The 115,343-nt window shown below is 59.3% G+C and carries 100 protein-coding genes and 3 pseudogenes (1 of these 103 running past the window's edge); 60 read left to right on the forward strand and 43 right to left on the reverse strand.

The window, feature by feature from the left end; all coding sequences use genetic code 11:
* The 3 genes and pseudogenes from KGA81_RS13300 to KGA81_RS13305 all read left to right on the forward strand — a co-directional run.
* Positions 1 to 121 (forward strand): transposase (locus KGA81_RS13300; RefSeq protein ID WP_141228961.1); only part of this gene is annotated, 121 nt, incomplete at its 5' end.
* Positions 122 to 157: 36 nt separating this feature from the next.
* Positions 158 to 250: pseudogene (locus tag KGA81_RS30220) on the forward strand (LysE family translocator); the annotation flags it as partial.
* Between the two features lie 15 nt (positions 251 to 265).
* Complete coding sequence (locus KGA81_RS13305) at positions 266 to 763, forward strand: GNAT family N-acetyltransferase (RefSeq protein ID WP_223546795.1); 498 nt, start codon at positions 266 to 268, stop codon at positions 761 to 763.
* A 118-nt stretch (positions 764 to 881) separates the two neighbouring features.
* On the opposite strand, the gene metR is transcribed toward KGA81_RS13305, so the two are convergent.
* On the reverse strand, positions 882 to 1,799 hold the full coding sequence (gene metR, locus KGA81_RS13310; RefSeq protein WP_223546495.1) for a transcriptional regulator MetR: 918 nt from the start codon (positions 1,797 to 1,799) through the stop codon (positions 882 to 884).
* Between the two features lie 128 nt (positions 1,800 to 1,927).
* On the opposite strand from metR, the pseudogene KGA81_RS13315 reads away from it, so the two are divergent.
* A pseudogene (locus tag KGA81_RS13315) lies at positions 1,928 to 2,149 on the forward strand (hypothetical protein); the annotation flags it as partial.
* Between the two features lie 98 nt (positions 2,150 to 2,247).
* Here the strand turns inward: KGA81_RS13315 and KGA81_RS13320 are convergent.
* A complete protein-coding gene (locus KGA81_RS13320; RefSeq protein WP_411736554.1) occupies positions 2,248 to 7,863 on the reverse strand; it encodes a dermonecrotic toxin domain-containing protein in 5,616 nt (1,871 codons plus the stop codon).
* Between the two features lie 153 nt (positions 7,864 to 8,016).
* On the opposite strand from KGA81_RS13320, the gene KGA81_RS13330 reads away from it, so the two are divergent.
* Positions 8,017 to 9,051: an alpha/beta fold hydrolase gene (locus tag KGA81_RS13330; RefSeq protein ID WP_223546508.1), complete on the forward strand. Its 1,035-nt coding sequence runs from the start codon at positions 8,017 to 8,019 to the stop codon at positions 9,049 to 9,051.
* Between the two features lie 123 nt (positions 9,052 to 9,174).
* On the opposite strand, the gene KGA81_RS13335 is transcribed toward KGA81_RS13330, so the two are convergent.
* From KGA81_RS13335 to KGA81_RS13365, 7 genes are all read right to left on the reverse strand, one after another.
* The gene (locus tag KGA81_RS13335) at positions 9,175 to 10,503 is read right to left on the reverse strand and encodes a sigma-54-dependent transcriptional regulator (RefSeq protein ID WP_223546510.1); all 1,329 of its coding nucleotides are present in this window, start codon (positions 10,501 to 10,503) and stop codon (positions 9,175 to 9,177) included.
* A complete protein-coding gene (locus tag KGA81_RS13340; protein ID WP_223546512.1) occupies positions 10,500 to 12,401 on the reverse strand; it encodes a sensor histidine kinase in 1,902 nt (633 codons plus the stop codon). Before KGA81_RS13340 ends, KGA81_RS13335 begins: the two co-directional genes overlap by 4 nt.
* A 156-nt stretch (positions 12,402 to 12,557) precedes the next feature.
* Positions 12,558 to 13,292 (reverse strand): amino acid ABC transporter ATP-binding protein, encoded by a 735-nt coding sequence (locus KGA81_RS13345; protein WP_007985725.1) that lies wholly within the window; start codon positions 13,290 to 13,292, stop codon positions 12,558 to 12,560.
* The gene (locus KGA81_RS13350) at positions 13,289 to 13,960 is read right to left on the reverse strand and encodes an amino acid ABC transporter permease (RefSeq protein WP_223546514.1); all 672 of its coding nucleotides are present in this window, start codon (positions 13,958 to 13,960) and stop codon (positions 13,289 to 13,291) included. Before KGA81_RS13350 ends, KGA81_RS13345 begins: the two co-directional genes overlap by 4 nt.
* On the reverse strand, positions 13,960 to 14,706 hold the full coding sequence (locus tag KGA81_RS13355) for an amino acid ABC transporter permease (RefSeq protein ID WP_223546516.1): 747 nt from the start codon (positions 14,704 to 14,706) through the stop codon (positions 13,960 to 13,962). The genes KGA81_RS13350 and KGA81_RS13355 overlap by 1 nt, the downstream gene beginning before the upstream one ends.
* 194 nt (positions 14,707 to 14,900) lie before the next feature.
* A complete protein-coding gene (locus KGA81_RS13360; protein WP_223546518.1) occupies positions 14,901 to 15,815 on the reverse strand; it encodes a glutamate/aspartate ABC transporter substrate-binding protein in 915 nt (304 codons plus the stop codon).
* A gap of 277 nt (positions 15,816 to 16,092) precedes the next feature.
* The gene (locus tag KGA81_RS13365) at positions 16,093 to 17,721 is read right to left on the reverse strand and encodes a glucan biosynthesis protein D (RefSeq protein ID WP_223546528.1); all 1,629 of its coding nucleotides are present in this window, start codon (positions 17,719 to 17,721) and stop codon (positions 16,093 to 16,095) included.
* A 419-nt stretch (positions 17,722 to 18,140) separates the two neighbouring features.
* Here KGA81_RS13365 and KGA81_RS13370 point away from each other — a divergent pair, with 419 nt between their 5' ends.
* Positions 18,141 to 18,326, forward strand: a complete 186-nt coding sequence (locus KGA81_RS13370; RefSeq protein WP_223458275.1) for a hypothetical protein — start codon at positions 18,141 to 18,143, stop codon at positions 18,324 to 18,326.
* 300 nt (positions 18,327 to 18,626) lie between these two features.
* Here the strand turns inward: KGA81_RS13370 and KGA81_RS13375 are convergent, their stop codons facing one another.
* A complete protein-coding gene (locus KGA81_RS13375; RefSeq protein ID WP_223546530.1) occupies positions 18,627 to 19,139 on the reverse strand; it encodes a Bro-N domain-containing protein in 513 nt (170 codons plus the stop codon).
* 438 nt (positions 19,140 to 19,577) lie between these two features.
* Here KGA81_RS13375 and KGA81_RS13380 point away from each other — a divergent pair, with 438 nt between their 5' ends.
* Both KGA81_RS13380 and KGA81_RS13385 read left to right on the forward strand, forming a co-directional pair.
* Positions 19,578 to 20,159: a ComF family protein gene (locus KGA81_RS13380; RefSeq protein WP_223546532.1), complete on the forward strand. Its 582-nt coding sequence runs from the start codon at positions 19,578 to 19,580 to the stop codon at positions 20,157 to 20,159.
* 5 nt (positions 20,160 to 20,164) lie between these two features.
* On the forward strand, positions 20,165 to 20,722 hold the full coding sequence (locus KGA81_RS13385) for a hypothetical protein (RefSeq protein ID WP_223546535.1): 558 nt from the start codon (positions 20,165 to 20,167) through the stop codon (positions 20,720 to 20,722).
* Positions 20,723 to 20,787: 65 nt separating this feature from the next.
* Here the strand turns inward: KGA81_RS13385 and KGA81_RS13390 are convergent, their stop codons facing one another.
* From KGA81_RS13390 to KGA81_RS13430, 8 genes are all read right to left on the reverse strand, one after another.
* Positions 20,788 to 22,269 (reverse strand): APC family permease, encoded by a 1,482-nt coding sequence (locus tag KGA81_RS13390; protein ID WP_223546536.1) that lies wholly within the window; start codon positions 22,267 to 22,269, stop codon positions 20,788 to 20,790.
* Between the two features lie 288 nt (positions 22,270 to 22,557).
* Positions 22,558 to 23,982: a gamma-aminobutyraldehyde dehydrogenase gene (locus KGA81_RS13400; RefSeq protein WP_223546538.1), complete on the reverse strand. Its 1,425-nt coding sequence runs from the start codon at positions 23,980 to 23,982 to the stop codon at positions 22,558 to 22,560.
* A gap of 173 nt (positions 23,983 to 24,155) precedes the next feature.
* Positions 24,156 to 24,983, reverse strand: a complete 828-nt coding sequence (locus KGA81_RS13405) for an ABC transporter permease (protein WP_223546540.1) — start codon at positions 24,981 to 24,983, stop codon at positions 24,156 to 24,158.
* Complete coding sequence (locus KGA81_RS13410; RefSeq protein ID WP_223546541.1) at positions 24,973 to 25,920, reverse strand: ABC transporter permease; 948 nt, start codon at positions 25,918 to 25,920, stop codon at positions 24,973 to 24,975. Before KGA81_RS13410 ends, KGA81_RS13405 begins: the two co-directional genes overlap by 11 nt.
* 1 nt (position 25,921) lies before the next feature.
* Positions 25,922 to 26,959, reverse strand: a complete 1,038-nt coding sequence (locus KGA81_RS13415; protein WP_223546543.1) for an ABC transporter ATP-binding protein — start codon at positions 26,957 to 26,959, stop codon at positions 25,922 to 25,924.
* A 123-nt stretch (positions 26,960 to 27,082) separates the two neighbouring features.
* Positions 27,083 to 28,234: a putative ABC transporter substrate-binding protein YdcS gene (ydcS, locus tag KGA81_RS13420; protein WP_223546551.1), complete on the reverse strand. Its 1,152-nt coding sequence runs from the start codon at positions 28,232 to 28,234 to the stop codon at positions 27,083 to 27,085.
* Between the two features lie 84 nt (positions 28,235 to 28,318).
* Positions 28,319 to 29,776 (reverse strand): gamma-aminobutyraldehyde dehydrogenase, encoded by a 1,458-nt coding sequence (locus KGA81_RS13425; RefSeq protein WP_223546559.1) that lies wholly within the window; start codon positions 29,774 to 29,776, stop codon positions 28,319 to 28,321.
* A gap of 147 nt (positions 29,777 to 29,923) precedes the next feature.
* Entirely contained in the window at positions 29,924 to 30,838 is a 915-nt protein-coding gene (locus tag KGA81_RS13430) for a LysR family transcriptional regulator (RefSeq protein ID WP_223546562.1), read from the reverse strand.
* A gap of 189 nt (positions 30,839 to 31,027) precedes the next feature.
* Between KGA81_RS13430 and KGA81_RS13435 the strand changes: the two genes are divergently transcribed.
* From KGA81_RS13435 to KGA81_RS13470, 8 genes are all read left to right on the forward strand, one after another.
* Positions 31,028 to 31,720 (forward strand): tellurite resistance TerB family protein, encoded by a 693-nt coding sequence (locus KGA81_RS13435; protein WP_223546564.1) that lies wholly within the window; start codon positions 31,028 to 31,030, stop codon positions 31,718 to 31,720.
* 349 nt (positions 31,721 to 32,069) lie between these two features.
* Complete coding sequence (locus tag KGA81_RS13440; protein WP_223546566.1) at positions 32,070 to 33,692, forward strand: methyl-accepting chemotaxis protein; 1,623 nt, start codon at positions 32,070 to 32,072, stop codon at positions 33,690 to 33,692.
* Positions 33,692 to 34,228, forward strand: a complete 537-nt coding sequence (locus KGA81_RS13445) for a chemotaxis protein CheW (RefSeq protein WP_223546568.1) — start codon at positions 33,692 to 33,694, stop codon at positions 34,226 to 34,228. The genes KGA81_RS13440 and KGA81_RS13445 overlap by 1 nt, the downstream gene beginning before the upstream one ends.
* Positions 34,225 to 35,496 (forward strand): CheR family methyltransferase, encoded by a 1,272-nt coding sequence (locus tag KGA81_RS13450; RefSeq protein WP_223546570.1) that lies wholly within the window; start codon positions 34,225 to 34,227, stop codon positions 35,494 to 35,496. The genes KGA81_RS13445 and KGA81_RS13450 overlap by 4 nt, the downstream gene beginning before the upstream one ends.
* Positions 35,493 to 36,173 carry a chemotaxis protein CheW gene (locus tag KGA81_RS13455; RefSeq protein ID WP_223546572.1) on the forward strand — a complete coding sequence of 227 codons (681 nt, stop codon included), beginning with the start codon at positions 35,493 to 35,495 and terminating at the stop codon, positions 36,171 to 36,173. Before KGA81_RS13450 ends, KGA81_RS13455 begins: the two co-directional genes overlap by 4 nt.
* Positions 36,170 to 38,449, forward strand: a complete 2,280-nt coding sequence (locus KGA81_RS13460) for a hybrid sensor histidine kinase/response regulator (RefSeq protein WP_223546574.1) — start codon at positions 36,170 to 36,172, stop codon at positions 38,447 to 38,449. Before KGA81_RS13455 ends, KGA81_RS13460 begins: the two co-directional genes overlap by 4 nt.
* A complete protein-coding gene (locus KGA81_RS13465) occupies positions 38,446 to 39,456 on the forward strand; it encodes a chemotaxis response regulator protein-glutamate methylesterase (protein ID WP_223546576.1) in 1,011 nt (336 codons plus the stop codon). The genes KGA81_RS13460 and KGA81_RS13465 overlap by 4 nt, the downstream gene beginning before the upstream one ends.
* A 48-nt stretch (positions 39,457 to 39,504) precedes the next feature.
* Positions 39,505 to 40,506 (forward strand): PleD family two-component system response regulator, encoded by a 1,002-nt coding sequence (locus KGA81_RS13470; RefSeq protein ID WP_223546578.1) that lies wholly within the window; start codon positions 39,505 to 39,507, stop codon positions 40,504 to 40,506.
* A gap of 284 nt (positions 40,507 to 40,790) precedes the next feature.
* On the opposite strand, the gene KGA81_RS13475 is transcribed toward KGA81_RS13470, so the two are convergent.
* From KGA81_RS13475 to KGA81_RS13495, 5 genes are read right to left on the reverse strand one after another with little or no spacing between them, the layout of a single operon-like run.
* Entirely contained in the window at positions 40,791 to 40,955 is a 165-nt protein-coding gene (locus KGA81_RS13475) for a rubredoxin (protein WP_223546580.1), read from the reverse strand.
* A 19-nt stretch (positions 40,956 to 40,974) separates the two neighbouring features.
* Positions 40,975 to 41,313, reverse strand: coding sequence for a hypothetical protein (locus KGA81_RS13480; protein ID WP_223546798.1), 339 nt, complete (start codon positions 41,311 to 41,313; stop codon positions 40,975 to 40,977).
* Positions 41,314 to 41,333: 20 nt separating this feature from the next.
* A complete protein-coding gene (locus KGA81_RS13485; protein WP_223546582.1) occupies positions 41,334 to 42,041 on the reverse strand; it encodes a hypothetical protein in 708 nt (235 codons plus the stop codon).
* Between the two features lie 21 nt (positions 42,042 to 42,062).
* A complete protein-coding gene (locus KGA81_RS13490) occupies positions 42,063 to 42,797 on the reverse strand; it encodes a ferritin-like domain-containing protein (protein ID WP_223546584.1) in 735 nt (244 codons plus the stop codon).
* Between the two features lie 19 nt (positions 42,798 to 42,816).
* Positions 42,817 to 44,160 (reverse strand): saccharopine dehydrogenase C-terminal domain-containing protein, encoded by a 1,344-nt coding sequence (locus KGA81_RS13495; RefSeq protein ID WP_223546586.1) that lies wholly within the window; start codon positions 44,158 to 44,160, stop codon positions 42,817 to 42,819.
* A gap of 234 nt (positions 44,161 to 44,394) precedes the next feature.
* Here KGA81_RS13495 and KGA81_RS13500 point away from each other — a divergent pair, with 234 nt between their 5' ends.
* From KGA81_RS13500 to KGA81_RS13535, 8 genes are all read left to right on the forward strand, one after another.
* Positions 44,395 to 44,754 carry a hypothetical protein gene (locus KGA81_RS13500; RefSeq protein ID WP_223546588.1) on the forward strand — a complete coding sequence of 120 codons (360 nt, stop codon included), beginning with the start codon at positions 44,395 to 44,397 and terminating at the stop codon, positions 44,752 to 44,754.
* A gap of 236 nt (positions 44,755 to 44,990) precedes the next feature.
* Positions 44,991 to 46,086 (forward strand): peptide chain release factor 2 gene (prfB, locus tag KGA81_RS13505; RefSeq protein WP_115947770.1). Its coding sequence is split into 2 segments (ribosomal slippage): positions 44,991 to 45,062 and positions 45,064 to 46,086, totalling 1,095 coding nucleotides; the frame shifts between segments, so codons are not numbered across the junction.
* Positions 46,087 to 46,180: 94 nt separating this feature from the next.
* A complete protein-coding gene (gene lysS / locus KGA81_RS13510) occupies positions 46,181 to 47,683 on the forward strand; it encodes a lysine--tRNA ligase (RefSeq protein WP_223546590.1) in 1,503 nt (500 codons plus the stop codon).
* Between the two features lie 99 nt (positions 47,684 to 47,782).
* Positions 47,783 to 48,499 carry a TetR/AcrR family transcriptional regulator gene (locus tag KGA81_RS13515; protein WP_223458310.1) on the forward strand — a complete coding sequence of 239 codons (717 nt, stop codon included), beginning with the start codon at positions 47,783 to 47,785 and terminating at the stop codon, positions 48,497 to 48,499.
* Positions 48,500 to 48,664: 165 nt separating this feature from the next.
* Positions 48,665 to 49,219 carry a hypothetical protein gene (locus KGA81_RS13520; protein WP_223546592.1) on the forward strand — a complete coding sequence of 185 codons (555 nt, stop codon included), beginning with the start codon at positions 48,665 to 48,667 and terminating at the stop codon, positions 49,217 to 49,219.
* A gap of 32 nt (positions 49,220 to 49,251) precedes the next feature.
* Positions 49,252 to 50,529 (forward strand): flavohemoglobin expression-modulating QEGLA motif protein, encoded by a 1,278-nt coding sequence (locus KGA81_RS13525; protein ID WP_223546602.1) that lies wholly within the window; start codon positions 49,252 to 49,254, stop codon positions 50,527 to 50,529.
* A gap of 148 nt (positions 50,530 to 50,677) precedes the next feature.
* On the forward strand, positions 50,678 to 51,592 hold the full coding sequence (locus tag KGA81_RS13530) for an alpha/beta hydrolase (RefSeq protein WP_223546604.1): 915 nt from the start codon (positions 50,678 to 50,680) through the stop codon (positions 51,590 to 51,592).
* The gene (locus KGA81_RS13535) at positions 51,589 to 51,918 is read left to right on the forward strand and encodes a hypothetical protein (protein ID WP_223546606.1); all 330 of its coding nucleotides are present in this window, start codon (positions 51,589 to 51,591) and stop codon (positions 51,916 to 51,918) included. The genes KGA81_RS13530 and KGA81_RS13535 overlap by 4 nt, the downstream gene beginning before the upstream one ends.
* Positions 51,919 to 51,990: 72 nt before the next feature.
* Here KGA81_RS13535 and KGA81_RS13540 read toward each other — a convergent pair whose 3' ends face one another.
* From KGA81_RS13540 to KGA81_RS13550, 3 genes are all read right to left on the reverse strand, one after another.
* Positions 51,991 to 52,788, reverse strand: a complete 798-nt coding sequence (locus tag KGA81_RS13540) for an OmpA family protein (RefSeq protein ID WP_223546608.1) — start codon at positions 52,786 to 52,788, stop codon at positions 51,991 to 51,993.
* A 45-nt stretch (positions 52,789 to 52,833) separates the two neighbouring features.
* A complete protein-coding gene (locus KGA81_RS13545; protein ID WP_223546610.1) occupies positions 52,834 to 53,247 on the reverse strand; it encodes a DUF4398 domain-containing protein in 414 nt (137 codons plus the stop codon).
* A gap of 372 nt (positions 53,248 to 53,619) precedes the next feature.
* Complete coding sequence (locus KGA81_RS13550; protein WP_223546612.1) at positions 53,620 to 53,964, reverse strand: pilin assembly protein; 345 nt, start codon at positions 53,962 to 53,964, stop codon at positions 53,620 to 53,622.
* Between the two features lie 200 nt (positions 53,965 to 54,164).
* Between KGA81_RS13550 and ppc the strand changes: the two genes are divergently transcribed.
* The 6 genes from ppc to KGA81_RS13580 all read left to right on the forward strand — a co-directional run bounded on the left by ppc (position 54,165) and on the right by KGA81_RS13580 (position 60,814).
* Positions 54,165 to 56,795 carry a phosphoenolpyruvate carboxylase gene (gene ppc / locus KGA81_RS13555; protein WP_223546614.1) on the forward strand — a complete coding sequence of 877 codons (2,631 nt, stop codon included), beginning with the start codon at positions 54,165 to 54,167 and terminating at the stop codon, positions 56,793 to 56,795.
* Positions 56,796 to 57,083: 288 nt separating this feature from the next.
* Complete coding sequence (adk, locus tag KGA81_RS13560; RefSeq protein WP_223546616.1) at positions 57,084 to 57,731, forward strand: adenylate kinase; 648 nt, start codon at positions 57,084 to 57,086, stop codon at positions 57,729 to 57,731.
* Positions 57,732 to 57,824: 93 nt separating this feature from the next.
* Positions 57,825 to 58,499 (forward strand): tRNA (adenosine(37)-N6)-threonylcarbamoyltransferase complex dimerization subunit type 1 TsaB, encoded by a 675-nt coding sequence (tsaB, locus tag KGA81_RS13565; RefSeq protein WP_223546618.1) that lies wholly within the window; start codon positions 57,825 to 57,827, stop codon positions 58,497 to 58,499.
* A 294-nt stretch (positions 58,500 to 58,793) separates the two neighbouring features.
* The gene (locus tag KGA81_RS13570) at positions 58,794 to 59,099 is read left to right on the forward strand and encodes a hypothetical protein (protein ID WP_223546620.1); all 306 of its coding nucleotides are present in this window, start codon (positions 58,794 to 58,796) and stop codon (positions 59,097 to 59,099) included.
* A complete protein-coding gene (locus tag KGA81_RS13575) occupies positions 59,099 to 59,959 on the forward strand; it encodes a DUF72 domain-containing protein (RefSeq protein ID WP_223546622.1) in 861 nt (286 codons plus the stop codon). Before KGA81_RS13570 ends, KGA81_RS13575 begins: the two co-directional genes overlap by 1 nt.
* 33 nt (positions 59,960 to 59,992) lie before the next feature.
* Positions 59,993 to 60,814 (forward strand): isocitrate lyase/phosphoenolpyruvate mutase family protein, encoded by an 822-nt coding sequence (locus KGA81_RS13580; RefSeq protein WP_223546624.1) that lies wholly within the window; start codon positions 59,993 to 59,995, stop codon positions 60,812 to 60,814.
* A 3-nt stretch (positions 60,815 to 60,817) separates the two neighbouring features.
* Here the strand turns inward: KGA81_RS13580 and KGA81_RS13585 are convergent, their stop codons facing one another.
* Positions 60,818 to 61,438, reverse strand: coding sequence for an energy transducer TonB (locus KGA81_RS13585; protein WP_223546633.1), 621 nt, complete (start codon positions 61,436 to 61,438; stop codon positions 60,818 to 60,820).
* A gap of 93 nt (positions 61,439 to 61,531) precedes the next feature.
* Here KGA81_RS13585 and KGA81_RS13590 point away from each other — a divergent pair, with 93 nt between their 5' ends.
* Positions 61,532 to 62,314, forward strand: a complete 783-nt coding sequence (locus KGA81_RS13590; protein WP_263293334.1) for a class I SAM-dependent methyltransferase — start codon at positions 61,532 to 61,534, stop codon at positions 62,312 to 62,314.
* A 136-nt stretch (positions 62,315 to 62,450) separates the two neighbouring features.
* On the opposite strand, the gene KGA81_RS13595 is transcribed toward KGA81_RS13590, so the two are convergent.
* Positions 62,451 to 63,089, reverse strand: coding sequence for a TetR/AcrR family transcriptional regulator (locus tag KGA81_RS13595; RefSeq protein ID WP_223546635.1), 639 nt, complete (start codon positions 63,087 to 63,089; stop codon positions 62,451 to 62,453).
* Positions 63,090 to 63,182: 93 nt separating this feature from the next.
* Here KGA81_RS13595 and KGA81_RS13600 point away from each other — a divergent pair, with 93 nt between their 5' ends.
* The 3 genes and pseudogenes from KGA81_RS13600 to KGA81_RS13610 all read left to right on the forward strand — a co-directional run bounded on the left by KGA81_RS13600 (position 63,183) and on the right by KGA81_RS13610 (position 68,378).
* Positions 63,183 to 64,283 (forward strand): efflux RND transporter periplasmic adaptor subunit, encoded by a 1,101-nt coding sequence (locus KGA81_RS13600; protein WP_223546636.1) that lies wholly within the window; start codon positions 63,183 to 63,185, stop codon positions 64,281 to 64,283.
* A 6-nt stretch (positions 64,284 to 64,289) separates the two neighbouring features.
* Positions 64,290 to 67,355, forward strand: a complete 3,066-nt coding sequence (locus KGA81_RS13605; protein ID WP_223546638.1) for an efflux RND transporter permease subunit — start codon at positions 64,290 to 64,292, stop codon at positions 67,353 to 67,355.
* A 740-nt stretch (positions 67,356 to 68,095) separates the two neighbouring features.
* A pseudogene (locus KGA81_RS13610) lies at positions 68,096 to 68,378 on the forward strand (DUF6124 family protein).
* A gap of 67 nt (positions 68,379 to 68,445) precedes the next feature.
* Here the strand turns inward: KGA81_RS13610 and KGA81_RS13615 are convergent.
* From KGA81_RS13615 to plsB, 3 genes are read right to left on the reverse strand one after another with little or no spacing between them, the layout of a single operon-like run.
* Positions 68,446 to 69,135 (reverse strand): DUF4197 domain-containing protein, encoded by a 690-nt coding sequence (locus KGA81_RS13615; RefSeq protein WP_223546640.1) that lies wholly within the window; start codon positions 69,133 to 69,135, stop codon positions 68,446 to 68,448.
* A 26-nt stretch (positions 69,136 to 69,161) separates the two neighbouring features.
* The gene (locus tag KGA81_RS13620; protein ID WP_223546642.1) at positions 69,162 to 69,560 is read right to left on the reverse strand and encodes a YbaY family lipoprotein; all 399 of its coding nucleotides are present in this window, start codon (positions 69,558 to 69,560) and stop codon (positions 69,162 to 69,164) included.
* Between the two features lie 51 nt (positions 69,561 to 69,611).
* Complete coding sequence (gene plsB / locus KGA81_RS13625) at positions 69,612 to 72,116, reverse strand: glycerol-3-phosphate 1-O-acyltransferase PlsB (RefSeq protein WP_223546644.1); 2,505 nt, start codon at positions 72,114 to 72,116, stop codon at positions 69,612 to 69,614.
* Positions 72,117 to 72,408: 292 nt separating this feature from the next.
* Between plsB and KGA81_RS13630 the strand changes: the two genes are divergently transcribed.
* A complete protein-coding gene (locus tag KGA81_RS13630) occupies positions 72,409 to 72,618 on the forward strand; it encodes a cold shock domain-containing protein (protein WP_007954750.1) in 210 nt (69 codons plus the stop codon).
* 135 nt (positions 72,619 to 72,753) lie between these two features.
* On the opposite strand, the gene KGA81_RS13635 is transcribed toward KGA81_RS13630, so the two are convergent.
* The 4 genes from KGA81_RS13635 to KGA81_RS13650 all read right to left on the reverse strand — a co-directional run bounded on the left by KGA81_RS13635 (position 72,754) and on the right by KGA81_RS13650 (position 77,960).
* Positions 72,754 to 73,131, reverse strand: coding sequence for a hypothetical protein (locus KGA81_RS13635; protein ID WP_223546646.1), 378 nt, complete (start codon positions 73,129 to 73,131; stop codon positions 72,754 to 72,756).
* Between the two features lie 84 nt (positions 73,132 to 73,215).
* The gene (locus KGA81_RS13640; RefSeq protein ID WP_223546648.1) at positions 73,216 to 74,025 is read right to left on the reverse strand and encodes a putative RNA methyltransferase; all 810 of its coding nucleotides are present in this window, start codon (positions 74,023 to 74,025) and stop codon (positions 73,216 to 73,218) included.
* Positions 74,025 to 75,176, reverse strand: coding sequence for a succinyl-diaminopimelate desuccinylase (dapE, locus tag KGA81_RS13645; protein ID WP_223546649.1), 1,152 nt, complete (start codon positions 75,174 to 75,176; stop codon positions 74,025 to 74,027). The genes KGA81_RS13640 and dapE overlap by 1 nt, the downstream gene beginning before the upstream one ends.
* A gap of 195 nt (positions 75,177 to 75,371) precedes the next feature.
* On the reverse strand, positions 75,372 to 77,960 hold the full coding sequence (locus KGA81_RS13650) for a glycosyltransferase (RefSeq protein ID WP_223546651.1): 2,589 nt from the start codon (positions 77,958 to 77,960) through the stop codon (positions 75,372 to 75,374).
* Positions 77,961 to 78,169: 209 nt separating this feature from the next.
* Between KGA81_RS13650 and tcdA the strand changes: the two genes are divergently transcribed.
* Positions 78,170 to 78,988: a tRNA cyclic N6-threonylcarbamoyladenosine(37) synthase TcdA gene (gene tcdA, locus KGA81_RS13655; protein WP_103394415.1), complete on the forward strand. Its 819-nt coding sequence runs from the start codon at positions 78,170 to 78,172 to the stop codon at positions 78,986 to 78,988.
* A 144-nt stretch (positions 78,989 to 79,132) separates the two neighbouring features.
* Here the strand turns inward: tcdA and KGA81_RS13660 are convergent, their stop codons facing one another.
* From KGA81_RS13660 to map, 7 genes are all read right to left on the reverse strand, one after another.
* A complete protein-coding gene (locus KGA81_RS13660; RefSeq protein ID WP_223546653.1) occupies positions 79,133 to 79,537 on the reverse strand; it encodes a SufE family protein in 405 nt (134 codons plus the stop codon).
* Positions 79,534 to 80,739, reverse strand: coding sequence for an aminotransferase class V-fold PLP-dependent enzyme (locus KGA81_RS13665; protein ID WP_223546663.1), 1,206 nt, complete (start codon positions 80,737 to 80,739; stop codon positions 79,534 to 79,536). Before KGA81_RS13665 ends, KGA81_RS13660 begins: the two co-directional genes overlap by 4 nt.
* A 143-nt stretch (positions 80,740 to 80,882) precedes the next feature.
* A complete protein-coding gene (gene dapD / locus KGA81_RS13670; protein WP_223546671.1) occupies positions 80,883 to 81,917 on the reverse strand; it encodes a 2,3,4,5-tetrahydropyridine-2,6-dicarboxylate N-succinyltransferase in 1,035 nt (344 codons plus the stop codon).
* A gap of 32 nt (positions 81,918 to 81,949) precedes the next feature.
* Positions 81,950 to 82,312, reverse strand: a complete 363-nt coding sequence (locus tag KGA81_RS13675) for an ArsC family reductase (protein ID WP_008052792.1) — start codon at positions 82,310 to 82,312, stop codon at positions 81,950 to 81,952.
* 207 nt (positions 82,313 to 82,519) lie between these two features.
* Positions 82,520 to 83,719 (reverse strand): succinyldiaminopimelate transaminase, encoded by a 1,200-nt coding sequence (dapC, locus tag KGA81_RS13680; protein WP_223546673.1) that lies wholly within the window; start codon positions 83,717 to 83,719, stop codon positions 82,520 to 82,522.
* A gap of 166 nt (positions 83,720 to 83,885) precedes the next feature.
* Positions 83,886 to 86,588 carry a [protein-PII] uridylyltransferase gene (locus KGA81_RS13685; RefSeq protein WP_223546675.1) on the reverse strand — a complete coding sequence of 901 codons (2,703 nt, stop codon included), beginning with the start codon at positions 86,586 to 86,588 and terminating at the stop codon, positions 83,886 to 83,888.
* Between the two features lie 41 nt (positions 86,589 to 86,629).
* Entirely contained in the window at positions 86,630 to 87,412 is a 783-nt protein-coding gene (map, locus tag KGA81_RS13690) for a type I methionyl aminopeptidase (RefSeq protein ID WP_223546677.1), read from the reverse strand.
* A 371-nt stretch (positions 87,413 to 87,783) separates the two neighbouring features.
* Here map and rpsB point away from each other — a divergent pair, with 371 nt between their 5' ends.
* The 23 genes from rpsB (at position 87,784) to ispD (ending at position 113,965) form a co-directional block, all read left to right on the forward strand.
* Positions 87,784 to 88,521: a 30S ribosomal protein S2 gene (gene rpsB / locus KGA81_RS13695; RefSeq protein WP_003222119.1), complete on the forward strand. Its 738-nt coding sequence runs from the start codon at positions 87,784 to 87,786 to the stop codon at positions 88,519 to 88,521.
* 189 nt (positions 88,522 to 88,710) lie between these two features.
* Positions 88,711 to 89,574, forward strand: a complete 864-nt coding sequence (tsf, locus tag KGA81_RS13700; RefSeq protein WP_223546679.1) for a translation elongation factor Ts — start codon at positions 88,711 to 88,713, stop codon at positions 89,572 to 89,574.
* A gap of 209 nt (positions 89,575 to 89,783) precedes the next feature.
* Positions 89,784 to 90,527: a UMP kinase gene (gene pyrH / locus KGA81_RS13705; RefSeq protein ID WP_108216656.1), complete on the forward strand. Its 744-nt coding sequence runs from the start codon at positions 89,784 to 89,786 to the stop codon at positions 90,525 to 90,527.
* Positions 90,524 to 91,081: a ribosome recycling factor gene (gene frr / locus KGA81_RS13710; RefSeq protein ID WP_108216657.1), complete on the forward strand. Its 558-nt coding sequence runs from the start codon at positions 90,524 to 90,526 to the stop codon at positions 91,079 to 91,081. The genes pyrH and frr overlap by 4 nt, the downstream gene beginning before the upstream one ends.
* 13 nt (positions 91,082 to 91,094) lie before the next feature.
* A complete protein-coding gene (gene uppS, locus KGA81_RS13715; protein ID WP_223546681.1) occupies positions 91,095 to 91,850 on the forward strand; it encodes a polyprenyl diphosphate synthase in 756 nt (251 codons plus the stop codon).
* Positions 91,850 to 92,656, forward strand: coding sequence for a phosphatidate cytidylyltransferase (locus KGA81_RS13720; RefSeq protein WP_223546683.1), 807 nt, complete (start codon positions 91,850 to 91,852; stop codon positions 92,654 to 92,656). Before uppS ends, KGA81_RS13720 begins: the two co-directional genes overlap by 1 nt.
* On the forward strand, positions 92,653 to 93,843 hold the full coding sequence (gene ispC / locus KGA81_RS13725) for a 1-deoxy-D-xylulose-5-phosphate reductoisomerase (protein WP_223546685.1): 1,191 nt from the start codon (positions 92,653 to 92,655) through the stop codon (positions 93,841 to 93,843). Before KGA81_RS13720 ends, ispC begins: the two co-directional genes overlap by 4 nt.
* 53 nt (positions 93,844 to 93,896) lie before the next feature.
* Positions 93,897 to 95,249: a sigma E protease regulator RseP gene (rseP, locus tag KGA81_RS13730; RefSeq protein WP_223546687.1), complete on the forward strand. Its 1,353-nt coding sequence runs from the start codon at positions 93,897 to 93,899 to the stop codon at positions 95,247 to 95,249.
* A gap of 74 nt (positions 95,250 to 95,323) precedes the next feature.
* The gene (bamA, locus tag KGA81_RS13735; protein ID WP_223546689.1) at positions 95,324 to 97,714 is read left to right on the forward strand and encodes an outer membrane protein assembly factor BamA; all 2,391 of its coding nucleotides are present in this window, start codon (positions 95,324 to 95,326) and stop codon (positions 97,712 to 97,714) included.
* Positions 97,715 to 97,759: 45 nt separating this feature from the next.
* On the forward strand, positions 97,760 to 98,263 hold the full coding sequence (locus tag KGA81_RS13740) for an OmpH family outer membrane protein (RefSeq protein ID WP_007990260.1): 504 nt from the start codon (positions 97,760 to 97,762) through the stop codon (positions 98,261 to 98,263).
* 3 nt (positions 98,264 to 98,266) lie between these two features.
* Entirely contained in the window at positions 98,267 to 99,322 is a 1,056-nt protein-coding gene (gene lpxD / locus KGA81_RS13745; RefSeq protein ID WP_223546691.1) for a UDP-3-O-(3-hydroxymyristoyl)glucosamine N-acyltransferase, read from the forward strand.
* 108 nt (positions 99,323 to 99,430) lie between these two features.
* On the forward strand, positions 99,431 to 99,871 hold the full coding sequence (gene fabZ, locus KGA81_RS13750; protein ID WP_007978374.1) for a 3-hydroxyacyl-ACP dehydratase FabZ: 441 nt from the start codon (positions 99,431 to 99,433) through the stop codon (positions 99,869 to 99,871).
* Complete coding sequence (lpxA, locus tag KGA81_RS13755) at positions 99,868 to 100,644, forward strand: acyl-ACP--UDP-N-acetylglucosamine O-acyltransferase (protein WP_223546693.1); 777 nt, start codon at positions 99,868 to 99,870, stop codon at positions 100,642 to 100,644. Before fabZ ends, lpxA begins: the two co-directional genes overlap by 4 nt.
* Positions 100,645 to 100,646: 2 nt before the next feature.
* The gene (gene lpxB / locus KGA81_RS13760) at positions 100,647 to 101,777 is read left to right on the forward strand and encodes a lipid-A-disaccharide synthase (protein ID WP_223546696.1); all 1,131 of its coding nucleotides are present in this window, start codon (positions 100,647 to 100,649) and stop codon (positions 101,775 to 101,777) included.
* Positions 101,778 to 101,788: 11 nt separating this feature from the next.
* Positions 101,789 to 102,415, forward strand: coding sequence for a ribonuclease HII (rnhB, locus tag KGA81_RS13765; RefSeq protein ID WP_223546803.1), 627 nt, complete (start codon positions 101,789 to 101,791; stop codon positions 102,413 to 102,415).
* 77 nt (positions 102,416 to 102,492) lie between these two features.
* A complete protein-coding gene (gene dnaE, locus KGA81_RS13770) occupies positions 102,493 to 106,014 on the forward strand; it encodes a DNA polymerase III subunit alpha (RefSeq protein WP_223546697.1) in 3,522 nt (1,173 codons plus the stop codon).
* 139 nt (positions 106,015 to 106,153) lie between these two features.
* Positions 106,154 to 107,101 (forward strand): acetyl-CoA carboxylase carboxyltransferase subunit alpha, encoded by a 948-nt coding sequence (locus tag KGA81_RS13775; RefSeq protein ID WP_223442774.1) that lies wholly within the window; start codon positions 106,154 to 106,156, stop codon positions 107,099 to 107,101.
* A 131-nt stretch (positions 107,102 to 107,232) separates the two neighbouring features.
* Entirely contained in the window at positions 107,233 to 108,561 is a 1,329-nt protein-coding gene (gene tilS, locus KGA81_RS13780; protein ID WP_223546699.1) for a tRNA lysidine(34) synthetase TilS, read from the forward strand.
* Between the two features lie 274 nt (positions 108,562 to 108,835).
* A complete protein-coding gene (locus KGA81_RS13785; protein ID WP_223546701.1) occupies positions 108,836 to 110,467 on the forward strand; it encodes a CTP synthase in 1,632 nt (543 codons plus the stop codon).
* Between the two features lie 5 nt (positions 110,468 to 110,472).
* On the forward strand, positions 110,473 to 111,318 hold the full coding sequence (kdsA, locus tag KGA81_RS13790) for a 3-deoxy-8-phosphooctulonate synthase (RefSeq protein WP_084322286.1): 846 nt from the start codon (positions 110,473 to 110,475) through the stop codon (positions 111,316 to 111,318).
* Between the two features lie 205 nt (positions 111,319 to 111,523).
* Positions 111,524 to 112,813: a phosphopyruvate hydratase gene (eno, locus tag KGA81_RS13795; protein WP_223546703.1), complete on the forward strand. Its 1,290-nt coding sequence runs from the start codon at positions 111,524 to 111,526 to the stop codon at positions 112,811 to 112,813.
* Between the two features lie 169 nt (positions 112,814 to 112,982).
* Entirely contained in the window at positions 112,983 to 113,261 is a 279-nt protein-coding gene (ftsB, locus tag KGA81_RS13800) for a cell division protein FtsB (RefSeq protein WP_007996937.1), read from the forward strand.
* A complete protein-coding gene (gene ispD / locus KGA81_RS13805) occupies positions 113,258 to 113,965 on the forward strand; it encodes a 2-C-methyl-D-erythritol 4-phosphate cytidylyltransferase (RefSeq protein WP_223546705.1) in 708 nt (235 codons plus the stop codon). The genes ftsB and ispD overlap by 4 nt, the downstream gene beginning before the upstream one ends.
* Positions 113,966 to 114,068: 103 nt before the next feature.
* Here ispD and KGA81_RS13810 read toward each other — a convergent pair whose 3' ends face one another.
* Positions 114,069 to 114,965 (reverse strand): LysR substrate-binding domain-containing protein, encoded by an 897-nt coding sequence (locus KGA81_RS13810; RefSeq protein ID WP_223546707.1) that lies wholly within the window; start codon positions 114,963 to 114,965, stop codon positions 114,069 to 114,071.
* A 106-nt stretch (positions 114,966 to 115,071) separates the two neighbouring features.
* Between KGA81_RS13810 and KGA81_RS13815 the strand changes: the two genes are divergently transcribed.
* Positions 115,072 to 115,343, forward strand: partial view of an S-(hydroxymethyl)glutathione dehydrogenase/class III alcohol dehydrogenase gene (locus KGA81_RS13815; protein ID WP_223546708.1) — the 5' portion only. The gene runs 841 nt beyond the window's last position; only the first 272 of its 1,113 coding nucleotides appear in the window; its start codon is at positions 115,072 to 115,074; the stop codon falls past the right edge of the window.

A 115,343-nucleotide genomic window follows, 5' to 3' on the forward strand; every position in this document is an offset into this window, starting at 1 on the left:
TACGGGCCAGCTGGAAGGCATCAACAATCGAATCAAGGTCATTAAGCGGATGGCGTACGGTTACCGGGACAGCGAATTCTTTTTCATGAAGATCAAGAGCGTCTTTCCCGGTAATCCGTGAAGAACCTGATTTTTGCCGCTGCCGCGTTGCATCCTGTTCCTCAACAACCCGACCTGGCTGGCGATGCAGCGCTATTTCATGGGCTTGGTGTTGTCCGGGCTGGCACTGCGGCTGATGCTTGAGCAAAAAACGGATGGTCTGAGCATGTGGATCGAACGACTGGATGCCAGCCACGCCCTGGACTATCGGGCATTGATGCTCGAAGCCTACGATCTGCACCCGCAGGCCTTCACTTCGAGCGTGCGCGAGCGGGCGGCGATGCCGCTGGACTGGTGGGAGTCGCGCCTGACCGGCAAGCTGGACGCAGTGCTCGGCGCTTTCGAGAAAGGCCGGTTGGCCGGCATCGTCGGCCTCGCGTTCGAGTCTCGGGAAAAGGCCCGGCACAAGGTGACGCTATTTGGCATGTACGTCTCGCCGACGGTCCGCCAGCGCGGGCTCGGTTATCAACTGGTTCAGGCTGCATTGGCCGAGGCGCAGAGCCATGCGGGTTTGCGCCTGATCCAGTTGACCGTCACCGCCGGCAACGATGCCGCATTCAACCTCTACCAGCGCTGCGGTTTCGTCCAGTTCGGCCTGGAATCGATGGCCGTGCGGGTGGGGGAGGACTATTTCGACAAGATCCACATGTGGCGCGAGCTATGAAGTCACCGTAGACCCCTGTAGGAGCCGGCTTGCCGGCGAAAGCGGCGGATCAGTCTACGCAATATCGCCTGAAACACCGCCTTCGCCGGCAAGCCGGCTCCTACAGATGGGTGTTGCTCTATCGAACGGCACTCACCCCATCGAGCGTCGAAAACGACGTGTCCTTGGCCGTCAGCAGGAAGTCACGCATGTAGGGCGCATCGAGCATGTCGGTGCGGATCGCCGCATACAACGTTGCGAACAAACCCTTCTCCCCCAGCCGCTTGGCCTTCACATAGCCCCGTGAGCTGTATTCATGCAGAGCCCAATGGGGCACGCCGCACACGCCACGACCGCTGGCCACCAGTTGCATCATCATCACCGTCAGTTCCGAGGTGCGGACCTGGGCCGGTTCGATGTCGGCGGGTTCGAGGAAGCGGGTGAAGATGTCCAGCCGATCCCGTTCCACCGGATAGGTGATCAAGGTTTCCGGGAGCAAGTCTTCCGGGACGATGTAGGCCTTGCTGGCCAGGCGGTGCTGGTTGGCCACCGCGAGCATCGCTTCATAAGTGAACAGCGGTACATAGGTGATCCCGGCCAGATCCACCGGGTCGGAGGTCACCACCAGGTCCAGATCGCCACGGGCCAAGGCCGGGAGCGGGGCGAATGAGAAGCCCGAGGCCAGGTCCAGTTCGACCTCCGGCCAGGCATCGCGGAACTGGTCGATGGTTGGCATCAGCCACTGGAAGCAACTGTGGCATTCGATGGCCATGTGCAGGCGACCCGCGGTGCCCCCGGCCAGGCGACCGATATCGCGCTCGGCAGCGCGCAACAGCGGCAAGGTGGCGTCGGCCAATTGCAGCAGGCGCAGACCGGCGCTGGTGAAACGCACCGGTTTGGTCTTGCGCACGAACAGCGGCATGCCCATGCGCTCTTCCAGTTCTTTGAACTGGTGAGACAGGGCCGACTGGGTCAGGTGCAAGCGATCGGCCGCATCCACCAGGCTGTCGGCTTCGCGCAAGGCGTGCAGGGTCTTGAGATGACGGATTTCAAGCACCGGGGGAGGTCTCCATGAGGAAAACTTGTCGATAAAGCGAAAAGGTTGAGTTTGTCTCATGTTGGCTTGAGTGTCGACAATGTCGCCATGTTTTACAGCAGCTTTTATGGAGCAAACATTCATCATAGCCTTGGCACACCGGCCCTGGCGTCTACGACATCCACTCGCCGCGGGTGCCGGACTCCTCGGAAATGGCCAACCTGCTGCGCAAGGCCGCCAAGCGTATTCCCGCCGAGCGGCTGTGGGTCAACCCCGATTGCGGGTTAAAGACCCGGGCATGGTCGGAGACTGAGGCGGCGCTGGTGAACATGGTGGCGACGGCTCGGCAACTGAGAAGTCAACTGGCGTAAGCGCTTGATTTGCCCTGGATAAACAAAAAACCGTTGAGCTTTCCTGCTCAACGGTTTTTTTATATCAGCGAACACTCCAGGCTTACTGGACGCAGGACTCAAAGCCCTTCGAAGTGAGCAACGACACCTGACCGTTTACCGATATCCGCGTAAGGCAGGTCGGCGTTGTCAGCATGAGTCAGAAACCGGTGCGCAGGCAGCTTCAAGTGAGCTTTCTCGAATTGTCGCATTACCGGTTTTGCAATGGAGTAATGAAAGTGGGCATACCAGAGCAAGTCGGCCGGATCGAGTGTCAGGTCCCAGACTTCGTATTCCTGCATATAGTCCGTGCGACCGTCCTTGCGTTTCCCGAGTTTTTTGAGCGGGCTGGTTTTACGGATTTCTACGACCTTCTGGTCAAGTAGATACTCGAGCATCCCATCCGTGGGCTTTTTGGTGGTCAGCGACTGTCGGGTGCGCATTTCCCGTCCAGTGGTTTTAAGTGCGCCGGCCTTGTCACGCAGTTGTTGAATGAGGGTGTTTTGAGCATCCAGAGCCTGGATGCGATCAGCGCGGCGGATAAGTTCGGCTGCCTCGATGACCATCATATGTTCCAGGTCAACCGGGAGCATGTCCAGATCGGCGTAGGCCTCGACTCTGGACTGATATGTTGGCTGGAAATCCAGACGTTTTTGCGCTTCGTCCACCAGCATGCCGATATTTACCCCGGTGGGTTCCGGTGTTTCGGTTGGCGGATTCGAGCGGCGGAATTTGCCATCACTGGTGGGCTCCCAGACTTCGCCATTATTGCCTTCGAAATGCCGCCTGGTCTTTTTCTTGTCCCACTTTTCAATCCCGATCAGCCATTGGTTGTCGTCGGAGGGAAACACTTTCTTACCCGATTGTCCCGGCCGTGCTGCAGGGGCAGGTTGATCAAGGCCCTTACGGGCCCATTCAGTCATTGTCTTGATGCCGTTGAGCAAGGGTTCCACCGTCTCCAGGTGGAAGTGTTGCGGGTAGCTGGCCGTCCAGGCTCTCATCTCGCGACGGAATTGCGTGTAGATCGAAATGCAGTCCAGAAGGATTTGATTGCGTTGATCTCGGGTGACGTTCACTTCCGGGAGGCTGTCTTGTATATAGATGGCACGATCGACCTTGACACGAAGTTCCCCTGCCTGTCCTTGCAGGTAGAGCCAGGACGCATCGCTGGTGGTGTCGTAGCGTTTGACAATTTCCAGGCGGAAGCCGGTTCTCAGAACAGTCAGATTGGATTCACTGAGCTTTTCGTTCAAAGTTTCGACGTCGAGCCTTATTTGATCCTTGTCCTTTTTTAGGCGGACGCGATCGAACCAGTAATTGACATCGCGCTTGAATACCTCCATCTGATCCAGTTTGCGGAGGTATTCCACACGCAATTGACGGATATCCTCCAGCAGGCTCAAACGTTGACTGATTGCGTTGCCTGGCAAGTCGTCCAGTTTTTCTTTCAGAGCAGTAATTCGTTGCAACACGGGGACGTTGCTATGCGAGACATAGATCGCGCGCTGCCTGTACCGATCAGCCAGCAACCAGGCGCAGCTGCTTTGTTGCTCGATCACGGCGCGTTGTTTGCCTGCTTGAGTCAGAGGTTCCAACTCAGTCAGCGCCTCGTATCGTCGGGTGGCTGTTTCAATGTCACTGATACACACGGCTTCGGCCGCAGGCCTCAGTGCCGCGCGATTTTCCGCGATGGCTTCGTGATATCGGTTGATCGTTTCATTGTTGTTCATAATCCGGTCATTCAGCCGGTGAGCAAGGTCATCGGCTGTCTCGGTCAGCTGAAGATGACGACGAAATCTTTGATCGGCCCACCAGCGCGGTAATCGTTCACGGATAACTTGCGGCCAGAGAGGATCGAATGCATCGGCCAGATGCCCGAACACTTGTCCGCCGCCTAGGCCGCCACCCTCGAAGGTTGTCCCGTAGACCCCGAACCAGGTATCCCAATGACCTGTTTCGTCCAGGGCAATCGGCTGTTTGTAGGTTTTTTGGGCGTTACCGAACAAGCGCCAATTGCGTGAGTCCTTGCTGAGTTCAACCTGAAAGAGGCGCCCTTGGCGCACGATGAAGTCGCCGTCGACATGCCGGTAAACGCCAAGGTAGAGGCCGTGAGCGGCTGGCTGCAAACCGCTGAGCGAGATCGGTTTTTCATAGTCGTAACCGGCGAAGCGTGCCACGACATGTCGGGCCTGGCGCTGCGAGGTGCCATGCTTCGCGGCTCCATGCCTGGCTAAGTTATTGACCTGGCGAGCGCGCGTCAGTGAGCGAGCCGCCTTGGTAATGCCAGAAAATGCGGCTTCGCCAGGCAGCAGATCCATGGCGGCGTCGATCAGCGACAACAGTATCGATTCGACCTCCGCCAGACCATCGCCGACCTCTCCGCGCAAAAAGGCGGCCACCGTTTGATTCGCGCTGGTCCATGCATCGTAGAGGGCGAAAGCGCTGCCAATGAAGGGCAGCATTCCCATCGCCATTTTTATGTAGTTGAAGGCGCGCGGGCCTTTCAAGGCGTAACGCTCCATGTACAGCGCGTCGTTGGAGCGGGATGTGCCGCGATGGGCCTCGATCAGGCGCCCCATATGCGCATCGAGCAGGTGGGCGGCCAGTGAGGTGGTCGTCGGCCAGCTCATGCCGACACCGATCATTGCGTCGAAGTGGTTCAGCATGGCCTGATTGATGCGGCTTTCATGGGCCCGCACGCTGCCCTGCAAGGCCCGGCCCGCGAGGTAGGTGACCCATTTGTCATGCAGGCACAGATTGAACAGGGCCTTGCGGGCGGCTTCCAGGCTGTCGAAACGGCGCAGAAATTGGCCATCGGGGCTGTCGGGCAGATAAAGCAGGGTTACCCCGCTGACCTGTTCCTCAATGAAAGTCACGCCCGACAGGGTGACGGGGCCTTCATTGGGTGTGTCCTTGCCGCCCGGGCTTAAATAGGCCGGCAGCAATACAATGCGCTTGCCATCGGCATTCCAGGCTTGGGAGGTGTTGGCATCGATGGCGATCTTCAGGATTTTCAGGTCGTTTTGGTTAATGCGTTGTTGCAGGCGCGCGAATTCGCCCTGCAATTTCAGCATCAGGCCCCAAGGCTCGATCAGGCTTTCCCGGCGATGTTCCCTGACGAAGACTGACTCGCTGGTCGCCCCCATGAAAGCGTCGCGGATCCGCTGCTCGTAGGCTTTGGGCAGGTCCAGTTCCGGCAGGATGCGTTTCAGATAATCATGGGTGATGCCGCTCGCCAGGGTCTGGCGTTCAGTTGCATCCGCGGTCGTGACCTCCGCCCGCATAAAGCTCAATCGTAGTGAAAGCGGCTCCAGGTTCATCGACGGCGTGTTGTCGATGTTGAGTTGGGCCAGCTCCTCCAGGGGCATTGTGCCGCGCGTGGCACTGGGTATCAGCTTGAGTTTGTAACCAGATTGTCCGGGCGCGGGGAAGTACTGCTTCTCCCATTTTGTCGAATCGGGCAAATCAAGCTTGACCTCGAAACTGCCCTTGATCGAGAAGTCCTTGCGCAGGCGGGCGTGCAAGTGTTTGCGAGTGAAATCGTCACGGGGTTCCAGGGCGATGGTCATGAGTTCGTGACTGCGTTTCATCGCCTGGATATACGCCTCGATCTGGTTCTTGAGTCCGTTACGTTCGTTCTCGGTCAGTTTGCCGAGCCATTCCGGCAGGTTGGAGGCAAGGGTAGCGCTGCGCTCCTGCTCCAGCAGATGGGCGGCGGCCAGACTTCTGGCGGCATGTACCGGAACCTGTAAGGTGGCGAGGGTTTTTTTACGCAATATTTCCAGCTGTTCGTCACGTCGCACGGCTTCGGCTGATTCGGAGTGACGCTGGCGTATTGCACCGGCCTGCTCTTCGAAGTCGCTGGTCAGTTGGTTCAGGCCATACAGGAGCGCGTCGCCGAAGATTTTTTTGGGCTGCACTGTCAGCCCGGTGTTCTGATCGTGGGTCTTGAACACTTGGCGTTCCAGTTCGCGACGGTTGGCGAACCGTTGCAGGCCACCACCCGTGCCGATCCAGTAGAGCAGCACACTGTGCGGTGAGTCGGCGTCGGTCAGCGCCTGCGCTTGGGTCAAGATAAACACGCCTTTGAGTTCCTCGGTGGTGACCGAGGTTTTGTCGCCGTCCAGTTGGCTCATCGATAGGGTCAGGCTGGCCGCCACCGGGCCGGGGCCAGGATTGTCGGGCGTATCCAGCAGGGCCTTGAGCAGACTGCACTCATCGTCGTCCAGTTGCTTGAGCGCCAGTTGCAGTGCGGCCTCGGCATGCAGTCCGGCCTTGTGCGCGCTGTGCAGGGCGGTGAACTCGCGCTGGAACGTGACCAGATCCGATGCTCGCGACCGGTTCAGCAAGCCAGAGGCAGCGTTGTCGGCGGCTTGTTCGGCGGTTTCCAGGGCTTTGAGCGAGTCCTTGAACGCCTGCAGGCCCTCACCCTCACCGACCTCTTCGACCAGTGTGTCGAGCGCATCGCGCTGTTTTTTCAGCGCCGCCTGGCGCAAGGACCAAGGGATATCGGCAAAGAGGCTGCCGAACGGTAATGTGTCATCGGTCTCGGTATTGTCATCGGCAATTTCCAGCCTGGGGGGAGAAGCGAAGACGGTGATGTCGCTGCGCTGTTGATCAATCCGGTCGGCCTGGACCAGCGATTGCGCGCCATGCTCCGCCAACCCGGACTTGCCGGTGGTGCCATGACGCAGGCTGGTGACCTGAGACTGCGACCGATCCGCAAACAGATCGCTGGAACCCACGAGTATAGGGTCTGTTCTGGCGGTGTATTCATAGCGAATGTTGCCGGTGGGCAAACCGATAGGGACGAGTCTCTGCTGTGACAGCCAGGTCTCCATGTCGCTGCGTGTGTTGAATCGCTGGATGCCGACGGGCCGGCTGGGCAGATACAGCAATTGACTGACGGTTGCCGGATCCCCCACGCTGATGACCCACGCGCCTTTAGGTTTGACTCTGATGCCATTGCTCAAAACCAGAGCCAATTGCTCGGTGTGAACGGGCAGGTTGTCCAGCGTCAACGCTCCGACGGGCGGGTCGATGAGCAACTGCAGGGGTTTGAACTGTTCTGCCGTCAGCATTTTTTGGGCGAGGGCCAGATGGGCGGCAGCCTCGAAATGATGACGGTAAAGCTGCGTGGCTCGTTCTTTTCGCGACACTGCAGTGCCGGGGGCACGCTTGTCCCAGAAGGTTGCCCAGCGTTCGTTGTGCGCCTGTACCGGGTCAAGCGTCTTGAGTCGTTCGAGCATTTGCAGCGGGGTCAGGGACGACAAGGCGTGGGCTTGAGCCAGGCCGGTCACTGTGCAGCCCTGATCCAGCGTTGTCTCCAGTGTCGGGTGTTGCAGGACGAAGGCGCAGGCATGGGTAAAGCTGACAAAACGTTCCGGCTGCTGATCCGTGGCGGCAAAGAGCAGGCCGGCGTGTTGTCCGTCCAGATCCAGTTCCTGTTTGAGCAGTTGATCGAGCGTGTCGCGGATTCCCGGACTGTCGACCATCAACTCGCGCAAGCTCTGGCTGCTGTCCCGCCAGCGTGCCGAGGCCTTCTGAAACAGGCTTTCGTCGGGGAGGGGCGGCAACGGGGATAAGGGGGGTATGACAGCCGGCGCCGGGAAGGGCAGGTCGAAGAGCAGTCTATCGGTCATGGCAGTATGGCTCGTTGTACGGGGAGCAGTGGATCTACTCCTTGGTTGAGCCATTTAAGGAAACTCCAGCGGGCCATTGGCACTACATAGTTACCGCACCGACCATTCAGCGATATTCATCAAACTGTCACGCAACTGTGGCAGCGCGCTTGAACAAACTTCATCAGACTCGCGCTCTACTGGGGTTCTGCGTTTTGGTGTTTTTTCATGGGTGCTTCATTCTTTTCACGAATCGTATTGTTGGCCGCGCTGCTGTTCGGCCTGCCGTCCCTGGCGGCTTCGCGTTGTGACATCGATGTTCCGACCGAACGGGTGGATCTGGCCCAGGTAAGCCTGGCGTACCAGAGCATCGGCCGTGCGTCGGACCCGGCCTTGCTGCTGGTGATGGGCCTGGGCGGGCAGTTGATTCACTGGCCGGACGAGGTGGTGGTCGCCCTGTGCCAACAGGGGTTTCGGGTGATTCGCTATGACAATCGCGATGTCGGTCTGTCGACCTGGCGACAAGCACCGGCCGAAGCCAACCTGACCTTCGAAGTGCTGCGCTACAAACTCGGCTTGCCGGTGTCGTCGCCGTATTCGCTGAGCGACATGGCCGATGATGGCCTGGGGCTGATGGATGCCTTGCACATCGATCAGTTCCACGTGTTGGGCGCCAGCATGGGCGGGATGATCGCCCAGCACATGGCGGCCATGGCGCCGCAACGGGTCGAGAGCCTGACCCTGATCATGACCACCTCCGGTGCCGAAGGCTTGCCGGCGCCAAGTGCGGCGCTGGTGCAGTTGTTGTCCCGGCGCGGTGCACCGAGCCGCGAAGTGGCCCTGGAGCAACAGGCCGACTTGTTGGCGGCGCTGGGTAGCCCGATGGTCACCGATGATCGTCAGGCGCTGCTGCATCAGGCGGCGCTGTCCTATGATCGGGCGTTCAATCCCGAGGGTGTGAAACGCCAGATCATGGCCATTCTCGCCGAACCGAGCCGGGTGGCGTTGCTCAATCAGTTGCGGGTTCCAGCACTGGTAGTGCACGGTACGGCCGACCCGCTGCTGCCGGTGATGCACGGGGTGCATCTGGCGGCGCATCTGCGAGGCAGCCAGTTGATCCTGATTCCGGGCCTGGCCCATCGCTTCCAGGAGGCGTTCAAGGCGCCGTTACTGGCGGCGGTGTTGCCGTATTTGCGCGAGCACCGTGAAGACACTTCGCATTGGGCGCAGATCGATCCGGCGCTGGCGCCGAACCTTTTGTAACACCCGGGCCCCTGTAGGCGCTGGCTTGCCAGCGAAGGCGTCCTTAAGGGCGATACATAATTCAAGAGCCCCTTCGCTGGCAAGCCAGCTCCTACATGAATGCTACCGCCGCCTTCAGGACCCTCAATGGCTTAGCCCGTACTTTTTCACTTTGTCGAACAGCGTGGTCTTGGCCATGCCCAGCTCCTGGCTGGCCTGGGTCAGGTTGCCGCCACTGCGTTGCAAGGCATCGCCGAGCAGGTTGCGCTCGAATGCTTCCACCGCTTCGGCAAAGGCCAGGCCCTGATTGCCACTGCTGGCACCGGTTTTCTTGAACGCCGGCAGGCCCAGGGCAAAGCGCTCGGCTACGTTGCGCAGTTCACGCACGTTGCCCGGCCAGTCGTGGCTCATCAGGTTTGAAACGGTCTGGTTGTCCAGCTCCGGCACTGCGCGGTCGAAGCGCAGGGACGACTGCTGCAAAAAGTGTTCGAACAGTTGCAGGATGTCCTCGCGGCGCTCGCGCAATGGCGGCAGTTCCAGGGTCACCACGTTGAGGCGGTAGTACAGGTCGCTGCGGAATTCGCCGGCCTTGCTCGATTCGACGAGGTCGGACTTGGTCGCCGCGATCACCCGGCAATCCACCGCCACGCTCTGGTTCGAACCGAGGCGTTCGAGGGTGCGTTCCTGCAACACCCGCAGCAGTTTGATCTGCAAGGGCAGGGGCATGCTTTCCACTTCGTCGAGGAACAGCGTACCGCCGTCAGCGTGTTCGATCTTGCCGATCCGCCGTTTGCCCGCGCCGGTAAAGGCGTTGGCCTCGTGGCCGAAGATTTCGCTTTCGAAGAGGTTCTCCGGCAGGCCGCCGCAGTTCAGGGCGACGAACTGCCTGGTGTGCCGCCGGCTGAAATCATGCAGGCAGCGCGCGACCAATTCCTTGCCGGTGCCGGTCTCGCCTTCGATCAGCACGTTGGCCGAGGTATCGGCGACGTTGGCAATCAGTTCCCGCAGGTTCTGCATGGCCGGCGAGCGTCCGATGATCCGCCCTTCGAGGGAGTCGCGTTCGGCCAGTTGCCGGCGCAGCGACGACACTTCCCGCGCCAGGCTGCGTTGCTCCAGGGCGCGGCGGGCCACGTCCACCAGACGCTCCGGGGAGAACGGTTTTTCCATGAAGTCGTAGGCGCCTTTCTGCATCGCGCCCACGGCCATGGAGATGTCGCCGTGCCCGGTGATCAGCACCACCGGCAGGCTGCGGTCGCGGGCCTTGAGCCGGGTCAGCAGTTCCAGGCCATCGATGCCCGGCAGGCGAATGTCGCTGACGACGATGCCGGCGAAATCGTCGCCGACCCGCTCCAGGGCTTCTTCGGCGCTGCCTACGCCAATGCAGGGAATGTCTTCCAGGGTCAGCGCCTGTTGGCAGCCTAGCAGCACATGGGGGTCGTCTTCGACGATCAATACACTAAGGTCGTTGTTCATATTGGCTCGGCGGGAGTGGGGCTTACCAACGGTAAACTGAGGACGAATGCGGTACCACCGCTGGACGGGTGCTCGACACCCAGGTGACCGCCGGTGGCGGCGGCCAGGCTGGCGGAAAGGGTCAGGCCAAGGCCCAGGCCCTGTTCGCCGGGTTTGGTGGTGAAGAAGGGTTCGAACAGGTGCTTGCGTGCTTCGGCGTCGATGCCATGGCCGTTGTCACGCACGCGCAGGCGGTATTTGCCATCGAACGCTTCGCCTTCGAGCCACAGCTCGGGATGTGGCTGCGCTTGCATGGCGTCGAGGGCGTTGCCGATGAGGTTGACCAGAATCTGCTCCAGGCGGGTCTGGTCGATCTGCACCTGTACAGCTTCGAAATGGCGGTGCAATTGCAGAGGGGTGTTTTCCACCCGTGCACCGTGCAATTGCAGGGCCGCGTCCACCGCTTTGCCGAGGCAGGCCTGGCCCTTGTCGTCACCGCGCCGGGCGAACGAGCGCAGGCTGGCGGTGATCCGGCCCATGCGGTCGATCAGTTCGTTGATGGTCTTGAGGTTGGTGCTGGCCACATCGAGCTGGCCGCGTTCGAGGAAGCGCACGGTATTGCCGGACAGGGTACGCAGCGCCGCCAGTGGCTGGTTCAGTTCGTGGGCGATGCTGGTTGACATCTGGCCGATGGCCGCGAGTTTTCCTGCCTGCACCAGTTCATCCTGGGCACGGCGCAAAGTCTCTTCGGCGAGCCGGCGCTCGCGGATCTGACCCTTGAGCCGTTCGTTGCTGGCGCGCAGGTCGGTGGTGCGTTCGGTAATCCGACGCTCCAGCTGGTTGTTGGCTTCCTGCAAGGCTTCCCGGGCCGCAAGACGGGTAGCGATCACCTTGCGCCGCTCGTTCCAGGCAATCAACAGGAAGGCACAGAGGGCAAATGCCACGGCCACCAGAATCCCCTGGTTGATCGCTTCGCGGCGCAAGTCCTGAAGCGGCGTGAGCAGGGTGAAATTCCATGGCGTATCGCCGAGCGGCCGGGTCTGCGCCAGGTAACTGATGTTTTCATCGTCGGACATCAGTTCGCTGTTGGCCGGGAACGTGAGTTTTTCCACGCCTTCGGACAGGGTTTCCCGGGCCAGCGGCTGCAGTTCGTTGAGCGGGAACCAGTAGTACTGCAGGCTGCGGGCGAGTTTTTCCTTGGTTTCTTCACTCAGCGGCACCACCGATTTCAAACGCCGAGCCGGATCGCTGGACAGGATGATGATGCCGTTCTCGTCGCTGACGAAGGCTTCCAGGCGTGCCCGCTGCCAGCGTTCTTCCATGGCTTCCAGGCGTACCTTGACCACCGCAACGCCGATGATCTTGCCGTGTTCTTCAAGGCCATGGGCCAGGTAGTAGCCGGGTTCGCCGTTGGTGCTGCCGATACCGTAGAAGCGCCCTGGCTGGCCGCGCACGGCGTTCTGGAAATAGGCACGGAAGGACAGGTCTTCACCCAGGTAACTGTCGACATCGCGCCAATTGCTGGTGGCCATGACGCGGCCGGTGGTGTCCATCACGTAGATGGCCCGACTGCGGCTGCGCCGGTTCAGGCCTTCGAGGTAATCGTTGACCGTTTGCCGGTGTTCCGGGGTTGGGTCGGCCAGCAACTGCGAAACGCTGGTTTCGAGCTCCAGCAGGCTGGGCAGGTAGGTGTATTTGCTGATTTCGCTTTCGACGGCACGGGCGTGCAATTCCAGCTGACGCTGGCCGTTCTCGCCAAGGCTGCGAATGCCATAGTGCTCACTGATCCAGAAGCCGAAATAGCCCAGGCCGATCATCATGGCGATGATCAGTGGTGGCAGGAACAAATGACGAACCAGACGGGGTTTCACGGCGAGTGATGGCATTGCTGCGCGATAAAGATTGGGATCGCATTTCATCACAGATGCCTTGGGTCAACCACAACACAAATCTGAACCTTGCACTGATCCCCTGTAGGAGCCGGCTTGCCGGCGAAGACGATGGCCCGGACATTGAGGTCGTCTGGACCACCGCCTTCGCTGGCAAGCCAGCTCCTACACAGGAGCGGTGTTTGCTTAATGCTGCAGGATCTTGTTGAGGAAGTGCTGCGTGCGATCGGCGCGGGCGTTGATGTCGCCGAAGAACTCCTCTTTCTTGCAGTCTTCGATGATCTTGCCGGCGTCCATGAAGATCACCCGGTCGGCCACTTTACGGGCGAAGCCCATTTCGTGGGTCACGCACATCATGGTCATGCCTTCGTGGGCCAGTTGCACCATCACGTCGAGCACTTCGTTGACCATTTCCGGGTCCAGCGCCGAGGTCGGTTCGTCGAACAGCATGACGATCGGGTCCATCGCCAGCGCACGGGCAATCGCCACACGCTGCTGCTGACCGCCGGAGAGCTGGCCCGGGTGCTTGTGGGCGTGAGCCGACAGGCCGACGCGCTCAAGCAGTTGCAGGCCTTTCTTGGTGGCTTCTTCCTTGCTGCGGCCCAGCACCTTGATCTGCGCGATGGTCAGGTTTTCGGTGATGGTCAGGTGTGGGAACAGCTCGAAGTGCTGGAACACCATGCCCACGCGCGAACGCAGTTTCGGCAGGTTGGTCTTCGGGTCGGCGATGGAGGTGCCGTCGACCACGATGTCGCCTTTCTGGAACGGTTCCAGGGCGTTGACGCACTTGATCAGGGTCGATTTGCCGGAACCGGATGGCCCGCACACCACGATCACTTCGCCTTTTTTGACCTCGGTGCTGCAATCAGTCAGTACCTGGAAGTCCCCATACCACTTGTTGATGCTTTTGATAGAGATCATACGGCGAACCTTTTTTGCAGACGCTTGACCAGCCGCGAGGCGGCAAAGCTGATGATGAAGTACACGAGACCGGCGAAAACCAGGAACTCATTGGAGCGACCAATGATGTCGCCACTGGCGCGCGAAGCATTGAGGAAGTCCACCAGGCCGACGGCGTAGACCAGCGAGGTGTCCTGAAACAGGATGATGCTCTGTTGCAGCAACAGTGGGGTCATCTTGCGGAATGCCTGCGGCAGGATGATCAGACGCATCATCTGGCCATAAGTCATGCCCAGCGCCTGGGCCGCGCCCATCTGGCCCTTGGGAATCGACTGCACACCGGCACGGACGATTTCGCAGAAGTACGCCGCTTCGAACATCATGAAGGCCACGATGCAGGAGGCGAACGCGCCGATCGGTGTGTCTTCGCCGGTGATCCAGCGCAGCACGAACGGCACCGCCAGGTAGAACCAGGTGATGACCAGCAGCAACGGGATCGAACGGAAATAGTTGACGTAGGCGCCCGCGATGTTCGACAGCACTTTGCTGTGGGACAGACGCATCAATGCCAGGATGGTGCCGAGGATGATCCCGCCGGTCACGCCCATGGCCATCAGTTTGAGGGTCATGATCATGCCGTTCCACAGGCCCGGCAGGGACGGGATGATGCCCGAGAAGTCGAATTCCATCATTTACCCCCTACGGAAATCAGGCCCGGCACGGCGACTTTCTTCTCGACCATGCGCATCAGCAGCATCAGGCTCATGTTCAGGGTGAAATAGATCAGTGTGGCCAGGGTGAAGGCTTCGAACAGGTTGGCGGAGAACTCGGCAGTCTGTTTGGTCTGCGCCAGCAGTTCCATCAGGCCGATCAGCGAGGCCACGGACGTGTTCTTGAAGACGTTGAGAAATTCCGAGGTAAGCGGCGGAATGATGATCCGGTAGGCCTGGGGCAGCAGCACGTTCCAGTAGATCTGCGGCAGCTTGAAACCCATGGCGCGGGCCGCGGATTCCTGGCCCTTGGGCAGTGCCTGGATACCGGTGCGCACCTGTTCGCAGACCCGGGCGGTGGTGAACAGGCCCAGGCATACCACGACGCTGAGGAAGGCCGAGGTGGTCGGGTTCAGATCCTGCTTGTACCACTCTTGCAGGTCCGGCGGCAGCAGGTCAGGTACCAGGAAGTACCAGATGAATAGCTGAACCAGCAGCGGCACGTTACGGAAGAGTTCGACATAGCAGGTGGCGATGCCCGATACGATGCGGTTCGGCACGGTACGCATGACGCCCAGGATCGAGCCCAGTGTCAGGGCAATGATCCAGGCCGCGATGGCGATGGCGATGGTCCACCCCAGACCGGTCACGTACCAGTCGAAATAGGTCTCGCTGCCCACGCCGGTGGACTTGAAGAACACGCCCCAGTCCCAGTTGTAATTCATTAGGGTCTCCCCTCGGATTCGATCGATTACAAATACCCGCTTGGGGGAAGCTCCGTTCCCGCCTGTCCTTGAGAGACAGGCACACGCGCCCGGCTCGACAGCCACCGGTTCGAGTGTTTCCAAAAAATGCCAGCAGGGAGTGACAACCTCCTGAAAGGGCATGCGCCCTGTCAGGAGATAAGGTTAGTCAGAAATCAGGATTTCTTGTCGTCAGCCGCTTTATCGGTCGGATTGGCGATCAGGGCCTTGAGCTCGTCGCTCATCGGGAAATTCAGGTTCAGGCCTTTTGGCGGGATTGGCTGCATGAACCATTTGTCGTAGATCTTGTTGATCTCGCCCGATGCGTAGGTGGCCTTGATGGCGTCATCCACAGCCTTTTTGAACGGCTCGTCGCCTTTGCGCACCATGCAGCCGTAGATTTCGAAGGACTGTGGCGTGCCGGTTACGGCCCAGTCACTCGCATTCTTGGCCTTGGCCGCTTCACCGGCCAGCAGCGCGTCGTCCATCATGAAGGCCACGGCACGGCCGGTTTCCAGCATCTGGAAGGATTCGCCATGGTCTTTGGCGGAGATGACGTTCATGCCCATCTGCTTGTCGGCGTTCATCGCCTTGAGGATGCGCTCGGACGTGGTACCGGCGGTGGTCACGACGTTCTTGCCTTTGAGGTCGTCGAAATCCTTGTACTTGGAGTCTTTCTTGGAGAGCAGACGGGTACCGATTTCGAAGATGCCGACGGAGAAGTCAACTTGCTGCTGACGCTCGACGTTGTTGGTGGTGGAACCGCACTCCAGGTCCACGGTGCCGTTCTGCACCAGCGGGATACGGGTCTGCGAAGTCACCAGGTTGTACTTGACCTGAAGGTTGGGCATGTCCAGGTCTTTTTTCAGCGCTTCGACGACTTTCAGCTGGATGTCGTGGGAGTAGCCGACCGGTTTGCCGGAAGCATCCGCGATGTAGGAGAACGGAATGGAAGCGTCACGATGCCCGAGGGTGATGACACCGGACTCTTTGATCTTCTTCAGGGTGCCGGTGAGTTCGGCGGCGAAAACTGGCGTGCTGATCAGAGCGGCAGCAATGGCTGCGGCCAGGATGTGGGGAACGATGCGCATCAAATTTTCCTCGACATTGTTTTTTTTATGGAGCCAGTTCATCGGCCCTTTTGTGCTGCAAATCACCTGAGCGCTACTGAGAGCGGGCGCAAAGGATATTCGTCGAAGAAGTGTAGAGCATGACTCGTGCCAGACCAGTACGAATAGATCATGTTGTTGATTTATAAGGAAATTAAATATTTATGGCGCGAATGTTGAGGCTGGATGATCCGGTTAACCGAACTGACCGGCAGGTCGCGTTCGGAAAACCGAATGGTGGTTGGGTGCTAATTGGTCGTCACGGATATTTGCGCTTGTCCGGAGCTGGCGGGAAGTACTGATACAACCAGGTTTCGCTCAGCGTGCGGTCGTTGGTGCGGATGAACAGGCGCAACTCGACAGGCTCCACGCTGTCATTGGTCGGGTACCAGTCAAACAGGATGCGGTAGCCCTTGATGTCATCGAGCTTGAGCACGCTGAAATCCTTGACCTCGCCGTTCGAGCAAGTGACCACCGGCTCGATGCCCGCGCCTTCAGGCAAGCGGTCCAGGCCGCCGCCGGTGAAGTCCACGGCAAAACGACGGGCCCAGACTGGCGGGTAATGTTCGCCCGGCGCCCAGCCTTCGGTGAATCCGCCCATGCCTGAACGGGTCGCATTGACTCGGGCCAGCGGAGTGCCGACCGGTGGCAGTGCACTCCAGTAGAGCTTGTAGCCGTAGTTCAGCGAATCGCCGGCCGCCACCGGCTTCTTCGGGGTCCAGAAGGCGACGATGTTGTCCATGGTTTCGCCGGTGGTCGGGATTTCCAGCAGATCGATCGAGCCTTCGCCCCATGGGGTGGTCGGTTCGACCCACAGGCTCGGGCGGCGGCTGTACCAGTCGACGGTGTCCTGATAGCTGGCGAACTCGTGGTCGGTCTGTACCAGGCCGAAACCTTTCGGGTCCTTGTCGGCGAAGGCATTGAATTGCAGGGTCGCCGGGTTATTCAGCGGGCGGCAGATCCACTCGCCGTTGCCGCGCCACATGGCCAGGCGATCGGAGTCGTGGATTTGCGGGTGAATGGTGTCGCACATCCGGCGTTCGTGGGTACCGCAACTGAACATGCTGGTCATCGGCGCGATGCCCAGTTGGTCGATGGCGGTGCGTGCGTTGATGTGGGCATCGATCTCCATCACCACGCGCTCGGCCTGGCAGTCGATATCGAAGCGGTAGGCACCGGTGGCGCTCGGCGAGTCGAGCAGGGCGTAGACCACGAAGCGGGTGCTGTCCTTGTCTGGTGTCTCGAACCAGAACCTGGTGAAGTCGGGGAACTCTTCGCGCTTTTTGGCGTAGGTGTCGATGGCCAGCCCACGGGCCGACAAGCCGTACTGGCCGGTGGCGTCCACCGCACGCAAGTAACTGGCGCCCAGGAAGGACACGACGTCGTGTTTGTCCAGTTCCGGGGCCTTGAACAGCTTGAAGCCGGAGAAACCCAAATCGCCCTTGAGCTGTGCGGTGTCGACCGTGGTGTTTTCATAGTTGAACAGCGACGGGCGGAAATGCACCTCACGCGCCTGACGGGTCTTGGGGTCGACGCTGTACATGCGCACCGGCTGCTTGAACCCCATGCCGACGTGGAAAAACTGTACATCCAGCTGACCGTTCAGGTCATTCCACAACGAATGCCTGGCGTCGTAGCGGATGGCGTTGAAGTTCTGCGGCGTCATGCTCGCCAGGGTCGGCGGCAACTGTTGCTTGGTGTCCTGGTAGTGACGGCTGGCGAGCTGTTTGGCCTGGAGCTTCAGCGCCTCGAAATCGAACGCGGTGGCCTCGCCATCAGCGGTGCCGCCGCTGGCGGCCCAGGCCTGGGCCGTTATCAGGCCCGTGGCGGACAAGCCGGTGTAGGCCGCGATGGCCATGGAGGCTTTGAGCAAGTTCCTGCGGTGCATAAATACAACCTGTCGTGAACAATCCCGCGCCGTTCCTGGCACGTGCTGGATCAGAAATATCGGTTCGGACATGCCTTCGGCCAAACGCAACGGACTTTTATACAGAGGCCGGCTAGCTTAAACCGTTCGGTAACTGAGCAAAATTGATTGATGGCACTGCGCTGGCCCGGCAATGAAACAAGACATGTCGGGAAACAATTCCGACAGTGATTTCTGATTTAAAGGGCATTTCTGCTTTTTTCGACTAATTACTCTAAAAATCGCTTTTCAGCGCCCGGAATATTTCTATTCTGTGCACATGACCGGTTTATGCCCTTCGGACCGGTACGGTTCAGTGGGCACCCAGCGGCTGCTGAAAAAGGGATAGGGCGATGCGGTTTTTTTGCAGTTTCTTTGACGTCTAGAGAAGGACATCGTCCATGTCGAAAGTACAGAACATCACTGAATTGTTGGGAATCTTTCCGTGCCTGGCCAGCGGGCGGCGAAGACGCCGGCTCAATAGCGAGGAAATGAAACTGGTGGAACGCTATCGGGAGCTGTCGGAGAGCGACAGGATCGCGATGAGGTATCTGGTGGATGCGATGAGGAGTGTTTCGAGGTTTTGAGCAGGGCGGGTTACCGTGAGAGCCATTTGGCCTTCACGGTGGCCAGGCTGGTTAACCTGCCTGCATCAGCGTCGGCTATGCCAGCGTCTATTGCTTGCTGTCGGACAGATTGCTGGTCGCGCTTATGGAGATACGCCTCTGCAAACGAGCTATCACATGGAATCATTTCGATGATGGTTCGTTTGACGCTGCGTCTCTCGTTCATGTGGAAATAACTCATTCAGCAGGACAATTAATTGAGACTCAAACCAAAGGGACGGACCGTGAAGTCTGTCCCTTTTTTCAGCTCGATTTATCCCTTCAACGGCAAGTGCCAGCGATTGGGAAGGGTCGCTGCACCTGCATCAACTCAGGCATGTCTCGCCACTTGATCCACGCGTGATGTTGGTAATGCAGCAAGGGCACCGAGACTCCGGCCCAATTCAAGGAGCTCAGGCTTGGCAGGTTTTCCACAGGCTCTGATCTCGCATCACGCAGCGAGGGTATGACTTCGTTGCTCAGCCATTGGCGCAGGTTGCGGTTTTCCGGGACGAAGTGGTGAACCAGCAAGGCGTACATGCCTGATTCGCTGACCATCAGGGTTTCGACCGTTTTACCGTCCTTGAGCAGCCAGACAGTGCGACGTTGGTCGGGGTCGAGTTTCAGGGTCAGGCGTTCATTCAAGGGTTTGCCCATCAGGCGCACAAGGTCCTGAACACAGAACCAGGCTTGGTTGTCTTGCATGAAAGCGTGGAGGAAGCGGTTATTGCGGGTGAAGACGGTGGGAATGAAGCAGGTATGAGTTTCAGACGGATTTGCTGTGAGCTTGTGCATTTTCGACTCCATGTTGAAAAAGGAGCCGCCACTAACCCTTCGACAGATTTGGGTGGCGGACCGTGAGGCGTTCGAAGTCGGAACATTCTCGATCAACATGGAAGCCGAGAGGCCCGCGCCACACGGCCCGCCATAACGCGAAACTGAAAGGCAAAAAAATGCCCCAGCTCATATGGGGGCGCGGATGCGCCATGTTGATATGTTCCGGCTTCGACTCCGGGTCGCTGATTTGGCAGCGACGGAACAAAGCCTATCGGTCAGGCACTCGCGGCGCCAAGTCTACTCTGGGGACGCTTGTTGTAGGAATCGAGGGTTTTTCAGGAAGGCTGCATCTGTAGGAATTTCCTGTTTTTTGCGTGAGGTACAGGGGCAGGGACTTCAAGTGCGTTTTTTCCATTATTTTTTGCGCTCATCAGACGGTGCAAAATGGAGAGTGCCTTGAAAGTATCCCTCAAACAGATAAGCGGTCCCTGGGATCAGGGATGGGTGCTGGACAAGCACATGATAAGTAGTACCTTTCTCGGAAACGATGAGCGCGGAAATCCATGCTTCGATAATCATCGTACTGAGGTAGGAGAGGCGACCTACCAGCTCAAATACCAGAAGGATTGGAATCAAGTGGGGCCACTTGCTCAAGCCGTGGCAACGAATGTTTTTCCGAAGCTGGATCAAGTGGGATTCGTCGTTCCTATGCCAGCCTCGAATGTTCGCCCACGACAACCGGTTACTGAGGTTGCAGTTGAGTTGGGGCGTATTGTAGGGAAACCGGTATTTTCGGATTTACTCCGAAAGGCCATTACCGGACAATCGCTCAAGGATTTGCACTCCAAAGCTGAAAAGGTTGCTGCTATTGGAAATAGTTTTAGTGTGAATGATGTGATTATCAACGCTGGCTGCTGGAACGCTTTGGTTGTTGATGATTTGTTTGATAGTGGTGCATCAATGGAGGCAGCCTGTACAGCTTTACGTAAGTATCAAAAGGTGCGGAGCGTTTACGTGGTGGCACTAACTTGGAAGTGATCTAAATGACAACTGTATTTATTGCAGGCTCTATCAATATCAAATGCCTTGATCCGAAGGTTAAAGAGCGTATCGATAATATTGTTGCGTCTGAGTTTGAGGTCGTGGTTGGCGACGCCGGTGGTGCTGATACCTCTATTCAAGAGTATCTCCTGAGCTTGTCTCGCTCAAAAACTACCATTTATTGTAGCGGTATGGCCCCACGAAATAATCTGGGGAAATGGCCGGCCAGAACAGTGGAAAGCAAGCACTCCAAAGGATCGCGAGCCTTTTTTACCGCAAAAGATGTTGTGATGGCCGAGGCGGCTGACTACGGATTGATGATATGGGATGCAAAGAGCACTGGAACACTTAGTAATGTGATTGAGTTGTTGACGCGAAATAAAAAATCTCTTGTTTTTGTTGATGGTGAAAAGGTGTTTAAAGTGGTTGGTAGTGTGAGCCAACTTGAAGAGTTAATCGCGTCCATGTCTGATCACGCCAAGCAAAAGGCAAATGAAAAAATTAAGCTGTTCGAACGCATATCTTTGCTGAAGCATGATCAGGCAGAACTGTCGCTTTAATATTATTTTCTTAAAATATTGTTGGCGACCCGGCGCCACCTTTGGCGCCGGGTAAATTCCCGTTATCAACTAACCTTCCACGCATCCCCCGCAGGCGCCTTCCCGTGGTCATACGGCTTGGCGATCCACATGTAGAGCAGGCCCAGACCAATCACGATGGCGGTGCTCAGCACCATGGCGTAGTTGATGTACCACGCGGCATCCGGCGTACGTGGCCAGGCCATGTTGACGATGGCGCCGACGCCATAGACCAGCGCGCCGATGTTCACCGCCCAGCCCCAGGCGCCGAGGGTGAATTTGCCGCTGGGTTTCCAGCCCTTCATGCGGGCGTACAGGGCTGCGAGCACGATCATCTGAAACGCCAGGTAGATGCCGATCGCCGCGAAGCTGACGATGGTGGCCACCGCATCCTGCAGGAAGAAGCCAAGGATGATGATCAGTGCCGGCAGGACACCGGACACGAACAGTGCGGCAACCGGAACCTGAGTCGTAGGGGAAATCTTTTTCAGCAGTCGGCTGCCGATGACCATTTCATCACGGGCGTAGGAATACAGCAGACGACTGGCCGCCGCTTGCAGGCTGATCACGCAGGAGATGAAGGAAATCATCACCACGCCCATCACCACTTTCGAGCCCACCGGGCCGAACGCGTTGTTGAGGATGGTGGTGACCGGGTCCTTGTCGGTACCGTTGATCACCGCCTGCATGTCTGGCACGGCCAGGATCAGCGCCAGGCAGGCGAACATCGCCGCGATGCCGCCGATGTAGATGGTCATGCGCATGGCCACCGGGATCTGCTTGCTCGGGTTCGGGGTCTCTTCGGCCACGTCACCGCAGGCCTCGAAGCCGTAGTACAGGAACATCCCCGCCAGCGACGCGGTGAGGAAGGCCGGCAGGTACGAGCCGTCGACGCTGATATCGAAGGTGTTGAACAACACGCTGATGGGTTGATGGCGCTCGAAAATCAGCAGGTAAACGCCAACGATCACCGCGCCGACCAGCTCGCAGAGGAAGCCGAACATGGCGATCCGCGCCAGCACTTTGGTGCCGCTGAGGTTGACCAGGGTGGCGAACAGCGTCAGGAACAGGGCGATGATGATGTTGGTGTTGTTGCTCGGTTCAAAGCCCATCATGGCGGCGAGGTACGGACCGGCACCCACCGCCACGGCAGCGATAGTCACGCACAGGGCGATGGAGTAGATCCAGCCGACCATCCACGCCCAGCGCTTGCCCACCAGACGACGGGCCCATGGGTACACGCCGCCGGAAATCGGGAATTGCGAAACCACTTCACCGAAGATCAGGCACACCAGCAACTGGCCGCAACCGACCAGCAAATAAGCCCAGAACATCGGTGGCCCGCCCGCGGCCAGGCACAAGCCGAACAGGGTATAGACCCCGACGACCGGGGACAGGTAGGTGAAGCCCAGGGCGAAGTTTTCCCACAGGCTCATGCTGCGTTTGAAATTGGAGGTGTAACCCAGTTTGCGTAGTTGCTCGGCATCGCTGTCGGCAAGGGCTGCAGAGAGTTCGGGTGATGCACTCATGTGTGTTTGCTCCGGAAAATCGGCAGATTTCGGATGTCCGTAACCGTGACGGGGCCTTGGGGCGCCGCCCGGATCGGTGGTTATTGTTTTGTCTTCTTTGGGGGGGAGCCTGGTGGTGCGTACTGCCGGTTTCTGCCTTGAAACCGAGGTGACACGTTCACTGTAGGAGCGAGCTTGCTCGCGAAAAACCTGAGGACACCGCGGGGCGTCAGGATCCCCGCGTCATCGTTGACGTCCATCGTCGGAGCGCCGCCCGGAGCAAGCTCGCTCCTACAGGCGATGCGTTTCTTAGTGCTTGAACATCACATGCCGCACAACGGTGTAGTCCTCCAGCCCGTACATGGACATGTCCTTGCCATAGCCGGACAGTTTCTGACCGCCGTGGGGCATTTCGCTGACCAGCATGAAGTGCGTGTTGACCCAGGTGCAGCCGTACTGCAATCGGGCCGACAGGCGATGGGCGCGGCCGACGTCGGCGGTCCACACGGAAGAGGCGAGGCCGTAGTCCGAATCGTTGGCCCAGCCCAGTACCTGTGCTTCATCGCTGAATCGGGTCACCGACACCACTGGCCCGAACACTTCGCGGCGCACGATCTCGTCGTCCTGTTGTGCATCGGCCAGCACGGTCGGTTCGAAGAAGTAACCATCGCCTTCGACAGCTTTACCGCCGGTGATCAGGCGAATGTGCGGCTGGGCGATGGCGCGTTCGACGAAACCGGTCACGCGGTCGCGGTGTTGCGCGGTGATCAGCGGGCCGAGTTCGGTCGACGGATCATCCTGCAAGCCGTACTTGATGCTGCTGACCGCCGCGCCGAGTTTCTCCACGAACTTGTCGTAGATGCCTGCCTGGGCATATATGCGGCAGGCGGCGGTGCAGTCCTGGCCTGCGTTGTAGAAACCGAAGGTGCGGATGCCTTCGACGGCGGCATCGATGTCCGCATCGTCGAAGATGATTACCGGGGCCTTGCCGCCCAGTTCCATGTGCATGCGTTTGACGCTGTCGGCGGTGCTGGAAATGATGTTCGAACCGGTGGCGATCGAACCGGTCAGCGACACCATGCGCACTTTCGGGTGAGTGACCAGCGGACTGCCGACGGTAGGACCACGACCAAACACCAGATTGAGCACGCCGGCCGGGAAAATGTCCGACGCCAGTTCGGCCAGGCGCAGGGCCGTCAGCGGAGTCTGTTCCGACGGCTTGAGCACCACGGTGTTACCGGCGGCCAGGGCCGGGGCGATTTTCCAGGCGACCATCATCAGCGGGTAGTTCCACGGCGCGATGGAGGCGATCACGCCCACCGGGTCGCGGCGGATCATCGAGGTGTGACCGGGCAGGTACTCGCCACCAGCCGAACCGCTCATGCAGCGGCTGGCACCGGCGAAGAAGCGGAACACGTCGGCAATTGCCGGAATCTCGTCGTTCAGCGCGGCGCTGTAGGGCTTGCCGCAGTTGTCCGATTCCAGTTTGGCCAGCTCTTCGCCGTGGGCTTCGATGGCATCGGCGAGTTTGAGCAGCAGCAGCGAACGCGCTTTCGGCGGAGTCTGCGACCAGCTGTCGAATGCGGCGTCGGCAGCGCGCACGGCGGCATCGACCTGGGCTTCGCTGGCTTCGTTGATTTCCACCAGCACACGCCCCAGCGCCGGGTTGAACACCGGTTGGGCGGGGCCTTCGCCGTTTTGCAGTTGGCCGTTGATCAGCAATTTGGTTTGCATGGTTCTGTCCTCACTAACACTTTTATTTTTCTGCCTGAACCGGAACCTTGTAGGAGCTGGCTTGCCAGCGAAGACGTCATCACATGCAATATTGATGTTGGCTGACACGCCGCCTTCGCCGGCAAGCCGGCTCCTACAGGATTGCGTTTGCACATTGGCAGTTGAGTTGTCCGTTATTTCCCGCCACTCCCCGCCACGCTTTCACCACCCCGGGTCAGGTAATAGGCACCAAGAATCGGCAGCATGGTCACGATCATCACCAGCATCGCCACGACGTTGGTTACCGGCACGTCCCGTGGGCGGCTGAGCTGGTTGAGCAGCCACAACGGCAGGGTGCGCTCATGGCCGGCTGTGAAGGTGGTGACGATGATTTCGTCGAACGACAGGGCAAACGCCAGCATGCCGCCGGCCAGTAACGCCGAGCCGAGGTTCGGCAGGATGATGTAGCGGAAGGTCTGCCAGCCGTCGGCGCCAAGGTCCATCGAGGCTTCGATCAAACTGTGGGAGGTTCGACGCAAGCGGGCGATGACGTTGTTGTAGACGATCACCACACAGAAGGTCGCGTGGCCAACGATGATGGTGAACATCCCAGGTTCAATGCCCAGCGTCTTGAAGGTCGCCAGCAGTGCGATCCCGGTGATGATCCCCGGCAGGGCAATCGGCAGGATCAGCATCAGCGAGATGCCTTGCTTGCCAAAGAAGTCCCGGCGGTACAACGCGGCGGATGCCAGCGTGCCGAGGACCATGGCGATCAGGGTGGCAATCGAGGCGATTTGCAATGACAGCTTGATCGCTTCCAGCACGTCCGGTCGTGAGAACGCCACGCTGAGCCACTTCCAGGTGAAGCCCTTGGGCGGAAAGCTGAACGCCGCGTCTTCGGTGTTGAAGGCGTACAGGAAGATGATCAGGATCGGGAAGTGCAGGAACAGCAACCCGCCCCATGCGGCAATGCGCAGGCCGAGGGAGGCTTTTTCCCCCTGCTTTTCTGAACTAGAGTGCATCGAAGGCCCCCAGTCGTTTGACGATGGACAGGTAGATGGCAATCAGCACGATCGGCACCAGGGTGAAGGCGGCGGCCATCGGCATGTTGCCGATCGCGCCTTGCTGGGCGTAGACCATGCTGCCGACGAAGTAGCCGGGCGGGCCCACCAGTTGCGGCACGATGAAGTCGCCCAGGGTCAGCGAGAAGGTAAAGATGGAACCTGCGGCGATACCCGGCACCGAAAGCGGCAGGATCACTTGCATGAAGGTCTGGCGCGGCTTGGCGCCCAGGTCGGCGGAGGCTTGCAGCAGCGACGGCGGCAGACGCTCCAGCGAGGCCTGGATCGGCAGGATCATGAACGGCAGCCAGATGTAGACGAACACCATGAAGCGCCCCAGGTGCGAGGTCGACAAGGTGCTGCCGCCAACCCCCGGAATGCCCAGTACGAACTGCAGGACCGGTTCCAGCCCCAGGTGCTGCACGAACCACTGCGCCACACCGCCCTTGGCCAGCAGCAGCGTCCAGGCGTAGGCCTTGACAATGTAACTGGCCCACATCGGCATCATCACCGCGATGTAGAAAAACGCTTTGGTCTTGCCCGTGGTGTAGCGCGCCATGTAATAGGCAATCGGGAACGCAACGATGGCGCTGGCCATCGACACGACGACCGCCATGCCCAGGGTGCGCAGGATGATGTCGAAGTTCGATGGCTGGAACAGCGCGGTGAAGTTGGCCAGGGTCAGGTCGGGGGTGACCGCCATGGTGAAGTCATCGAAGGTGTAGAAACCTTGCCACAGCAGCACCAGCAATGAGCCCAGGTAGATCGCGCCGAACCACAGCAGCGGTGGTACCAGCAGCATCGACAGGTACAGGTTTGGCCGGCGATACAGCACGTTGGAGAACCGGCGCAACGGCGAGGTGCCTGACTGGGTTTGGGAGATAGCCAAGGTGTTCATCTCACACCCCGCCCGCAACGGTGTCGTGCAATGCGATCATGGCTTCACGCGCCCAACGAGCGCTGATGCGCTGGCCGGTCTGGTGCTGTGCACTGGTGTCCTGCCATTGGTTGTTGGCCTTGCTGATGTTCAGCGTCTGGCCGTTATCCAGTTTCAGCTCGTAGCGGGTGGCGCTGCCCTGGTACTGGATATCGTGGAGTAAGCCAGTGACTTCGATTTCGTGGCTGGCCAGCGGGCCTTCGGCGAAACGCACATGCTCCGGGCGAATCGAAAACGGCTGCGGGTTGCCACTGAGCTGCCTGGCCAGATCGCCGCGAATCACGTTGGAGGTGCCGACGAATTCCGCCACGAAGGTGGTGGCCGGTTTCATGTACAGGTTGCGTGGTCTGTCGACCTGCTCGATGCGACCCTTGTTGAACACCGCCACGCGGTCGGACATCGACAGCGCTTCGGTCTGGTCGTGGGTGACGAAGATGAACGTGATGCCGAGCTGGCGTTGCAGCTTCTTCAGCTCGCCCTGCATTTGCTCGCGCAGTTTCAGGTCGAGTGCACCCAGGGGTTCGTCGAGCAGCAGCACCCGTGGGCGGTTGACCAACGCGCGGGCCAGGGCCACTCGCTGGCGCTGACCGCCGGAAAGCTGCACTGGCTTGCGCTCGCCATAGCCGCCGAGGGCGACCATCTCCAGGGATTCTTCGGCGCGCTTGAGGCGTTCAGCCTTGCCGACGCCTTTGACCTTCAAACCGTAGGCGACGTTGTCGCGAACGTTCATGTGCGGGAACAGCGCGTAATCCTGGAACACGGTGTTCACGTCACGCTGGTACGGCGGCAGGCCGGCGGCCTCTTCGCCATGAATCCGGATCGAACCTGCGCTCGGTTGTTCAAAACCGGCGATCAGGCGCAAACAGGTGGTTTTGCCCGAGCCGGATGGCCCCAGCATGGAGAAGAACTCGCCGTCCTGGATGTCGATGGAAACCCGGTCTACGGCTTTCACTTCGCCGAATTGACGGGAAACGTTGGTGAACTGGACTGCAAGCGTCATGGTGCGGTGCTCCAGAAATCAGAATCTAAAAAGCTTCGCTGGCAAGCCAGCTCCTACAGGAGTCACGTGCTCAATGTAGGAGCTGGCTTGCCAGCGAAAAAGGTCCGAAGGACCTTGGAGGAATTAACGACCGCCCATGATCGCGATGTAGTCCTGGGTCCAGCGGCTGTACGGCACGAACTTGCCGCCTTCAGCCTGCGGGGTTTTCCAGAAGGCGATCTTGTCGAACTGGTCGAAACCGTTGGTCTTGCAGCCTTCGGCGCCGAGCAATTCACTGCCCTGGCACGCCGCCGGAACCGCTGGCAGCGAGCCGAACCACGCCGCTACGTCGCCCTGGACTTTCGGTTGCAGCGACCAGTCCATCCACTTGTAAGCGCAGTTCGGGTGCTTGGCCTCGGCGTGCATCATGGTGGTGTCGGCCCAACCGGTAGCGCCTTCTTTCGGGATGGTCGAGGCGATCGGCTGTTTCTCGTTCATCAGGCCGTTGACCTGATACGGCCACGCGCCGGAGGCGACCACGCCTTCGTTCTTGAAGTCGCTCATCTGTACCGTGGTGTCGTGCCAGTAGCGGTGGATCAACGGCTGCTGGGCGCGCAGCAGGTCGAGCACGGCCTTGTACTGGGCTTCGGTCAGTTCGTAGGGGTTCTGGATGCCCAGTTCAGGTTTGGCGGTCTTCAGGTACAGCGCCGCGTCGGCGATGTAGATCGGGCCGTCATAGGCCTGCACGCGGCCCTTGTTCGGCTTGCCGTCCGGCAGGTCTTGCGCATTGAACAGCACGCCCCAGCTGGTGGGTGCTGTCTTGAATACGTTGGTGTTGTACATCAACACGTTCGGGCCCCACTGATACGGGGCGCCGTAGGTCTGCTTGTTGACCACGTACCAGGGTCCATCCTTGAGGCGCGGGTCGAGGTTTTTCCAGTTCGGGATCAACGCGGTGTTGATCGGTTGCACACGCTTGCCGACGATCAGGCGCAGGGAGGCATCGCCCGACGCCGTCACCAGGTCGTAACCGCCCTTGGCCATCAGGCTGACCATTTCATCGGAGGTGGCGGCGGTCTTGACGTTGACCTTGCAGCCGGTTTCCTTCTCGAAACCGGTCACCCAGTCGTAGGCCTTGTCGCTCTCGCCACGTTCGATGTAGCCAGGCCAGGCCACAATATCCAGTTGTCCCTCTCCCGCCCCGACAGCTTTGAGCGGCTCGGCGGCCTGGACGCTGGCGCTGGCGAGCAGCGCGGTGGTGACTGCACTGAGCAGTGTGGACTTGTGCACGAACATGGGAATTCCCTCTTCTTTAATTATGGTCGGGGCAGTGTCTTGAACGTGGTGAAACGTGCCGTTGGTGGCTTGTTATTAGCGTAGTCAGAGATGCTCGCCATGGCGGGCCATGATGTGCCGTACCACGCTGTAGTCCTGAAGCGAATCGCTGGACAGGTCCTTGCCATAGCCCGAACGCTTCAGGCCGCCATGGGGCATTTCGCTGACCAGCATGAAATGGCTGTTGATCCAGGTGCAGCCGTACTGCAAGCGCGCCGCGACCTGCATCGCCTTGTCGAGGTTCTGGGTCCAGACCGACGAGGCCAGGCCGTATTCCGAATCGTTGGCCCAGTCCACTGCTTGTTCCAGCTCATCGAAGCGAGTCACGGTAACCACCGGCCCGAACACTTCACGCTGGACGATTTCATCGCCTTGCTTGCAGCCGGCCAACAGGGTCGGCTGGTAATAGAAGCCGGCACCGGAATGCACGGCTGCGCCGGTCACCCGCTCGATGTGCGGCTGGCCGAGGGCGCGTTCGACAAAACTGGCCACGCGGTCGCGCTGGCGGGTGCTGATCAGCGGGCCGATTTCGTTGTCGGCGTCACGTTTGCCGGCAAAGCGCAGGCTGCTGACGGCCGCGCCGAGTTCGGCGACCAGACGGTCATGAATCCCGGCCTGAGCGTAAATCCGGCAAGCGGCGGTGCAATCCTGGCCAGCGTTGTAATAGCCGTAGGTGCGCACGCCTTCGACCACGGCCTGAATGTCGGCATCGTTGCAGACGATCACCGGGGCTTTGCCGCCGAGTTCGAGGTGGGTGCGTTTGAGGGTTTTGGCGGCGGCTTGAAGGATTTTCTGGCCTGTGACGATATCGCCGGTCAGCGACACCATGCGCACTTTAGGGTGGCTCACCAGGTGGCTGCCGACGCTTTCACCACCACCGCAAACGATGTTGATCACCCCCCGTGGCAGGATCTCGGCCAGCGCTGGCGCCAGGGCCAGGATCGACAGCGGCGTGTGTTCCGACGGCTTGAACACCAGGGTGTTGCCGGCGGCGAGGGCCGGGGCGATTTTCCACGCGGCCATCATGATCGGGTAGTTCCACGGCGCAATCGACGCCACGACCCCGATTGGATCGCGACGGACCATGCTGGTGTAGCCCGGCAGGTATTCGCCACTGAGCTGGCCGGTCTGGCAACGCACGGCACCGGCGAAGAAGCGGAACACGTCGACCGTGGCGTTCAGGTCATCCTGACGGGCCAGGTGCAATGGTTTGCCGCAGTTCATGGATTCGAGGCGGGCCAGCAGGTCGGCATTTTTTTCGATGGCGTTGGCAATCTCCAGCAGCAGGTTCGAGCGTTGCTGTGGCGTGGTGCGCGACCACCCGGCAAAGGCTCGGTGGGCGGCGAGGATCGCGGCTTCGACTTGCTCGGTGCTGGCTTCGGCGATCCGGGTCAGGACTTCGCCGGTGGCGGGGTTGAGAATCGGTTCGGCGCAGCCTTGACCGGCGACTAATTCACCATCGATCAACAATGCAGTGAATAACGGGGTCTGCGCGCCAGCCATTTTTCGGGTTCTCTTTTTTTGTGTGGCTTCTTGTGTAGACATGGCAGCGTTCCCTGTGACTGGGGGCCGGCCGTCTTTATTGGATGCAGCAAGACTAGAGCGCGGACCCGGGGTCGACAAATACTAAATACTGAAGGTGGCGTTCGATTAAATAGATGGCTTGCGCCCGCCGTGGGGTTGTTCGCGGGCAACCGTCAGGAACGGGTCGACCAGCGCCGGCCGCGCCGTGCCGCGACGCCAGGCCAGGCCGACATCCAGGGTCTGGCTGAGGTCGGCAATCGGCCGCGCTTCGATGATGTCGCCCTCCAGTGACCACGGGCGATACGTCATGTCGGGCTGGATCGACACGCCCATCCCGGCGGCCACCAGGCTGCGCACCGCTTCGGTCGAGGCCGTGCGCAGGGTGATACGCGGTTGCAGCGAGGCGGCGGACCACATGCGCTGGGCGTTGCGGTCCATTTCATCGACGTTCAGTTGAATCAATGGCTCGCGGGCCACGTCGGCGAGGTTGATGCTGTCGTGTTCCAGCAGCGGGTGCTGGGCCGGCAGCCATAGCCGGTGCGGTGAATGGGTCAGCACTTCGGTCTGCAAGGCGTGGCGGTCTTCGAGGTTGGACAGGATCAGCACGCCGACATCGATCTCGCCGCTGACCAGCAAATGCTCGATGTACGGGCGTTCGTCCTCCATCACGCGGATTTCCACGTTGGGGTAGGCACGCTGGAAGCGGGTGAGCAAATCCGCCAGGTAATAACCGGCGACCAGACTGGTCACGCCGATGATCAATTGTCCGGCGACCTGGTCGGTGCTCTGTTGCAGGCTGCGCTTGGCGTTGTCCACAGTGGCCAGGATCAAGTGCGCCTGACGCAGGAATTGATGCCCCTGGTGGGTCAGGGTCATGCCCTTGGCGTGGCGATTGAACAGGCTGACGCCGATTTCCTCTTCCAGTTGCTGGATCGCCAGGGTCAGGGTCGACTGGGAAATGAACGCGGTTTGCGCAGCGGCCGAGATCGAGCCGGTCTCGGCCACGGCGATGAAATGACGGATCTGACGCAGGGTCATCATGGGAAAGCACCCGGTGGGCTGTTTTTATCGATTGGCCAGAGTGTATATCTTTTTTTCTGAGGGGCCGGGCGGCAATGCGTGCGTCGAGGTAATGCAACATCTGGAAGCACTCTCGCCCCCGGGGCGTGGGCACTTTCGTTTTAGGCTGGTGGTCCTGGTTTCAGGTCAAACGTCTTGTGGAGGCGGTAAATGAATACCCGTGGATTGCTCGATCAACTACTCAAGTCCGGCCAGGATCTGTTGCAGAACAAGGCCGGTAGCTCACAGCAAAAGGGCGCGAGCGGTGGCACCGGTGCCCTCGGCGGTTTGCTCAGCGGCGCGAGCGGCGGAGCATTGGCCGCAGGCGCCATGGGTTTGCTGCTCGGCAGCAAAAAGGCCCGTAAAGTCGGGGGCAAGGTCGCGGTCTACGGCGGTCTCGCCGCGTTGGGCGTGCTGGCCTATAAAGCCTACGGCAACTGGCAGGCGCAGCAGGGCGTTGCGGCCGGTACGGAGCCGCAAACCCTGAACCGCGTGCCGGCCGCGCAAGTGGAGTCGCACAGTCAGGCGATTCTCAAGGCGCTGGTGGCTGCGGCCAAGGCTGACGGTCATGTCGATGAGCGTGAGCGAGCCTTGATCGAAGGCGAATTCAGCCGGCTCGACAGCGACCAGGAACTGCAACGCTGGCTGCACGCCGAGCTCAACAAGCCGCTGGACCCGAGCGATGTCGCCCGCGCTGCCCACTCCCCGGAAATCGCCGCCGAAATGTACATCGCCAGCGTGATGATGGTGGACGAGGAAAACTTCATGGAGAAGGCCTACCTCGATGAGCTGGCGCGGCAGCTGGAGCTGGAGCCGGGGTTGAAGGCTGAGCTGGAGAAGCAGGTTCGCCAGGCTTCCGTGTAAGCACATAAACATTGTAGGAGCTGGCTTGTCGGGTCGCCGCATCGCAGCGAAGGCGGTCATTCAGTCAGTTATCGGTTGCCTGACACGACGCTTTCGCTGGCAAGCCAGCTCCTACAGGTTTACTCGCCAATCTCGGGATTTGTGTACGATGCTGGTCATTGCAGCCACCCGACACCTCGCACGGCCAATCCACGGTCGGCTTCTGCACTTACGTCACTGGCTACTTCTACCGGATCTGATAGAGAGTCCCTGACCCGATCCGGGCAGGGGGCGCGCATCCGTCTTATAAATGAAACACCGCCCTCAGCTATACTCCCCCGCATTTCGTATCAGCCCCCGAGGAATGACTGTGAAGAACTGGACGTTGCGCCAACGCATTTTGGCGAGCTTTGCGGTAATTATCACCATCATGTTGCTGATGGTGGTCGTCTCGTATTCCCGGCTGTTGACGATCGAAAACAGCGAGGCCAGCGTGCGTGAGGACGCTCTGCCAGGGGTGTATTACAGTTCGATGATTCGTGGCGCGTGGTCCGACAGTTATGTACGCATTCAGGCCATGCTCGGCCTGGAGGAAGAGCAGGGCTTCACTGCCGAGGATGCCGCGAACTTCAAGGTCTTCGCTGAGCGGTTGAAGGAGCAGATGGACCTCTACCGTGCAACGATGGCCGACGAAGAAGACAGGGTCGATTACGCAGCGTTCGAAAAACTTCATGAGGACTACCACCGGATTCTGGCCGCGGTGATCGAGTTGCATAAACGCAACCAGAACGCCGAGGCCGTCAACATGTTCAACGGTGAGCTGACCCCGACCTGGATAGCGGGTCGAATGAAGATCAATGACATCCTGCAGCATAACAAGACCGTTGCGGACACAGAGATCGCGGCCATTGATGATGCGGTGGTCACCGCCAAAGCCATCATGGGCATTTCCCTGGTGATCGCGGTGCTGGCCGCCGCCTTCTGCGGTCTGTTGTTGATGCGCGCCATCATGGCGCCGATGAACCGCATCGTGAAAATCCTCGAAATCATGCGCACGGGCGACCTCAGCAGCCGCCTGAATCTGGAGCGCAAGGACGAATTCGGCGCGGTGGAGACCGGTTTCAACGACATGATGACCGAGCTCACATCCCTGGTGTCCCAGGCCCAGCGTTCGTCGGTGCAGGTGACCACGTCGGTCACTGAAATTGCTGCCACCTCCAAGCAGCAGCAAGCCACCGCCACTGAAACCGCCGCCACCACCACGGAAATCGGCGCGACCTCCCGTGAAATCGCCGCCACTTCCCGGGATCTGGTGCGTACCATGACCGAGGTCTCCACCGCCGCCGATCAGGCTTCGGTGGCCGCAGGCTCCGGGCAACAGGGCCTGGCGCGCATGGAGGAAACCATGCACTCGGTGATGGGCGCGGCCGATCTGGTCAATGCCAAACTGGCGATCCTCAACGAGAAGGCCGGCAACATCAATCAGGTGGTGGTGACCATCGTCAAGGTCGCCGACCAGACCAACCTGCTGTCGCTCAACGCCGCCATCGAGGCCGAGAAGGCCGGGGAATACGGGCGCGGGTTTGCTGTGGTCGCCACCGAAGTGCGGCGCCTGGCGGACCAGACGGCGGTGGCCACTTACGACATCGAACAGATGGTGCGTGAGATTCAGTCGGCGGTATCGGCCGGGGTCATGGGCATGGACAAGTTCTCCGAGGAAGTGCGTCGCGGTATGTCCGAGGTGCAGCAGGTCGGCGAGCAGTTGTCGCAGATCATCCATCAGGTTCAGGCGCTGGCGCCACGGGTGCTGATGGTCAACGAAGGCATGCAGGCCCAGGCCACCGGCGCCGAGCAGATCAACCACGCGCTGGTGCAGTTGGGCGATGCCAGCAGCCAGACCGTCGAGTCTCTGCGTCAGGCCAGTTTCGCCATCGATGAGCTGAGCCAAGTGGCCGTCGGGCTGCGCAGCGGCGTTTCGCGATTCAAAGTCTGATGAGCGAAATCACGGCCAAACGCTCTGTAGTGAAGCAGGCGCTGCATGCATTGTTCCTGGTGTTCCGCATCGGCAGCGAACGCTATGCCCTGCAAGCCATCGAGGTTACGGAAGTGCTACCGCGCCTGCCCTTGAAGCCCATTGCCCATGCACCCGTCTGGGTCGCCGGAGTGTTTGCCTATCGGGGCGCCGTGGTGCCGGTGATCGACTTGAGCGCACTGACGTTCGGTACGCCTGCACAGGCCCGTACCAGCACGCGACTGGTGCTGGTCAACTATCGCCCGGATGAAACTGCCGAAACACAGTTGCTCGGATTGATTCTGGAACAGGCGACCGACACCTTGCGCTGCGATCCGGCGGATTTTCAGCCCTATGGTCTGGACAATCGCCAGGCGCCTTATCTCGGGCCGGTGCGTGAGGACGAGCAGGGCTTGCTGCAATGGGTACGGGTCAGCGATCTGCTGGACGAACAGGTTCGGGCCTTGTTGTTCCCCTCGCCGCCACTGGATCCGGCGCTGCTGGAGGAGCGGCCATGAACAGCGATCAGCGTTTTTTCGACTTCCTCAAGGAGCGCATCGGACTCGACGTGGCCTCGGTGGGGCCGGCAATCATCGAGCGAGCGGTGCGCCAGCGTAGCATTGCGGCGCAAGCACCCTCGGCCGATGAGTATTGGCGTACCTTGCAGGGCTCGCAGGACGAACAGCAGGCGTTGATCGAAGCGGTGATCGTTCCGGAAACCTGGTTCTTCCGATATCCGGAATCCTTTGCCACCCTGGTGAAGCTGGCGGGCAAGCGTCTGGCCGAGATCAATAACTTGCGCGCACTGCGGATTCTCAGTCTGCCGTGCTCTACCGGTGAAGAACCCTATTCCATCGCCATGGCGTTGCTCGATGCCGGGCTCAAGCCGCACCAGTTCAAGGTCGACGGCATGGATGTCAGCCCGCTGTCGGTGGAAAGAGCCCGGCGGGCGTTGTACGGCAAGAATTCCTTTCGGGGCGACGACATTGCGTATCGCGACCGTCATTTCATCGCCGAAGGCGAGAGCTATCGCCTCGATCGGCGGGTGCTTGAGCAAGTGCGTCTGCAGGTCGGCAACCTGCTGGATCCGGCCTTGCTAGCCGGTGAACCGCCATTCGACTTCGTGTTTTGTCGCAACCTGCTGATCTACTTCGACCAGCCGACCCAGAAGCAAGTCTTCGAAGTGCTCAAGGGGCTGACCCATGTTGACGGCGTGCTGTTTATCGGTCCGGCCGAAGGCGGTCTGCTGGGGCGTTTGGGGATGCGCTCGATCGGTATCGCGCAGTCCTTCGCGTTCAGTCGACAGGGGACGCCGGACCCTGATCCCTTGCCGGCATTCGTGCCTGCACCGTTGCCTGTGCCGCAACCCTTGCGCAATCCACCGCCTGCGCCAGTGCGCAGTCGCCCGTTTGCCAGTGTTGTGCCGCTGGTTTCTGCGCCGAAAACGTCTGGCACCGATACGGCCGTGCTGCTGGCGAACATCGCCGCGCTGGCCAACGAAGGCAAAAGCGCCGAGGCGAGGGCCGCTTGTGAAAGTTATTTGCGCAGTCATGAGCCGGTAGCCCAGGTGTTCTATTGGCTGGGACTGCTTAGCGATGTAGCCGCAAACGTCCTCGAAGCCCAGGGCTTTTATCGCAAGGCGTTGTACCTCGAACCGCAACATCCCGAAGCGTTGATGCACCTGGCCGCATTGCTGCAGGCTCAGGGTGACGCGGCTGGGGCCAGACGATTGCAGGTACGTGCCGCCCGCAGCACGCGCGCCGCCGACAGTGAGCTTAAACGATGATCGCCTCCGACACCTTTAGCGTCACCCGGGATGCCCAGGTCATCGACGACTGCTGGAACCGCATCGGTATCCACGGTGACAAGTCTTGCCCGTTGCTGGCCGAGCATATTCATTGCCGCAATTGTGCGGTGTATTCGGCGGCCGCCACACGCTTGCTCGATCGCTATGCGTTGCAGCAGGAGGAGCGCGGGCCAGTGTCCGTCACGGTCGAGAGCGAGGTGAAAACCCGCTCGTTGTTGATGTTCCGCCTGGGTGAAGAGTGGCTGGGCCTGGTCACGCGCAGTCTGGTCGAGGTGGCGCCGCTGCAGGCGATTCACTCCTTGCCGCACCAGCGCTCCCGAGCCTTGCTCGGCGTGGCGAATGTGCGCGGCGCGTTGGTTGCCTGTCTGTCACTGGTGGAGTTGCTCGGCCTCGACGTCGCCGGCAACGTCGCACCCGGCACGCGGGTCATGCCGCGCATGCTGATCATCGCGGCCCACGGCGGACCGGTGGTGGTGCCGGTGGACGAAGTCGACGGGATTCACGCCATCGATGAGCGCATCCTCGATACCGCATCGCGCTCGGGTGCGCAGGCCAGCGCCAAATACACCCGTGGCGTGTTGCAATTCAAAGGTCGCAGCCTGCGTTGGCTGGATGAAGAGCAGTTGCTGTCCGCCGTGACCCGGAGCCTCACATGACCCCCGAGCAAATGCGCGACGCCTCTTTGCTGGAGCTGTTCAGCCTGGAGGCCGAAGCCCAGACCCTGGTCTTGAGTGCCGGCCTGCTGGCGCTTGAGCGCGACCCGACCCTGGCCGATCAACTTGAATCGTGCATGCGTGCGGCGCACTCGCTCAAGGGGGCGGCGCGGATCGTTGGCGTCGATGCCGGGGTCAGCGTTGCCCATGTGATGGAAGATTGCCTGGTCAGTGCCCAGGAAGGGCGTTTGTTGCTGCGTCCCGGGCACATCGATGCGCTGTTGCAAGGTACCGATTTGCTGATGCGCATTGCCACGCCAGGCAGCACGCCGGGGGATGCGGAGATCGACGCCTATGTGGCATTGATGGCGCGGTTACTGGACCCGACCGCGCCGTTGATTGCGCCGGCAGAACCGCTGATGGCCGAACTTCGACTCGAAGCACCCGCGCCCAAGGTCGAGCCGCCGGTGTCTGCCGCCGAACCGCCATCGGCGCCAGCCCCGCGCAAGACCACACGCACCACCGAAAACGGCGAACGTGTGCTGCGTGTCACCGCCGAGCGCTTGAACAGCTTGCTCGATCTGTCGAGCAAATCACTGGTGGAAACCCAGCGGCTCAAACCGCATCTTGCGACCATGCAGCGCCTCAAGCGCATGCAGAGCAACAGCCTGCGTGCCCTGGAGAGTTTCAACGTGCATCTCAAGGATCACGCCATGAGCCTGGAGGCTCGGGAAGCCCTTGAGGATGCCCGCCGCTTGCTCGCGCAATCCCAGCAACTGCTCATGGAAAAGAACGCCGAACTCGATGAGTTCGCATGGCATGCCAGCCAGCGGGCACAGGTGTTGTACGACACCGCGCTGGCCTGTCGCATGCGGCCGTTTGCCGATGTGCTGACCGGTCAGGTACGCATGGTCCGTGATCTGGGGCGCGATCTGGGCAAACAGGTGCGACTGGAGATTGAAGGCGAGAAGACTCAGGTTGATCGCGACGTGCTGGAAAAGCTCGAAGCGCCGCTGACTCACCTGTTGCGCAATGCGGTCGACCACGGCATTGAGACCCCGGAACAACGCCTGCTGGCGGGCAAGCCGGCTGAAGGTTTGATTCGCCTGCGCGCGTCCCATCAGGCCGGTTTGCTGGTGCTTGAATTGAGCGATGACGGCAATGGCGTGGACCTGGAAAAGGTCCGTCGCAGCATCGTTGAACGAAGTTTGTCGCCCGCGCAAACCGCTGCTCAGTTGAGCGAAGAGGAGTTGCTGACATTCCTGTTCCTGCCAGGTTTCAGTTTGCGCGACACGGTCACCGAGGTGTCTGGCCGCGGCGTTGGTCTGGATGCGGTGCAGCATATGGTCCGGCAGTTGCGCGGCGCGGTGGTGCTGGAGCAGAGGGCGGGCGAGGGCAGTCGTTTCCACCTCGAGGTGCCGCTGACCCTGTCGGTGGTGCGCAGCCTCGTGGTGGAAGTCGGCGACGAGGCCTATGCCTTCCCGCTGGCGCATATCGAGCGCATGTGCGACCTCTTGCCGGAGCAGATCGTGCAGCTCGAAGGTCGCCAGCATTTCTGGCACGAAGGCCGGCATGTCGGCCTGGTGGCGGCCAGTCAGTTGCTGCAACGTCCGGCCAGCCAGAGCAACGGGCAAACTCTGAGCGTCGTGGTGATTCGCGAACGCGATGCGATCTACGGCGTGGCAGTGGAGCGGTTTATCGGTGAGCGGACATTGGTGGTGTTGCCGCTGGATGAGCGTCTGGGCAAGGTGCAGGACATTTCCGCCGGGGCCTTGCTCGACGACGGTTCGGTGGTGCTGATCGTCGATGTCGAAGACATGCTGCGTTCGGTGGATAAATTGCTCAACACCGGGCGTCTGGAGCGCATTGCCCGGCGCAGCGATCAGGTGGTCGAGGCGGCCCGCAAACGAATTCTGGTGGTGGATGACTCCCTGACCGTGCGGGAGTTGCAGCGCAAGCTGTTGCTCAATCGCGGCTACGATGTGGCGGTTGCGGTGGACGGTATGGACGGCTGGAACGCGTTGCGTTCGGAGGATTTCGATCTGCTGATCACCGACATCGATATGCCGCGCATGGATGGCATCGAACTGGTCACGTTGCTGCGTCGGGACAATCGCCTGCAATCGCTGCCTGTGATGGTGGTGTCCTACAAGGATCGTGAAGAGGACCGGCGTCGTGGACTGGATGCCGGGGCCGACTATTATCTAGCCAAGGCCAGTTTTCATGACGACGCCTTGCTCGATGCAGTGGTCGAGCTCATCGGAGGAGCGCGGGCATGAGAATCGCAATCGTCAACGACATGCCCATGGCGGTGGAGGCCCTGCGCCGCGCCCTGGCATTCGAGCCGGCCCACGAGGTGGTCTGGGTTGCCGGCAATGGCGCCGAGGCAGTGCGCCAGTGCGCACTGGACACGCCAGACCTGATTCTGATGGACCTGATCATGCCGGTGATGGATGGCGTCGAGGCCACGCGGCGGATCATGGCCGAGACGCCGTGTGCCATTGTCATCGTCACCGTGGATCGTCAGCAGAACGTGCACCGTGTGTTCGAGGCCATGGGTCACGGTGCGCTGGACGTGGTCGACACCCCGGCCATTGGCACCGGCAATGCCCAGGATGCGGCCGCGCCGTTGTTGCGCAAGATCCTCAACATCGGTTGGCTGATCGGTGACAAGGGCAACCGCCCGCGTCCGGCGCCGACACCGTTGCGCAATACGGGCTCACGCCAGAGCCTGATCGCCATTGGCTCATCCGCCGGAGGGCCGGCAGCGCTGGAAGTCTTGCTCAAGGGGCTGCCGCACAATTTTTCTCCGGCCATCGTGCTGGTGCAGCACGTTGACCAGGTGTTTGCCGCCGGCATGGCTGAATGGCTCGGCAGCGCCAGCGGCCTCAACGTGCGCCTGGCCGAGGAAGGCGAGCCGCCGCAAAGCGGCACGGTGTTGCTGGCCGGCACCAATCACCATATTCGCTTGCTGAAAAACGGCACGCTGGCCTATACCGCCGAACCGGTCAACGAAATCTACCGGCCCTCCATCGATGTGTTCTTCGAGAGCGTGGCCAGTTACTGGAATGGCGACGCCGTGGGGGTTTTGCTCACCGGCATGGGGCGTGATGGCGCCCAGGGGCTTAAACTCATGCGCCAACAGGGCTACCTGACCATCGCACAAGACCAACGCAGCAGTGCGGTGTACGGCATGCCGAAGGCGGCCGCGGCCATCGACGCTGCCGTGGAGATTCGCCCGCTGGACAAGATCGCGCCACGATTGCTGGAGATTTTCGCCAAATGAGCACTTTTGCCCTCATTCCTGGCTCAGGTAGTACTCAGGTGACCGCACATGACTGAATTACAGCTCGACGAATTCAAGACCGACGAAAACGCCGCCATGGTGTTGCTGGTGGACGATCAGGCCATGATCGGCGAAGCCGTGCGCCGCGGTTTGGCGAACGAAGAGAATATCGATTTCCACTTCTGCGCCGACCCGCACCAGGCCATCGCCCACGCAGTGCGCATCAAGCCGACGGTGATTCTTCAAGACCTGGTGATGCCGGGGCTGGACGGTCTGAGCCTGGTACGTGAATACCGCAATCACCCGGCAACCAAGGACATTCCGATCATCGTCCTGTCGACCAAGGAAGACCCGTTGATCAAGAGCGCGGCCTTTGCGGCCGGAGCCAACGATTATCTGGTCAAGTTGCCGGACAACATCGAACTGGTCGCACGCATCCGCTATCACTCGCGCTCCTACATGACGTTGTTGCAGCGTGACGCGGCGTACCGCGCGTTGCGGGTCAGCCAGCAGCAGTTGCTCGACACCAATCTGGTGCTGCAACGCCTGATGAACTCCGATGGCCTGACCGGGTTGTCGAACCGTCGACACTTCGATGAATACATGGAACTGGAGTGGCGCCGTTCGTTGCGTGAGCAGAGCCAGTTGTCGTTGCTGATGATCGATGTGGACTACTTCAAGGCCTACAACGACAGCTTCGGTCACCTGGAAGGCGATGAAGCCCTGCGCAAGGTCGCCGCGGCGATCAAGGACGCCAGTGCCCGACCTTCCGACCTGCCGGCCCGCTACGGCGGCGAAGAGTTCGCCCTGGTGCTGCCCAGCACCTCCCAGGGCGGTGCACGGCTGGTGGCCGAAAAACTGCGCCAGACCGTGGCAGCCCTGAAGATCCCGCATAACTCGCCCACCGAAGGTTCGAGCCTGACCATCAGCATCGGCCTGTCGACCATCACCCCAAAAACAGGCAGCAACTGCCGCGACCTGATCCTGGCGGCGGACAAGGGGCTGTATTCGGCGAAGAACAATGGGCGTAATCAGGTGGGGGTTGGGTGACGGTACAACGCTCCGTAGCGCTATAGCAACTGCGGAGCCCGCGAGGCTGCGTCCGAAACGAAATCCTCGCAAACCTTGTGCATGAGGTTTGACTAAAGAAGCTTGTTGCATGATTTACGAGTGTTTTTGTACGGATAGACGCTCCATACAATTGTTGGTTGTTATTTAAGAATGCTGGCAGGTTTGCTTTCGAATGTCTGAAAATAAACATGTCAGCTATTCATAAAGGTTTGAGGGTAGTGCCGTATTTAATAGGAATAAAAGCGGATGTCACGATAAGTATTTTATTCAAAATCTTCTTTTGGCATCTGACAATCTGGGCATAACCAATCTTCGGGCAGATCGTCCCAAGGCGTGCCTGGTGTTATTCCATTCTCAGGATCGCTCAAGGCGGGATCATATTCATAACCGCAAACAGTACAGCTCATTATTTTTTCTTTGCTTGACATGATTTTTCCTGAGGGCTGATTAAAGTGTGACAGTGGCGATCAAGCCAGTTGCGCCTAAGATGAAGCCAATTAGAGCGCCTCTTTCAGGTAGTTCCTTTAGCATTGCGTATATCACAATTGGTTCAAGAATCAGAAGGAGTGTCAAGGAGGCGACAGTTACTACCCAGATATTTCCAGTTGCTTGATATCCTAACCAGTACGCAAAAATTAGACTTAAGCCAGCAATGCTGATAAGTATTATAGGTTTTACAAATATTAAAGGGGTTTCCAATGAACGGTCGGGAAGCTTTGAGGCGTATACTTCGCTGTAGATCGTTAGTATCTCACCGAAAACCATAAGTATTAAGGACGCTGCCATGTAGTAGTGGCTTTTCATTTTTAACCTTTGGCTAGTATGGATAAAATGTCTGTTACTACAGGGTCTCCGAGCTCGCTTGATTTGAGCAAAAAGTGAGGGCCGTCGTGATCAAAAAGAAATGTGTTCTGATAGGGCATATTTTCGAGCTTGGCAATGTTGTGAAGTATGCCTTCGGCTTTGTGTAAATTTGAAGAGTGTTTGTGTTTTAGTATTTTTATTGCATTTCCGAAGTGTATGGCTTCGTCCGCAATCAGGTTTTTAATCCATGTGTTAAAGTTTTCGTGCCCGAACTCATTATAAAATGTGTCTTTTTTATATGTTTTAACTGATGTGTATTCATCGTAAGCGAATAGAAGTAGTAGGCTAAATTCGCTTGTAAATATTTCTTGTAGTTGATCAAAGCTCCCGGTTCTCGTTTTTAGTTGATCTATCAGTTCTTCCTCGGTTGAGCCAAATAAAAGGCGAATAAGCTCAAAAAAACCGTCGGAATGATTTTTTTCATCTGCAAACCATAAATCGAGATACTGGACGAAGTACGGCGAGAATTGTGCTCTCTGTAGGTGTAAATGATGATAAAGATTGATGGCGTCGTACTCTGAAAATAAGTCTGCCATAAAGAATTCTTTGTACTTTAAGTCAATTCCAGGGTTTGTCCATTCGCTACCAGATATTTCATTGAAAAGTGCTTTTGAACTCCAGTGTTTTTTTGTTAGAAAAGATGGGTTCATTTTGTTCTCCTGTAGTCCAGTTTACGCATTTATTTTTTTTATGATGGTAGGGATTATGAAGTCTCTAATTTCTTGTTTTTGAATAGGGAAGTCTGGCGTGTTATGGTCCAGAACAAATGTTCCAGAGTAGTTTGGTTTTTCGAAATCTATAGCGAAGATCTCTTCTAGAATTGAAGCGGTTTCATCTACCCGGTCGGGGAATAGTTTCTTGGCTTTTTCGATAAAGGAGAAGAAGTGATTGATTTCATCTTTTTTTGTTTTTCTGATCCAGTTCGAAAGTTGTGGAGATTCAAATTTATCGTACTTTACTATGCTGCGGTGATAAACGTGTGTAGTAATGATTTCGTCGTAGGCCAACATTATGAGAAGTTTGAATGTGTCATCAGTTATTGGGTTGATTGCACTGAAGTCTGGGTTTCTAACTTCAGCCTCCAGAGTAACTTGATCAAGGGGGGTGCCAGTGAATGATGAATAGATCAAGGCAAAACCATAAGCATGGTCAATTTCGTCCCTGAGCCAGGGGTTAAGCACTTCCACCAGTGATGGAAAGTAATTCGGGTATTTGGTCTTTAAGTGCCAATAAAGTCGCCGTGCATCGTACTCAGTAATTATTGAGTCGAATAATATCTCCTTCCATTCAGTACGCTCGATATTGCTTAGTTTTGTATCAGGGAATCGGAAGTTTGCCAGCACCACGGCAGCATCCGGGGTCGAGCGGGGGGGGATTCTGGATTCTGTTGTTTTTGTCATGTTCATGGGGTTTGACTTCCACTTTTTATCGGTTTTGGGGGAATACCCTAAAGTTATGAAATTGTAGAGTGCCGTTGCGGCTTGGACGCCAGTCAGTTTCTTGGATAACTATTGGCTGCCAGTACGGCTCTACGAAGTCGTAGATGTATTCCCAGTCTAGATTTTCGGATTCTAGAACCCCGGATTCTGAATTTTGCTCAGCCCACTTCATGCCGGCAACGATGCTTGATGTGACTTGTAGGCTCGTTGCACTGTTATGTTTTGCCATTTTTCTTGCCTTGCCTATTGAAAGATTAGAGCCGAGCCAAAGTGATTTGTATTTTTTGCTGATCAGGAAAATACCGAGCTCGTCGATGCCGGAAACTATATCGTCTTTCATTACTTCCTTTGATTCGATTTGATCTTCACTCCCGCTGCAAAGTAAATGCATTGAATCTACTGCTTGGTCGCAAGGATGATATGCGTAGTATACGGTTGGTCGATATTTTGGTGCTGATGAGGTATCTGAAGTTAAGTATTCGGCGATTGATAGCGATTCGTTGTGTGTTAATAGATATGCGTCAAATTCTAAGTAATTTGGAGACCAGCTTTTTACGATGACGTTTTGGCCTGGTTCAACAAGTTCGAGTGAATATCCGTTGTTCTTGGCGTTCAGTGGAACGTCTACTTCGTGAGATCCCCAACCCAGTTCCGCCGGTTGCAAGCACTCTGTAATCAGTCCGTCCACAGACCACGTGCAGATAAAGCTTTTTGGTGCGCGCTTTTTGGACGAGATTTGTGTGTCGCGCTCTGATATTTGTATAACCTGTAATTCTAGGCGTTCTGATAGTTTGGCCCACTCGGGTTGTGTTGTTGGTTGATCATGTATTCCATTCTTGAGTGCCATTTCAAGCATTGCTTTTTTTAGTAATATGGATATAAAGCCAGGATTTGCTCCGTGCCCAATGATTGCTGTTGTTGTGCTGGTCTGGGTTTGCGCATATTGCTTCAGGCTTTCTCTTAGAGAGTGGTTGCTTTTTAAGTTGTTGTTTTTGTTTGCGTACTCCCAAGGCTCTATGCATGTGTCTAAATACAGTGTGTCGAACCGTTGGGCTAGATTTATCAGGGCTAAGCTGGAAACAGATACCGCCAGATTTAGGAGGAAGCTGCTGTCACTTAATAATGGTGACAAAACACTGTGGAAGTTATTTTGGGTTATCAGCTTTTTGTTTAATATTGCGGAATATTCAGTCGCGATATTTTGTCGCGTTGCGTCGATTTCTTTGTCGAAAATGACGATCTCTGAATTGTAGTTTTCTGAAAGTAACGGTAGCAAAGCTTGGGCGATACTTCCAAAACCTACAATTATTATTCTGTCGATTTTTTTCATGGTAGTCCTTTGAATGGTAAGTTGAGGTGGCATATCCATGTTTTGTGGTGTTGCTGTAGCTTGCTTAGGTTCCTGAGACTTAAGGTTTTCGATGGCGGTGTTAGTATGTTGTTGGCGGCTTTTTTGTGTTGCATAGTTATAGGGAAAGCAGGTGCGTTGCGCAATTGCTAATCAAGTAGGAATTGTCCGTTATTTTTGAGGTTGTTTTCCTACAGATCGGTCGAGGTCTTAAACTTGTTGTTGATTAGTACTCCGAGAGATGTTTACAGCATCATCCTCAAGGGCAAGTTATTTATGGCCATGCAGCTGCGCGAGCCATGCCGCCGCGCGGCAGCGGTGCTACCGTGCAAACCGGCGGTTGTGGGCCCAGCTGGTCATCAGAGCCACACCGTCGGCGGCCTACTCGGTCGCGAATACCGGTATGTATGTACTGCCCCGCAACCAGACCTTGAACTGGCTTCACTAACAATCCGCATCAGCACCATGGCCCCGGCCATTCCGTTTCTTGGGTCGAATCAGGCTTCGGGGATCACCGGCACTGTGCTGCCACTCGAGAGCGACATCACTGAAAGGCGCGAACAGGATGACGGCTGAGCCGTTTTCCCTTATAGGAGCGAGCTCGCTCGCGATGGTCGTGAACGATAACGCGTAGAGCCAGATGCCCAGCGGTGCTTTTGGCTTTTTCGCGAGCAAGCTCGCTCCTACAGGGTTTTGTGTGATTGCAAAGATCGCCGGTAAACCTGCCTTTTCAGCCAAGCGGACTGCCGTTTCAAGCCGTTTCCCGGTATACTCGCCGGCTTTCAAAAGTTCGCCAATGAGTGCTGCCCGTCATGGAAATCAACCCGATCCTGAACACCATCAAGGACCTGTCCGAGCGCTCCGAAACTATTCGGGGGTATCTTTGACTACGATCAAAAGCATGAGCGTCTGACCGAAGTCAATCGCGAGCTTGAAGATCCGAGTGTCTGGAACAAACCTGAATACGCCCAGGAACTGGGCCGCGAGCGCGCTGCGCTGGCGCAGATCGTCGATACCCTGGACGAATTGAACACCGGTCTGGCCGATTGCCGCGACCTGCTGGACATGGCCGTTGAAGAGAACGACGAAGGCGCAGTGGGCGATGTCGTCGCCGAGCTGGCCCGTCTCGAGGAAAACCTCGCCAAGCTTGAATTCCGCCGCATGTTCAGTCACGAAATGGATCCGAACAACGCCTACCTGGACATCCAGGCCGGTTCCGGCGGCACCGAAGCCCAGGACTGGGCCAACATCCTGCTGCGCATGTACCTGCGCTGGGCCGACAAACGCGGCTTCGACGCGACCATCATGGAGCTGTCGGCCGGTGAAGTCGCCGGGATCAAGGGCGCCACCGTGCACATCAAGGGCGAATACGCCTTTGGCTGGTTGCGGACCGAGATCGGCGTGCACCGCCTGGTGCGCAAGAGCCCGTTCGACTCCGGCAACCGTCGCCACACATCTTTCTCTGCGGTGTTCGTTTCCCCCGAGATCGATGACAAGGTGGAAATCGAAATCAACCCGGCAGACCTGCGGATCGACACCTATCGCTCCTCCGGTGCCGGTGGTCAGCACGTAAACACCACCGATTCGGCCGTACGTATCACCCACGTACCGACCAATACCGTGGTCAGCTGCCAGAACGAACGTTCCCAGCACGCCAACAAAGATACCGCGATGAAAATGTTGCGGGCGCGCTTGTACGAGCAGGAAATACAGAAACGCAACGCGGCGTCCCAGGCGCTGGAAGACACCAAGTCCGATATCGGCTGGGGTCATCAGATCCGTTCGTACGTGCTCGATGCCTCGCGGATCAAGGATCTGCGCACCAACATCGAACGCAGCGACTGTGACAAGGTGCTCGATGGCGACATCGACGAATACCTGGAAGCGAGCCTGAAGTCGGGGCTGTAATACGCTGACACACCGCGATCCCTGTAGGAGCCGGCTTGCCGGCGATCCCCGGCCGCAGGCCGGGGGCAACGAACCAGATGGAATATCTAAAGACATGAGCGACCTAGAACTCGACCCGCAAGCCCTGCAACAGGAAGAAAACTCCCTGATCGCCCTGCGCAAGGAAAAGCTTGCTGCCGAGCGCGCCAAGGGCAATGCCTTCCCGAACGACTTCCGCCGCGAAAACTACTGCGAACAACTGCAGAAACAGTACGCGGACAAGACCAAGGAAGAGCTGGCAGAGGCTGCGATCCCGGTCAAGGTTGCCGGTCGCATCATGCTCAACCGTGGCTCGTTCATGGTGATCCAGGACATGACCGGGCGCATCCAGGTCTACGTCAACCGCAAGACCCTGTCCGAAGAAACCCTGGCCGCGGTGAAAACCTGGGACATGGGCGACATCATTGCAGCCGAAGGCACCCTGGCCCGTTCCGGCAAGGGCGACCTGTACGTTGAAATGACCAGCGTGCGCCTGCTGACCAAATCCCTGCGTCCGCTGCCGGACAAGCACCACGGCCTGACCGACACCGAGCAGCGTTACCGCCAACGCTACGTTGACCTGATCGTCAACGAAGACGTGCGCCAGACGTTCCGCGTGCGTTCTCAAGTCATCGCCCACATCCGCAGCTTCCTGATGAAGCGTGACTTCCTGGAAGTGGAAACGCCGATGCTGCAAACCATTCCGGGCGGCGCGGCAGCCAAGCCGTTCGAGACTCACCACAACGCGCTGGACATGGAAATGTTCCTGCGTATCGCACCGGAGCTGTACCTCAAGCGCCTTGTCGTTGGCGGCTTCGAGAAAGTGTTCGAGATCAACCGCAACTTCCGTAACGAAGGCGTTTCGACTCGTCACAACCCTGAATTCACCATGTTGGAGTTCTACCAGGCCTACGCCGACTACGAAGACAACATGGACCTGACCGAAGAACTGTTCCGCGAACTGGCTCAGCTGGTTCTGGGCAGCACCGACGTGCCGTACGGCGACAAGGTGTTCCACTTCGGCGAGCCGTTCGTGCGTCTGTCGGTGTTCGACTCGATCCTCAAGTACAACCCTGAGCTGACCGCCGATGATCTGAACGACATCGACAAGGCTCGCGCCATCGCCAAGAAAGCCGGCGCCAAGGTGCTGGGTTTCGAAGGCCTGGGCAAGCTGCAGGTGATGATTTTCGAAGAGCTGGTCGAGCACAAGCTGGAGCAGCCGCACTTCATCACCCAGTACCCGTTCGAAGTGTCGCCGCTGGCCCGTCGTAACGACGAGAACCCGAACGTCACCGACCGTTTCGAGCTGTTCATCGGTGGTCGTGAAATCGCCAACGCCTACTCCGAGTTGAACGACGCGGAAGATCAGGCCGAGCGCTTCATGGCCCAGGTGGCCGACAAGGACGCCGGCGACGACGAAGCCATGCACTACGACGCCGACTTCGTTCGTGCGCTGGAGTACGGCATGCCGCCAACGGCCGGTGAAGGCATCGGTATCGACCGTCTGGTGATGCTGCTGACCAACTCCCCGTCGATCCGCGACGTGATCCTGTTCCCGCACATGCGGCCGCAAGCGTAAGTGTTTCAATTAAAAAACCGCCTTTTCAGGCGGTTTTTTATTGCCTGTCTGGTACAAACGTATCAACTTGTTACTTTCATCTGAGAGGAAATACCTGTCGTGATTCGTGCAATAGCTCAAGAAGGTGCAGCGGGTGTCGCCACTGCGGTCGCTGAAAGTGTTCAGTACCAGGGCCGCAAGGCCAGCCGACAGGGCAGCGAGCAGCGACGACAGGAAATCCTGGATGCTGCCATGCGCATTGTCGTGCGCGATGGCGTACGCGCCGTACGACACCGCGCGGTGGCCGCCGAGGCGCAAGTACCGTTGTCGGCGACCACTTACTATTTCAAGGATATCGATGACTTGCTCACCGATACCTTCGCCCAATATGTGGAACGCAGTGCGGCGTACATGGGCAAGTTGTGGGTGAACAATGAAGGCCTGCTGCGCGACATGATCGCCAGTGGCGATGGCAGCCCGCAGGCGCGCTCGAAACTGGCGGACGATATTGCGCGACTGATGACTGATTACGTTCATCGGCAACTGGTCAATCGCCGTGAACATTTGATGGCCGAGCAGGCGTTCCGTCAGGAAGCATTGCTCAACCCGCGCCTGGCCGAACTGGTGCGCTCGCATCAGCAAATCCTCTTGCAGGGCTCCTGCCAGCTGTTCCAGGTGCTGGGCTCGCGCGAGCCGCATCAGGATGCCAAGGTGTTGACGGCGATTATCGGCCGGATGGAATATCAAGGGCTGCTCAATGTAGACGAGCCTGCCGCCGAAGAGGAAATGCTCGGCATACTGACGCGCTACATGCATTTGGTATTGGCGTCGGTATAAGTCTATGGGTTGATACAACCCCTGTAGGAGCGAGCTTGCTCGCGAAGGCGCAATGTCAGGCAACATCGATGTCGATTGTCAGGGCGCTTTCGCTGGCAAGCCAGCTCCTACAAGGGGGAGGCGGTGGCCATTTTGAAGTCGCTGTGTGTTCAAAGGGAGTATTGAATGAAAGCCTGGCGTGTCGTTGTGATCGCCTTGTCGTTCCTGCTGCTCGGTGGCTGTCTGGTGACCTTCAGGGAGCCGCTGCCCACAAGCGAACCCGCGCCCAAGGGATTGCTCGGCAAATGGACCAGCACCAATGCCTGGGGCGAGCCGCTCAACCTCGAACTGACCCGCATCGGCGACAACCGCTATCAGGCCGTCAGCTACTACCGGGCCAGGCCCAAGGAGCGGGAGGCCTATCCGTTCACCCTGTCGCACCATGGCAACCGCTGGTATCTGTCGGCGAAGGTGTCGGCGCAATTCGGCGGGCATTTCACCATTGGCGGGTTTGAGCTGACGGACAAGCATGAGCTGGTGGTCTACAACCTCGACCTCGACCAGATCAACCAGGCCGTGAAGCAAAAAGCCCTGAGCGGTGAACGCTTGCAGACCAACGACGGCGATGGCGTATTGGTCGACAGCAACATGGATCAAGTCGCCGCCTACCTCGACGACCCGGCCAATTCCGATGTGTTCGTCGAAGCGGTGCGCTATCAGCGTCAGGCCAAAGCCAAATAAGCGGCACAAACAGGTTTCTACAGGAGTTTCGCGTGGACGATTACCAACAGTCGATACGCATTTTGTCCGATCGTATTGTGGTGGCGCAGACGCCGATCCGCGTCCTCGATGCGGTCAAATGGGACGACAACATTCGCAAGGGCTTCCTCAAGGCCAAGGGCAAGGAAATGCCGGCGGTAGACCGCGACTACTACCTCAACCGGCCGCTGGCGTTCGATTCGAGCAACGTGAAGCTGGAGTTCCAGAACATCGAGCGCGACATTACCCGCCAGCTCGGTCAGTTCAACCCGGTCGGCCAGATCATGCGGCGCATGTGCAAGGAATACCGCATGGTGGTGCGCATGCTCGAAGCGCGTGGCACCGAGGATTTCGGCCTGATTTCCCAGGAGTTGTACGGCGCTGCGTCCGACGCATTCCACGCCGGCGACCCGACGCTGTCCGACCTGGGCATGATGCTGTCCGAATACCTGAACAACATCGACGGTCGTGGTGACCTCAAGGATGAACCGAAGACATTGACCGCCAAAGAGGCCGTCAGCCTGCTGCAACACCGCTTGAACAAAGTGTTCGGCGAAGCCGAGGATACCATTCGGGTGTTCGAGTCGGACGGCATCGTCGCCGATGCCGCGGCGGGCGCCGACTACATCAAGATCCGCGCCGACGCGATGTTCAACGACCGCGATGTGCGCGCCCTGGAAGTCCACGAAGGGCTGGTGCACGTCGGCACTACGCTCAACGGCCTGAACCAGCCGATCTGCACCTTCCTGGCCAAAGGCCCGCCCTCGTCGACGGTGACCCAGGAAGGCCTGGCGATCCTGATGGAAATCATCACCTTCGCCTCTTACCCGAGTCGCCTGCGCAAACTCACCAACCGCACCCGCGCGATTCACATGGTGGAGGAGGGCGCGGACTTCCTGCAGGTGTTCGAGTTCTTCCGCGAGCAAGGTTTCGAGATGCCCGAGAGTTACAGCAACGCCAGTCGCGTGTTCCGTGGCTCGGTGCCGACAGGTCTGCCATTTACCAAAGACTTGTCCTACCTCAAGGGCTTCATCATGATTTACAACTACATTCAACTGGCCGTGCGCAAAGGCAAACTGGAGCAGATACCGCTGTTGTTCTGCGGCAAGACCACGCTGGAAGACATGCGTACTTTGCGCCAGTTGGTTGACGAAGGCATGGTAGTGCCGCCCAAGTACCTGCCGGAGCAGTTCCGCGACATGAACGCGCTTTCGGCGTGGATGTGCTTCTCCAACTTCCTCAACCACCTGAGCCTGGACCGGATCGAGGCGGATTACTCCAACATCCTCTGAGGCTGGTGATATTCGCTGTAGGAGCTGGCTTGCCAGCGAAGGCGTTGTGTCAGACAACAGCCATGTTGAATGTTAAAGCGCATTCGCTGGCAAGCCAGCTCCTACAGGGAGACGCATCCCAATGCCATTTTTCGCGAGGTTTCACCGGATGAGAACCCTCGGCATTCTCTGCCTTCTCCTGGCCTTGAACGGCTGCAGCTCGCTGTTGTTCTACCCCGAACCCGGCCAGTTGTTCACTCCGGAAAAGGCCGGGCTCGAGTACCGCACCGTCACCCTGATCACCGCCGATGGCCTCAAGCTGAATGCGTGGTGGCTGCCGGCGAAGAAGGGTGTCGAGGTCAAAGGCACGGTGTTGCATCTGCACGGCAACGGCGGAAATCTGCCCATGCACCTCGGCGGGAGCTTTTGGTTGCCGAAAAATGGTTACCAGGTGTTGCTTGTGGACTATCGCGGTTATGGCTTGTCCGAAGGAGAACCCAGCCTGCCGGCGATCTATCAGGACATCGACGCCGCATTCGCCTGGCTGGACAAGGCGCCGCAGGTCAAGGGCAAGCCATTGATCCTGCTCGGCCAGAGCCTGGGTGGCTCGATGGCCGTGCATTACCTGGTGCAGCACCCGCAACGGCAGAAACAACTCAAGGCCATCGTCCTCGATGGTGCCCCCGCCAGTTACCGCAGCGTGGGCCGGTTTGCCCTGAGCAACTCGTGGTTGACCTGGCCGTTCCAGGTGCCGTTGTCCTGGCTGGTGCCGGACGGCGACAGCGCGATCAACTCCATGGCGCAACTCAAGGATGTACCGAAACTGCTCTATCACAGCATCGACGATCCGATCGTGCCTCTTTCCAACGGCATCCGGTTGTATCAAGCTGCGCCGCCGCCGCGAGTGCTGCAGTTGACCCGAGGTGGTCATGTGCAGACGTTCGCCAATCCGGTCTGGCGCAAGGTCATGCTGCGTTTTCTTGATGACCCGCAGCATTTCAACGGTCTGCGCCGGTTGGGTGAAATCCCCAATTACCCGGCACCCCCGAATTCTGAAGATGAACCACCAGAGAGTCCGCAATGAGTGAAGAACGCAACGCCATCCCGCTGATCATCACCGGTATCTGCAGCATCCTCGGCACCGTCGGTGCCCTGTGGTGGTACGGCTACCTGCACTTCGCCAAGCCTGAAGATGCGTTGCTGCTCAACGAATTCACCATGCTCAAGACCGTTCCGGGCGAAGACTACAAAGTCTCCCTGGAACCGGCTGCCCAAGTCGCGCAGTGCATCGATGGCGTACTGGTGTTGTTCGACATGGAGCAGAAAGGCCTGACCGGCGTGCTGGTCGACAGCAAGAAAAAAGCGGTGCGCTGCATGGGGCAGGAGACGCCGCAGAAGCTGGAGCCGTAAACCGGGTCTGTAGCTATCAAAGTACCCCTGTGGGAGCAAGCTCGCTCCCACAGGTTTTTGTGTTGTGGTTGATTATTGGGTGTATGAACTCACCGCCGAACGCGGTATTACCGGCCGACTGTCATTGGAAATGGTTACCTCCACCCGACGGTTCATCGCCCGGCCCGAGGTGCTGCTGTTATCCGCCACCGGATACTCTTTGCCGTAACCCTGGGCGACGATACGCGCCGGATCAACGCCCATCTTCACCAGCGCAGCACGCACGGAACCTGCACGACGTTCCGACAGAGACTGGTTGTACGACGCCGTACCGGTGCTGTCGGTATAGCCCTCGACAATCACTTTACGCTCGGGGTTTTCCTGTAGGTACTGCGCCAGTTTGTTGATGTTCGCCAGGCCGTTGGGTTTCAGTTCGGCCTTGTCGGTGGCGAACAGCACATCACCGAAGGTCACCAGCGTCCCGCGATCGGTCTGCCTGGCGTTGAGGCTGTCCTTCAACTGTTTGATCTGCTGGTCCCGGGCATCGAGGCGGGCCTGAGCCCGTTGCGCCGAGGCATCTTTCAGACTGGCCTCGGCGGTGCGCAGGGCGATGGTCTGCTTCGCCACTTCGACGCGCTGGTTGGTCAAATAGGCAAGCTGGTCGACCTTGGCCGTGTCCTCCTTGTCCCTGTAGGCCTTATCGGCCTTGTCCAGATAGTCGCTGGCCTCCTTGGTTTCCAGCGCCGCGACTTTGCTGGCCTGCGGATCGGCTTGCAGGCCGGTGTAGTTGCTGCGGGCCTGTTCGAGGTTGGCGTTCGGTGGTGTGGAGCAGGCCGCCAGGGCTACGGTGACAGCCAGCAGGGCAGGGATCATCACTTGTTTGCGTTTCATGATTTCGTCCTTTTAGTCGAGTGGGAATGCGTGGCGCCGCGCCGCTTACTGAACGGTGCGCTGGCTTTCCTGACGCAATTCCTGGACGCCTTTCTGCGCGTCCTTCACTGATTGTTCGGCCTTCATCGCCTGGGCCTTGCGCTCGGCCACGCGAGCGTCCCACTCGGCCTGTTCGGCGAGCATTCGGGCCTGATCGTATTTCTTGTCGTGCATGGCGATTTCGGCTTGCTTGAGCTTGTCCTGGGCCGACTTCATTTCAACGGCGGAAAACTCGGTGCCGCCGGCGCTCACGGCGTCGTTGACGGCCGATAGGGAGACTGCGTACTGCTCGGTCGGCGGGTTACCGGCGCAGCCGGCCAGGACCAGGCAACTGCCCAGGGCCAACGCCGCCAGTTTCAGGCTTTGCGAACAGGCAAATGAGGGGGTTCCGGTTCGGGTTTTCATGGTCTTCAACTCCATTGGGCCAATTCCTGAAAAACGTCGAAGCCCACCCTGGGCAAGGCGCTGAAACCATCAATTGCGGGGTGTTTTGAAACGCTTGTCCCAGGCGTGGTTACTTGGGTTGACCCGAGGCTTTTTTTGAAAGTTCAGAGAAATTAGCCGGCTATTGAAAAACCGCGATCGAATGGACAGGGCTCTAAGACGGGGATTTACATGACGCGAAGCGCTATGCCGGACCTTTTACAGGTCCGCAGAAGCGCAATTTTCGAAGTGAAATACAGGCCAATGTGGGAGCGAGCTTGCTCGCGATGACGGCCTGACATTCAACACATGTGTTGCCTGACACTCCGCCATCGCGAGCAAGCTCGCTCCCACAGGTTCTGTGGAAAATCAGTGCTTCTGTTTGTCGTCAGGCATCGACAAATCGTGCAGATGCCGACGGGACAGCGCCAGAAAGCGCGGGGTCGGCCCGATGTCTTCGTACAGCGGATCGCCTTCTTCATCGGTGGCGACCACGGTCGAACCTTTGACATACGGGAAGCTTCTTTCCAGCTCTTCCAGCGCGGCACCGATCAGGTCGCCGAGCAGTTCTTCGGGATGCCGCCTGGGGTACATCTCGACGAGTGCGGCCAGCCGTGCGGCAGACTCCACGTCCAGATGAATCGAGTAACCGGTGTCGGTCAGGCGACCCTTGGCGTTTTCTTCCCAGTGGTGGGCAAGCTCGCGGATTTTCATATTGACCTCATTGCGCTCCCGCTCGTGGCAGGCAGGGTGAGTGTCCGGCATTGGCCGGCGACAGCCATTGTGCGGCTTATCTTCAGACTAGCTTCAACAGGCAAGGTTTAAAGGCCCTTCGTCGTCTTGCTTGTAAGAACCCGTCTGGGGCGGCACTCTCTAGGTTCTTAGCCGCCCGGATTTTTGCTGGAGACCTGCTGATGACCGATATTGATGCACGCTTGCGCGAGGATGTTCACCTGTTGGGTGAGCTGTTGGGCAACACCATTCGTGAGCAATATGGCGACGGTTTTCTCGACAAGATCGAGCAGATCCGCAAGGGTGCCAAGGCTGACCGGCGCGGCTCGATGGACGCCGAACTGAGCGCCAGCCTCAACCAGTTGACCGAAGACGAGTTGTTGCCGGTGGCGCGGGCGTTCAACCAGTTTCTCAACCTGGCCAACATCGCCGAGCAGTACCAGTTGATTCACCGCCGCGAGGAATCCCAGGAGGCACCGTTCGAGGCCCGGGTGCTGCCGGAGTTGCTCGCGCGTCTGCGCGCCGCGGGGCATGGCGCCGACGCGCTGGCCCGGCAACTGGGCCGGCTGGAGATCGAGCTGGTATTGACCGCGCACCCGACCGAAGTCGCACGCCGCACGCTGATCCAGAAGTACGACGCGATCGCCGCGCAACTGGCGGCGCAGGATCACCGCGACCTGACCAGTGCCGAGCGCGAGCAGATCAAGACCACCTTGCAACGGCTGATCGCCGAAGCCTGGCACACCGAAGAAATTCGCCGCACGCGTCCGACACCGGTGGACGAAGCCAAGTGGGGTTTCGCGGTGATCGAGCATTCGCTGTGGCAGGCCATTCCCAATTATCTGCGCAAGGCCGATCAGGCCCTGCACACCGCCACCGGCCTGCGCTTGCCGCTGGAGGCAGCACCGATTCGTTTCGCCTCGTGGATGGGCGGCGACCGTGACGGCAACCCCAACGTGACCGCTGCGGTCACCCGTGAAGTTTTACTCCTGGCGCGTTGGATGGCGGCCGATTTGTACCTTCGGGATGTCGATCGCCTGGCGGCTGAACTGTCGATGCAGCAGGCCAACGATGAATTGAAGGCCAAGGCGGGTGACAGCGCCGAACCTTACCGGGCCGTGCTCAAACAGCTACGCGAACGCCTGCGGGCGACGCGCAACTGGGCACACGCCGCCTTGTCGACGCCAACGCCGGCGCCGGCCGATGTGCTGCAAAACAACCGCGAACTGCTCGATCCGCTGGAGCTTTGCTACCACTCTTTGCACGAGTGCGGGATGGGCGTGATCGCCGACGGGCCGTTGCTCGATTGCCTGCGCCGGGCAGTGACGTTCGGACTGTTCCTGGTTCGTCTGGATGTGCGCCAGGACTCGTCGCGGCACACCGCGGCAATGACCGAAATCACCGACTACCTTGGCTTGGGAAGCTACGAGGACTGGAGCGAGGAAGAACGCATCGCCTTTCTGTTGCGTGAATTGAGCAATCGTCGTCCCTTGTTGCCGGCGTACTTCAAACCCGGAGCCGACACCGCCGAGGTCTTGGCGACCTGCCGGGAAATCGCCGCTGCGCCTGAGGCATCCCTCGGTTCCTATGTGATTTCCATGGCCGGTGCGGCTTCCGATGTACTCGCCGTGCAGTTGTTGCTCAAAGAGTCCGGCGTGTTGCGGCCGATGCGCGTGGTTCCGCTGTTTGAAACCCTGGCCGACCTCGACAATGCCGGCCCGGTGATCGAAAAGCTGCTGCTGTTGCCGGGCTATCGCGCGCGCCTGCAAGGGCCGCAGGAAGTGATGATCGGCTACTCCGACTCGGCCAAGGACGCCGGCACCACGGCGGCGGCCTGGGCGCAGTACCGGGCTCAGGAGCGTTTGGTGGACATCTGTCGTGCGCAGCAAGTGGAACTGCTGTTGTTCCACGGTCGCGGCGGCACCGTGGGGCGAGGCGGCGGCCCGGCCCACGCGGCGATCCTGTCGCAGCCACCGGGTTCGGTGGCGGGGCGTTTCCGTACTACCGAACAGGGCGAAATGATTCGATTCAAATTCGGCCTGCCGGACATCGCCGAACAGAACCTCAACCTGTACCTGGCCGCCGTGCTCGAGGCGACCTTGCTGCCACCGCCACCACCGACACCTGAGTGGCGCCATTTGATGGACGAGCTGGCGGCAGACGGTGTCAGTGCCTACCGCGCCGTGGTACGGGAGAACCCGCAATTCGTGGAGTATTTCCGTCAGTCGACGCCGGAGCAGGAACTGGGGCGTTTGCCATTGGGCAGTCGTCCGGCCAAGCGCCGGGCCGGGGGGATCGAAAGCCTGCGGGCGATTCCGTGGATTTTCGGCTGGACCCAGACGCGCCTGATGCTGCCGGCCTGGCTGGGGTGGGAAGCGGCCCTGAGCAAGGCCCTGGAGCGCGGCGAAGGCGAACTGCTGGGGCAGATGCGTGAGCAGTGGCCGTTCTTCCGCACCCGCATCGACATGCTGGAAATGGTCCTGGCCAAGGCCGATGCCGACATTGCACGGTCCTACGATGAGCGTCTGGTGGAGCCGAATCTGTTGCCATTGGGTGCGCATTTACGCGACCTATTGTCGCAGGCATGCACCATCGTTCTCGGCCTGACCGGGCAGTCGCAGCTACTGGCACATAGCCCGGCGACCCTTGAGTTCATCCGCTTGCGCAACACCTACCTTGACCCGCTTCATCTATTGCAGGCCGAGTTGCTGGCCCGTTCGCGACAACAGGACGTAGCGCAGGGCAGCCCGGTAGAACAGGCTTTGCTGGTGTCTGTGGCAGGGATTGCCGCCGGTTTGCGTAACACCGGCTAAGGTTTTTACCGTGGGGTCAGGCATCCGGCAGATGAGCCGGATGCCGCCGTATGGCGGGTTGAAAAGTGCTGTCAGGCGACAGTTAATGATGGGGTTGCGACTTGGGAAACCGCGCGCAATGCTCGCAAGAGGCAGCGGTTTCTCCGACTTTTGGCGTCTTGTGTGGGCGCACCCTGCTGTGTATCTTGAGCAGCCTTTGGCCGTTTGGGCGGTCACGACCCTATTTTTGAGATTGGCCCAATGAGGCGAATCTGACGTTATCCATATAAAAAATTGAGGAGCACATCGATGCGCGTCATTCTGCTGGGAGCTCCCGGGGCCGGTAAAGGTACTCAGGCTAAGTTCATCACCGAAAAATTCGGCATTCCGCAAATCTCCACCGGCGACATGCTGCGTGCCGCGGTCAAGGCCGGCACCGAGCTGGGCATCAAGGCCAAGAGCATCATGGATGCCGGTGGCCTGGTGTCCGATGACCTGATCATCGCACTGGTCAAGGACCGCATCGCCCAGTCCGACTGCGCCAACGGTTTCCTGTTCGACGGCTTCCCGCGCACCATTCCCCAGGCGGAAGCCCTGGTGACGGCCGGCGTCGAGCTGGATGCAGTGGTTGAAATCGCCGTCGAAGACGAAGAAATCGTCCAGCGTATCGCCGGTCGCCGTGTTCACGAGGCCAGCGGCCGTGTGTACCACATCGTCTACAACCCGCCGAAAGTAGCTGGCAAAGACGACGTCACCGGTGAAGAACTGGTACAGCGCAAGGACGACACCGAAGAAACCGTGCGTCATCGCCTGTCGGTCTACCACTCCCAGACCAAGCCGCTGGTGGAGTTTTACCAGACGCTGTCGGCTGCCAATGGCAAGCCGAAGTACAGCCATATCGAAGGCGTCGGTTCGGTTGAAGCAATCACCACCAAGGTGCTTGCGGCCCTGAGCTGAAAAACCTGATCCGCTGCATCATCCACGGCCCGCTTGCGGGCCGTAGTTGTTTATACTGACGCACTTTTTCTGACCTCTCTTGTGGAAACATCGATGAGCACCTTGCTGGCCCTGGACACCGCGACTGAAGCTTGCTCCGTTGCCTTGCTGCATGACGGCAAGGTCACGAGCCATTACGAGGTGATCCCGCGCCTGCACGCGCAGAAGCTGTTGCCGATGATCAAGCAGTTACTGGCCGATGCCGGGACCACCCTGCAAGCGGTCGATGCCATCGCGTTCGGCCGTGGCCCGGGCGCCTTCACCGGTGTGCGCATCGCCATCGGCGTGGTGCAAGGCCTGGCGTTTGCTCTGGATCGCCCGGTGTTGCCGGTGTCGAACCTGGCCGTGCTGGCGCAACGTGCGCTGCGCGAACACGGCGCCACTCAGGTCGCCGCCGCCATCGATGCGCGCATGGATGAGGTGTATTGGGGTTGCTACCGCGAAACGGCCGGGGAGATGCGCCTGGTGGGTGCGGAAGCGGTACTGCCTCCGGAGTCCGCTGCATTGCCGGCCGATGCCAGCGGCGAATGGTTCGGTGCGGGCACCGGTTGGGGTTATGGCGAGCGTATTGGCGTCAACCTGATCGGGCAGGATGCGGGCATGTTGCCCCACGCGCAAGACTTGCTGACTTTGGCGCGGTTTGCCTGGGAACGCGGTGAGGGGATCGTGGCCGATGAGGCGCAGCCGGTTTATCTGCGTGACAAGGTGGCAACGCCGAAGGCGCGGTAATCTGTACGACCTCTGAGGTGAGGGAGTTTCTGTGGCGAGGGAGCTTGCTCCCGCTGGGCTGCGAAGCGGCCCCCATTTCATCAGGTGCAACTCGCCGTCAGGTTTTGCGACGGCTTCGCCGCCGAACGGGAGCAAGCTCCCTCGCCACAAAATAATCCACCCATCAGCCAATCCTCATTTTCTAACCTCAGCTTTTAAACCTTTTGTCTTTTATGTGTTCTAGTTATCACTCGGCGGTTTGCGATGTGGGAAATGCGCCACTAAACTGCCATCACTGATTCCGAGTATGCACGCATGCGTATAGACGGCGCCTTCTCTCAGCCCTACCCCATCAAGCGCAAACCTCGCCAGGGCCGCGTGCTGGAAGACGACGCCATTGATATCGAAGGCGAGCTGGAACTCCCGACTGAAGAGCAATTGGCTGCCCGCGCTGCCAAAGCCTCTGCGCAAAAACTGAGCAATCTTCCCGCCCGTCAGCAAGACCTGATTTACCACCGTGCCATGAGCAAAAGCGTGGCAATGGCCCTGGCCAGCTACCTGAGCACCGCCGGTTTCGTCGATTGGGAAGCGGATGTGCTGGGTCTCGACCTGTACATCTGATGTTGCTGCCGTACTACCTTGGTTGCCCGTCCTGGAGCGAGAACGCCTGGCGCGATTACCTGTATCCGCCGGACGCCAGACCCGCCAATTTTCTTGATCTCTATTCCCAGGTATTCAATGCCGTGGAAGGCAACACGACCTTCTACGCGAGCCCGGCTGCCAGCACCGTGCAGCGTTGGGCCGACACCATGCCCGAGCACTTTCGTTTCACCGCCAAGTTTCCCGGCGAGATCAGCCACGGTGGAGACTTGCGCGAGCAACTGACCGCCGCCGAAACCTTCGTGCAATTACTCAGCCCTCTCGGTGAGCGGGTGTCGCCGTTGTGGTTGCAGCTGTCGAAAAGCTTCACGCCCCAACGTTTGCCAGAACTGGCCGGATTTATCGATGCCCTGCGGCGGCCGCTGGCCGTAGAAGTGCGGCATGATGAGTTTTTCGCCAAGGGTGACAGCGAGCGAATGCTCAATCGTCTGCTGCTGGATCGTGGCGTCGAACGCATCTGTCTCGATCCACGTGCGCTGTTCAGTTGCACCTCGACCGAACCTTCGGTGCTCCACGCCCAATCGAAGAAACCCCGTGTGCCACCGCGCCCTGCGGCATTCACGCAATTCCCCCAGGTGCGTTTTATCGGCCATCCGACGCTTGAGGCCAACGATGCGTTCCTGGAACCGTGGGTCGAAAAAATCGCGCTGTGGATCGAAGAAGGCCGCACGCCGTACATCTTCCTGCACACCGCCGACAATGTACTGGCGGCGAAGCTGGCGCAGCGCTTTCACGCCAGGCTGATGCTGCGTTTGCCTGGCTTGCCGGCGCTGCCTGAGCTATACAGAGAACCCGCCATCGAGCAACTTGGCCTGCTCTGAGGCGGATTCTTTCCCCCTTCAGGAGCCTGACCAATGGACGCGCAAACCCTTCGAGCCCAAGCGTTCAAAACCCTTCATGAACGCCCCGGGGCTTTTGTGATTCCCAATCCGTGGGATGCCGGCTCGGCGAAAATGCTCGCCAGCCTCGGCTTCGAGGCGCTGGCGACCACCAGTGCCGGTTATGCCTTTTCCCAGGGCCGTGCCGATGGCGGATTGACCCTCGACGATACCCTGCTGAACGTTCAGGCGATTGTCGCCGCCACCGACCTGCCGGTTGCGGTGGACCTGGAAAACGGTTTCGCCGACAACCCGGCTGACTGCGCGAAAAGCATCTTGCGCGCGGCAGAGGCCGGCGCCGTCGGTGGTTCGATTGAAGATGCCACCGGCCGCGAGGAGGGCCCGATCTACTGTTTCGAACACGCCGTGGCGCGCATCGAGGCCGCTGTGGCTGCCGCTCGCAGTTTGCCGTTCTCCTTCACATTGACCGCTCGGGCGGAAAACTTCCTGCACGGCAATCCCGATCTGGCCGACACCATCCGCCGCTTGCAGGCATTCTCCGAGGCCGGTGCCGATGTGCTCTACGCGCCGGGCCTGCGCAGCGCCGAGGAGGTGTTGGCGGTGGTGCGCGCCGTGGCGCCGAAACCGGTGAATGTGTTGATGTCGGGGGGCTTGAAGCTGACGGTCGCGCAGTTGGGCGAGATGGGCGTCAAACGCATCAGCGTCGGTTCGGCGCTGGCATTGGCGGCCTATGGCGAATTCTTTCGCGCCGCCGAAGAGATCCAGACGTCAGGCACGTTCGGTTTCACCTCCCGGTCGATGCCGTATCAGAAGGCCAATCAGTTTTTCAAAGGCTGAGGATCAGGCGGCGAAGCGCAGGTTCTGCAGGATGATCGGGCGTGCCCAGCCGTTATCGAAATCGAGTTGTTTCTGCTGTTCTACCCGTTCTTCTGGCGAGAACGGCGGAAACGGCTTGTCGAGAAGATCGAGTTCGAATTCGGCAATAGGCAAGTGCAACGGACGTGGTTGCGGGGCAGGGCCTGCTTCGTATACCGGTTGACCGGCTTTCAGCACGATCGGACGCACCCAGCCGCTTTCGAAGTCCTGCTGTTTTTGCTGGGCGAGGATTTCATCCTTCGGGAACGGTGGGCGTGGTTTGTCTGCCAGGTCCATTTCGAGTTCGGCAATCGGCAGGAACAGTGGCTCGGGCGGGCGGATTACATTGTCTTTCACCTCGCATTCACGCTGGGACACGATGTGCGCCAGCAGCTCGCTGCCGACGGTCGGCTCGACAGGGCTTTGGAGATCGACCGGTGGAAAGTTCAGCGATGGCGGGAGCACTTCACCCGACTGTTCGGCCAGTGCCCGGGCAAAGAAATCCTGCCAGATGTGGCTGACGCCGCTCAGTGCCTGGGTGTTTCGCAGGTTGTAGTCGCCGTAGGGCGAGATAAAACCTGTGATTGTGGGTTGAATGTCTGACATTTCTCTCGGTCGACGCTCAGCTCTGGCAAAATGCTCGATAGTTTTGTTATCGGCCGTTTTTGCCGATCATTAATTTTTTGAGCGTGTTTTCCGATGATTGATCAACCTGCGGCCTGCCGCATCCATGTCCAGGCCCTCGACGCGGCTTTCGAGCCTCAAGCCGAGCAATGGGCCGAGCGCCTGGGCTTGCCGATGCAAGTGGCGGACGGCGAATTTGCTTTGCAGGTGGGCGACCAGGGTTTGCAATTGCAGCAGCTGGGGCCGGATGCGCCGGGGCCGGTGCGGGTGGATTTCGTCGAGGGCGGGGCGGCCCATCGCCGGTTGTACGGCGGCGGCAGCGGGCAGATGATCGCCAAGGCTGTTGGCATCGCCCAAGGCGTGCGTCCGCGGGTACTGGATGCTACGGCAGGGTTGGGCAAGGACGCGTTCGTGCTGGCCAGCCTCGGTTGCGAGATGAGCCTGATCGAGCGTCAGCCGCTGATCGGCGCCTTGCTGGAAGACGGCCTGGCCCGTGGCGCGGAAGATTTCGAGGTGGCGCCGATCGTGGCGCGCATGCGCCTGCTCAAGGGCAACTCGATCGAGGTGATGCGCAACTGGGAGGGCGAGCCGCCGCAGGTGATCTATCTCGACCCGATGTTCCCGCATCGTGAGAAAACTGCGCTGGTGAAGAAGGAAATGCGCCTGTTCCGGCCGCTGGTAGGTGATGACCCGGATGCGCCGGCATTGCTTGAAGCGGCGTTGGCCCTGGCCAGCCACCGGGTGGTGGTCAAGCGCCCGCGCAAGGCGCCGTGCATCGATGGGCCGAAGCCGAGCCATGCGCTGGATGGCAAGTCCAGCCGGTATGACATTTATCCGAAGAAGGCTTTGAAGCCTTAAGACCGGGTCGCCTTCATCGCGGCAAGCCAGCTCCTACAGGTTGTGTGTCGGCCTCGGGATTTTCGAACACCTCGGCCCCTGTAGGAGCTGGCTTGCCAGCGAAGGCGTCAGCCCGGACACCCTCAAACCATCAGACTCACTCCGGCCGATAAGCCCGCATAAACAACCCAACCACCTCCCGCACATGGCTCTCCGCCGCTTCGCCAACCGGCGGCTCGCCGCAGCCATACAGCAAACGGAAATTCCCCGCGCCCTTGAGCAGGCAGAAGAAGTGCTCGGCCGCGTTGTGCGGCTTGTCGATGCGCAGCACACCGCTTTCATCGATCTTGCTCAGCAGGCGTTCCATGCCGTGCAGCATGCGCTGCGGCCCGGCTTCGAAGAATATCTGCGACAGCTTTGGGTCCTGGCTGCCCAGGGTCATCATCAAGCGGTGCAGGTTCACTGATTCATCACTGTTGATCAGTTGATGAAAACCGCGCGCGATGTTCAGCAACACGGTTTCCACCGCCGCGCCTTCCGGCAATTCGAAAAACAGCGGTGGCAACTGCTCCTCGCACTTGGCCATCACCGCAGCGGAGAACAGCGTCTCCTTGTCGTTGAAGTGGCTGTAGACCGTCAGCTTCGACACGCCGGCCTCGGCTGCGACGGCATCCATGCTGGTATTGGCATAACCCTTACTCAGAAACAGCGCTTTGGCCGCATCGAGAATCGCCTGGCGCTTGACCATGTCCTTGGGTCTGCCTGGGCCATTGGGTGCTGAAAGATCGTTTGGCATATTCGTTTTTATTACTGGACTGGTGAGTTTGCTATTAATAACATACTGCTCAGTATAATTATTCAAAGCACCATTAGCGAAAGGTCCTTCACCATGTTCCGCTATGCCTTGCCCCTCGCGTTGCCAGTCACCCTGGCTTTTTTATTGTCTGCGTGTGGTCACGAAGAGGCACCGACAGTCAGCGTGCGCCCGGCCATGGTGGTCCAGCCAGAGCCTTCGGCGCAGTCCATGGAAAGCTATCCCGGTGAAGTTCGCGCGCGTTATGAGCCGGACCTGGCGTTCCGTATTGGCGGTAAAGTCAGCCGACGACTGGTCGAAGAGGGGCAGCGGGTCAAGGCCGATCAGCCCTTGGCGGAGCTCGACCCTCAGGATGTGCGCCTGCAACTGGAGGCCACTCGCGCCCAGGTCGCCGCCGCCGAGGCCAACCTGAACCTGGTGCGTTCCGAGCGTGACCGCTACAAGACCTTGATGGAACGCCAACTGGTCAGTCGCTCGCAGTACGACAACGCCGAAAACCTCTACCGCTCCGGCGAAGCGCGCCTCAAGCAAATCAAAGCCGAATTCAATGTCTCCAATAACCAGGCCAGTTATGCCGTGTTGCGTGCGCCGCAGGACGGTGTCGTGGCCAAGCGTCTGGTGGAAGTCGGGCAAGTCGTGGCCGCCGGGCAAACGGTGTTCACACTGGCCACCGATGGTGAGCGTGAAGTCTTGATCAGCCTGCCGGAGCAGAATTTCGGTCGCTTCAAGGTCGGTGAGCCGGTGGCAGTGGAGCTCTGGACCCAGCCCGATCAGCGATTCGAAGGGCGTATCCGTGAACTGTCGCCGTCGGCTGATCCAAAATCGCGCACCTTCGCAGCCCGCATTGCCTTCAGTTCCGGCAAGGTTCCTGTCGAACTGGGCCAGAGCGCCCGAGTGTTTGTGCAGGCCGCCGACGTCGTTCCTCTGTCCGTTCCGCTGTCTGCGCTGACGGCGGAAAACGGCGTGACCTATGTCTGGGTCGTCAGCGCCAACAACACCTTGAAAAAAGCCCCGGTGCGGGTCGGTGCCTTCGGTGAGAAAACCGTACCGGTGCTTGAGGGACTCAACGCCAGCGACTGGGTCGTGGCCGCCGGTGTTCATGTGCTTCTGGAAGGGCAGCAGGTACGCCCGGTGGATCGCTCCAATCGTGTGGTCAATCTGGCGGACAAGGAGTAAGCCCCGATGCGCTTCAACGTTTCCGAATGGGCGCTGCGTAATCGCCAGATCGTCCTGTTCCTGATGCTGTTGCTGGCCATCGTCGGCGCACTGTCCTACACCAAACTCGGCCAGAGCGAGGACCCGCCGTTCACCTTCAAGGCCATGGTGATTCGCACCAACTGGCCGGGAGCGACCGCCGAGGAAGTCTCGCGCCAGGTCACCGAGCGCATCGAAAAAAAGCTGATGGAAACCGGCGAGTACGAGCGCATCGTGTCGTTCTCGCGGCCCGGCGAATCCCAGGTCACCTTCATCGCTCGCGACTCCATGCATTCGGTGGAGATCCCGGAGCTCTGGTATCAGGTGCGCAAGAAGATCAGCGACATCCGTCATACCCTGCCGCCGGGGATTCAAGGGCCGTTTTTCAACGATGAATTCGGCACCACTTTCGGCAATATCTACGCCCTGACCGGTGAAGGTTTCGACTACGCCGTGCTCAAGGATTACGCCGACCGCATCCAGATCCAGCTACAACGGGTCAAGGATGTGGGCAAGGTCGAACTGCTGGGCTTGCAGGACGAGAAAATCTGGATCGAACTCTCCAACGTCAAGCTCGCCACCCTCGGGTTGCCGCTGGCAGCTGTCCAGCAAGCCCTTGAAGAACAGAACGCGGTGTCCACGGCAGGTTTCTTCGAGACCAGCAGCGAGCGATTGCAACTACGGGTAACGGGGAATTTTCAGACGGTCGACGAGATCAGGAACTTCCCGATCCGTGTCGGTGATCGCACCTTCCACATCTCTGATGTGGCCAATGTGCGGCGTGGTTTCAATGATCCACCGGCACCGCGCATGCGCTTCATGGCGCAAGACGCCATCGGCCTGGCGGTGGCGATGAAGGATGGCGGTGACATTCTGGTGCTGGGCAAGGCGCTGGAAATCGAGTTCGCCCGCATCCAGAAAAACCTCCCGGCCGGTATGGAGCTGCGCAAAGTCTCCGACCAACCGGCCGCGGTGAAAACCGGTGTCGGCGAGTTCGTGCAAGTGTTGGTCGAGGCGCTGGCCATTGTGTTGCTGGTGAGCTTCTTCTCTCTGGGTGTGCGCACCGGCATGGTGGTGGCCCTGGCGATTCCACTGGTGCTGGCGATGACGTTCGCGTGCATGTATTACCTGGGCATCGGCCTGCACAAGATTTCCCTCGGCGCGCTGGTGCTGGCCCTGGGTTTGCTGGTGGACGACGCGATCATCGCCGTGGAAATGATGGCGATCAAAATGGAGCAGGGTTTCGACCGGGTCAAAGCGGCGAGTTATGCCTGGACCAGCACCGCGTTCCCGATGCTCACCGGTACGCTGATCACTGCGGCCGGTTTCCTGCCGATCGCCACGGCGCAATCGGGCACGGGCGAATACACTCGCTCGATCTTCGAGGTGGTCACCATCGCGCTGCTGGCGTCCTGGGTGGCCGCAGTGGTTTTCGTGCCGTACCTGGGGGAAAAACTCCTGCCGGACCTGGCGAAGATTCACGCCGCCAAACACGGTACCGGTCAGCCCGATCCGTATGGCACACCGTTTTATCAGCGCGTCCGGCGTCTGGTGGAGTGGTGCGTGCGCTGGCGCAAAACCGTGATCGCAGCGACCGTGATGCTGTTCATCGCTTCCATCGTGCTGTTCAAGTTTGTGCCGCAGCAGTTCTTCCCGGCATCGGGTCGTCTGGAGTTGATGGTCGATCTGAAACTGGCCGAAGGCGCCTCGCTGAGCAACACCGCCGACGAGGTCAAGCGCCTCGAAGCACTGCTCAAGGACAAGGCCGGGATCGACAATTATGTCGCCTACGTCGGCACCGGCTCGCCACGTTTCTACCTGCCGCTGGATCAGCAATTGCCGGCGGCGAGCTTTGCGCAGTTTGTCGTCCTGGCGAAAACCATCGAAGAACGGGAAACCCTGCGTACCTGGTTGATCTCCATCCTCAATGAGCAATTCCCGGCCTTGCGCTCGCGGGTCACACGCCTGGAAAACGGTCCGCCGGTTGGTTACCCGGTGCAGTTCCGTGTGACCGGGGAGCACATCGAGGAAGTGCGGGCGCTGGCGCGCAAAGTCGCGGCCAAGGTTCGCGAGAACCCGCATGTGGTCAACGTCCATCTGGATTGGGAAGAACCGAGCAAAGTCGTATACCTGAATATCGATCAGGACCGTGCACGGGCGCTGGGCGTGAGCACGGCGAACCTGTCGGGGTTCCTGCAAAGCTCCCTGACCGGTTCCAGCGTCAGCCAGTACCGCGAAGACAACGAGTTGATCGAGATCCTGCTGCGCGGCACCTTGCATGAACGCACCGAACTGTCGTTGCTGCCGAGCCTGGCGGTACCGACCGATAACGGTCGCAGCGTCTCGCTGTCGCAGATCGCGACCCTGGAGTACGGTTTCGAAGAGGGCGTCATCTGGCACCGCAATCGCCTGCCCAATGTGACGGTTCGCGCCGACATCTATGACAAGCAGCAACCGGCGACGCTGGTGCAGCAAATCATGCCGACCCTCGAACCGATCCGCGCCGAACTGCCCGACGGCTACTTGCTGGATGTCGGCGGCACGGTGGAAGACTCCGCGCGCGGACAGAACTCGGTGAAAGCCGGCGTGCCGTTGTTCATTGTGGTGGTGTTGACCTTGTTGATGCTGCAACTGCGCAGTTTCTCGCGCACGGCGATGGTGTTTCTGACGGCGCCGTTGGGGTTGATCGGGGTGACGCTGTTTCTGTTGGTGTTCCGCCAGCCGTTCGGGTTTGTTGCGATGCTTGGTACCATCGCCTTGTCGGGGATGATCATGCGTAACTCGGTGATTCTGGTGGATCAGATCGAGCAGGATATCACTGCGGGGCTCAAGCCTTGGCAGGCGATTATCGAGGCTACGGTTCGGCGGTTCCGGCCGATTGTGTTGACGGCCCTTGCCGCCGTTTTGGCGATGATTCCGTTGTCGCGGAGTGTGTTTTTCGGGCCGATGGCGGTGGCGATCATGGGGGGGTTGATTGTGGCCACGGCGTTGACGCTGCTCTTTTTGCCTGCCCTTTATGCTGCTTGGTTTCGGGTCAGGAAGGAAGCCGTTTGACCGAGTGAATATCCATTTCTTCGGTAACGGCGGCTGGCGGTTTCGCTTTTACAGCGAGTCCCTTTTGGCAAACGCCCGGAGTGCCGGCCCAGCCAAAAGGAACCAAAAGGTCTCGCCCCTTACGTACGGCCCCTCGCTAAGGCTCGGGGTTCCTTCGCTCCGGTATCCATCCGGGGGCATTGCCCTCCGGTCGGCTTCGCTTCGACCTACATGCAATGAGTTCGACTGCGTCGAACGGCGCTGCGCGCCCATCCCCGGATGAACACCGGAACGAGGCCTGCCGAGGGGGCGGGTGGATCAAGATCAAGAGTTGCAGGCGAGCTAACGCTCGGCCTGATGAGTGGTGAGAAGCGTCGGTGTACGCCGATCAACTGTAGGAGCTGGCTTGCCAGCGAAGACGGCCTGTCAGCCGACCAATCCTGTGTAGTTTTCCTCAAGTCACAAGGAAACCTCCGACATGTTTTTCAGCTTGCCCGTCGGAAGCACGATCTCTAGCCTTTGACGGTCGCTGCCAATTCAGCGACCGGGACTGTAAGCCCGCCGATAATTTGTTAGGCGTCTACAGGCGCACCTATAATCGTGGCGCTCTTTAGCGACCTCCGATTTATGGTGGCTGTGTGCGGGAGACCTTCGGGTCTGCCGGGGTTTCCTAACTTCTCGGTCTTGCAGACCCGCACACAGCTGCCACCCATCATCTGCAAGTGATGCTGGCCGCTCCGACTATCGTTAGGAGCGTCACAATGATCAAACCGAGCCCCAACCCCCCGACTTCAGAGTCCGAAGAAAATACCGGCACGTCAAATCGCCCCTGCCCAATTTTCACCATCCGCCCAGGCATCAATTCCGAAACCCTCCTCGTGCATGCCTACGAAACCCTCGCCTCAGCCAATGTGAAGGCAACCGAATTGTCATCCATGCTGACCGGCCCCCACCTGCAATCTGGCACTCGGCGTTCAGCAGATGATTGTCCTTGCACAGCTATCGGTGAGCGAGGTGCTGGATCAGCTTGATCCGCAGCAATAGAGAACGAAAAAGCCCGCTGACCTTCACAAGGTTCAGCGGGCTTTCTGGTGTTGTCACCAGCTAAAAACTACAAGGTTCCAAACACCTTCTTCGCCAAACTGGTGGCCGCTGCCGCCGGGTTCTGGCGGATGGTTTCTTCCTGTTTGCCGATCATTTCGAACAAGCCATTCAACGCCTGCTCGGTAACGTAGTTTTCGACGTTGGCATTCTTCGCATCCACGACACCCATGGTTGCCGCTTGCCCGGCGAACGAGTTGTACTGCTGGGCCAGGCCAACCTTGTCGGTGGCTTGCTTGACGATGGGCAGGAATTTGGCGCGGATCTGTTCGCGGCTGGTCTTGTTCAGGTATTGGGTGGCCGATTCGTTGCCGCCGCTGAGGATGCCCTTGGCGTCTTCCACGGTCATTTTCTTCACGGCATCGACCAGGATTGGCTGGGCCTGGGTCACGGCGCTTTCCGCCGCCTTGTTCATGCTGGCTTCCAGTTCATCGACCTGATCACCCATGCCGAACTGTTTCATTTTGCTCGCGACTTTGCCCAGTTTGCCCGGCAGTTCGATTTTCACCTCCGGGTTGTTGCTGAAACCGCCCGGGGTGCCGAGTTGTTTGACGGCCAGTTGCGCGCCTTGGGTCAGGGCGTCCTTGAGACCACCGGTGGCGTCTTTTTGCGACAGGTCGGTGAAGGACAACGCCATCGCGCTGGCGCAGAACATCAAACCTGCGCACAGGCCGGCAAAACGGAGGGTAGGGCGGAGCATGGCAACTTCCTTTTTCAAAAAGACACTCAGTGGGCCGCGTCGACACGGACCTTCACGGGTTGTGGATCGGAGCCGTCCAGGCGCACGGCGTGATTTTCGGTGGTGATGAACAGCAGTTTGCCGTCGACTTCAATGCGCGCATTCACCGAGTAACGGTGATTGGCTTCTACCGTCAACGGGTCGTAGCTGAGACGGAAGGGCAGCGGCACCTGGCCTTTGACCGGGCCGCGTTGCTCGTCGATGACCTTCGCCGGGGCGTCGGCCAGTGAGACGTCTTGCAGGCTGACGCTGAGGACCGCGTTCGGCGGCAGTGCGCTGCGTTGCAGGTAGAAGACTTCACCATCGAGGGATGCCTTGGGCGGCGGTGTCGGATGCTGGCAGGCAGTCAACAGCAAGGCAGCCGCGATCGAGGACAGTTTTTTCATTGAAAGATCTCCGTATCGAGGGCACCAGAACCGACTGGCGCCCTGATCAATCTAGACGGTTTCGACCGGCGGTGCGGGTTGATCCGCCGCATCTTCACTACGATGCAACGCCACCTGCCGAATCGACAAGCGAATCTCCGCCGGCAACACCCGCTTGGCCGCGCCTTCGGCCAGTTCACCGAGCAATTCGTGATAGCTCAACTTGCCCGCTTCATCGCGCTTGAGCACGTCGAGGTCAAGCATCGTCTGGATGAAGTGGCGGAACAGGCTCTTGTCGAAGAATTCCGGGGCGTTGAGGCCATGCAGGATCGACAGGCGCTGGGCCATGACCGTGCACAGGTCTTCCAGTTCTTCGGCGCTGATGCTGTTCTGGCCGCTGTTGAGCAGCAGGGACACGGTCATGTAGAAGCGCTGCAGGGTCTGGGCAATGCTTTTCGACAGTAGCGTCAACAGCACGAAGTGCCGTGAGCTTGGCGCCGGGCGCAGGTACACATCGTTCTCGAAGCGCAGCAGGCCTTGCTCGACGAAGGCTTGCAGCCATTGATCGATCACCCCATCCAGTTCGTCCAGCGACCAGCGAATGAACAGCTCCGCTTGCAGGTAGGGATACAACGCGCGGGTGTAGCGCAGGATCTGTTCGCGGCGCATGCGCGAGGCGCTCTGGAAGAAGCTCGCCAGCAGCGCCGGCAGGGCGAAGATGTGCAGCACGTTGTTGCGGTAGTAGGTCATCAGGACGGCGTTCTGCTCGTCCAGATAGAGAATCTTGCCCAATGCATCGCTCTGCTCGGACAGCAGGTCCATGGCCTTCACGTGCTCGATCAGGGCGCGACCATCGCCGTCCGGCAGGGTGGTGTGTGGCGAGTACGGAACCTTGCGCAGCAGTGCCAGATACAGATCCAGCACTCGTGCCATGGCGCGGTCGTCCAGGGCCAGGCGGCTGGTGGACAGCAACGCCAGTGCCACCAGATTGACCGGGTTGATCGCCGCCGCTTCGTTCAGATGCTGTGCAACTTTCTCGCCGAGGCGGTTGGTGGTTTCGTTGAGCCAGGCGGGTCTGAACTGCGGGCCGAGGTCCTGTTGGCGCCAGTCCGGCTGTTCGCCGTCGAGGAACTGCGCCAGCTTGATCGGCTCGCCGAAGTTCACCGCTACCTGGCCGAAGCGCTGCTTGAGTGCGCCAATGACTTTGAAAATATCGAAGATCGATTCTTTTTTCTTGGCCGCACCGCGCAACTCGCCGAGGTAGGTCCGGCCTTCCAGCACGCGCTCGTAGCCGATGTACACCGGCACGAACACGATCGGCATGCGCGATGAACGCAGAAAACTGCGCAGGGTGATCGCCAGCATCCCGGTCTTGGGTTGCAGCATGCGCCCGGTGCGCGAACGGCCGCCCTCGACGAAGTACTCCACCGGGAAGCCCTTGGTGAACAGGGTGTGCAGGTATTCGTTGAACACCGAGGTGTACAGCGGATTGCCCTTGAACGTGCGGCGCATGAAGAAGGCACCGCCGCGACGCAGCAGGCCGCCGATCACCGGCATGTTCAGGTTGATGCCGGCGGCGACGTGCGGCGGGGTCAGGCCGTTGCGAAACAGCAGGTAGGACAGCAGCAGGTAGTCGATGTGGCTACGGTGGCACGGCACGTAGATCACTTCGTGACCCTGGGCGACCTTCTGCACGCCTTCGATGTGGTTGACCTTGATGCCGTCGTAGATCTTGTTCCAGAACCAGCTCAGTACCACTTCCATGAAACGGATCGCCGTGTAGGTGTAGTCCGAGGCGATTTCGTTGCCGTAGCGCAGGGCTTGAGCTTTGGCTTTCTCCGGCGAGATGTTCTCGCGTTCGGCTTCATCGAGGATCGCTTGTTTGACCTGTGGCTGGTTCAGCAGACCTTTGACCAGATTGCGGCGGTGGGAGATGTCCGGGCCGATCACTGCGGCCTTCAGGTTGCGAAAGTGCACCCGCAGGATGCGCTGGGCCATGCGCACGGTGCGCTCGTGGCCCTTGTCGTGCTCGATCAGTTCGCGCAGGCGGATCGGCGCGGAGAACTGCACGCGGGTCTTGCGTCCCAGCACGATGACGCTCAGCAAGCGACGCAGGCGCCCGGTAACGGCCCAGCTGTCGGCGAACAGGAGTTTCCACGGGCTGTTTTCGCTGTCCGGCGACTGGCCCCAGAACACGCTGACCGGGATGATCTGCGCATCTTCGGCGGCGTTCTGGCTCAGGGCGCTGACCAGACGGGTCAGGGTCGGCGGCGCGCCGCGCTTGTCCTGGCGGCCGAGCCAGTCCGGGTCCGGCGTGAGGTAGAAGAACGCGGCGGGTTCCAGCAGATTGCCCACCGATACCGGCAGCACCGGGCGTGGCAGGCCGGCCTTGCTGCACTCGGTGTCGACCACGGCGAGGTCGGTCAGCGAAGGGTTTTGCAGGACGTAGAACACCGGACGACTGCGGTCGAGGTTAAGGGTGAACGACGACTGGTTGATCGTCTCGGAGCGAACCCAGAGATACAACAGTCGGCGCAGGGTGCCAAACACAAGACGGCGAAACGGGGAGCGGGTCATACGGCTTCTGCGTGAGTGAATAAAACCGAGCGTTTGTTCGGGAGGTCGTAGGGGGCCTTCTCAATTAGTTTCCGCGCGGCGCGGAAACTAATTGAGAAGGCCCCCTAGTGTGCCGGATTCGTCGAAAATCGGCAAAAAAGCGCGGAAGTAAACTCCTGTTGAGAGTTTTAACGTCTGTCATATACTCGGCGTTCTGTCGCCGTTGCCCTCATGGGACCGGTATGCGCAGGCTGACGTTCCCGAGGCTTTCCTGCGAAAAGCCCGATCAATAATAAAAAGGGAGTATGAACAAATGGCAACACGCGAAACCGGCAACGTGAAGTGGTTCAACGACGCCAAGGGCTACGGCTTCATTCAGCGCGAGGACGGGGTGGACGTGTTCGTGCACTACCGCGCGATTCGTGGCGAAGGCCACCGTTCGCTCACCGAAGGCCAGCAGGTCGAGTATGCGGTGGTGGAAGGGCAGAAGGGGTTGCAGGCCGAGGATGTTGTAGGTCTGTAACCAAAATCTTCAGAGCACCCCAAAACACTGTGGGAGCTAGCTTGCTCGCGATGAGGACCTTTCAGTCAACGTAGATGTTGAATGTAAGTCCGTTATCGCGAGCAAGCTCGCTCCTACAGGGGCGGTGTGCAGGTTTTACGCGGTTTTCCAGGTGATCTCCTCTTCACCATCGGCGCTGATGCGAATCCAGCGGTCCGCCGTCTCCTCGCCTTCCTCCTCGACCCAGCTACCCGGTGCGCAACGCACTTCGACGTTCAGCGCGGCAAACGCGGCGCGGGCGCAGGCGATGTCGTCGTCCCAAGGGGTCTGGTCGCTTTCCAGGTACAGGCTGTTCCATTTACCGACGGCTTTTGGCAGCCAGGTCACCGGTACGTTGCCGGCCTTGCACTTGTAGGTCTGGCCCTTCTGGACCCAATCCGTGCACGGACCCAATGCCGCACCGAGCCAGGCGGCGATGGCCTTGTGGTCGACGTCGGCGTCTTTCAGGTAAATCTCGATATCGGGTTGGCGCATGGATGTCCTCACTGCGGGTCTGAAAAATCCATTCGCGGATTTAGCCGGTCTTGAGCCATTGCTCCAGACCAAAAATGTTTGAAGTTATTGAAGTACGAAATAATCGTAGCGCATCGATACGGTGACCTCGAACGGTTCCGCCTGTTCGATGACCGCTGCCCGGCGTTCGGCACTGGCACGCCAGCCGTGGGGTGTCATGGCCAACAGATTGGCGCGGTCCTGACCATTGACCAGCGTCAGTTTGAACTCCAGGGTTTCACTGTGGGCCAGCGCCATGCCTTCCGGCACCAGGTCCAGATGCTTGTCGTCAATGTACTCACGGACTTCGTCGTACAACCGTTCACGCAGTTCCATCAGGTGGCCGCTGGTCGGCCCGACTTTCATCAGGCCGCCGCCGACGCTGAGCAGGCGTTTGGCTTCCTCCCAGTCCAGCGGGCTGAAGACGCTGGCCAGGAACTGGCAACTGCCCGATGCCAGCGGCACGCGGGCCATGCTGGCGATCAACCAGGTTAGCCCGGGATTGCGTTTGCAGGCACGTTTGACCGCTTCCCGGGAGATGTCCAGGGCATAACCTTCGGCATCAGGCAGGGCCTCGGCGATTTGTGCGGTGTAGTAGCCCTCGCCACAACCGATGTCCACCCAGCGCTGTGGCGCGTAATCGGCAGCCAGTTGCGCCAGGCGCTTGGCCACCGGCGCGTAATGGCCGGCATTGAGGAAGTCGCGGCGGGCTTCGACCATCGCCTGATTATCCCCAGGGTCGCGGCTGTTTTTGTGCTGCACCGGCAACAGGTTCAAGTAACCCTGGCGCGCACGGTCGAAACGATGCCCGGCGGGGCAGGCCACGCCGTTGTCCACCGCGTTCAGCGGTTCACTGCAGATCGGACACGCAAGCATCAGGCGAGCAACTTGATCAGAGTCTGGTAGTAGATTTCGGTCAGCACGTCGAGATCCGCTGCCAGCACGCGCTCGTTGACCTGGTGGATGGTCGCGTTGACCGGGCCCAGTTCAACCACTTGGGTGCCCATGGTCGCGATGAAGCGCCCGTCTGAGGTGCCACCGCTGGTGGAGGCTTTTGTTTCGCGACCGGTGATGTCCTTGATGCTCGACGACACCGCGTCCAGCAGCGCGCCCGGCTCGGTGAGGAACGGCAGGCCGGACAGGGCCCAGTCGACGTGCCAGTCCAGGCCATGCTTGTCGAGGATGTCGGCGACGCGCTTTTGCAGGCCTTCGACGGTGGACTCGGTGGAGAAGCGGAAGTTGAACACCGCCACCAGGTCACCGGGGATCACGTTGGTCGCACCGGTGCCGGAGTTGACGTTGGAGATCTGGAAACTGGTCGGCGGGAAGAAATCGTTGCCGTGGTCCCAATGCTCGGCGGCAAGTTCCGCCAGGGCCGGGGCGGCGAGGTGGATCGGGTTCTTCGCCAGGTGCGGATAGGCCACGTGGCCTTGCACGCCGCGCACGGTCAGCTTGGCGCCGAGGGAGCCGCGACGGCCGTTCTTGACCACGTCACCCACCAGGGTGGTGCTCGATGGCTCGCCGACGATGCACCAGTCCAGACGTTCCTTGCGCGCGGCGAGGCGTTCGACCACGGCCTTGGTGCCGTGGTGCGCCGGGCCTTCTTCATCACTGGTGATCAGGAACGCGACTTTGCCCTTGTGATTCGGGTAGTCGGCGACAAAACGCTCGGACGCGACGGTCATGGCGGCAAGGCTGCCTTTCATGTCGGCGGCGCCACGGCCGCAGAGCATGCCGTGTTCGTCGATCAGCGCATTGAACGGTTCGATTTGCCAGGCAGACACCGGACCGGTCGGGACCACGTCGGTGTGGCCGGCGAAGCACAGCACCGGACCGTCGTCCTGGCCGTGGGTGGCCCAGAAGTTATCCACATCTTCGATGCGCATCGGTTCCAGGGTGAAACCGGCATCGCCCAGGCGCTGCATCATCTGCTTCTGGCAATCGGCGTCGATCGGCGTCACGGACGGACGGCGGATCAGGTCGATGGCGAGTTGAAGGGTCGGCGAAAGGTCGGCGTGGGCCGTCATGGAAAACTCCGATGTGTGCAGCACGATAAACCTGTAGGAGCTGCCGAAGGCTGCGATCTTTTGATCCTGATTCTGAAAATCAAAAGATCGCAGCCTTCGGCAGCTCCTACCGAGTGTGTTGGCATTGAAAAGGGCGATCATTCTAAAGCAAAACGGCGACCCGAAGGTCGCCGTTTGACGTTATCTAATAACGGATTACGCTGTTGCAGGTTCTGGTTCAACCACCGGTTTGGGCAGCGACGACAGGAACGCCATGATCAGCGCCGCGACGTACGGTAGCGACTGCACCAGCAGCATGGTGACCCAGAAGCGCATGTCATTGCTCGGCAGGCCCTGGACCAGGAAGATCCCCAAGGCCGCGCCCCACAACAACAGCATGATGAACATCTCTTCCCGGGCTTCCGAAATCGCCACCCAGAAGCCGTGGTTGTCGGCGTTTTTCGGGGTGCGGAAGAACGGTATGCTGCTGGTGAAGAAGCCGTACAGCACCGCTTTGGCGATGGTATGGGACAACGCCAGGCCGGCCAGCGCCGCGCAGAAGGCATCCTTCAAGTTGACCCCGACCGCACGGCGGTAGAGGAAGATGATCTTGGCGACCTTGAACACGAACAGCGCCAATGGCGGGATCGCGAAAATCAGCAGCGGTGGATCGACCCGTTGCGGCACGATGATCATCGCCGCCGACCACAACAGCGCGCCAACGGTGAAGAAGATGTTCATGCCGTCCGCCACCCACGGCAACCAGCCCGCGAGGAAGTGATAGCGCTGGCCGCGGGTCAGCTCTGTGTCCTTGCCGCGCAGCAGGCTGGCGGTGTGGCGCTTGATGATCTGAATCGCTCCGTAAGCCCAGCGGAAACGCTGCTTCTTGAAGTCGATGAAGGTATCGGGCATCAGGCCTTTGCCGTAGCTGGTGTGGTAATACGCCGCCGACAGGCCTTTCTCGAATACTCGCAGGCCCAGTTCGGCGTCTTCACAGATGCACCAGTCGGCCCAACCCAACTCTTCGAGCACCGAGCGACGGGTCATGGTCATGGTGCCGTGCTGGATGATCGCGTCACGGTCATTGCGGGTGACCATGCCGATGTGGAAGAAGCCTTTGTATTCCGCGTAGCAGAGCTTCTTGAAGGTGCTTTCGTTCTGGTCGCGGTAATCCTGCGGCGACTGCACCACGGCGATTTTCGGGTCGGCGAAGTGCGGCACCATGTGCTTGAGCCAGTTGCGGTCGACGCAGTAGTCCGAGTCGATCACGGCAATGACTTCGGCATCCTTGGCGGTGTGCGGGATCAGGTAGTTCAGCGCGCCGCCCTTGAAGCCGGCCAGCGGTGCCACGTGGAAGAACTTGAAGCGTGGGCCGAGGGTTGCGCAGTAATCGCGCACCGGTTCCCAGACCGCCGGGTCCTTGGTGTTGTTGTCGATGATCAGGACTTCGAAGTCCGGATAGTCGAGGTTGGCCAGGGCATTGAGGGTCTGTTTGACCATCTCCGGCGGCTCGTTGTAGCAGGGCACGTGGATCGAGACTTTCGGTCGGTAATCCGAATCGCCTACCACGGGCAGGAATTCACGCCGGCGTTTGTGGGTCCAGACGGTCTCGGCCAGTTCGTGGGCTTCGGTCAGCAACACGATAAACACCCCGAGCGCACCGAGGGCGAGCAAGAAACCAACGGTCAGGCTGAACCAGGTGCTGTATTGCTGGCTGTAGTCGTAACCGATCCACACCAGTGCCGAACCACCGAGGAACGCGGTGAAGGTCAGGAAGGTCCGGCCGCGTTGACGCAGGGCCGAGCCGTCGATCATCAGCAGGGTCAGCGACAACAGCGCCAATACCACCGAACCAATGGCCAACACGCGCCATTGCGGAATCGCCACCACCGGGCCTTCGAAGTTGAACTTCTGCTGGCGCGCGGCGTTGAACACGCCCCAATAGGCGCCGACGGAACCTTCGTCGCTGGCTTTCCACGGCTGGTCAAACGCTTCGATCACGAAGTAGTTAAAGCCCTGGCGGTTGAGTTTGTTGACCAGGGTTCGCAGGTAGATCGCCTGGTCTGCCGGCGACGCATCGGCGCCACCGCGCATGCGGCCGTTGCTCGGCCAGCCCACTTCGGACAGCAGCAGTGGCTTTTTCGGGAACATCTTTTTCAGGTCGCGGGCGCGGTCGAGGACGAACTGCCCGGCCTTGTCCATCGGGATGAATTCCCAGTAAGGCAGGATGTGCGCGGCGATCAGGTCGACGTGTTTGGCCAGTTCCGGGTGTTCTTCCCACACGTGCCACTGTTCGGACGTGGTTACCGGCACCTTCACGGCGGCACGCACGCGATCGAGCATGACGCTGAGTTCGGCGGCGGTGATTTCCTTGCGGAAAATCGCTTCGTTGCCGACCACCACGCGAACCACGCTGCGCGAGGCGTTGGCGATTTCAATGGCGCGGGTGATTTCCCGTTCGTTGCGTTCCTGGTCCGGGCTGATCCAGATCCCCAGGGTCACCCGCAGGCCGAACTCTTCCGCCAGTTTCGGGATGTCTTGCAGGGTGCCATCGACCGAGTAGATGCGGATGTTGTCCGTCAGCTTGCTCATGATCTCCAGGTCGCGACGCATTTGATCGTCGGTCGGGTACTGGTCTTTCTGCGGGAACTGGCCCTGCTGGAATGGCGAGTAGGAGAAGCCGGAGATCTGTTCTGGCCAGTTGGGGGCGGTGACCGGGCGGTTGATCAGCGCCCAGAAGCCGGTAAACAAGGCAGCGATGGCGAGCACCACGACCAGGTTGAGTCCAAATTTACGCGATGACATAGCTATTTCGGGTTCCAAAGACTGTGGAACGAAGGAACGGTTGGCGGTCGCCAAGGGGCGCGCATCCTACACCGGGCATTCTCTGGTCGTACAGCGGACAGGGAATTGCCGGACATTGGGCAATCTGGTTTCGCTAAAGTTCTTTCGCTTTTTCCTATAACTGATTTTGTCTCCAACTCGCCATATAATGCCCGCCGGTTTTTGGGGTAATGGTCATGAGTACAGAAGATCCGCGGTTTGCCGGCATCGCCCGTTTGTATGGCATCGAAGGCCTTGAGCGCCTGCGCGCGGCCCATGTGGCGATCGTCGGTGTCGGTGGCGTCGGTTCCTGGGCGGCGGAAGCCATGGCCCGTTGTGGCGTGGGCGAGATTTCGCTGTTTGACCTGGATGACGTCTGCGTCAGCAATGCCAACCGTCAGTTGCACGCGCTGGACAGCACGGTGGGCAAGCCCAAGGTCGAGGTGATGGCCGAGCGTCTGCGCGGGATCAACCCGGACTGCACGGTGCACGCGGTGCCTGACTTCGTTACCCGCGACACCATGGCCGAGTACATCACGCCGAACATCGACTGCGTGATCGACTGCATCGACAGCGTCAACGCCAAGGCCGCGCTGATCGCCTGGTGCAAGCGCCGCAAGATCCAGATCATCACCACCGGTGGCGCGGGCGGGCAGATTGACCCGACGCTGATCCAGGTCTGCGACCTCAATCGCACGTTCAATGATCCGCTGGCCTCGAAAGTGCGTTCGACACTGCGCCGCGACTACGGCTTTTCACGCACCGTGACCCGCCATTACAGCGTGCCGTGCGTGTTTTCCACCGAGCAACTGCGTTACCCGAAACCGGATGGCAGCATTTGCCTGCAGAAAAGTTTTGTCGGTGATGGCGTGAAGCTCGACTGCGCTGGCGGGTTTGGCGCAGTGATGATGGTGACGGCGACGTTCGGCATGGTTGCGGCGACCAAGGCCGTGGACAAGATTGTCGCGGGTGTGCGGCGGCCGGCGGAGCGGGTCAAGCCTGAGGCCTGATCGGTATGGCTGATGGCCTCTTCGTCGGAACGCCGCCCGGGGCAAGCCCGCTCCCACAGGAGTGAGTGTCGGATGCAAAATCCGGATTCACCGCCAATCCCTGTGGGAGCGAGCTTGCTCGCGATGGGCTGCGAAGCAGCCCCTTTATTGAGCCAACTCATTCATCCGCTGAAGCACCGCATTCAAACCATTACTGCGCGACTCGGACAACTGCCGCCCCAGTCCCAACTGATTGAACCAGTCCGGCAAATCCACCTGCTGCAACTCCGCCGCCGACAACCCGTTGACCCGCGCCAGCAACAACGCCACCAATCCGCGAATCAACCGGGCGTCGCTGTTGGCGCTGAACTGCCAATGGTCATCGCGTAATTCACCCACCAGCCACACCTGGCTTTCACAGCCATGCACCCGGTTGGCATCGCACATCTGCGCATCACTCAACGCCGGCAGGCGCTCGCCCCATTGCATCAGCAGGCGTGCGCGCTGTTCCCAGCCGGCCGCTTGCTGAAAGGTCTCGAGTGCCGTCGCGGCATCGGCAGGCAGGTTCATCGCAATAGCGCCAGCGCCTGATCCAGGGCTTCAAAGAACCGCTCCAGGTCTTCGGAATCGTTGTACAGCGCCAATGACACCCGAATCGCTCCGGCCAGTTCAAAGCGTTTAAGCAGCGGCATGGCGCAGTGATGGCCGGCACGCACCGCGATGCCTTGTTCGGTCAGCAGATGCGCGAGATCGGAGTTATGCACACCCTCGACGGTAAAACTGGCCAGCGCCACTTGCGGTTTGCCCAGCAGGCGGATGCCGTGGCGTGCCTCCAGGCCCTTGAGCAGACAGGCATGCAACGCCGCTTCATGGGCGGACACGACGTCCTGATCGAGCCCTCCGAGATAATCCAGGGTAGCTCCCAGGCCGATCACACTGGCAATCGGCGGCGTCCCGGCCTCGAAACCCAGCGGTGCCGGGCGAAAGCGTGCGTCGTGATAATTGGCGTCCAGCACCATTTCGCCACCGAACTGCCAGGGGCGCAGCTGCTGCAGCGCTGTATTGCGCCCGAACAGCACGCCCAGGCCATCGGGGCCGTAGAGCTTGTGGCTGGAGCAGACATAAAAGTCGCAGCCCAGCGCTTGCACGTCGTGGCGGCCATGGACCACGCCCTGGGCACCGTCGATCACGGTCAGGGCATTGTGCGCCTTGGCCAGTGCCAGCAATGGAGGTAGCGGTTGCCACGCGCCGATCACGTTGGACAGTTGACTGACGGCCAACAGACGCGTGCGTGGACCGATCAAGCCGGCGGCGGCTTCGAGGTCGATCACGCCATCGGCATCCAGCGGCAGGATCAGCAGTTTCAGGTCGCGACGGTGCGCCAGTTGCTGCCACGGCAACAGGTTGGCGTGGTGTTCCAGGGCGCTGATGACAATCTCGTCGCCCGGATTGAAAAGATGTTCCAGGCCGTAGGCCAGGAGATTCAGCGCGGACGTCGCGCCGTGGGTAAAAATGATCTGCCCGCAATCGCCAGTATTAAGCCATTGCGCGACTTTGCGGCGGCTGTCCTCGAACGCCTGGGTGGCGTGGGCGCCGGGCAAATGCTGCGCCCGATGCACGTTGGCCGCACCGTTGGCGTAGTAATGCGCCAGGGCATCGAGCAGGGCTTGAGGTTTTTGCGTGGTGGCGGCGTTGTCCAGATAGGTCTGGCCTTGCCGTTTCAGGGCGGCGATGGCCGGAAAATCGGCACGCCAGGGAGAGAGAATCATCATGTTATCGGGCCCATGCGCCTGACACTGTAGGAGCGAGCTTGCTCGCGAAGAATGCATGGACAACGCGTGCTGTCTGGTGCCGCGCGTTATCGTTGACGTCCATCGCGAGCAAGCTCGCTCCTACACAGGTGCTCGTGTAACGCTTAGTTGTGAGCGTGCAGCGCTTCGTTCAGTTCGATGGCCGACTTGTGGGTTTTGCATTCCACGGCACCGGTTTGCGAATTGCGACGGAACAGCAGGTCGGTCTGGCCGGCCAGTTCACGGGCCTTGACCACTTTGACCAGTTGATTGTTTTCGTCCAGCAGCGCGACTTTGGTGCCGGCGGTCAGGTACAGGCCCGACTCGACGGTGTTGCGGTCGCCCAACGGGATACCGATACCGGCGTTGGCGCCGATCAGGCAGCCTTCGCCGACCTTGATCACGATGTTGCCGCCGCCCGACAGGGTGCCCATGGTCGAGCAGCCGCCGCCCAGGTCCGAACCCTTGCCGACGAATACGCCAGCGGATACGCGGCCTTCAATCATGCCCGGGCCTTCGGTGCCGGCATTGAAGTTGATGAAACCTTCGTGCATCACGGTGGTGCCTTCGCCCACGTAAGCGCCCAGGCGCAGGCGCGCAGCGTCAGCGATACGCACGCCGGCCGGAACCACGTAGTCGGTCATTTTCGGGAACTTGTCCACCGAGAACACTTCCAGCAGCTCGCCGCGCAGACGGGCTTCGAGTTGCAGTTCGGCCAGTTCGCTCAGGTCGACCGCGCCCTGGCTGGTCCAGGCCACGTTTGGCAGCAACGGGAAGATCCCGGCCAGGTTCAGGCCGTGTGGCTTGACCAGGCGATGGCTCAGCAGGTGCAGCTTGAGGTAAGCCTCCGGGGTGGACGACAGCTGGGTGTCTTCGGCCAGCAGGGTGGCGACCAGCGGCTTGTGGCTCTCGGCCAGGCGGGTCAGCAGGGCAGCCTGGGCCGCGTCGACGCTTTTCAGCGCTTCAGCCAGTTGCGAGGCCTGGGCGGTGCTGAACGCGATGGCCTGATTGCCTTCGGTGTAGCCCAGGACCGGTGCGATAGCGGCCAGGACTTCAGCCGATGGCTTGAGCACCGGGGCGGCGTAGAACACTTCCAGCCATGCGCCTTGACGGTTTTGAGTGCCGACGCCGAAGGCCAGGCTGAACAGGGTAGTAGACATGTGTATACCTCTAACAAAATTGATCGGGCTGCTTACTTGAGCGCGGCCGCGTAGATATCTGGCTTGAAGCCAATCAGGGTTCGGTCACCGAGATCGAGCACCGGGCGCTTGATCATCGAGGGCTGTGCGAGCATCAGTTCGATGGCTTTCGTCTGGTCGAGATCGGCTTTGCGTTCGTCGTCGAGCTTGCGAAAGGTCGTGCCTGCACGGTTCAACACCACTTCCCAGCCGTGCTCGTTGCACCATTGGGTCAGGTGTTCACGGTCGATACCGACCGCCTTGTAATCATGAAAGTCATAGCTGACAGCGTGTTCATCGAGCCAGGTGCGCGCCTTTTTCATGGTGTCGCAGGCTTTGATGCCGAAAAGGTGCAACGTTTTGCTTGAAACGGTCAAGGAATCGCCCCCTTTACAGGTGCTGGAAATAAATGGTCTGGGATTATGCCATGGACGGACGGTTTCGCGGCGGCTGGAGTTGTACAGCCTCAGTCGTCATCAGCAGATTGGCGATGACGTGTTGCATGAGGTGTTGGGGGGAACTGGATTTGAGTGAAGCCAAACCCGGCCAGGTGAAGTAACACCTGGCCCTGAGCGGCGGCGGGGTTATTTGCGGCGCTGGATGAACGCGCGAATGCGCTCTGCAGCTTCGACACACTCGGCAAGCGGCGCAACCAGTGCCATGCGTACACGCCCGGCACCCGGGTTGACGCCATCCACATCCCGCGACAAGTAAGAGCCCGGCACCACGGTCACGTGCTCCTGCTCGAACAGGTCACGGCAGAAGGCGGCGTCGTCACCGGCTACATTCGGCCACAGGTAGAAGCTGCCATCTGGCCGCTGTACGTCCATAACCGGGCTGAGGATCTCCAGCACCGCATCGAACTTCTCGCGATACAGCGCACGGTTGGCGCGCACATGCACCTCGTCATTCCACGCGGCAACGCTGGCCAGTTGTGTTTGAACCGGCATTGCGCAGCCGTGGTAGGTGCGATAGAGCAAAAAGCCCTTGAGGATGTCGGCGTCACCGGCGACAAAGCCCGAACGCAACCCCGGCAGGTTCGAACGCTTGGACAGGCTGTGGAATACCACACAACGCTTGAAGTCCTTGCGACCCAGTTCTGCGCAAGCGCTGAGCAGGCCGGGTGGCGGGGTTTGTTCGTCGAAGTACAGCTCGCTGTAGCACTCATCGGCGGCAATCACGAAGTCGTGTTCGTCGGCCAGGGCGATCAGCTTTTTCAGGGTTTGCACCGGAATCAAGGCGCCGGTCGGGTTGCCTGGCGAGCACAGGAACAGGATCTGGCAGCGTTTCCAGATGTCTGGCGACACGGCGTCGAAATCCGGGTTGAAGCCGTTTTCGTCCAGGCACGGCAGGTAATGCGGCTTGGCCCCGGCGAGGAACGCCGCGCCTTCGTAGATCTGGTAGAACGGGTTCGGGCTGACCACCAGCGCGTCATCGCCACGGTTGACCACGGTCTGGGTGAAGGCGAACAGCGCTTCGCGGGTGCCGTTGACTGGCAGTACGTTGCGCGCCGGGTCGATCCAGCCTTTGGGGACATCGAAGCGACGTTCGCACCATGCCGCGATGGCTTCGCGCAGCTCCGGGATACCGAGGGTGGTCGGGTACACGGCCATTTTTTCCAGATTGCTGGCCAGGGCCTCGGCGACAAAGCTTGGCGAGCGGTGTTTCGGCTCGCCGATGGACAGCGCGATCGGGCGCTTGTCCGGGTTCGGCGTCACGCTGCCAAGCAGGGCGCGGAGTTTCTCGAACGGGTAGGGCTGGAGCTGGGACAAAGCGTTGTTCATCGATAGATCTCGTTCGGTGTGGGAACGGGCAAACCCTGTTTCCTGTAGGAGCTGGCTTGCCAGCGATGGTCGTCAACGATAACGCGTGCTTACCGGGTAAACGTGGCGCTTTTGATTCCTTCGCTGGCAAGCCAGCTCCTACAAAGGGCGGGCTCGCGTTGTTGGTTCAGATGCTGATGCGCGACAGTTTGATATCGGGTTCCTGGTTGACGCTCAGTTGCTCGACGATCGCATCCTGCAGGCGGCTGCACAGTAGCGGGTCGGACAGTGGCTGGTTGTTGGCGTCGGTAATGAAAAACACGTCTTCCACGCGCTCGCCGAGGGTGGCGATCTTGGCGTTTTGCAGCGACAGATCGAACTCCAGGAAAATCGTGCCGACCCGCGCCAGCAGGCCCGGGCGGTCGGGCGCCGTGAGCTCCAGTACCGTCACCTGGCGCTGGGCGTCGTTGTGGATCGTCACCTGCGGCGCAAAGGCGAAATGCTTGAGCTGACGCGGAACCCGGCGCTGGATGATGGTCGGGTAGTCGTCCGGGTTGCGCAGGGCTTCGGTCAGGCCGTCACGGATTTGCTTGATCCGCGCCGGGTTATCGCCGATCGAGTCGCCGTCGGCGTCGAGCACGATGTAGGTGTCGAGGGTGAACTGGCTACTGGAGGTGATGATCCGGGCGTCGTGAATGTTCAGGTTGAGCTGGTCCATCGCCGCCACGGTCACGGCAAAGAAGTCGTGCTGGTCGGGGGCATAGATGAAGATTTGCGTGCCACCTTCAAATTCGCGCTGGGTGGTTTCCTTGATCAGCACCAGTGGCCCGCCGTCGGCCGGTTGCTGGAGGATCGCGTCGCTGTGCCAGGCCACGTCGCCGGCGGTGTGGCGCAGGAAATAGTCATCACCCAACTGCGCCCACAGTTGCTCGACATCGTCCGGGTCGGTGCCGCCGCGCACCAGGATATCCAGGGCGGCGCTCTGGGTCTGGCGGATCTGCTCTTCGCGGTCCACCGGGTTCTCCAGGCCGCGACGCAGGGCGCGCTTGGTTTCGGTGTAGAGCTGACGCAACAGGCTGGCGCGCCAGGAGTTCCACAGGGTCGGGTTGGTGGCGTTGATGTCGGCGACGGTCAGCACATACAGATAGTTGAGGCGGGTTTCGTCGCCGACGATCTGTGCGAAATCGTGGATCACCTGAGGGTCGGACAAGTCCTTGCGCTGAGCGGTGGTCGACATCACCAGGTGGTTTTGCACCAGCCACACGATCAGGCGACTGTCCCACACTGGCAGATGGTGGCGCTGGCAAAAAGCCTCGGCATCCACGGCGCCGATGTCCGAGTGATCGCCATGTCGGCCTTTGCCGATGTCGTGGTACAGGCCGGCCATGTAGATCAGCTCGGGTTTGGGCAGCTTGCCCATGAGCTTGCTGGCCAGCGGGAATTTTTCCGACACCTGGGTGTACTGCAACTTACGCAGGTGCTTGATCAGGTTCAGGGTGTGCGCGTCGACCGTGTAGATGTGGAACAGGTCATGTTGCATCTGCCCGACGATAAAGCCGAATTCGGGCAGATAGCGCCCAAGGATGCCGTAGCGGTTCATCCGCCGCAGGTTGCGGTGGATGCCGATCTTGCACTTGAACAGCTCGATAAACAGGCTGGTGTTGCGAATATCGTTGCGGAAGTCGTCGTCGATCAGGTGACGGTTTTCCCGCAGCAGACGAATGGTGTCGGCGCGCACGCCCTTGATTTCCGGCTGCTGGGCCATCAGCACGAAAATCTCGAGCATGGCGAACGGCGTGCGGCGGAAGACGTTGTCGTTGCGTGCTTCGATATAGCCGTCATGCAGCTGGAAGCGCGAGTTGATCGGCTGTGGTGGCGCCTGGTCTTGCGGTGCGAGGATGACTTCCTCGAAGTGCTGGATGATCAGGTCGCTTAGCTGGGCGATGCTCATCACCACCCGGTAATACTGCTGCATGAAATTTTCGATGGCTTGCTTGGCGTCGTCGCCTTTGAAGCCGAGCAGCCCGGCAATGGTGCGCTGGTGATCGAACAGCAGGCGGTCCTCGGCGCGACCGGCGAGCATGTGCAGGGCGTAGCGAACCTTCCACAGGAACTCCTGGGAAGAGGCGAGCAGGGCGTTTTCGCTTTCCACCAGAAAACCTTCGCCGGCCAGTGCTCGCAGGTTCAGGGTGCCGTACTCGCGACGGGCCACCCACAGGATCGTCTGGATATCCCGCAGGCCGCCGGGGGAGCCTTTGACATTGGGTTCCAGGTTGTATTCGGTGTCGTTGTACTTGTGGTGGCGGGCCTTCTGTTCGGCGCGCTTGGCCAGGAAGAAGTCTTTGCTCGGCCACATGTGCGCGGTGCTGGTGACGTCCAGCATGCGCTGGCGCAAATGCTCGGGGCCGGCGATGGTGCGGCTTTCCATCAGGTTGGTGACGACCGTCAGATCGGCGCGGGCCTCGACGGCGCACTCCTCGATCGAGCGAACGCTTTGACCGACCTCCAGGCCGATGTCCCACAACAGCGTCAGAAAACGCTCGATGGAATCGCGGAAAACTTCATGGTCGGCGCTGTCCAGCAGGATCAGCAAATCGATATCGGAGTAAGGATGCAATTCACCACGGCCGTAACCGCCAACCGCGACCAGCGCGATGTCGGCGTCCTCGCTCCAGTTGAACTGCTCCCAGGCCTTTTGCAGGATGTTGTCGACGAACCAGGCGCGATCCTCGATCAGCCGGCGAATGTCCCGGCCGCTGCGAAAGCGCGCGTCAAGCACCTCGCGGGCCTGGCGGATCGCCTTCTTGAAGGCCGCGATCGGGCTTGCCTTCAGGGCCAGTTCGGCCTGGAACTGGCCACGGTCGAAGAGTTCGGGATCCACCTGCGGCATCGATTGGCTTTCCTTTCTATAGGCGATGTACGGTAACGGGATCAGGGCGAAACGCGAGGGATGGTGTCATCGCTGCGCAGGGTGAAGATCTCGTAACCGGTGTCGGTCACCAGCAGGGTGTGCTCCCATTGTGCCGAGAGCTTGCGGTCCTTGGTGATCGCGGTCCAGCCGTCGCCCAGTACCTTGGTGTCGGCACGGCCCTGGTTGATCATCGGCTCGATGGTGAAGGTCATGCCGGCCTTGAGTTCCATGCCGGTGCCAGCGCGGCCGTAGTGCAGGATCTGCGGCTCTTCGTGGAACACCTTGCCGATACCGTGCCCGCAGAATTCGCGAACCACCGAGAAACCGTTCTTTTCAGCATGCTTCTGGATGATTTCGCCGATGTCGCCCAGGCGGCAGCCGGGTTTGACGATTTCAATCGCCTTGTACATGCATTCCTGGGTCACCTTGGACAAGCGCTCGGCCCAGACCGGCACGTTGCCGACGTGGAACATGCGGCTGGTGTCGCCGTGGTAGCCGTCCTTGATGACGGTGACGTCGATGTTCAGGGTGTCGCCATCTTTGAGCGGCTTGTCGTTCGGGATGCCGTGGCAGACTACGTGGTTGATCGACGTGCAGATCGACTTCGGATAGCCCTTGTAGTTGAGCGGGGCAGGGATGGCCTTCTGCTCATTGACGATGTAGTCGTGGCAGATCTGGTTCAGTTGATCGGTGGTAACGCCCGGCTTGACATATTCGGCAATCATTTCCAGCACGTCGGCGGCCAGTTTGCCGGCGATACGCATTTTGGCAATATCCTCGGGGGTTTTGAGGGTGACGGTCATACAGGCTCTCTCTGCGCCAGGCGGCGCTTTCTAAACGGAAAGGGCATTGCGCGATCGATCTTCGCAGCCCTGAAAATGCGATTCTACCAGACGATCAGTGCAAATCTGCGCCTGTGTGCATCGCTTCTCTCTATAGGATGGTGCATTCTTGGCGGATTCCAAGGGGGTGGAGCCAGGCGCCCGCCAGGATTTCAGAATCCGGGTTCCGTTTTGCCTTGCCTTGTGATATAAAATGCGCCGCTTTCCGGGGATGTCCCGAAAAGCCTAAATCCACACACGTGTCGACACGATGACCTGGGTGCCTTCAGCTGATGCTGCTGGTTGGTCATTGGGATACGTGGAGGCCAAACCCGACTTATTAAGGAACTATCATGTCCCAAGTCAACATGCGCGATATGCTGAAGGCCGGTGTGCACTTCGGTCACCAGACCCGTTACTGGAACCCGAAAATGGGCAAGTACATTTTCGGCGCGCGTAACAAGATCCACATCATCAACCTTGAAAAAACCCTGCCAATGTTCAACGAAGCTCTGACTTTCGTAGAGCGCCTGGCCCAGGGCAAAAACAAGATTCTGTTCGTCGGCACCAAGCGTTCCGCTGGCAAGATCGTTGCTGAAGAAGCAGCACGTTGCGGTTCGCCGTACGTCGATCACCGCTGGTTGGGCGGCATGCTGACCAACTTCAAAACCATCCGTGCTTCCATCAAGCGTCTGCGTGACCTTGAAGTACAAGCCGAAGACGGTACTTTCGCCAAGCTGACCAAGAAAGAAGCGCTGATGCGCTCCCGTGACCTGGAAAAGCTGGATCGTTCCCTGGGTGGTATCAAGGACATGGGCGGTCTGCCAGACGCTCTGTTCGTTATCGACGTTGATCACGAGCGCATCGCGATCACCGAAGCCAACAAGCTGGGTATCCCGGTTATCGGCGTAGTCGATACCAACAGCAGCCCGGAAGGCGTTGACTACATCATCCCAGGCAACGATGACGCAATCCGCGCTATCCAGCTGTACATGGGTTCGATGGCTGACGCTGTCATCCGCGGTCGCAACAATGTTGCCGGCGGCACCGTTGAGTTCGCAGCTGAAGAAACTCAGGCTGCAGCTGAGTAATTGACGCCCTGGCGTTGACTCAGTAAGCAAAAAGGGGGCTTGGCCCCCTTTTTGCCACCTCGAAAACCATTTGTCGGCGCCCACTGCTCTATCTGTAACGTGCGGCAGCTAACAAGGGTGGTTCGGGAAGAATTGATCGCCCGTTCGATCGGGTGGAATGGTTGAAAACCTATCCAAGAGGAATTTGAAATGGCAGAGATTACTGCAGCGTTGGTCAAAGAACTGCGCGAGCGTACTGGCGAAGGCATGATGGACTGCAAAAAGGCCTTGACCAAGGCTGGCGGCGACATCGAGAAAGCCATTGATGACATGCGCGCTTCGGGCGCCATCAAGGCTGCCAAGAAAGCCGGCAACGTTGCCGCTGAAGGCGCTATCGCTCTGAAGGAAGACGGTAAATCCGCCGTTCTGCTGGAAGTGAACTCGCAGACCGACTTCCTGGCCCTGCAGGACGACTTCAAGGAATTTGTTGCAGCAAGCGTTGAAAAAGCGTTCGCCGACAAGTTGACTGATGTTGCTCCGCTGATCGAAGCTCAAGAAACTGCTCGCCTGGTACTGGTCGGCAAGGTTGGCGAAAACGTCAACATCCGTCGTCTGAAGCGCGTTGAAGGTGACGTTGTCGGTGGCTACCTGCACGGCAACAAGATCGGTGTTGCAGTTGTCCTGAAAGGCGGCAGTGTTGAGCTGGCCAAGGACATCGCTATGCACGTAGCGGCTACCAACCCTGAATTCCTGCTGCCATCGGAAGTTTCCGCTGAAGCGATCGAGCGCGAGAAAGGCGTGTTCCTGACGCTGAACGCTGACAAGATCGCCGGCAAGCCGGAAAACATCGTTGAAAACATGGTCAAGGGCCGTATCAGCAAGTTCCTGGCCGAAGCCAGCCTGGTTGAGCAGGCTTTCGTCAAGAACCCTGAAATCAAGGTCGGCGAACTGGCCAAGAAAGCCGGCGCTGAAATCGTTTCCTTCACTTACTTCAAAGTAGGCGAAGGCATCGAGAAGCCAGTGGACAACTTCGCGGAAGAAGTTGCTGCCCAGCTGGCTGCCGCCAAGCAATAAGACGGTTTTTTAACTGTCGCCCAGAAGAGGCTGCCCGCTCACGCGCGCAGCCTCTTTTCAGATGGGGCACCAATTTTTATTTGGTTTCCTTTTGGAACTGGCTTACAAAGCCGTGTTCCGATGGCGCTGAAGCAGCGCCAAGCTAGATTGAACGCCAGCTGTAAACAGCTCGCAAAGAATTTTAAAATACGCCGCAGGAGAGATTCGCAATGGCTCAGCAGGGCAGTGGTTATCAGGCTCGCTATAAACGCATTCTACTCAAGCTTAGCGGCGAGGCCCTGATGGGCTCGGAAGAGTTCGGGATCGACCCGAAAGTTCTGGATCGCATGGCATTGGAAGTTGGCCAACTGGTCGGCATCGGTGTTCAGGTCGGTCTGGTCATCGGTGGTGGCAACCTGTTCCGCGGCGCGGCGCTCAGCGCGGCGGGCATGGATCGGGTTACCGGCGACCACATGGGCATGCTGGCCACTGTGATGAACGCCCTGGCAATGCGCGACGCGCTGGAACGTGCCAATATCTCGGCCATCGTGATGTCGGCCATTTCCATGGTCGGCGTGACCGATCACTACGATCGCCGCAAGGCCATGCGCCACTTGAACTCCAAGGACGTGGTGATTTTCGCGGCCGGTACGGGTAACCCGTTCTTTACGACGGATTCGGCTGCCTGCCTGCGTGCAATCGAAATCGATGCCGATGTCGTACTCAAGGCGACCAAGGTCGATGGCGTCTACACCGCTGATCCGTTCAAAGACCCGCATGCCGAGAAGTTCGATCATCTGACCTACGATGAAGTGCTGGATCGCAAGCTGGGTGTGATGGATCTGACGGCGATTTGCCTGTGCCGCGACCACAAGATGCCGCTACGCGTATTTAACATGAACAAGCCCGGCGCCCTGCTGAACATCGTGCATGGCGGCGCTGAAGGAACCCTGATCGAGGAAGGCGAACAATGATCAACGAAATCAAGAAAGACGCTAAAGAGCGCATGCAGAAGTCCGTGGAATCGCTGGCGCACAATTTCGGCCGCATTCGTACCGGCCAGGCGCACCCGAGCATCCTGGAAGGCGTGATGGTGCCGTACTACGGCGCCGACACCCCGATCAAGCAAGTGGCCAACATCACCGTCAAGGACGCCCGTACCCTGCAAGTCGTCGCCTTCGAGCGCAACATGCTGGGTGCTGTCGACAAGGCGATCGGCAGTGCTGGTCTGAACCTGAACCCGACCAACCTTGGCGAGTTGCTGCTGATCAGCATGCCGGCGCTGACTGAAGAAACCCGTCGTGGTTTCACCAAGCAGGCTCGCGACGTTGCTGAGGATGCCCGTGTAGCGGTGCGTAACATCCGTCGTGATGCCAACAGCCAGCTCAAGGATCTGGTCAAGGAAAAAGAAATCAGCGAAGACGAAGAGCGTCGCGCCACTGGCGAGATCGACGATCTGACCAAGAAGTTCGTGGCAGAAATCGACGCGAAGCTGGCAGAGAAAGAAAAAGACCTGATGGCCGTATAAGGGTCGCGTTTTCATGGAAAAGACCAAGCAGACTGCACCGTTCGCGGTGCCGCGCCATGTCGCGATTATCATGGATGGTAACAATCGCTGGGCGAAAAAGCGCTTTATGCCGGGTGTCGCCGGGCATAAAGCGGGCGTGGATGCGGTACGTGCGGTCATTGAGGTGTGTGCCGAGGCCAAGGTCGAAGTGTTGACCCTGTTCGCCTTTTCCAGCGAGAACTGGCAGCGTCCGGCCGATGAGGTCAGCGCCTTGATGGATCTGTTCTTCAGGGCGCTGCGTCGTGAGGCCAAGCGCCTCAACGACAACAACATCAGCCTGCGCATCATTGGCGATCGCTCGCGTTTTCATCCGGAGCTGCAGGCAGCCATGCGTGAAGCCGAGGCCATGACGGCTGGCGCCAATCGTTTTATCCTGCAGATCGCCGCCAATTACGGTGGTCAGTGGGATATCGCGCAAGCTGCGCAACGACTGGCGCGAGAAGTTCAGGCCGGGCACTTGCGTCCGGAAGACATCACGCCTGATCTGCTGCAGACCTGCCTGGTCACGGGCGATCTGCCGTTGCCGGACCTGTGTATCCGTACCGGTGGCGAGCACCGCATCAGCAACTTCCTGCTCTGGCAGCTGGCCTATGCCGAGTTGTATTTTTCCGACCTGTTCTGGCCGGACTTCAAACACGATGCCATGCGCAATGCGCTGGCCGATTTCGCTTCCCGCCAGCGCCGTTTCGGTAAAACGAGCGAGCAGGTCGAGGCTGGAGCCCGGGTTTAATGCTTAAACAACGAATCATCACCGCGCTGATCCTGCTGCCGATTGCCCTGTGCGGGTTTTTCCTGCTTGAAGGTTCCGGTTTTGCACTGTTCATCGGTCTGGTCGTAACCCTTGGTGCCTGGGAGTGGGCGCGCCTGGCGGGTTTCGCCGGTCAGGCGTTCCGCGTCGGCTATGCCGCTGTGGTCGCTTTGATGCTGTTGCTCATGTACGTCCTGCCCGGTCTCGCGCCTTGGGTATTGGGTGCTTCGGTGTTGTGGTGGGCGGTGGCGACGTATCTGGTACTGACCTATCCGCATTCGAGCGAGCATTGGTCCAGTGCGGCGACCAGGTTGGTGATCGGCCTGTTGATTCTTCTGCCGGCCTGGCAAGGTCTGGTGCAGATCAAACAATACCCGCTGGGTAACTGGCTGATCATGGCGGTGATGGTGTTGGTCTGGGGGGCTGATGTCGGCGCCTACTTCTCTGGTCGTGCTTTCGGCAAGCGCAAGCTCGCACCGCAGGTCAGTCCGGGCAAAAGCTGGGAAGGCGTGTACGGTGGTCTGGCGCTGAGTCTGGTGATTACCGCAATGGTTGCCCTGGTGCGCGACTGGACGGTGGCCGAGCTGCTCAAAGGGCTGATCGGTGCCGCGCTGATCGTGTTCATTTCGGTGGTGGGCGACCTCACTGAGAGCATGTTCAAGCGCCAGTCCGGGATAAAGGACAGCAGCAATCTGCTTCCCGGTCACGGCGGCGTGCTCGATCGTATCGATAGCCTGACCGCAGCGATTCCGGTGTTCGCCGTACTGTTGTGGATGGCGGCCCCATGAGCCGCCCGCAACAGATTACCGTTCTGGGTGCGACCGGCTCGATTGGCCTGAGTACGCTCGACGTCATCGCTCGTCATCCTGAGCGTTATCAGGTCTTTGCCTTGAGTGGCTTCACCCGCTTGAGTGAATTGCTGACGCTTTGCGTGCGCCATGTGCCGCGATTTGCTGTCGTGCCTGAGGTCGCTGCTGCCCGCACTTTGCAGGATGATTTGCGCGCGGCAGGACTTTCGACCCGTGTTGTGGTCGGTGAGGAAGGTTTGTGTCAGGTCGCTTCCGATCCGGAAGTCGATACGGTCATGGCGGCCATCGTCGGTGCAGCAGGATTGCGCCCGACACTGGCGGCGGTCGAGGCTGGCAAGAAGATACTTCTGGCCAATAAAGAAGCGCTGGTCATGTCCGGCGCGCTGTTTATGCAGGCGGTGCGCAAGAGTGGTTCTGTGTTGCTGCCGATCGATAGCGAACACAACGCGATTTTTCAGTGCATGCCGCTCGATTATGCCCGTGGCCTCGAGGCGGTCGGTGTGCGTCGGATTCTGCTGACAGCTTCCGGCGGACCGTTCCGGCAGACGCCAATGGCTGAACTGGCGCATGTTTCTCCCGATCAGGCGTGTGCGCACCCGAACTGGTCCATGGGGCGAAAAATCTCCGTTGACTCGGCCAGCATGATGAACAAGGGGCTTGAGTTGATCGAAGCCTGCTGGTTGTTCGATGCCAGGCCATCCCAGGTCGAGGTGGTGGTTCATCCGCAAAGTGTGATCCATTCGCTGGTCGACTACGTCGATGGTTCTGTTCTGGCGCAGTTGGGTAATCCGGACATGCGCACGCCCATCGCCAATGCCCTGGCCTGGCCGGAGCGGATTGATTCGGGTGTGGCGCCGCTGGATCTGTTTGCCATTGCGCGCCTGGATTTCCAGGCGCCGGATGAAGAGCGTTTCCCTTGCCTGCGTCTGGCCCGTCAGGCAGCCGAGGCGGGTAACAGCGCGCCGGCGATGCTCAATGCGGCGAACGAAGTGGCGGTGGCGGCATTTCTCGACGAACGGGTTCGTTACCCGGAAATCGCGAGTATCATCGAAGAGGTATTGAATCTGGAGCCCGTAGTGGCAGTGGGTGATCTCGAGGCAGTGTTCACGGCAGACGCGAAGGCGCGATTGCTGGCCGGACAATGGTTGAGTCGTCACGGGCGGTAAATGCTGCGGATGGTTGACCCAGGCAGCAGCGGATCGGATTGCGGAGAAAGTAGATGAGCGCGCTCTATATGATTGTCGGCACCCTGGTTGCTCTGGGTGTGCTGGTTACCTTCCACGAGTTCGGCCATTTTTGGGTCGCGCGTCGTTGTGGGGTCAAAGTGCTGCGCTTCTCCGTAGGCTTCGGTATGCCTTTGCTGCGCTGGCACGACAGGCAAGGCACTGAATTCGTCGTCGCCGCGATCCCGTTGGGTGGCTACGTCAAAATGCTCGACGAGCGCGAGGGTGAAGTGCCCCTCGATCAGCTCGGTCAGACCTTCAATCGAAAATCCGTTCGTCAGCGCATTGCCATCGTAGCCGCAGGACCGATAGCCAATTTCCTGCTGGCATTGGTGTTCTTCTGGGGTTTGGCGATGCTCGGCAGCGAGCAGGTGCGTCCAGTCATCGGGGCTGTCGAGTCTGGCAGTATTGCGGCCAAGGCGGGTTTGAGCCCTGGTCAGGAAATCGTGGCCATTGATGGTGAGGCAACTTCCGGCTGGGCGCAGGTGAACCTGCAATTGGTTCGTCGCCTGGGCGAAAGCGGTTCGTTGCAGATAGTGGTTCGCGAACAGGGCTCCACGGCTGATTCTGCTCGTGAACTTGCGCTGAACAAATGGCTCAAAGGGGCAGACGAGCCCGACCCTATCCACTCGCTGGGGATTCGCCCGTGGCGCCCGGCATTGCCGCCTGTCCTGGCTGAGCTCGATCCAAAGGGACCGGCTCAGGCTGCCGGCCTGAAGACGGGGGACCGGTTGCTGGCGCTCGATGGTCGTACGCTGGATGACTGGCAGCAGGTCGTCGATACCGTCCGTATGCATCCTGATACCAAAATCATGCTGCGGGTTGAGCGCGACGGTGCTCAAATCGACGTCCCGGTGACGCTGGCGACTCGCGGCGAGAGCAAATCACCCAGTGGTTACCTGGGGGCTGGGGTGAAGGCGGTCGATTGGCCACCGGAAATGATCCGCGAGGTCAGTTACGGGCCATTGGCAGCGATTGGCGAGGGGGCTCGACGCACCTGGACCATGAGCGTGCTGACCCTTGATTCACTGAAGAAAATGTTGTTCGGCGAGCTCTCGGTAAAAAACTTGAGTGGACCGATAACCATTGCTAAAGTGGCGGGCGCTTCGGCCCAGTCGGGTGTAGCTGATTTCCTGAATTTCCTTGCTTATCTGAGTATTAGCCTGGGCGTTCTGAATTTGTTGCCCATTCCGGTACTGGATGGGGGGCATTTGTTGTTTTATCTGATCGAGTGGGCGCGTGGTCGTCCCTTGTCGGATCGGGTGCAAGGTTGGGGGGTACAGATCGGTATCAGTTTGGTGATCGGGGTGATGTTGCTTGCTCTGGTCAATGATCTGGGTCGATTGTAACGCTTCGCTGAATTGCGAATCTGCCGCATTTTGCGGCAGTTTGTTTATTGCCAGTTGGAATAAGAAAGGACTTCATGAAACGTCTGCTGCTAACTGCGGTTCTCACCGTATTGATGATCGCCGAAGTTCACGCCGAGTCCTTCACTATCTCTGATATTCGCGTCAATGGCCTCCAGCGGGTCTCCGCGGGGAGCGTCTTTGGTGCTTTGCCGTTGAACGTCGGTGAACAGGCGGATGATCGTCGCCTGGTGGAATCCACTCGTGCGTTGTTCAAAACCGGTTTCTTTCAAGATATCCAGCTGGGCCGCGATGGCAACGTCCTGGTCATCACGGTAGTCGAGCGTCCGTCTGTTGCCAGTATCGAGATCGAAGGTAACAAGGCGATCTCCACCGAAGACCTGATGAAAGGCCTCAAGCAATCCGGTCTGGCCGAAGGCGAGATCTTCCAGCGTGCCACCCTTGAAGGTGTGCGTAACGAACTGCAGCGCCAGTACGTCGCCCAGGGTCGCTACTCGGCTACCGTCGACACCGAAGTGGTGCCGCAACCGCGTAACCGCGTTGGCCTGAAGGTCAACATCAACGAAGGTACGGTTGCCGCTATCCAGCACATCAACGTGGTGGGCAACACGGTTTTCCCCGATGAAGACCTGATCGACCTGTTCGAACTCAAGACCACCAACTGGTTGTCGTTCTTCAAGAACGACGACAAGTACGCCCGTGAAAAACTGTCCGGTGACCTGGAGCGTCTGCGTTCCTACTACCTGGACCGTGGCTATATCAACATGGATATCGCTTCGACCCAGGTATCCATTACGCCGGACAAGAAACACGTCTACATCACCGTCAACATCAACGAAGGCGATAAATACACCGTTCGTGACGTCAAGCTCAGTGGCGACCTGAAAGTCCCTGAAGACCAGATCAAGTCCCTGCTGCTGGTGCAGAAAGGCCAGGTGTTCTCACGCAAGCTGATGACCACCACCTCCGAGCTGATCACCCGCCGCCTGGGTAACGAGGGTTATACCTTCGCCAACGTCAACGGCGTGCCTCAACCGCACGATGAAGATCACACCGTAGATATCCTGTTTGCGGTCGATCCGGGCAAGCGTGCCTACGTGAACCGCATCAACTTCCGCGGCAACACCAAGTCCGAAGACGAAGTGCTGCGTCGTGAAATGCGCCAGATGGAAGGCGGCTGGGCTTCGACCTACCTGATCGACCAATCCAAGACCCGTCTTGAACGTCTGGGTTTCTTCAAGGAAGTCAACGTTGAAACCCCGGCCGTACCGGGTGTCGATGACCAGGTGGACGTCAACTACAGCGTTGAAGAGCAAGCCTCCGGTTCGATTACCGCCAGCGTCGGTTTCGCCCAGAGTGCCGGTCTGATCCTCGGTGGCTCGATCACCCAGAACAACTTCCTGGGTACCGGTAACAAGGTCAGCATCGGTTTGACCAAAAGCCAATACCAGACGCGTTACAACTTTGGTTTTGTCGACCCCTACTGGACCGCAGACGGCGTGAGCCTGGGTTACAACGCGTTCTACCGCACGACTGACTACGATGAGCTCGACACCGATGTCGCCAGCTACGCCGTAGACAGCCTGGGTGCCGGTGTGAGTGTCGGTTATCCAATCAGCGAGACTTCGCGCCTGACCTTCGGCCTGAATGCACAACAGGACAAGATCAAGACCGGTCAATTCACCGTCGACGAAATTTTCGACTTCGTTAACAAGGAAGGTGATCAGTACCTGAACTTCAAGGCTTCGGCCGGCTGGTCCGAATCCACCTTGAACAAAGGCGTATTGGCGACCCGTGGTCATTCTCAAAGCTTGACGGCGGAAGCCACCATACCGGGTAGCGACCTGTCGTTCTTCAAGCTCGATTACCGTGGCCAGTTGTTCCAGCCACTGACCGACAATTACACCATGCGCCTGCACACCGAATTGGGTTATGGCGACGGTTACGGCTCGACCGATGGCTTGCCATTCTATGAAAACTACTATGCTGGTGGTTTCAATTCGGTTCGTGGCTTCAAGGACAGTACTCTGGGCCCTCGTAGTACGCCGAGTCGTGGCGTGGGTGTAACGGGTAACGCCGGAACGCTGGCTGATCCGGACGATGATCCACTGCCGTTTGGTGGTAACGTCCTGATCCAGGGTGGTGTGGAGGTACTGTTCCCTATGCCTTTCGTCAAGGATCAGCGATCCCTGCGCACTTCGGTATTCTGGGATGTGGGTAATGTATTCGACTCCAAGTGCGAGCAGACGACCAATACCAATCCTGCGTCGAAGTCCAACACGCAGTGCAACGACATCAGCTTGAGCGATATGGCCAGTTCTGTCGGTGTGGGTGTGACCTGGGTCACCGCACTGGGTCCTCTGAGTTTCGCATTGGCCATGCCGGTCAAGAAACCGGATAACGCTGAGACTCAAGTGTTCCAATTTTCCCTCGGCCAGACGTTCTAAGCGTCTGACCCAAGATAACGACAATGAATTTTGTAGGAGTGCATCGTGCGTAAGTTGACTCAATTGGTTCTCCTGGCCAGCGTACTGGTCGCTGGTCCGGCATTTGCCGACATGAAAATTGCTGTTCTGAACTATCAGATGGCTCTGCTGGAGTCAGACGCGGCGAAGAAATACGCCGTGGATGCCGAGAAGAAGTTCGGTCCCCAACTGACCAAGCTCAAGACCCTGGAAAGCAGCGCCAAGGGCATTCAGGATCGCCTGATGGCCGGTGGCGACAAAATGCAGCAGGGCGAGCGCGAGCGTCTGGAGCTTGAATTCAAGCAAAAGGCCCGTGACTTCCAGTTCCAGTCCAAGGAACTGAACGAAGCCAAGGCCGTTGCCGACCGTGAAATGCTGAAACAGCTCAAGCCGAAACTGGACAGCGCTGTGGAAGAAGTCATCAAGAAAGGTGCTTTTGACCTGGTCTTCGAGCGTGGCGCAGTGATTGATGTCAAGCCTCAGTACGACATCACTCGCCAGGTTATCGAGCGCATGAATCAGCTGAAGTAATCCATGACCGTGACCATTAAGCTCGGCCAGTTGGCCGAGTTCCTCGGCGCCACGTTACGTGGCGACTCCGAGAAAGCAATTACTGGGCTGGCCACCTTGCAGGAGGCTGGCCCAACTCAGTTGAGCTTTCTCGCAAACCCCCAATACCGTAAGTATCTGGCAGGCAGTCAGGCTGCAGCCTTGTTGCTGAAAGCCGCTGACGCCGAAGGTTATCGCGGTGATGTGCTGGTGGTGCCGGATCCGTATGCGGCCTACGCACGTGTTTCCCACCTGTTCGATCCCAAGCCCAAGGCCGCTGCCGGCATACATCCCACGGCAGTGATCGCGGCGGATGCGGTCGTCGATCCTGCGGCAAGTATCGGTGCTTTTGTGGTGATCGAAAGCGGTGCGCAGGTTGCAGCCGGTACGACTGTCGGTGCGCATTGCTTCATCGGTGCTCGCAGCGTGGTGGGTGAGGGTGGCTGGCTCGCGCCGCGTGTGACCCTGTATCACGACGTTCGCGTCGGCAAACGGGTTGTCATTCAGTCCGGAGCGGTGCTCGGAGGCGAAGGCTTTGGTTTTGCCAATGAAAAAGGTATCTGGCAGAAAATCGCCCAGATCGGTGGCGTGTTGATCGGCGATGACGTTGAAATCGGCGTGAATACAGCTATAGATCGCGGTGCACTGGCCGATACCGTGATCGGCAACGGTGTGAAGCTCGACAACCAGATTCAGATTGCCCACAACGTTCAGATCGGTGATCACACCGCCATGGCGGCGTGCGTCGGGATCTCCGGCAGTACCAAAATCGGCAAGCATTGCATGCTCGCCGGTGGCGTAGGGCTGGTGGGGCACATCGACATTTGTGACAACGTTTTCATTACCGGGATGACCATGGTGACCCACTCGATTACCGAGCCAGGTGCCTATTCTTCTGGTACGGCCATGCAGCCGGCAGCCGAGTGGCGCAAAAGCGCGGCACGCATTCGTCAGCTCGATGACATCGCACGGCGTCTGCGCCAGCTGGAAAAGCAAGTAGGGGAAGTGACCCCTGACGGTAATGCTTCATCAGATGGCTGATACCATTTCCATATCAAGTGCGCGCAGCCGCTAGACTGCGTCCCTGATTTGCTAGTGGAGCGTGCGCCAGTCGCGCGCTCCCAATCTTTACATAGGCTTCCCCCCGAAATGATGGACATCAACGAGATTCGCGAATACCTGCCTCACCGTTACCCGTTCCTGCTGGTAGACCGGGTAGTGGAGCTGGATGTTGAAGGCAAGCGCATTCGTGCCTACAAGAATGTCAGCATCAACGAACCGTTCTTCAATGGTCACTTCCCTGCGCATCCAATCATGCCTGGCGTATTGATCATCGAAGCGATGGCTCAGGCTGCCGGGATCCTTGGTTTCAAAATGCTCGACGTGAAACCGGCCGACGGCACTCTTTATTACTTCGTCGGTTCCGACAAGCTGCGCTTCCGCCAGCCGGTTCTGCCGGGCGATCAGTTGATCCTTGAAGCCAAGTTCATCAGCTGCAAGCGTCAGATCTGGAAGTTCGAATGCCAGGCTTCGGTCGATGGCAAGCCTGTCTGCTCCGCTGAAATCATCTGCGCGGAACGCAAGCTATGAGTTTGATTGACCCTCGTGCAATCATCGATCCGACAGCCGTTCTGGCTGACGGTGTCGAGGTCGGCCCATGGTCGATCGTCGGCGCAGGTGTGGAAATCGGCGAGGGGACAGTCATCGGGCCGCACGTGATTCTCAAGGGGCCGACGCGAATCGGTAAGCACAATCGCATCTACCAGTTTTCCTCGGTGGGCGAAGACACGCCTGACCTGAAGTACAAAGGCGAGGAAACCCGCCTGGTGATTGGTGATCACAACGTCATCCGCGAAGGCGTGACGATTCACCGTGGCACCATCCAGGACCGTTCGGAAACGACCCTGGGCGATCACAACCTGATCATGGCATATGCCCACATCGGCCACGACAGCGTTATTGGCAATCACTGCATCCTGGTGAACAACACCGCACTGGCGGGCCATGTGCATGTGGAAGACTGGGCGATCCTTTCCGGTTTTACCCTGGTTCACCAGTATTGCCACATTGGCGCCCACAGCTTTTCAGGCATGGGTACTGCAATCGGCAAGGATGTTCCTGCGTATGTCACGGTGTTCGGTAATCCTGCCGAAGCCCGCAGCATGAACTTCGAGGGCATGCGTCGTCGCGGTTTCAGCGAAGATGCAATTCACGCCCTGCGTCGCGCCTATAAGGTGGTTTACCGCCAGGGCCTGACGGTCGAACAGGCGCTCGTCGAACTGGCCGAGCCTTCCATGCAGTTCCCGGAAGTAGCGGTGTTCCGCGACTCCATCCAGTCTTCGACCCGCGGCATCACCCGCTGATCATGGCCAATCTGCGTATCGCGCTGGTGGCGGGTGAGGCTTCCGGCGACATTCTGGGCGCGGGTCTCATGCGCGCACTCAAAGCTCGTCACCCAGCGGTCGAGTTCATCGGTGTCGGTGGTCCGTTGATGCAGGCTCAAGGCCTGACCTCGTATTTCCCGATGGAACGTCTGTCCGTCATGGGCCTGGTGGAAGTGCTGGGCCGATTGCGCGAGTTGCTGGCACGGCGCAAGAAGCTGGTCGCCGACCTGATCGACGCGAAACCCGATGTGTTCATCGGTATCGACGCGCCAGACTTCAACCTCAATATCGAACTCAAGCTACGTCAAGCCGGGATCAAGACCGTGCATTACGTCAGCCCGTCGGTCTGGGCCTGGCGGCAGAAGCGGGTGCTGAAGATTCGCGAAGGCTGCGACCTGATGCTCACGCTATTCCCGTTCGAAGCCAGATTCTATGAAGAGAAGGGCGTACCGGTGCGGTTCGTCGGCCATACCCTGGCCGATGCCATTCCACTCGAAGCCGATCGCACCGCAGCGCGGGCCGAACTTGGTTTGCCTGACGGGCCGCTGGTGGCGTTGATGCCTGGCAGCCGCGGTGGTGAAGTTGGCCGACTCGGCGCGTTGTTCCTCGATACAGCCCAGCGCTTGCGTGCGCTGCGCCCGAACGTGCGGTTTGTCATGCCTTGCGCCAGTGCGCAGCGCCGGGCTCAGCTGGAGGAGTTGCTGGCCGGTCGTGATCTGCCGTTGACCTTGCTCGATGGCAACTCCCATCTGGCCCTGGCCGCCTGCGACGCCGTGCTGATTGCCTCCGGAACCGCAACGCTTGAAGCATTGCTGTACAAGCGGCCGATGGTGGTTGCTTACCGTCTGGCACCGCTGACGTTCTGGATCCTCAAGCGCATGGTGAAAAGCCCCTACATTTCATTGCCGAACTTGTTGGCCCAGCGTCTGTTGGTGCCCGAGTTGTTGCAGGACGATGCAACGGTCGAAGCGCTGGCCCAGACCTTGTCGCCGCTGATCGAAGGCGGTGAAGAGCAGACCCGTGGCTTTGACGAGATTCACCGGACCCTGCGACTGGATGCCTCCAACCAGGCTGCGGATGCAGTTCTGAACCTGATCGGCCAAGACAAATGAGTAAAACAAGCATGCAGATGGGGCTGGATTTCACCTTGGTCGCGCAAGTCGAAGAGTTGGTTGCCGGTGTCGATGAAGTCGGTCGCGGCCCGCTCTGTGGTGCGGTAGTGACAGCCGCGGTGATCCTTGATCCGAACCGGCCGATCCTGGGTCTGAACGACTCGAAGAAACTCACCGAAGCCCGCCGCGAAAAGCTCTACGACGAAATCTGCGAAAAAGCCCTGAGCTGGTGTATCGCTCGCGCTGAAGTCGAAGAAATCGACGAACTCAATATCCTGCACGCCACCATGCTGGCCATGCAGCGTGCGGTCGCCGGGCTGCATATCCAGCCGAAGCTGGCGATGATCGACGGCAACCGTTGCCCGAAACTGCCGATGCGCTCCGAAGCCGTGGTCAAGGGCGATAGCAAGGTTCCCGCTATCGCCGCTGCATCGATTCTGGCCAAGGTCAGTCGTGATCGTGAAATGGCTGCGTTCGAATTGATCTACCCGGGTTACGGCATCGGCGGCCACAAAGGCTACCCGACGCCCGTTCATCTGGAAGCGCTGGCACGGCTTGGGCCGACCCCGATTCATCGGCGTTCGTTTGCCCCGGTGCGGCTGGCGTACGAGGCGCTAGAGAGCATCGTAGAGAGTTAGTCGCAAGGCTGATTTTTTTTACCAAGGCCCGGTACAATCCGGGCCTTGTTGTCTTCATGTTTACAGACAGGATCACTATGCCGGCTTCATTCGTTCACCTACGCCTGCACACTGAATACTCCCTGGTCGACGGTCTGGTGCGGATCAAACCGCTGGTCAAGACCCTGGTCGGCATGAACATGCCTGCCGTTGCGGTCACTGACCAGAACAACATGTGTTCCCTGGTCAAGTTCTATAAAAATGCCATGGGTGCCGGGATCAAGCCGATCTGCGGCGCCGACCTGTGGCTGTCGAACAAGGATCCGGACAATCCGCTGAGCCGGATCAGCTTGCTGGTGATGAACGCCGAAGGCTATCGCAACCTTACCGAACTGATTTCCCGCGGCTATATAGATGGTCAGCGCAATGGTGCGATCATCATTGAGCGCGAATGGGTCGCTGAAGCCAATGCGGGCCTGATCATGCTGTCGGCGGCCAAGGAAGGCGAGATCGGCCAGGCCATGCTCAGCGGCAACCCCGCCGAGGCCGAAACCCTGGCTCGGGAATGGATGGACGTATTTCCGGATCGTTTCTATCTGGAAATCCAGCGCACCAACCGCCCGAACGATGAAGAACAGCTGCACGGTGCCGTGGCCCTGGCCGAGAAGCTCGGTGCGCCGCTGGTGGCGACCAATGACGTGCGCTTCATCAAGCAGGAAGACTTCGCCGCCCACGAAACCCGCGTTTGCATCGGTGAAGGCCGCGCCCTCGACGATCCGCGGCGTTCGAAGAATTACAGCGATCAGCAGTACCTCAAAAGTGCCGAGGAAATGACCGAGCTGTTCAGCGATATTCCCGAGGCGTTGGAAAACACCGTCGAGATCGCCAAGCGCTGCAACATCGAAGTGAAGCTGGGTACGCACTTCCTGCCCAACTTCCCGATCCCCGATGGCATGACCATCGACGAGTACTTCCGCAAGGTGTCCTTCGACGGCCTGGAGGAGCGCCTTAGTGTACTGCTGCCCAAGGACACCACCGAAGACTACGAAGCCAAGCGTCAGGTCTATGTCGACCGGCTGAATTTCGAGCTGGATATCATTATCCAGATGGGGTTCCCCGGGTACTTCCTGATCGTGATGGACTTTATCCAGTGGGCCAAGAACAACGGCGTACCGGTGGGCCCTGGCCGTGGATCGGGTGCCGGGTCGCTGGTTGCCTATGTGCAGAAGATCACCGACCTTGATCCACTGGAATACGACCTGCTGTTCGAACGTTTCCTTAACCCGGAACGGGTATCCATGCCCGACTTCGACGTCGACTTCTGTATGGACGGTCGTGACCGGGTGATCGACTACGTGGCCGAGAAGTACGGCCGCAATGCGGTAAGCCAGATCATCACCTTCGGTTCCATGGCGGCCAAAGCGGTGGTCCGCGACGTGGCGCGGGTGCAGGGCAAGTCTTATGGCCTGGCGGATCGTCTGTCGAAGATGATTCCGTTCGAGGTCGGCATGACCCTGGAAAAAGCCTACGAGCAGGAAGAGATCCTGCGCGACTTCATCAAGGTCGATGAAGAAGCTGCGGAAATCTGGGAAATGGCCCGCAAGCTCGAAGGCGTTGTGCGTAACGTCGGCAAGCACGCCGGTGGTGTGGTGATCGCGCCGACCAAGCTGACTGACTTCTCGCCGATCTATTGCGACGAGGCCGGTGACGGTCTGGTAACCCAGTTCGACAAGGATGACGTCGAGGCGGCTGGCCTGGTGAAGTTCGACTTCCTCGGCCTGCGAACCCTGACGATCATCGACTGGGCGCTGAAAACCATCAACCGCGACCGCGCCAAGGTCAACGAACCGCCGCTGGATATCGCGTTCATCCCGCTGGATGACAAGCCGACCTACACCCTGCTGCAAAAAGCCGAAACCACGGCGGTGTTCCAGCTTGAATCCCGGGGCATGAAAGAGCTGATCAAAAAGCTCAAGCCCGACTGCCTGGAAGACTTGATCGCGCTGGTGGCGCTGTTCCGTCCGGGTCCGCTGCAATCGGGCATGGTGGACGACTTCATCAACCGTAAGCACGGTCGCGCCGAACTGGCGTATCCGCACTCGGACTACCAGTACGAAGGCCTCAAGCCCGTACTGGCACCGACTTACGGCATCATCCTGTATCAGGAACAGGTGATGCAGATTGCCCAGGTCATGGCCGGTTACACCCTTGGTGGCGCGGACATGCTGCGTCGCGCCATGGGTAAGAAAAAACCCGAGGAAATGGCCAAGCAGCGCGGCGGCTTCATTGAAGGTTGCGCCTCCAACAACATCGATGCAGACCTCGCCGGTAACATTTTCGACCTGGTAGAAAAATTCGCCGGTTACGGCTTCAACAAATCCCACTCCGCCGCCTATGGCCTGGTGTCGTATCAGACTGCGTGGCTGAAGGCGCACTACCCGGCGCCGTTCATGGCTGCGGTACTTTCGGCGGATATGCACAACACCGACAAGGTCGTGACCTTGATCGAAGAAGTGCGGACCATGAAGCTGCGTCTCGATGCGCCGGACGTGAACACCTCCGAATTCAAGTTCACGGTGAACGACGAAGGCCGGATCATTTACGGTCTGGGCGCCATCAAGGGCGTGGGTGAGGGTCCGGTCGAGGCGATCACCGAAGCGCGTCTGGCCGGTCCGTTCAAGGATCTGTTCGATTTCTGCGCCCGGGTCGACCTCAAGCGCATCAACAAACGCACCCTCGACGGCTTGATCCGCAGCGGTGCGCTGGATCGCCTCGGGCCGTATTTCCACGATGAGCAGAAAGCCTACCAGGCCAACATCGACCGCAATCGCGCGGTGCTGCTGACGGCCATGGAAGAAGCGATCAAGGCGGCCGAACAAACTGCACGCACCCAGGACAGCGGTCACTCCGACCTGTTCGGCGGTCTGTTTGTCGAAGACGATGCCGACGTCTACGCCAATCACCGCAAGGCCAAGGAACTGACCCTCAAGGAGCGCCTGAAAGGGGAGAAAGACACCCTCGGCCTGTACCTGACCGGTCACCCGATCGACGAATACGAGGGTGAAATCCGTCGTTTTGCCCGTCAGCGCATCATCGACCTGAAACCGGCGCGCGATACCCAGACGGTTGCCGGGATGATCATTGCCTTGCGGGTGATGAAGAACAAAAAGGGCGACAAGATGGGGTTCATCACCCTCGATGACCGCTCCGGACGGATCGAGGCCTCGCTGTTTTCCGAGGCATTCCACTCCGCGCAGTCGCTGTTGCAGACCGACGCGATGGTGGTGGTCGAAGGCGAGGTCAGCAATGATGACTTCTCCGGTGGCCTGAAGTTGCGGGTCAAGCGGGTGATGAGCATGGAGGATGCGCGCACTAATCTGGCCGAAAGCCTGCGCCTGAAGTTGCATGCCAAGGACCTCAAGGGCGATCAGCTACGCTGGCTGGGTGAACTGTTGAAGCGTCACCGCGGTGCGTGCCCGATCACCATGGATTACACCAGCCCGGATGCGAAGGCCTTGTTGCAGTTCGGCGAAGGTTGGCGGATCGATCCGGCGGATGCGTTGATTCAAGCCCTGCGTGACCAGTTCGGGCGAGACAACGTCTTCCTCCAATACCGTTGACCGGCAGGTGATATCGCAATGCCTGCCCGCAACCTGAATTTTTAATCTCGACCTCAACGCGCCTCTCCCTTAAGGTAGGGCGCGAATAGACAACCGGCCGGCCCAAGATCCCTTGGGACTCGACCCAAGACGGACGCCTATGAACCCGAATTTTCTAGATTTCGAACAGCCGATCGCCGACCTGCAAGCCAAGATCGAAGAGTTGCGCTTGGTCGGTAATGACAATTCGCTGAATATCGGCGATGAGATCTCCCGCCTGCAGGACAAGAGCAAAACGCTGACCGAAGACATTTTCGGCAAGCTGACCAGCTGGCAGATCGCACGTCTGGCGCGTCATCCGAAACGTCCGTATACCCTGGACTACATCGAACACATCTTCACCGAGTTCGACGAGTTGCACGGTGACCGTCACTTCTCCGACGATGCTGCCATCGTTGGCGGTATTGCCCGTCTGGACGACAAGCCGGTGATGATCATCGGTCACCAGAAGGGCCGTGAAGTGCGCGAGAAAGTTCGCCGCAACTTCGGCATGCCACGTCCGGAAGGCTACCGCAAGGCTTGCCGCCTGATGGAAATGGCCGAACGTTTCAAAATGCCGATCCTGACTTTCATCGACACCCCGGGCGCCTACCCTGGCATCGACGCCGAAGAGCGTAACCAGAGCGAAGCGATCGCCTGGAACCTGCGTGTCATGGCTCGTCTGAAAACCCCAATCATCGCCACTGTGATCGGTGAGGGTGGTTCCGGTGGTGCGCTGGCGATCGGTGTCTGCGACCAGTTGAACATGCTGCAGTACTCGACCTATGCGGTAATCTCGCCGGAAGGTTGCGCTTCGATTCTGTGGAAAACCGCCGAGAAAGCACCGGATGCCGCAGAAGCGATGGGCATCACCGCCGAGCGTCTCAAAGGCCTGGGTATCGTGGACAAGGTGATTGGCGAGCCATTGGGTGGCGCGCACCGTGACCCGGCCGCTGCTGCCGCATCGATCCGCGCCGAGCTGAGCTCGCAACTGGCGATGCTGAAGAAGTTCGATAACGACGCGCTGCTCAAGCGCCGCTACGATCGACTGATGAGTTACGGTCTCTAACTGACCTCGCGGTACCCCTGTAGGAGCTGCCGCAGGCTGCGATCTTTTGATCTTGTTTTTTTAAATCAAAGTCAAAAGATCGCAGCCTGCGGCAGCTCCTACAGGGGATTCATGTGAAGCGATCGATCCTGATGAATCCTTCCGATCCTGATTGGCCTGCCAGGCTTCTGCTGAGTCTGCAGCCTTGGCGCAACGCCACAGCCTGGCGCATCGCCTTCTCCGGCGGCCTGGACTCCACTGTCCTGCTGCACCTTCTTGCACACCTCGCAAAAACCGAATCCCTGCCGGCGCTGAGCGCCATCCATGTTCATCACGGCCTTCAAGCCGTGGCCGATGCGTGGCCGGAACATTGTCGCTCTGTGTGCGCTGCGCTGGGCGTTCCGTTGCAGATCGTTCGTGTCCAGGTGCAGCCCGGTGCCAGCCTTGAGCGTGCAGCCCGGGATGCTCGCTATCACGCCTTTACTGAAGCCGTTCAGGCCAACGAAGTGCTGCTGACAGCCCAGCACCGCGACGATCAGGCGGAAACCCTGCTGTTCCGATTGCTGCGAGGGGCCGGCGTGCGCGGACTATCGGGTATGCCGCGTCAACGCCCGTTGGGCAGGGGGCATTTGCTGCGGCCATTGCTCGACGTCACGCGGGCTGAACTGGAGGCCTATGCCAACGAGTATGGGTTGAGCTGGATCGAAGATCCTTCAAACGAAGACCGGCAGTACTCGCGCAACTACCTTCGCCATCAAGTCTTCCCCGTGCTGATCCAGCGCTGGCCGCAAGCGGTGGCGACCATGGCCCGCAGCGCGGCGCATTTGACTGAAGCGCAGGGGTTGCTCGAAGAACTGGCAGACATGGATTTGCATGGGGCCAGCTCTGCCAGCGAGTTCGACTGGCTGGGATTGCGATCCCTTGAGCTGGCGCCCCTTGCGCAACTGTCTGGTGCCCGGCAGCGCAATGCCCTGAGTCATTGGCTCGAACCATTGACCCGCCTGCCGGACACTGACCATTGGTCGGGTTGGGAGGGTTTGCGCGATGCCACCGGCGATGCCTGCCCGGTGTGGCGACTGGCCGATGGCGAATTGCATCGGGCGGGCGGGCGGATCTGGTGGCTGTCCGGTTGCTGGTTGCGCACTGCGCCCTCTGCTGGATCGTGGCAAAGTCCAGCATCACCGCTGATATTGCCGGATAACGGTGTGCTGAGTGTCATCGGGCAAATCCCCGGTGGCCCGTTACAGATCCGCTATCGTGAAGGGGGAGAGGTCATGGCTTTGCCAGGCCGCGGCCATCGGGACCTGAAACGTTTGCTCAATGAAAGCGGTGTACCGTCCTTCGTACGCGGCAGATTGCCGCTGCTCTACAAAGGCGACCAATTGCTGGCAGTGGCGAACCTGAAAGGACTCGACGGTAGCGTGAGCGGAGGCTGGAATTTACATTGGCAGCCACCAGACGCGGATCTGGGTTTGAGATGAAAGGGGCTTTCCGGTAGACTACGCTCCCTTCTTGATACAACTTCTGTGGATTCGCCTGAATTGCAGGAGTTGCCGATTACCAGGCAGTCTTTGCTGGGCGATTCCAAAAAATGTGTAGCGAGCAACGAACCGGTGTTTCATTTTCCGGTCTGTCCCAACGCGGCGGTTTTTTTGAAAGGTGCACTGTGATTAATGCAGGTGATCGGGGGCTTCGGCCTTCCTTCGCTTTCCCCGGCGGCTCGGACCGCTTTAACGCAGACTTCTAGGGTTTTTCATGACGCGCTACATATTCGTCACGGGCGGTGTTGTTTCTTCATTGGGGAAAGGCATTGCATCGGCATCATTGGCGGCCATCCTGGAGGCGCGGGGACTTAAGGTCACCATGCTGAAGCTGGACCCGTACATCAACGTCGACCCGGGCACCATGAGCCCGTTCCAGCACGGTGAAGTGTTCGTCACTCACGACGGAGCCGAGACCGACCTGGACCTGGGCCACTACGAGCGGTTCATCCGCACGACCATGACCCAGAACAACAACTTCACCACCGGCCGTGTCTACGAACACGTCCTGCGCAAAGAGCGCCGTGGTGACTACCTGGGTGCAACCATCCAGGTGATCCCGCACATCACCGACGAAATCAAGCGCCGCATCATCAAGGGTGCCGGCGACGCAGACGTGGCAATGGTCGAGATCGGTGGCACCGTGGGTGACATCGAGTCGCAACCGTTCCTCGAGGCGATCCGCCAACTGCGTTTCGAAGTCGGCGCCAAGCGCGCGATGCTGATGCACCTGACACTGGTGCCGTACATCGCCACTGCCGGCGAAACCAAAACCAAGCCAACCCAGCATTCGGTGAAGGAACTGCGTTCCATCGGCCTGCAACCGGACGTGCTGGTCTGCCGTTCCGACCACCCGATCGATATTTCCTCGCGTCGCAAGATCGCGCAGTTCACCAACGTTGAAGAGCGTGCGGTGATCGGCCTGGAAGACGCCGATACCATCTACAAGATCCCGGGCATCCTGCACTCCCAGGGTCTGGACGATTTCGTCGTCGAGCGTTTCGGCTTGCAGTGCGGCGGTGCCGATCTGTCCGAGTGGGAAGCCGTGGTCGACGCCAAGCTCAACCCGGAGCACGAAGTCACCATCGCCATGGTCGGCAAGTACATGGAGCTGCTGGACGCCTACAAGTCGCTGATCGAAGCGATGAGTCACGCCGGCATCAGCAACCGTACCAAGGTCAACCTGCGCTACATCGACTCCGAAGACATCGAGAACCAGGGCACTGCGTTGCTGGAAGGCGTCGATGCCATCCTGGTGCCGGGCGGCTTCGGGTTGCGTGGCGTTGAAGGCAAGATCACTGCCGTTCAATACGCTCGCGAAAACAAGGTTCCATACCTGGGTATCTGCCTGGGCATGCAAGTGGCCGTTATCGAGTTCGCACGTAACGTGATGGGCTGGAAAGACGCCAACTCCACCGAGTTCGATCGTGCCAGCGGTCACCCGGTCGTGGGCCTGATCACCGAATGGGAAGATGCCACCGGCGCTGTCGAAACCCGTACCGAAACCTCCGATCTGGGCGGCACCATGCGCCTTGGCGCGCAGGATTGCCTGCTGGAGCCGGGCTCCCTGGTCCACGACTGCTACGGCAAGGACGTGATTGTCGAGCGTCATCGTCATCGCTACGAAGTGAACAACAACCTGCTGCCGCAAATCATGGAAGCCGGTTTGAAAATCTCCGGTCGTTCCGGGGATGGCGCACTGGTTGAAGTGGTTGAAGCGCCGGATCACCCATGGTTCGTCGCTTGCCAGTTCCACCCTGAGTTCACCTCGACGCCACGCGACGGTCATCCGCTGTTCAGCGGTTTCGTCAAGGCAGCGTTGACTCAACACCAGAAGAAGGCGTAACCCCGATGGCACAGAAGATCATCCGCGTCGGCGACATCGAGATTGCCAACGACAAACCCATGGTGCTGTTCGGCGGCATGAACGTGCTGGAAAGCCGCGACATGGCGATGCAGGTTTGCGAAGAGTATGTGAAGGTCACCGAAAAGCTCGGTATCCCTTACGTGTTCAAGGCCAGCTTCGACAAGGCCAATCGGTCTTCTGTGACCTCCTATCGTGGTCCTGGCCTGGAAGAAGGCATGCGCATCTTCCAGGACATCAAGCAAGCCTTCGGCGTGCCGATCATCACCGACGTCCACGAGCCTGAGCAGGCCGCGGTCGTCGCTGAAGTCTGCGACATCATCCAGTTGCCAGCCTTCCTGTCGCGCCAGACCGACCTCGTGGTCGCGATGGCCAAGACCGGTGCAGTGATCAACATCAAGAAAGCCCAGTTCCTCGCGCCTCAGGAGATGAAGCACATCCTGAACAAATGCGTAGAAGCGGGTAACGATCAGTTGATCCTTTGCGAGCGTGGTTCGAGCTTCGGCTACAACAACCTGGTCGTCGACATGCTCGGCTTCGGCATCATGAAGCAGTTTGAATACCCGGTGTTCTTCGACGTGACCCATGCGCTGCAAATGCCTGGCGGTCGTTCCGATTCCGCTGGTGGTCGTCGCGCCCAGGTCCTCGATCTGGCAAAAGCAGGCATGAGCCAGTCCCTGGCTGGTTTGTTCCTCGAAGCTCACCCGGATCCGGACAACGCCAAGTGCGATGGCCCTTGCGCCTTGCGCCTGGACAAACTGGAGCCATTCCTGGCCCAGCTCAAGGCTCTGGACGAACTGGTGAAGAGTTTTCCGACGGTAGAAACCGCGTAATCCTCAATTCTCCCTGTGTAGGAGCTGGCTTGCCAGCGAAGGGGCCCTGTAGGAGCTGGCTTGCCAGCGAAGAGGCCCTCAAGTCTTGCCGAGATTTTAAGACCGCCTTCGCTGGCAAGCCAGCTCCTACAGATAGCAATATGACCCACAAGTTATAATTCGAGCGGTACCAAGCGTTTTCGTCAACTTTGGAGTGTTTACAACAATGGCTAAAATCGTCGACATCAAAGGTCGTGAAGTTCTCGACTCCCGTGGCAATCCCACCGTGGAAGCGGACGTGCTTCTCGACAACGGCATCATCGGCAGTGCCTGCGCGCCGTCCGGTGCTTCCACTGGCTCGCGTGAAGCGCTCGAGCTGCGTGATGGCGACAAGAGCCGTTACCTGGGCAAGGGCGTTCTGAAGGCCGTAGCCAACATCAACGGTCCGATCCGCGACCTGTTGAAAGGCATGGACCCAAGCGACCAGAAAGCGCTCGATCTGGCAATGATCAAGCTCGACGGTACTGAAAACAAAGGTTCCCTGGGCGCCAACGCGATCCTCGCCGTTTCCCTGGCTGCGGCCAAGGCAGCAGCACAGGACCAGGACCTGCCGCTGTATGCTCACATCGCCAACCTGAACGGCACCCCGGGTGTCTACTCGATGCCGGTTCCGATGATGAACATCATCAACGGCGGCGAGCACGCCGATAACAACGTAGACATCCAGGAATTCATGGTTCAGCCAGTCGGCGCCAAGTCTTTCTCGGAAGGTCTGCGCATGGGTACCGAGATTTTCCATCACCTCAAAGCCGTTCTGAAGGCTCGTGGCCTGAGCACTGCCGTCGGTGACGAAGGTGGTTTCGCGCCGAACCTGGCCTCCAACGAAGACGCTTTGAAAGTGATCTCCGAAGCTGTGGCCAACGCCGGTTACAAGTTGGGCACCGACGTGACCCTGGCCCTGGACTGCGCGGCCAGCGAATTCTACGAAGACGGCATGTACAACCTGTCCGGCGAAGGCCAGGTGTTCACCGCTGAAGGTTTCGCTGACTACCTCAAAGGCCTGACCGAGCGTTACCCGATCATCTCCATCGAAGATGGCCTGGACGAGTCCGACTGGGCTGGCTGGAAAATCCTCACCGACAAGATCGGCGAGAAGACCCAGCTGGTAGGCGACGACCTGTTCGTTACCAACACCAAGATCCTGAAAGAAGGCATCGACAAGAAGATCGCCAACTCGATCCTGATCAAGTTCAACCAGATCGGCACCCTGACCGAAACCCTGGAAGCCATCCAGATGGCCAAGGCCGCGGGTTACACCGCCGTGATCTCGCACCGTTCCGGCGAAACCGAAGACTCGACCATTGCCGACCTGGCCGTGGGCACCTCGGCCGGCCAGATCAAGACCGGTTCCCTGTGCCGTTCCGACCGCGTTTCCAAGTACAACCAACTGCTGCGTATCGAAGAGCAGTTGAACGGCAAAGCCAAGTACAACGGTCGCAGCGAGTTCCGCGGTTAAGCGGTAACTGGTAAAAAGACACCGGATTGTGTCGGAAAAATCGCTACAGCGACGTTTTTGCCACTAATCTGATGCCTTATAAGCACAAGCCTGGTTCTTCCAGGCTTCGTGCTATCAGAAGCTTCACGTTTGGCATGGCTGTCTTTTTTCACTGGATACCTGATATTCGATGCGCAGTCCCAATTGGTTGTTCCTCGTCTTGCTCCTGCTGCTGGCTGGCCTGCAGTACCGCTTGTGGGTGGGTAATGGCAGCCTGGCGCAAGTGGCCGAGTTGACTCAGCAGATTGCCGATCAGCAAGCTGAGAACCAGGCATTGCTGGAACGCAATCGGGTGATGGACGCTGAAGTCAGTGAGTTGAAAAAGGGCATGGAGACCGTTGAAGAACGGGCTCGCCATGAGTTGGGCATGGTCAAGGACGGTGAAACCCTTTACCAGCTCGCGCAATGAACCAGACGTTACCGGCCTTCTGGGCCGTGATTCCTGCCGCGGGCGTCGGAGCCCGTATGGCCGCGGACCGTCCCAAGCAATACTTGCAACTGGGCGGGCGCACTATTCTTGAACACAGCCTCGGCTGTTTCCTTGGTCATCCAGGCCTGAAAGGTTTGGTGGTCAGTCTTGCTGTTGACGATCCTTATTGGCCGAACCTTGCGTGTGCCAGTGATCCGCGTATTGCCCGGGTCGAGGGTGGCAGCGAGCGTTCCGGGTCGGTGCTCAATGCGTTGCTGCACCTGCATGCGCAGGGTGCTGATGACGAGGACTGGGTACTGGTTCACGATGCCGCACGGCCGAACCTCAGTCGTGACGATCTGGACAAGCTGCTGGCTGAACTGGCTGACGATCCTGTCGGCGGACTGCTGGCGGTCCCGGCACGGGATACGCTCAAGCGGGTCGACAAGCACGGTCGCGTGGTCGAAACCGTGGATCGCAGTGTGATCTGGCAGGCCTACACGCCGCAGATGTTCCGCCTTGGGGCGTTGCATCGGGCTTTGGCTGACAGTCTGGTGGCCGATGCCGTTATTACTGACGAAGCTTCGGCGATGGAGTGGGCCGGTTCTGCACCACGTCTGATCGAAGGACGGTCCGACAACCTCAAGGTCACGCGTCCCGAAGATCTTGAATGGTTGAGACAGCGTTGGGCCAATCGTCACTAAAAGATCGCAGCCTGCGGCAGCTCCTACAGAGATCGGGTACGACATCCATTTGCGGATCACCCGAAATCCTGTAGGAGCTGCCGCAGGCTGCGATCTTTTGATCTTAAAATCTGTACTCCGGTCTTTGAGCCAACCCCTCCTTCAAAAAATCCACCAGCTTGCGCACCTTCGGCGACAGATGCCGCTGCTGCGGATACAACGCCCAAACGGCCGTGTTCGGTGGTTGGTGCGCTTCCAGCAATGAAATCAACGCGCCGCTTTTCAGATGTTCCAGTACGTAATAATCCGGCAACTGACACAATCCTACGCCCTGTAGCGCAGCATCCAGCACGGCTTGCCCACTGTTGCAGCGCCAGTTTCCCTGCACCCTTTGCGAAAACTCCCGCCCGTTCTGTTCCAGTTGCCAGAGGTCCGAGCTGCCGATGAGGCAGTTGTGGCGGCTCAGCTCTGACAGGCTATGCGGACGACCGTAACGTTCAAGGTAGGAGGGTGATGCACAGAGAAACATGCGTCGCGGAGCGAGGCGGGTGGCGACGAGCCGTGAATCCTGCAAGCGCCCGAGGCGAATCGCCAGGTCGAGGCCTTCGTGCACCAGGTCAAGCTGGCGATTGGTCAGTTCGATGTCGATGCGCAGTTGCGGATACAGCCCCATGAAGCGGGTCACCAGCGGCACGATGAAGCGCTCACCGTAAGCCACGGCGCAGGTCATGCGCAGCATGCCCTTGGGTTCGCTGGTCAGGTCGCCCACCGCTCGCAATGCCTCTTCGCGGCCGTCCTGCAAACGCTGGCAATGTTGCAGGAAGGTTTGCCCGGCTTCGGTCAGCGTGACCCGGCGCGTACTACGATAGAGCAAGCGGGTTTGCAGGCGCTCTTCGAGGCGTACGATTTGTCGACTGATATGGGAGGAAGAAACCCCCAGGCGTTGCGCAGCAGCGGTGAACTGGCTGCATTCGGCCACGGCGACAAACTCGTCGATCCCTTCCCAGCGGTTTTCGGACATGGATGATTATCCCTATGCAGCAATAATGTTTTGCTTTTGTCTGGATTATTCACTGTAAGGCTCTGTATTACACTTCCTGTCTCGTTTTCTTCACTGGAGAGTCACCATGATCAAGTCGCGCGCCGCCGTTGCCTTCGAGGCCAAGAAACCCCTCGAAATCGTTGAAGTCGATGTCGCCATGCCCAAGGCCGGTGAAGTATTGCTGCGTGTGGTGGCCTCCGGTGTTTGCCATACCGATGCCTACACACTGTCTGGTGCTGATCCGGAAGGCATCTTCCCGTCGATCCTCGGCCATGAAGGCGGTGCGATCGTGGAAGCGATTGGCGAGGGAGTGACTTCCCTTGCGGTGGGCGACCATGTGATCCCGCTGTACACCCC

The organism is Pseudomonas sp. A-B-19 (assembly GCF_019947515.1).
Classification (GTDB): Bacteria; Pseudomonadota; Gammaproteobacteria; order Pseudomonadales; family Pseudomonadaceae; genus Aquipseudomonas.

Bases quoted from the DNA above. Each gene is read 5' to 3' on its own strand.
- KGA81_RS13305 (WP_223546795.1), top strand. From the start codon at position 266: ATGTGGATCGAACGACTGGATGCCAGCCACGCCCTGGACTATCGGGCA.
- KGA81_RS13320 (WP_411736554.1), bottom strand. From the start codon at position 7,863: ATGGCTCAACCAAGGAGTAGATCCACTGCTCCCCGTACAACGAGCCAT.
- KGA81_RS13330 (WP_223546508.1), top strand. From the start codon at position 8,017: ATGGGTGCTTCATTCTTTTCACGAATCGTATTGTTGGCCGCGCTGCTG.
- KGA81_RS13335 (WP_223546510.1), bottom strand. From the start codon at position 10,503: ATGAACAACGACCTTAGTGTATTGATCGTCGAAGACGACCCCCATGTG.
- KGA81_RS13340 (WP_223546512.1), bottom strand. From the start codon at position 12,401: ATGAAATGCGATCCCAATCTTTATCGCGCAGCAATGCCATCACTCGCC.
- KGA81_RS13345 (WP_007985725.1), bottom strand. From the start codon at position 13,292: ATGATCTCTATCAAAAGCATCAACAAGTGGTATGGGGACTTCCAGGTA.
- KGA81_RS13350 (WP_223546514.1), bottom strand. From the start codon at position 13,960: ATGGAATTCGACTTCTCGGGCATCATCCCGTCCCTGCCGGGCCTGTGG.
- KGA81_RS13355 (WP_223546516.1), bottom strand. From the start codon at position 14,706: ATGAATTACAACTGGGACTGGGGCGTGTTCTTCAAGTCCACCGGCGTG.
- KGA81_RS13360 (WP_223546518.1), bottom strand. From the start codon at position 15,815: ATGCGCATCGTTCCCCACATCCTGGCCGCAGCCATTGCTGCCGCTCTG.
- KGA81_RS13365 (WP_223546528.1), bottom strand. From the start codon at position 17,721: ATGCACCGCAGGAACTTGCTCAAAGCCTCCATGGCCATCGCGGCCTAC.
- KGA81_RS13370 (WP_223458275.1), top strand. From the start codon at position 18,141: ATGTCGAAAGTACAGAACATCACTGAATTGTTGGGAATCTTTCCGTGC.
- KGA81_RS13375 (WP_223546530.1), bottom strand. From the start codon at position 19,139: ATGCACAAGCTCACAGCAAATCCGTCTGAAACTCATACCTGCTTCATT.
- KGA81_RS13385 (WP_223546535.1), top strand. From the start codon at position 20,165: ATGACAACTGTATTTATTGCAGGCTCTATCAATATCAAATGCCTTGAT.
- KGA81_RS13390 (WP_223546536.1), bottom strand. From the start codon at position 22,269: ATGAGTGCATCACCCGAACTCTCTGCAGCCCTTGCCGACAGCGATGCC.
- KGA81_RS13400 (WP_223546538.1), bottom strand. From the start codon at position 23,982: ATGCAAACCAAATTGCTGATCAACGGCCAACTGCAAAACGGCGAAGGC.
- KGA81_RS13405 (WP_223546540.1), bottom strand. From the start codon at position 24,983: ATGCACTCTAGTTCAGAAAAGCAGGGGGAAAAAGCCTCCCTCGGCCTG.
- KGA81_RS13410 (WP_223546541.1), bottom strand. From the start codon at position 25,920: ATGAACACCTTGGCTATCTCCCAAACCCAGTCAGGCACCTCGCCGTTG.
- KGA81_RS13415 (WP_223546543.1), bottom strand. From the start codon at position 26,959: ATGACGCTTGCAGTCCAGTTCACCAACGTTTCCCGTCAATTCGGCGAA.
- ydcS (WP_223546551.1), bottom strand. From the start codon at position 28,234: ATGTTCGTGCACAAGTCCACACTGCTCAGTGCAGTCACCACCGCGCTG.
- KGA81_RS13425 (WP_223546559.1), bottom strand. From the start codon at position 29,776: ATGGCTGGCGCGCAGACCCCGTTATTCACTGCATTGTTGATCGATGGT.
- KGA81_RS13430 (WP_223546562.1), bottom strand. From the start codon at position 30,838: ATGATGACCCTGCGTCAGATCCGTCATTTCATCGCCGTGGCCGAGACC.
- KGA81_RS13435 (WP_223546564.1), top strand. From the start codon at position 31,028: ATGAATACCCGTGGATTGCTCGATCAACTACTCAAGTCCGGCCAGGAT.
- KGA81_RS13445 (WP_223546568.1), top strand. From the start codon at position 33,692: ATGAGCGAAATCACGGCCAAACGCTCTGTAGTGAAGCAGGCGCTGCAT.
- KGA81_RS13450 (WP_223546570.1), top strand. From the start codon at position 34,225: ATGAACAGCGATCAGCGTTTTTTCGACTTCCTCAAGGAGCGCATCGGA.
- KGA81_RS13455 (WP_223546572.1), top strand. From the start codon at position 35,493: ATGATCGCCTCCGACACCTTTAGCGTCACCCGGGATGCCCAGGTCATC.
- KGA81_RS13460 (WP_223546574.1), top strand. From the start codon at position 36,170: ATGACCCCCGAGCAAATGCGCGACGCCTCTTTGCTGGAGCTGTTCAGC.
- KGA81_RS13465 (WP_223546576.1), top strand. From the start codon at position 38,446: ATGAGAATCGCAATCGTCAACGACATGCCCATGGCGGTGGAGGCCCTG.
- KGA81_RS13470 (WP_223546578.1), top strand. From the start codon at position 39,505: ATGACTGAATTACAGCTCGACGAATTCAAGACCGACGAAAACGCCGCC.
- KGA81_RS13475 (WP_223546580.1), bottom strand. From the start codon at position 40,955: ATGTCAAGCAAAGAAAAAATAATGAGCTGTACTGTTTGCGGTTATGAA.
- KGA81_RS13480 (WP_223546798.1), bottom strand. From the start codon at position 41,313: ATGGCAGCGTCCTTAATACTTATGGTTTTCGGTGAGATACTAACGATC.
- KGA81_RS13485 (WP_223546582.1), bottom strand. From the start codon at position 42,041: ATGAACCCATCTTTTCTAACAAAAAAACACTGGAGTTCAAAAGCACTT.
- KGA81_RS13490 (WP_223546584.1), bottom strand. From the start codon at position 42,797: ATGAACATGACAAAAACAACAGAATCCAGAATCCCCCCCCGCTCGACC.
- KGA81_RS13495 (WP_223546586.1), bottom strand. From the start codon at position 44,160: ATGAAAAAAATCGACAGAATAATAATTGTAGGTTTTGGAAGTATCGCC.
- lysS (WP_223546590.1), top strand. From the start codon at position 46,181: ATGAGCGACCTAGAACTCGACCCGCAAGCCCTGCAACAGGAAGAAAAC.
- KGA81_RS13520 (WP_223546592.1), top strand. From the start codon at position 48,665: ATGAAAGCCTGGCGTGTCGTTGTGATCGCCTTGTCGTTCCTGCTGCTC.
- KGA81_RS13530 (WP_223546604.1), top strand. From the start codon at position 50,678: ATGAGAACCCTCGGCATTCTCTGCCTTCTCCTGGCCTTGAACGGCTGC.
- KGA81_RS13535 (WP_223546606.1), top strand. From the start codon at position 51,589: ATGAGTGAAGAACGCAACGCCATCCCGCTGATCATCACCGGTATCTGC.
- KGA81_RS13540 (WP_223546608.1), bottom strand. From the start codon at position 52,788: ATGAAACGCAAACAAGTGATGATCCCTGCCCTGCTGGCTGTCACCGTA.
- KGA81_RS13545 (WP_223546610.1), bottom strand. From the start codon at position 53,247: ATGGAGTTGAAGACCATGAAAACCCGAACCGGAACCCCCTCATTTGCC.
- KGA81_RS13550 (WP_223546612.1), bottom strand. From the start codon at position 53,964: ATGAAAATCCGCGAGCTTGCCCACCACTGGGAAGAAAACGCCAAGGGT.
- ppc (WP_223546614.1), top strand. From the start codon at position 54,165: ATGACCGATATTGATGCACGCTTGCGCGAGGATGTTCACCTGTTGGGT.
- adk (WP_223546616.1), top strand. From the start codon at position 57,084: ATGCGCGTCATTCTGCTGGGAGCTCCCGGGGCCGGTAAAGGTACTCAG.
- tsaB (WP_223546618.1), top strand. From the start codon at position 57,825: ATGAGCACCTTGCTGGCCCTGGACACCGCGACTGAAGCTTGCTCCGTT.
- KGA81_RS13570 (WP_223546620.1), top strand. From the start codon at position 58,794: ATGCGTATAGACGGCGCCTTCTCTCAGCCCTACCCCATCAAGCGCAAA.
- KGA81_RS13575 (WP_223546622.1), top strand. From the start codon at position 59,099: ATGTTGCTGCCGTACTACCTTGGTTGCCCGTCCTGGAGCGAGAACGCC.
- KGA81_RS13580 (WP_223546624.1), top strand. From the start codon at position 59,993: ATGGACGCGCAAACCCTTCGAGCCCAAGCGTTCAAAACCCTTCATGAA.
- KGA81_RS13585 (WP_223546633.1), bottom strand. From the start codon at position 61,438: ATGTCAGACATTCAACCCACAATCACAGGTTTTATCTCGCCCTACGGC.
- KGA81_RS13590 (WP_263293334.1), top strand. From the start codon at position 61,532: ATGATTGATCAACCTGCGGCCTGCCGCATCCATGTCCAGGCCCTCGAC.
- KGA81_RS13595 (WP_223546635.1), bottom strand. From the start codon at position 63,089: ATGCCAAACGATCTTTCAGCACCCAATGGCCCAGGCAGACCCAAGGAC.
- KGA81_RS13600 (WP_223546636.1), top strand. From the start codon at position 63,183: ATGTTCCGCTATGCCTTGCCCCTCGCGTTGCCAGTCACCCTGGCTTTT.
- KGA81_RS13605 (WP_223546638.1), top strand. From the start codon at position 64,290: ATGCGCTTCAACGTTTCCGAATGGGCGCTGCGTAATCGCCAGATCGTC.
- KGA81_RS13615 (WP_223546640.1), bottom strand. From the start codon at position 69,135: ATGCTCCGCCCTACCCTCCGTTTTGCCGGCCTGTGCGCAGGTTTGATG.
- KGA81_RS13620 (WP_223546642.1), bottom strand. From the start codon at position 69,560: ATGAAAAAACTGTCCTCGATCGCGGCTGCCTTGCTGTTGACTGCCTGC.
- plsB (WP_223546644.1), bottom strand. From the start codon at position 72,116: ATGACCCGCTCCCCGTTTCGCCGTCTTGTGTTTGGCACCCTGCGCCGA.
- KGA81_RS13630 (WP_007954750.1), top strand. From the start codon at position 72,409: ATGGCAACACGCGAAACCGGCAACGTGAAGTGGTTCAACGACGCCAAG.
- KGA81_RS13635 (WP_223546646.1), bottom strand. From the start codon at position 73,131: ATGCGCCAACCCGATATCGAGATTTACCTGAAAGACGCCGACGTCGAC.
- KGA81_RS13640 (WP_223546648.1), bottom strand. From the start codon at position 74,025: ATGCTTGCGTGTCCGATCTGCAGTGAACCGCTGAACGCGGTGGACAAC.
- dapE (WP_223546649.1), bottom strand. From the start codon at position 75,176: ATGACGGCCCACGCCGACCTTTCGCCGACCCTTCAACTCGCCATCGAC.
- KGA81_RS13650 (WP_223546651.1), bottom strand. From the start codon at position 77,960: ATGTCATCGCGTAAATTTGGACTCAACCTGGTCGTGGTGCTCGCCATC.
- tcdA (WP_103394415.1), top strand. From the start codon at position 78,170: ATGGTCATGAGTACAGAAGATCCGCGGTTTGCCGGCATCGCCCGTTTG.
- KGA81_RS13660 (WP_223546653.1), bottom strand. From the start codon at position 79,537: ATGAACCTGCCTGCCGATGCCGCGACGGCACTCGAGACCTTTCAGCAA.
- KGA81_RS13665 (WP_223546663.1), bottom strand. From the start codon at position 80,739: ATGATGATTCTCTCTCCCTGGCGTGCCGATTTTCCGGCCATCGCCGCC.
- dapD (WP_223546671.1), bottom strand. From the start codon at position 81,917: ATGTCTACTACCCTGTTCAGCCTGGCCTTCGGCGTCGGCACTCAAAAC.
- dapC (WP_223546673.1), bottom strand. From the start codon at position 83,719: ATGAACAACGCTTTGTCCCAGCTCCAGCCCTACCCGTTCGAGAAACTC.
- KGA81_RS13685 (WP_223546675.1), bottom strand. From the start codon at position 86,588: ATGCCGCAGGTGGATCCCGAACTCTTCGACCGTGGCCAGTTCCAGGCC.
- map (WP_223546677.1), bottom strand. From the start codon at position 87,412: ATGACCGTCACCCTCAAAACCCCCGAGGATATTGCCAAAATGCGTATC.
- rpsB (WP_003222119.1), top strand. From the start codon at position 87,784: ATGTCCCAAGTCAACATGCGCGATATGCTGAAGGCCGGTGTGCACTTC.
- tsf (WP_223546679.1), top strand. From the start codon at position 88,711: ATGGCAGAGATTACTGCAGCGTTGGTCAAAGAACTGCGCGAGCGTACT.
- pyrH (WP_108216656.1), top strand. From the start codon at position 89,784: ATGGCTCAGCAGGGCAGTGGTTATCAGGCTCGCTATAAACGCATTCTA.
- frr (WP_108216657.1), top strand. From the start codon at position 90,524: ATGATCAACGAAATCAAGAAAGACGCTAAAGAGCGCATGCAGAAGTCC.
- uppS (WP_223546681.1), top strand. From the start codon at position 91,095: ATGGAAAAGACCAAGCAGACTGCACCGTTCGCGGTGCCGCGCCATGTC.
- KGA81_RS13720 (WP_223546683.1), top strand. From the start codon at position 91,850: ATGCTTAAACAACGAATCATCACCGCGCTGATCCTGCTGCCGATTGCC.
- ispC (WP_223546685.1), top strand. From the start codon at position 92,653: ATGAGCCGCCCGCAACAGATTACCGTTCTGGGTGCGACCGGCTCGATT.
- rseP (WP_223546687.1), top strand. From the start codon at position 93,897: ATGAGCGCGCTCTATATGATTGTCGGCACCCTGGTTGCTCTGGGTGTG.
- bamA (WP_223546689.1), top strand. From the start codon at position 95,324: ATGAAACGTCTGCTGCTAACTGCGGTTCTCACCGTATTGATGATCGCC.
- lpxD (WP_223546691.1), top strand. From the start codon at position 98,267: ATGACCGTGACCATTAAGCTCGGCCAGTTGGCCGAGTTCCTCGGCGCC.
- fabZ (WP_007978374.1), top strand. From the start codon at position 99,431: ATGATGGACATCAACGAGATTCGCGAATACCTGCCTCACCGTTACCCG.
- lpxA (WP_223546693.1), top strand. From the start codon at position 99,868: ATGAGTTTGATTGACCCTCGTGCAATCATCGATCCGACAGCCGTTCTG.
- lpxB (WP_223546696.1), top strand. From the start codon at position 100,647: ATGGCCAATCTGCGTATCGCGCTGGTGGCGGGTGAGGCTTCCGGCGAC.
- rnhB (WP_223546803.1), top strand. From the start codon at position 101,789: ATGCAGATGGGGCTGGATTTCACCTTGGTCGCGCAAGTCGAAGAGTTG.
- dnaE (WP_223546697.1), top strand. From the start codon at position 102,493: ATGCCGGCTTCATTCGTTCACCTACGCCTGCACACTGAATACTCCCTG.
- KGA81_RS13775 (WP_223442774.1), top strand. From the start codon at position 106,154: ATGAACCCGAATTTTCTAGATTTCGAACAGCCGATCGCCGACCTGCAA.
- tilS (WP_223546699.1), top strand. From the start codon at position 107,233: ATGAATCCTTCCGATCCTGATTGGCCTGCCAGGCTTCTGCTGAGTCTG.
- KGA81_RS13785 (WP_223546701.1), top strand. From the start codon at position 108,836: ATGACGCGCTACATATTCGTCACGGGCGGTGTTGTTTCTTCATTGGGG.
- kdsA (WP_084322286.1), top strand. From the start codon at position 110,473: ATGGCACAGAAGATCATCCGCGTCGGCGACATCGAGATTGCCAACGAC.
- eno (WP_223546703.1), top strand. From the start codon at position 111,524: ATGGCTAAAATCGTCGACATCAAAGGTCGTGAAGTTCTCGACTCCCGT.
- ftsB (WP_007996937.1), top strand. From the start codon at position 112,983: ATGCGCAGTCCCAATTGGTTGTTCCTCGTCTTGCTCCTGCTGCTGGCT.
- ispD (WP_223546705.1), top strand. From the start codon at position 113,258: ATGAACCAGACGTTACCGGCCTTCTGGGCCGTGATTCCTGCCGCGGGC.
- KGA81_RS13810 (WP_223546707.1), bottom strand. From the start codon at position 114,965: ATGTCCGAAAACCGCTGGGAAGGGATCGACGAGTTTGTCGCCGTGGCC.